This is a genomic window from Micromonospora marincola (assembly GCF_056150385.1).
Window position 1 is genome coordinate 57672 of record NZ_JAXCFT010000004.1, and the last position, 114700, is coordinate 172371.

Genomic DNA, 114700 nt, shown 5'->3' on the forward strand with positions numbered 1-114700 from the left:
CTGGGACACCATGGGTGAGATCTCGGTGCTCGTGGTGACCGCGACCGGGGTGGCCAGCCTGATCTTCGAGCGGTCCCGTACCGGGCCGCGTCCGCGCCGTCCCCGCCCGGCGATGCCGCGCGCCGGGCGCACGGTCTGGTTGCGCGGCGGGCAGACGCTGCACGAGCGGCGGCGCTCGATCGTGTTCGAGGTGGTCACCCGGCTGATCTTCCACACCGTGCTGCTCTTCTCGCTGTTCCTGCTCTTCTCCGGACACAACGCCCCCGGTGGCGGCTTCTCCGGCGGGCTGGTCGCCGGCCTCGCGCTGACCCTGCGCTACCTGGCCGGCGGGCGGTACGAGCTGGCCGAGGCGGCGCCGGTCGGTGCGGGCATGGTGCTCGGTGCGGGCCTGGCCGTCTCGGTCGGCAGTGGCGTGCTCGGTCTGGTGCTCACCGGCGAGGTGCTGCAGAGCGTCAAGGTCAACCTGTGGCACTCCTACCTGGTCACGTCGACCTTCTTCGACATCGGCGTCTACCTGGTCGTGGTCGGGTTGGTGCTGGACATCCTGCGGAGCCTGGGCGCCGAGGTGGACCGGCACGTCGAGGCCGCGGGCGAGCCGGGCCGGGGTCTCGCCGTCCAGCGTGAAGGACAGTCATGACGCGGGGCGTGGCCGGGCCGACGCTCGTGCTCGTGCTGACGGTCGGGGCGCTCGTCGCCACAGGTGTCACGCTGCTGCTGGAACGCAGCCTGACCCGGATCCTGCTCGGCGTCATCCTGCTCGGCAACGGCGTGAACCTGCTCATCCTGCTCGGCGGGCGGTCCGGCGCGGCGCCGCTTGTCGGCACGGCGCCGCCCGAGCGGATGAGCGACGCGTTGACGCAGGCCATGGTGCTCACCGCCGTGGTGATCACGTTCGGGCTGACCGCGTTCCTGCTCGCGGTCGCCTACCGGAGTTGGCACACGAGCGGCGACGACGAGGTGCAGGACGACCTGGAGGACCGGCAGATCGTCCGGCTGGCCGAGCGCAACGAGGTGGCCGCCGCGGACCTCGGCGGCGAGGGCCCGGACGGCGACCCGGAACAGGTCGATCCGGAGCCGGCCCGGCGTCGGCTGCGCCGGGGCGGGGGCTCATGAGCACGCGGAGTGAGCCGGCCTCGCGGTCTCGACGGGGGGCGGCGCCGTGAGCGGGCTGGTGCCGCTGCCGGTGGTGGTGCCGCTGCTCGGCGCGGCGCTCACCCTGATGCTGACCGGGCGGCCCCGGTTGCAGCGCTCGATAAGCGTGCTCTGCGTGACGAGCGTCCTGGTGGTCGCGATGGTGCTGCTCGTCGAGGCGTACCGGCACGGTCCGGTGGTGACGAGGGTCGGTGGCTGGCCGGCGCCGGTCGGCATCGTGCTGGTGGCCGACCAGTTGGCGGCGCTGATGGTGGTGGTCTCCTCGGCGGTCACGCTCTGCGTGCTGCTCTACTCGATCGGCCAGGGCCGGGCGGAGACCGGCGAGACCGCGCCGGTGAGCATCTACCATCCCACCTACCTGGTGCTCACCGCAGGTGTGACGAATGCCTTCCTGGCCGGTGACCTGTTCAACCTCTTCGTCGGCTTCGAGATCCTGCTGGCCGCGAGCTTCGTGCTGATCACGCTGGGCGGCACCGAGGTCCGGCTGCGCACCGGCTCGACGTACGTGGTGGTCAGCATCCTGTCGTCGCTGCTCTTCCTCAGCGCGGTGGGACTCGTGTACGCGGCCACCGGCACGTTGAACATGGCGCAGCTCGCCGGCCGGCTGGACGCGCTGCCGTCCGGCGTACGCCTGGCCCTTCAGCTCACGCTGCTGCTCGCGTTCGGCATCAAGGCGGCGGTCTTCCCGGTCTCGGCGTGGCTGCCGGACAGCTATCCGACCGCGCCCGCGCCGGTCACCGCCGTCTTCGCCGGCCTGCTGACCAAGGTCGGGGTGTACGCGATCATCCGCACCGAGACGCTGCTGTTCCCCGGCGGCGAGGTGTCCGGTCTGCTGATGGTGGTGGCCGGCCTGACCATGGTGGTCGGCATCCTCGGCGCGGTGGCCCAGTCGGACATGAAGCGGCTCTTCTCCTTCACCCTGGTCAGCCACATCGGCTACATGATCTTCGGGGTGGCGTTGAGCAGCGTCGCCGGCCTGTCCGGGGCGATCTTCTACGTGGTGCACCACATCACCGTGCAGACCACGCTCTTCCTGGTCGCCGGCCTGGTCGAGGAACGGGCCGGCAGCACCGACCTGCGCCGGCTCGGCGGGCTGGCGCGGATCACCCCGGTGGTCGCGGTGCTCTTCTTCGTCCCGGCGATGAACCTGGCCGGCATCCCGCCGTTCTCCGGCTTCCTCGGCAAGCTCGGCCTGCTCCAGGCCGGCGTGGCGGCCGGCGGGGCACTGCCCGCCGTGCTTGTCGGCGCGGGCACGCTCACCAGTCTGCTCACCCTCTACGTGGCGTCCCGGGTGTGGAACATCGCGTTCTGGCGGTCCCCGCGACTGGCCACCACCACCCCGGTGGCCCGGCTGCCCGGCCTGATGGTCGGCGCCACCGCCGCGCTCGTGGCGCTCGGCGTGCTGCTCACCCTGGTCGCCGGCCCGTTGTTCCAGGTCACCGTGGACGCCGCCACCGACCTGCGCCAGCGCACCCCGTACGTCCGGGCCGTCCTGCCCCGGGACGTGCCGTGACCGGCGACGCGCCCCCGGGCCGGGGCGACGCGCCGCCGGGCGGCGACCGGGCGACGGTGGGCCGGGGCGGGCGGCGGCGTGACCAGGCCCTCGCGCTCGGCTGGCTTGTCGTCGCCTGGCTGCTGCTCTGGGGCGACGTGTCCTGGGGCAACCTGCTCACCGGCGTGGTGATCGGCGCGGCCGTGCTGTTCTTCTTCCCGCTGCCGCCTGTCACCTTCGGCGGCCGGTTGCGACCCGGGCCGCTGCTGGTGCTCGCGGGCACGTTCGTCGCGGAGCTGGTAAGCGCCAGCGTGCACGTGGCGGCCGTGGCGCTGCGTCCCGGCTACCGGCCGCGCGGCGGGATCATCGCGGTGCCGCTGCGGGTCCGCACCGACCTGAACCTGGCGCTCACCGCCGAGGTGATCTCGCTGGTGCCGGGCACCCTGATCCTCGACATCGACCGGGTGCGGGGCGTGCTCTACGTGCACGTGCTTGACGTGCGCGGCCCCGAGGACCTGACCGGCAGCCGCGACCGCGTGCTCGCCGTCGAACGGCGCATCGTCCGCGCCGTCGGCTCTCCCACCGAGGTACGCCAGCTCGACCTCGAACCCGCCGAACGGAGGAACCACACGTGACCGCCCTGCTCGCCGTCGCGCTGACCGTGCTGTTCTCAGCGACCGCGCTGCTCGCCCTGACCCGGATCTACCGCGGCCCGTCCCTGCTCGACCGGATCGTCGGCGCCGACCTGCTGCTGGCGGCCATGCTCGGCGCGGTAGGCGCGGAGGCCGCGGTGACCCGGCACGCCACCACCCTGCCGGTGCTCGTGGTGCTGTCGCTGCTCGGTTTCGTCGGCTCGGTCTCCCTGGTCCGCTTCGCCGTCCGGGCCGAATCGTGAACGTGGGTGTGGTGGCGGACTGGGCCGGGGGGATCCTGCTGCTCGGTGGGGCGCTGCTGAGCCTGGTCGCCGGCATCGGGTTGGTGCGCTTCCCGGACACCCTGGACCGGATGCACGCGGCCACCAAGCCGCAGGTGCTCGGCGTGCTGCTGCTCCTGGGCGGGCTGGCGTTGCGCCTGCGTACCGGCTCGGACCTGGGGATGCTGGCGCTGGTGGCGATCTTCCAGCTCTCCACCGCGCCGGTCGCCGCGCAGATGATCGGCCGGGCCGCCTACCGGTCCGGGCGGGTCGACCGGACGCTGCTCGACGTCGACGAGCTGGCCGACAGGTGAACCGGACCCGGGGTGCGGTTCCCGGCACCTTCAGCGGGCACCCAGCGGGCACCGATAAAATGGCGGCATGATCGACTCTCCTGCCCCGGAGGGCAGCAGTAGCCGGCCGGGTCATACCCGGCATCTCCCCTCCCCGACGACCCCGGGAGCCCTGAACCTCCCGTGCTGATCATCGTCGGTCTCCTTCTCATCACCGTGCTCACCGCCGCCACCGGCTATTTCGTGGCGCAGGAGTTCGGTTACGTCGCCGTCGACCGCGGCAAGCTCAAGCAACTCGCCGACGGCGGCGACCGTGCCGCCGCCCGGGCCCTGGAGGTCACCGGTCGGCTCTCCTTCATGCTGTCCGGCGCCCAGCTCGGCATCACCGTGACCGCCCTGCTCGTCGGTTACGCCGCCGAGCCGTACCTGGGCGCCGGCCTGGCCGACCTGCTCGGCGTCGCCGGCCTGTCGAGCGCGGTGGCGCTGCCGCTGTCGGTGGCGCTGGCCCTGGTCATCGCCACCGTGGTGCAGATGGTCCTGGGCGAGCTGGCTCCGAAGAACCTGGCCATCGCCCGGGCCGAGCCGCTCGCCCGGGCGCTGTCCCGGTCCACCCTGATCTACCTGCGGGTCGCCGGTCCGCTGATCACCCTCTTCGACCGGGCCGCCGTGCGGCTGCTCCGCCGGGTCGGCATCGAGCCGATCGAGGAGCTGCCAAGCGGCGCCACCCCGGCCGACCTGGAACAGATCATCGCGGAGTCCCGCGAGGAGGGGCACCTCGACGCGGAGATGTCCGACCTGCTCGACCGGGGGCTCGACTTCCGGGAGCTGACCGCGGGCGAGGCCATGGTGCCCCGGGTGGACGTGCACACCGTCCGGGCCGACGAGCCGGTCAGCCGGGTCGTGGAGATGCTCGACACCGGTCACTCCCGGTTCCCGGTACGCGGCGCCGAGGGCGTCGACGACCTGATCGGCGTGATCGGCATCGCCGACGTGCTGGGGGTGCCGCCGGCCGAACGGGGGAGCACCCGGATCGACGCGGTGGCCGTACCCCCGTTGCTGGTCCCCGAGACGCTGCCGCTGCCGACGGTGCTGGACCGGCTCCGGTCCGGGCACCGGCAGCTCGCCTGCGTGGTCGACGAGTACGGCGGGTTCGCCGGTGTGATCACGCTTGAGGACCTGGCCGAGGAACTGGTCGGGCCGATCCGCGACGAGGACGACCCGCCGGAGCGAGCACCGGCCCGGCAGGAGGACGGCTCCTGGGTGGTGCCGGCCCGCTGGCGGATCGACGAGGTCGCCGACAGCACCGGCATCGAACTGCCCGAGGCGCCCGAGTACGACACGCTCTCCGGCCTGGTGATGCGGGAGCTGGGCCGGGTGCCCGAGGTCGGTGACCGGCTGGAGATCGCGCCCGCCGGTGAGGGCGACGAGCCGTCGTCCGGGCCGCGGGTGCTTGTGGAGGTGCTGGCCGTGGACCGGCACGTGGCCGACTCCGTCCGGCTCCGGTCGACCGCGGACGTCTCCGGGGAGGGTGCGGCATGAGCCCCGGGTTCGCGCTCGCATTCTCCGTGGTGCTGCTGGCGCTCAACGGATTCTTCGTGGCGGCCGAGTTCGCGTTGGTCGCCGCCAAACGGTACCGGCTGGAGCAGTCGGCGGCCGGGGGCGGCCGGGCGGCCCGCGCGGCGCTCGACGGCGTCCGCGAGCTGAGCCTGATGCTTGCCGGCGCGCAACTCGGCATCACGCTGTGCACGCTGGGCCTCGGCGCGCTCGCCGAGCCGGCCATCGAGCACCTGCTCAGCCCGCTGCTGCACGCGGTCGGCCTGCCGGACGCGGCAAGCCACGTCGTCGGCCTGCTGTTCGCGCTGGGCCTGGTGACCTTCCTGCACCTGGTGGTCGGTGAGATGGCGCCGAAGTCGTGGGCGATCACCGACGCGGAGCGCTCGGCGATGCTGCTGGCGCTGCCGTTCCGGGCGTTCGCCCGGATCGCCCGTCCGGTGCTCTCCCTGCTCAACGGGCTGGCAAACGTGATGCTGCGGCTGGTCGGCGTGCAGCAGCAGGACCAACTCGCCCAGGTGCACGGCCCGGATGAGCTGCGCATCCTGCTGGAGCAGTCTCGGGAGCACGGGCTGCTCGGCGCCGAGCAGCACCAGTTGCTGACGAGCATGCTGGAGTTGCAGGGCACCACTGTGGCGCAGGTGATGGAGCCGTTCGACCAGATCGTCACCGTGCGCCGGGACGACACCGCCGAGCGGATCGAGCACGTGTCCCGGGACAGCGGCCGGTCCCGGCTCGCCGTCCTCGACGCGGGCGGCGAGGTGTGCGGCCTGGTCCACGTACGGGAAGCGGTGCGGGCGGTCACCACCGGCCGGCCGGCGACCGCCGAAGAGCTGATGACTGGCGCGTTCACGCTGCCCGCCGAGGCTTCGGTGACCGAGGCGGTGGCCGCCATGCGGGGCCGGCAGGCCCAGCTCGCGCTGGTGCGCAACGGCGGCGGACCGACCCGGCCGATCGGCTTCGTAGCGCTTGAGGATCTCCTGGAGGAGGTCATCGGCGAGTTCGACGACGAAACCGACCCCATCCCCCGGGGCCGCCGCCTCCGCTGACCCCCTCCCCACCTCCGCCCCGCGCAGATTCCCGGAAAGTGTGGCTATTCGAGGCCGGATAGCCACACTTTCCGGGAAACAGGGCGCGACCCGATGGGGGTGTGTGAGGGCGGGCGGGGGGAAAGCCGCAGCGTGCGGGTTACGGGGGTGTCCAGGGGGGTTGGGCTCTCGGTGAGTAGCGCCCTGAGCAATCCGAGTACCCGGCCGGGTTTGCGGCTGCCGGGACGGGTGACGCTTGCCGCCGAGGGGGAGGACGTCCCGGTCCGGCGCATCCGACTGGGACTTGTCACGCAGGTCGAGCCGGAGGACCCGGGCGCGCCGCGTCAACTCGTGCAATATCACCAGTGGCCGATCGCCGGGCGGTTCGTGGTGCCGGCCGGCCGGCGGCGGGCGGTCGACTTCGCCGTACCGCTGCCCTGGGAGACGCCGGTGACCGTGTTCGGCGGGGTGCCGTTGATGACCCTGCGCACCGGGCTGCGTACCGAGGTGTCCCTCGACACGGACCTGGACCAGGGTGAGATGGTGCCGGTCCTCATCCACCCGCTGCCCACCCAGCAGCACCTGCTCGCCGCGCTCGGCACGCTCGGCTTCGTGATGCGGCAGGCGGGACTCCAGCAGGGCCGGCTGCCCGGGGTGGAGCAGGCGTTGCCGTTCCAGCAGCGGCTCGGGTTCTGGGCCGCCCCGCTCTACGCCGGGCCGATCACCGAGCTGGAAGTGGTCATGCTGACGAACTCGGCCGGCATGGAGGTGCTGTTCTGGCTGGACCGTCGGCTCTCCCTGGCCGGGGTGACCCACCAGAGCATCAGCCGGTTCCGGGTGTGGCACGCCGGGGCGGACCGCCGGGACTGGGTTTCCACCGTGGACGGCTGGCTGCGGCATGCCATCAACAGGCACGCCGCCGCAGCCGCCCACGCCGACTGGTCCGCCACGATCCGCGAGTCGGCGCACGTCAGCCGCCGTCCCGACCAGCCCGTCGCCCCCGGTTACGGCCTGGGTGGCACAGCCGGCGGCGCCGGAGTAGGCGGCGCCGGTGCCGGCGACGGCACCTGAGGTGTTAAGAAGGGCCCCGCCTCTACCGAATGCGTTAATAGGGGCCCCCTCCTTACACCTCACCTGGTGTATGCCGGGGCGGGCGGCTGGAGTCGCCCGCGCAACTCTTGCCGCGCGGCCGGCCACTCCTCGGCGAGCATCGAGTAGAGCGCGGACTGTCGCCAGGTGCCGTCGGCGCGACGTCGGTTGGACCGCAGTGTCCCTTCCCGCACCGCGCCGAGCCGCTCGATGGCCTGCTGGGACCGCGCGTTGAGCGTGCTGGTCTGCCAGGTGACCCGCACCGCGTCCAGCTCCTCGAAGGCCCGGGTGAGCAACAGCAGCTTCGCCTCGGTGTTGACGCCGGTGCGCCACCACGGCCGACCGAGTTGGGTCCAGCCGATCTCCACGGTCCGCAGGTCGGGGTCCGGGTGGTAGTAGGAGGTCGTGCCGACCACCGCCCCGGTGACCGCGCAACGCTGCGCCCACGGCGTACGGACGCCGCGCGACCAGTCGTCGAGGGCGGCACGGATCAGCTCGGCCGTCCCGGCCACGGTGGTGGGGCGCGGGCTGCCGACGTACCGCCATACCTCCTCGTCGTCGAGTGCGGCGTGCAGGTCCTCGGCGTGCGCGAGGTCGAGCGGCTCCAGCACCACGTGCGCGCCGCGCAGCACCACCGGCTCCAGCCAGGCCGACCGCGCCTGTCGCAGGTACGCCGGCACCGGCGCGGTGACCCCGGCGTCCGGCTCGGGCCGCCCCGGGGTGAGTCGCAGCGGCAGCACCCCGGCCCAGTACGGCAGGTCCGCGTCGGCCGGCTCGTCGTTCACCCCGCCGGTGCGCATCCGCACCGACACCTCGCGCAGCGGCAGCGCCAGCACCGCGGTCTCGGCCAGTTCGCGCCGGTTCGGCGGCCGGCTGTCGGCGGAGCGGCCGGCGGCCACCTTCTCCACGAGCGCGGTAAGCACCCGGGCCTTCTCGTCGGCGTCGTCGACGAGGCGGGCGGCGCCGTGCACGACGACGGACCGGTAGTTGGCGCTGTGGTGGAACTGCGAGCGGGCGTAGATCAGGCCGTCGAGGTGGGTGACCGCGACGCAGACCGCCAGCCCGGCCTCGCCCCGGGCGGCCAGCAGCGGCCGGCTGCCGGTGGAGCCGTGCAGGTAGAGCGTGTCGTCGACGCGGACGTGCAGGGTCGGCAGGACGCGCGGCTCACCGTCCACCACGAACGACAGCGCGCAGTGGTACGCCTCGTCGAGCAGCGCGTGGGCGGTGGCCCGGTCGTAGTGCATCCGGTCGCGGGTGCGGGTGGCGGTGGTGCGGTCGGTCGGAGGGTACATGTGACATCCCACCTTTGTTCTAGTACAATCCTCGAACTGTGGCAGCACATTATCAGGTGACCGGGTCCACGTCGGCGGCCATTTCGGCGAGCGTGGAATCCGCCATCCGCGCCGGCGACCTCGCGCCCGGTGACCCCCTCCCCGCAGTTCGCGCGCTCGCCGCCGACCTCGGCGTCAGCCCGGCCACCGTCGCGCGGGCGTACCAGGACCTGCGGCACCGGGGGCTGGTCGCGACCGCCGGCCGGCACGGCACCCGGGTCCGCCCCCGGCCGCCGGTGGCCACCCGCCGCGCCGCGCTGGCGCCCCCGCCGCGACCCGGCACCCGGAACCTCGCCGACGGGCACCCCGACGAACGGCTGCTGCCCCCGCTCGGTCCGCACCTCGCCGCGCTCGCCGCCGAGGTCGGCACCCCGACCGGGTACGCGGACGCCGCCGTCCTGCCCGAGCTGGCCGCGGTCGCCCGGGAACGGCTCGCCGCCGACGGGGTGCCGGCCGACGAGCTGACCGTCACCGGCGGCGCGCTCGACGGCATCGAACGGCTGCTCGCCGCCCACCTGCACCCCGGCGACGCGGTGGCGGTGGAGGACCCGGGCTGGGCCAACCTGCTCGACCTGATCGCCGCGCTCGGGCTGCGTACCGTCGGTGTGCCGGTGGACGACGACGGCCCGAGCGTGGCCGGGGTGCGGGCCGCGCTCGCCGCCGGGGTACGGGCGCTCGTGGTGACCAGCCGGGCCCAGAACCCGACCGGCGCGGCAGTCACCGCCGACCGGGCCGCCGCGCTGCGTACGCTGCTCGCCGGCCGCGCCGACCTGCTGGTGATCGAGGACGACCACGCCGCCGAGCTGGCCCGCGTACCCCTGCACCCGCTCGCCGGGGCGACCCCGGCGTGGGCCTTCGTCCGGTCGGTGAGCAAGCCCTACGGGCCCGACCTGCGGCTCGCCGTGCTCGCCGGCGACGAGGCCACCGTGGCGCGGGTGTCCGGCCGGGCGCGGGTCGGCGCCGGCTGGGTGTCCACAGTGCTGCAAAGCCTGGTCCTGTCGCTCTGGCGCGACCCGGCCACCGGCGAGCTGGTGCGGCGCGCGGCCGGCGGCTACGACAGGCGGCGCGACGGCCTGGTCGCCGCGCTTGCCGCGCGCGGGATGGTTGCGCACGGGCGGACCGGGATCAACGTCTGGGTGCCGGTGCCCGACGAGACGGTCGCGGTCACCGCGTTGCGCGACGCCGGTTGGTCGGTGGCGCCGGGAAGTCTCTACCGGATCGCCGCCGCCCCCGCCGTCCGGATCACCGTGAGCACCCTCGACGACCCCGACCTCCCCGGGCTCGCCGACGCCCTCACCCGCGCCCCGGTGGAAGGCGGGGCCCCCTATTAACGCTTTCGGTAGAGGCGGGGGCCCCGCTTAACACGCGGGGAGATGCGGCGTGGCGGGCGGTGGGTGGGGTAGAACGGTCGGCATGGTCGAGACCGGGAGCGCGCCTGGGGCGCAGGAGTTCATCCCGCCGGAGGCGGACACCATCGCCGCGCTGCGGGCCGCGTCGGCCGGCTGCCGGGGCTGCGAGCTGTACCGGGACGCGTCGCAGACCGTCTTCGGCCGGGGTGACGAGCGCGCCCGGGTGGTCCTCGTCGGCGAGCAGCCGGGGGACGTGGAGGACCAGCAGGGACTGCCGTTCGTCGGCCCGGCCGGCCGGCTGCTGCGCCGGGCCGTCGACGACGCCGGCCTCGACCCCGCCCAGCTCTACCTGACGAACGCGGTGAAGCACTTCCGCTTCGAGCTGCGCGGCAGGCGACGCATCCACCAGACTCCGGACCAGGTGCACATCACCGCCTGCCGGCCCTGGCTGGTCGCCGAGTTCGCCCGGCTCCACCCGGAGATCGTGGTGGTGCTCGGCGCCACCGCCGCCAAGGCGCTGCTCGGCCCGACGTTCCGGGTGACGAGGCAGCGCGGCGAACTGCTGCCGTGGCCGGCCGCCGCGCAACATCCGGAGGACTTCGCCGGGGTGCCGGTGGACCGCGCCGGCGCGGTCGCCGACGCGCCGACCACCCGGCTGCTCGCGACCATCCACCCGTCCGCCGTGCTACGCGCCGACAACCAGGACATCGCGTACGACGGACTGGTCGCCGACCTGAAGGTGGCCGCAGGGGCGTTGAGCTGAGTCAGCCGCGCAGCGTCTGCGGTGATGATGCAGTCGTGGTTACGACCTCGGCCGCTGCCCCGCGAAGCTGGTGAGCAGGGCACCCAGCTTGTCGAGGCTGCCCGCGGCGGCGGAGCCGCCGATCGCGTTCGGGTAGTCGTGGTACGTGACGATCTCGCCACCCCGGATGCGAAGCACGCCGAGCGACGAATGGATGCGGAAGTCACTGTCGGTGCCGCGCGAGAACCCGACCAGCTCGATCGAGACGACGAGGATCTCGGGATCGGCGCCCGGGTACGTGGTGACGTTCACCTCGCGCGTGTCGAGGACCGCTGCGGCGCCGCCCAGCCGCGTTCGCAGGTGCTCGCGGATGACGTCCCGGCCCTCGAACCGGGTCGCTATTCCGGGCAGGGTGAACATGGTCTCGTACACCCCGTCGACCGCGAACAGGGCGGCCATCAGGTCCGCCGCCCCCTCCTTGGCGAGGAACACGGCGCGGAGCCCGTTCACGATCTCGTGGTGGTGCGTCTTTGCGGAACCGGCAACGTCGGTCATGGGACTCCTCGTCAACAATGGGCCTGAGACGTGGGCAACGAACTACAATCGGAACGCTGCCTCCCCTTAAGTTACGGAACGAGCGTTCCGCTGTCAAAGCCGGGTCTGTCCGGCCGGATCGGAGGTCACCATCGCCGGCACTCCCCGGACGCCGCCAGTGCCGTCCGCGTCGGAAACCAGCAGCGCGAGCGGCTCCGCCCAGGCGCTGCGGGCCGACGCCGCCCGCAACCGCGCGCGGGTTCTCCAGGCCGCCCGGGAGGCGTTCGCCGCCGAGGGCGTCACCGTGCCGCTGGACGAGATCGCCCGCCGAGCCGGCGTCGGGACCGGCACCGTGTACCGGCACTTCCCCAGCAAGGACGCGCTCTTCGAGGCCGTGGTCACCGACCGACTGGCGCAACTCTTCGCCACCGTACGCAGCCTCGGCGCCGCGGAGGAACCCGGTGACGCATTCCTCGCGGTGTTCCGCGAGATGGTCGCCGCCGCGCTGTTCAACCGGGCGCTCTGTGAGGCGTTCGACGCCCACGAGATGTCCCACTCGGCGTCGCTGCCGACCACTCAGGGCGCCTTCCGGGAGGCACTCGGGGAGATCCTCCGCCGGGCGCAGCGGGCCGGCGCGGTCCGGGCCGACCTCGAACCGGCCGACGTCATCGCCCTAGTCCTGGCCTGTGTCGCGGCCGAGGGGGCCGCAAAGGCGGACACGCCGGGACGAATGACCGAGATGATGATCGAGGTGTTCCGTCCGGATCGGATGACCGATGGAGTTCCGGGTTTCGTTACAAGGCCCGCCGCAGTGCCGCAAGAGCGTTACGAAACTAGCGACACCTGGGTAGCGCCGGTCACCCCGCCGGCCGGCCGGCCGGCCACCTGCGACATGTGCGGGACCGCGATCGCCACGGCACAGACCGGCAGGCCGGCCCGCTATTGCAGCTCCCGCTGCCGGCAGCGGGCGCACCGCCTACGCACGCAGGAGAACGCGAGCCGCACCCCCTGAGGCTGTCCGACCTGAGGCGGCCAGGTCAGCCCAGGCGCTGGTCCTTGACCGCGGCAACGAACGTCTCGAACGTATCCGGGGCGAACACCAGCGCCGGCCCGTGCTCGTCCTTGCTGTCCCGGACAGCGACGACGCCAGGGAGATTTGCCGCAACCTCCACGCAGTTGCCACCGTTGTTGCCGCTCTTCGTGCTCTTGTGCCAGTGCGCGCTGCTCAGGTCCATGACGCTGCCGCTTCTCTGATGAGGTTGATCGATTGAGTTCGAGGGAGAGCTTCCCCTACTATGCGCGCCCAGCGTTGTTCCAGGGTACCGACTTCACCCCGGTCCTCGATGATCTGCGCCCTGACCTGCGCGTCAATATGGGCTACGCGAGTGCCGTCCGGCATCTCGGCCATCGCGAACGGACCTCCCATTCCGGGGTACAGCGGCGTGTTGAGGGGAACTACGTGCACCTGTACCGAGTTCAGCTCGGCGCAGGCGAGGATGTGCAGGCATTGTTCGTGCATCACTGAACGGTCTGAGTTGGCCGGACGGTGAAGGACCGCCTCGTCCATGACCGCGACGAAGAGCGGCGGCCGGGAGCGGCGAAGGATCGACTGACGCTCGATCCGAGCGGTGGTCAGCTCGTCCACCTCCTGCGTGGTCAGTGACTCCATCGCCAGCGTCGCTCTGGCGTACGCTTCGGTCTGCAACAGCCCCGGCACCCAGGCAAGTTCGAATCCACGTAGGGCCAGCGCTTCCCGCTCGATCTCGGCCCAGGGGCGGAACCATGACGGCTCACGTCTCTTGAGCACGTCCGGCCACAGGTCCTTTACGTCCTTGCCGAGGATGGCCGCTACCCGGGAGCGGGCCAGGGGGCGAGGGATGCGCCCACGACTGACCCAGCGCTGTGCCGTCTTGGGGTCGACACCTGTCTGAGCTGCGAGGCTCTCCGCGGTCTCACCCGCTTCGGTCATGGCCGCTATGAGTCCGTGGTTCACGGTGCCCTCCCCAATGGACGTCCCCGACGTCTCACGAACATACAGCAACGCTGTGTGAGGGTCTTGTCACCGTTCGGCATCGTGTGCGAAGCGACGACGATGCGGAGGCCGGAGATGCCCAGGTGGAAGTGGTTCCAACGAGAGGACGAGCCGGTCGACATGGTGCAGCCGGCCACGGCGTACCCCGACCGGGCCGGCGCCCACGCGACGCCGCCGTTCTCCGTGATCTTGGCCGGCTACGTGCTCGACTTCCATCACCGGCAGCCCTGCTCCCGGTGCGAGGCGGACGGCGGTTGTGAACGACTCACGCGAGCGTGCGAGACCCTGCGCGCCTGGCGGGACCGGAAGGAAACCGGTGAAGCTGAACGGCGGTGACGTCCTGCTGATCACCAGGACCGCGAGCGTCCAGTTCACGAAGCCGATCCGGTTCCGCGTGATCAGGGACGTCACGGACGCCGCCACCTTCGACGGCTGGCGGTGGGTCGACGGCTACGAGTTGGACGCCAAGGGCGAGGCGGTCCGGCGGCGGCGCATCTTCGTACAGTCGAAGGGGTTGCGGGTGGAGCGCCGGGCGGTCGGCGACGGTCGGGTGCGGCTCCCCGCCCGCTGAGTCAGCCGCGGTCCTGCCACGTGCAGAGGCAGACCCGGTTGCCGTCCGGGTCGGCGAGCACCCAGAAGTTCGGCGCCTCGGCGTCGCTGACGAGCGTGCCGCCCGCTGCGAGCGCCGCCTCGATGCGCGGCGCGACCTCGGCCGGGTCGACCCACACGTCCGGGTGCCAGCGCTGCCGGGGCTCGTCGCGGCCCGATGCCTGGAACCAGATCGTCGGCAGCGCGCCGGCCGGATCGCGTACCTCGTCGTCGGCGGCCCCTTCGTCGTCCGGTCGCGCCCAAGCCAGGACCGCCCGCCAGAACGGCGCCACGGCGGCGTGCTCCGGGCTGTCGAGCGCGAGTTCCAGCCGGGTCAGGCCGACGTGGGTGAGCGTCAGGCCGGCGTCGGCGGCGAGCGCCGAGATGGTCCGGGCCAGCCGCAGGTCACGGTCGGTGACCCCGCCCACGTCGTGCGACCGGAGCCGCACGTCCACGAAGGTGTAGCGCAGGTCCAGGTCGGGATGATGGTCGACCCGCTCGGCCTCCGCGCCGACGGCGGCCACCAGCGCCAGGCCGGCCGCGAAATCCGGGGTACGGATGCGGGTGTGCAAGGCGCCGAGTAGGTACGTCCACCCGTCCAGCCCGGCGTCGGCGATCTGTGCTCCGGTCAATGTGCCCATCCGGCCATCCTGACGCGCCTCGTTTGCCGGCCGGCCACCGGGCCCCTGTCCGGGGCGGGTGAGCGGTGTCAGACTGGCCGCCATGGAGCAGCATCTCTACCAGCCCGTCCACGAGGAGTTCCGGGACCTGTGCCGCCGGTTCCTGGCCCGGGAGGCGGTGCCGCACCACGAGCGGTGGGAGGCCGAGGGCATCGTCGACCGCGAGGTGTGGCACAAGGCGGGCGGGGCCGGCCTGCTCGGCCCGGACGTCGACCCGGCGTACGGCGGTGGTGGGCAGCGCGACTTCCGGTTCAACGCGGTGCTCGACGAGGAGATCGTCGCGGCCGGCTGCACCGGGCTGGGCTTCGGCCTGCACAACGACGTGGTGGCGCCGTACCTGACCGAGCTGACCACCGACGACCAGCGCAAGCGTTGGCTGCCCGGCTTCTGCTCCGGCGACCTGGTCACCGCGATCGCGATGAGCGAGCCGGGCGCGGGCAGCGACCTGGCCGGCATCCGCACCACAGCGGTCCGCGACGGCGACTCGCTCGTGCTCAACGGCCAGAAGACGTTCATCACCAACGGGGAGATGGCCGACCTCGTGGTGGTGGTGGTCAAGACCGCCCCGGACCAGGGCGCGCACGGCGTGAGCCTGGTGGTGGTGGAGAGCGGCACCCCCGGCTTCGACCGGGGCCGCCGGCTCGCCAAGGTCGGCCTGCGGGCCAACGACACCGCCGAGCTGTTCTTCGACGACTGCCGGGTGCCGGCGGAGAACCTGATCGGCGTCGAGAACCAGGGCTTCTACCATCTGATGGCCAACCTGCCCCGGGAGCGGCTGAGCATCGCCGTCGGCGCGGTGGCGGCCTGCGAGAAGCTGCTCGCGCTGACGGTCGGGTACGCCCGGTCCCGGGAGGCGTTCGGCCGACCGATCGGTGCGTTCCAGCACAACCGGTTCCTCCTGGCCGAGCTGGACACCGAGGTCACCATCGCGCGGACGTTCGTCAACCACTGCGTGGCCGAGCACGACGCGGGCCGGCTCTCGGTGACCGACGCGGCGAAGGCCAAGTGGTGGACCACCGAGCTTCAGACCAGGGTCGCCGACAGGTGCGTGCAGTTGCACGGCGGCTACGGCTTCATGCTGGAGCACCCGGTGGCGAAGGGCTGGCTGGACAGCCGGGTGCAGACCATCTACGGCGGCACCACCGAGATCATGAAGGAGATCATCGGCCGCGGCCTCGGCCTGTAGCGAAACCGGGTGCCGGTCGGCCGCTCCGGTAGGGGACGATGAGGCCCCCGCCGTCCCCCAGGAGCGCCATGACCACCGACCTGACCGCCCCGGCACCGCCTCGGCCCGACATCGCCGGCATCCAGCGGCGTACCCTCCGGCTGCTCGTCTGCACCCAGATCATCGGCGGCGTCGGCGTCGCCATCGGCATCTCGGTCGGCGCGCTGCTCGCGGCCCGGGTCGCCGGCACCGCCCTGGCCGGGCTGGCGCAGAGCGCCGGGGTGGTCGGTGCCGCGCTGCTCGCCGTACCGGTGACCCGGCTGATGGCGGCCCGCGGGCGGCGACCCGGCCTGGTCGCGGCCTATCTGGTCGGCGCGGCCGGCGGTGTGCTCGTGGTGGTGGCCACCGCGACCCACGTGGTGCCGCTGCTCTTCGTCGGCATGCTGCTGTTCGGTGGCGGCACGGCAGCCAACCTCCAGGCCCGCTACACGGCCGTCGACCTGGCCGAGCCGGAGCGCCGTGGCCGGCAGTTGTCGCTCGTGGTCTGGGCCACCACCATCGGCTCGGTGGCCGCGCCGAACTTCGCCGCGCTCGCCGACGACACCACCCGGGGGTGGGGCCTGCCGGTGCTGGCCGGCCCGTTCGCCTTCAGCGCCGTCGCGTTCGTGCTGGCCGCCGCCGTACTCCTGGTCCTGCTCCGGCCGGACCCGCTGCTCACCGCGCGCCGGCTGGCGGCGGCCGAGGACACCCGTCCCGCCGGCCCCGCACCGGCGGTCACCCGCCGCGGGGGCATGGTCGCCGCGTGGCGGACGGTACGCGGGCGGCCGGCCGCCCGCCTCGGCATCGCGGCGGTCGCGGTGGGGCACCTGGTGATGGTCGCGGTGATGTCGATGACCCCGGTGCACCTCGGCGAGTGGCACTCCGACGCGGACGTGCTGCGGGTGGTGGGGATCGTGCTCAGCCTGCACATCGCCGGCATGTACGCGCTGTCGCCGGTGGTGGGTTGGCTGACCGACCGGCTGGGCCGGCGGCCGGTGATCCTCGGCGGCGTGGCGTTGCTGCTGGCGGCGTGCGCGGTCGCCGGCACCGCGGGCCACCACACCGCGTCGCTCTCGGTGGGGCTGGCGCTGCTCGGGCTGGGCTGGTCGGGCACCATGGTGGCGGGCTCGACGCTGCTGTCGGAGTCGGTGCCCACCGCCGACCGGCCCGGCGTGCAGGGCCTGTCCGACCTGCTCATGGGGTTGGCCGGGGCGGGTGCGGCAGCGGTGAGCGGGTTCGTCCTGCGGGCCGTGGGGTACCCGACGCTCACCCTGCTGGCGGCGATCGCGGTGGTGCCGCTTGTGGCGCTGGCGCTGCGGCGTACCGGCGGCGTTCCCGGCGCGGCCGGGGGTTCCGGCGCTGCCGGACATGACGAGGAGGACTGAACACGTGCGGCTGACCGACTTCTGGACGCGGCTGGAGGAGGCGTTCGGGCCGGGCTACGCGGCAAGCATCGCCAGCGACCAGGTGTTGTCCCAACTCGGTGGGCGGACCGTCGAGCAGGCCCTGGCCGCCGGTGAGGAGACGCACGTGGTGTGGCGCGCGGTGGTGGCCGCGTATCCCGACCGGGTGCCCGCGCGACTACGCTGAGCAGCCTTTTCGGCGGTTCCGCGTGTCGCTTGCCCAGTCGTACACCTGTTCGGCTATTGTCCACAGCGGGGTGCTCGTCCACAGCTCGCGGCCCGTCGGCTGGTTTTCTGTCGGACCCAGCGCCTAGCGTGTCCCGCGTGACGCGAAGCTCAGGAAAGACGCCGGCGAAGGCAGGGGTGGCAACGATGGCGGCAGGGCCGGACCGGGAGAAGGCACTCGACCTTGCTCTCGCTCAGATCGATAAGCAATTCGGCAAGGGTTCGGTGATGCGGCTGGGGGAGCGGCCCGTCATCCAGACGGCGGTCACGCCGACCGGCTCCATCGCGCTCGACGTGGCGCTCGGCGTGGGCGGTCTGCCCCGCGGCCGGGTCGTCGAGATCTACGGTCCGGAGTCCAGCGGTAAGACCACTGTCGCCCTGCACGCGGTGGCCAACGCCCAGCGGGCCGGTGGCATCGCCGCGTTCATCGACGCCGAGCACGCGCTCGACCCGGAGTACGCGAAGGCCCTCGGTGTCGACACCGACGCCCTGCTGGTCTCCCAGCCGGACACCGGCGAGCAGGCGCTGGAGATCACCGACATGCTGGTGCGCTCCGGCGCGATCGACATCATCGTGATCGACTCGGTCGCCGCCCTGGTGCCGCGCGCCGAGATCGAGGGCGAGATGGGCGACAGCCACGTCGGCCTCCAGGCCCGGTTGATGAGCCAGGCGCTGCGGAAGATCACCGGCATCCTCAACAACACCGGCACCACCGCGATCTTCATCAACCAGCTCCGCGAGAAGATCGGCGTGATGTTCGGCTGCATGTCGTACTCGACCAGGGTCACCCTGGCCGACGGCACGCAGGAGAAGATCGGCAAGATCGTCAACCAGCGGATGGATGTCGAGGTTCTCTCCTACAACCCGGACACCGACCGGGTGGAGCCCAAGCGGATCACCAACTGGTTCAACAACGGGCCGGCGGAGCAGTTCCTCCAGTTCACCGTTGCCAGGTCCGGCGGCAACGGCCGGTCCCAGTTCGCCGCGACCGCCAATCACATGATCCGGACGCCCGGCGGCTGGCGGGAGGCGGGCGAGTTGATCGCCGGCGACCGGGTGATGCTTGCCGAGTCGCGTCGTCTCAGCGAGCAGCAGTGGCAGGTCGTGCTCGGTTCGCTGATGGGCGACGGGGCGCTGTCGCCGAACCAGCGGGACCGCTCCGGTGTCCGCTTCCGCCTGGGGCACGGTGCCCAGCAGGTCGCCTACCTCGACTGGAAGGTCTCCCTGCTGGGCAACATCAGCCATTCCCGCCGCACCGACGCCCGTGGCGCGAGCTTCGTCGACTTCACGCCGCTGCCCGAGCTGGACGAGCTGCGTCGCGCGGTATATCTCGGTGACGGTAAGAAGCATCTCAGTTGGGACTACCTCAAGGCGTTGACCCCGCTGGCGCTCGCCGTGTGGTTCATGGACGACGGCTGCTTCACGCTGCGCTCCAAGGGCCTGCAGAAGCGAACGGCAGGTGGTTCGGGTCGGATCGAGATCTGCGTCGAGGCGATGGCGGAGGGGACCAGGACCCGTCTGGTCGACCACCTGCGCGACGCGTACGGCCTGGACGTGAAGCTGGTTGCGCGAGGCGCCCGGCAGACCGCGTCGATCATCTTCACCACCGACGCGTCGGCGACGTTCCAAGAGCTGATCGCGCCCTACGTTCCGGTCGCCATGGAGTCGAAGCTCCTGCCCCGATTCCGGGGGCAGTGCGTGGTGGAGCCGCAGTTCGTGCCGGCGGAGCTCACCCCGGTGCCGGCGCGGGTCATCGACGTACGGGTCAAGCCCCGTACCCGGTCGATGAACCGGTTCGACATCGAGGTGGAGGGCAACCACAACTATTTCGTCGACGGTGTCATGGTGCACAACAGCCCGGAGACCACCACCGGTGGCCGGGCGCTGAAGTTCTACGCCTCGGTCCGGCTCGACGTGCGCCGCATCGAGAGCCTCAAGGACGGCACCGACGTGGTCGGCAACCGCACCCGGGTCAAGGTCGTGAAGAACAAGGTCGCCGCGCCGTTCAAGCAGGCCGAGTTCGACATCATGTACGGCAAGGGCATCTCCCGCGAGGGCTCCCTGATCGACGTGGGCGTGGAGCAGGCGATCATCCGCAAGTCCGGCGCCTGGTACACCTACGACGGCGACCAGCTCGGCCAGGGCAAGGAGAAGGCCCGCGAGTTCCTGCGCGAGAACCCGGACGTGGCGGCCGAGGTCGAGAAGAAGATCCTGGAGAAGCTCGGCGTCGGCACCGGTGGTGCGGGCGACGCCACCGGCGGCCCGGAGCTGCCGCCGGTCGACTTCTGATCCGCTGATCCGTGGCAGGACGACGCGCCCGCACGGGGCGGGGCTGGGATGCCAGCCCACCCCGTCCGGGTGACGCCACCGGCACGCCCCAGCCTCGCCGTGGGCGCCGTGGCCGCGCGGCGGAGCCCGAACCAGGGGAGGCTCCGGCTCCGCCGCGTGACGAGGCCGAGCTGGCCCGGGAGATATGTCTGCGGCAGCTCGCGACCCGGCCACGCACCCGGGCCGAGCTGGCCGGCGCGCTGACCCGGCGGGGCATCTCCGAAGAGGTGACCGAGCAGGTCCTCGACCGCTACGACGAGGTCGGCATCGTCGACGACGCCGCCTTCGCCCAGGCGTGGGTGAGCAGCCGGCACACCGGCCGTGGGCTGGCCCGCCGGGCGCTCGCCAACGAGCTGCGCCAGAAGGGCGTCGACGGCGAGGTCGCAGGCGCCGCCCTGGAGGGGATCGACCAGGAGACCGAGGAGGAGACGGCCCGGGCCCTGGTGGAGCGGAAGCTGCGCACCGCCCGTGGCGAGCCCGACGCGGTGTTCCGGCGCCTGGTCGGCATGCTGGCGCGCAAGGGCTACCCGGCCGGCGTGGCGATCCGCGCGGTGAAGGACGCCCTCGCCGCGCAGAGCGCCGAGGCGGCCGAGTTCGCCGAGCACATCGACGCCGACGCGATGGCCGACGCCGAGAACGACCTCGACGCCCGCCGGCACGACTGACCGGCCCGGCGCGTCAACATCGTGAGGACCGTGGGGAAGGGTGCACATCCATGCTGAAGGCGTGCGGGAGGGGTGCGCGCCGGTGCTGAAGGCGTGCCTGAACGGTGGCCGGCGGCGGGACGAGCATCCCGCCGTGCCGCTCACCCCGGCCGAGCTGGCGGTCGACGCCGTCCGTTGCGCGGAGGCCGGGGTGGCGGCGGTGCACGTCCACCCCCGTGACGACAGCGGCGCCGAGTCGCTCGACCCGGCCGTGATCGCCGCGGCGCTCACCGCCGTCCGGGCGGCCCGCCCCGGCCTGCCGGTCGGCGTGAGCACCGGCGCCTGGATCGTGCCCGACCCGGCCGAGCGGGTCGCCGCCGTCCGCGCCTGGACGGTGCTGCCCGACTTCGCCTCCGTCAACGCCCACGAGCCAGGGGCGGCGGAGGTCGCCGCGGCCCTGCACGAGCGCGGCGTCATGGTCGAGGCCGGCCTCTGGACGGAGGCGGCGGTGCATGCCTGGCGCCGCTGGTCGACACCGACCGGGCGGGTCCTCGTCGAGTGCATGGCCGAACCGGTGGAGGCGGCGCTCGCCGACGCGACCGCGATCCTCGCCGCGCTCGCCGACGCGACCGCGATGCCGGTCCGGCTGGCCGACGCGACCGCGATCGGCGACGGGCTGCCCGACGGGTGCCCGCCGGTGCTGCTGCACGGCGAAGGCCCGGCCACCTGGCCGGTGTTCGCCGAGGCGGTCCGAAAGGGCCTGCACACCCGGATCGGCCTGGAGGACACGCTGCTGCTGCCCGACGGCAGCACCCCAGCGGACAACCACACCCTGGTCCAAGCCGCCCAAGCCCAGATCACCCCCTGACAGTTACCCCCCACCCCGCCCCCCTGCCCTGCCCTGCCCCTCTGCCCCCGGCGATCATGAAGTTGACGGCATAGTTGATCTCCAAAACGGCCGTCAACTTCATGATCGCCGGGGCTGGCGAGGTCATCGTGGGTCGGTGATCAAGGGGTTTGTGTCTGGTGGGTGATCGTTCTTGACGTCAACTCCTTGATCACCGAGGGGTTGGAGGGCGGGAGAGGGGGCGGGTGGGTTCTGGCGGTGCGGCGTGTGGTCTGAGCAGGCGGGAAAGGTCACGGGGAGGTGACGGGCGGCGAGGTTTGTCCGGCGCTGTCCGGCATATTCTCAGCAATCCGTGACGGGTCAACTTCTCTCCGTCCGGGTGGTTTGATCATGACTCCTTGACCGAACGGCCCCTAGCGACCTAGCCTCGCCATACAGGCTCACTTTGCCCGACCAGCGCAGGCTAAGCGCACAACATAGAACGCGTAACAAGACAGCATCACTTTGGCCAGCTTCACCGGCCTTTGACGGCAGCTCCGGATCCGTCCGGAGCGTCCGACAACTGCAACCGGCCGCTGGCGGTGCCCAACGAGGGGCACCGCCGACGGAAAGCTGCCCAGAGCCAGCCGCTCCGGTCGGGCGTCCAGAGCCGCAGGCGCGCGTCTTCGCGCGTGTCCTGCGACCGACGTTCAGGGGAGGCGGCCATGGCGCGGCGGCACAGGTTCACCGGCGGTCTGCCACACGGTCCCGGCCGGTCTTCGCCGGGTATCCGATCCCGGCCCACAGACGATTCGCGACCGACGGAGCGACCACTGCCGCTCCACGCGGCGCAGCGGCCCGCCACGTCACGGCGGACACCAGACGCGAACCGAACCGGCACGGCAGCGCGGACCGCGGGGGCGGCGTTGGCCGGCACGGCGAAGCGGTTCGACGGGACCGCGGGGGCCGGCGCGGCGGCGGGGTTCGACGGAGCGGCACACCGCTGCGGGGTCACGCGATGAGCGCCTTCGACGTGGTCCTCCTCGTGGTGGTCCTGCTGCTTGTCGCGTTGGTGATCGGCGCGGTGCTGTTCGGCGTGCGTACGCTCAAGCGGCTCAGCCTGGCCCCCGCGCCGGAGGACCCGGCCTTCATCGCGGAGAAGGACCGGCAGGAGCAGTCCCTGGCCGCGCTCCGCAACGCCGCCGACGAGGCGAACAGCACCATCGACGTGGCGAAGTCGGCCGCTTCCGCCGCCCGCGCCGAGGCCGCTGCCGCGAAGGCCGAGGCGAAGGCCGCCCGGGCGGAGGCCCGGCGGGTGCTCGACGACGCCCGGGCCGAGGCCGACACCGTGCTGGAACGGGCGCACAAGCAGGCCGAGGCGGACGCCGACCAACTGCGTACCACCGCGCGACGCAGCGGCGAGCGGGAGGTGGCGGTGCTCGCCGCCACCACCCGGGAACAGGCCGCCGAGGTGGAGCGGCGGGCGGCCCGGATGGACGAGCGGGAACGGCTGCACACCGAGGAGGTGGAGCGGCTGGCCGAGCGGGAACGGCAGCTCACCGCCGCCACCGCCGCGCTCGCCGCCCGGGAGATCGCGCTCGGCGAACGTGAGCGGGCGCTGACCGAGGTGGAGGAGCAGCGCCGCCGCGAGCTGGAACGGGTAGCCGGCCTGACCGCCGACACGGCCCGCGCCGAGCTTGTCGAGTCGATCGAGGGGCAGGCGAAGCGGGAGGCCGCGCTGCTGGTCCGGGAGATCGAGTCCGAGGCGCGGGGCACCGCCGAGCAGCGCGCCCGCCACATCGTGGTGGACGCGATCCAGCGGGTCGCCAGCGAGCAGACCGCGGAGAGCGTGGTGAGCGTGCTGCACCTGCCCGGCGACGAGATGAAGGGCCGGATCATCGGCCGGGAGGGGCGCAACATCCGCGCCTTCGAGTCGGTCACCGGCGTCAACCTGATCATCGACGACACGCCCGAGGCGGTGCTGCTCTCCTGCTTCGACCCGGTCCGCCGGGAGGTCGGCCGGCTCACGCTGGAGAAGTTGGTGCTCGACGGCCGGATCCACCCGCACCGGATCGAGGAGGTCTACGACCTGGCCCGGCAGGAGGTGGAGGAGTTGTGCCACCGGGCCGCGGAGGACGCCCTGGTCGAGGTGGGCATCACCGAGATCCACCCGGAGCTGGTCACCCTGCTGGGCCGGTTGCGCTACCGGACGTCGTACGGGCAGAACGTGCTCAAGCACCTGGTCGAGACCGCGCACATCGCCGGCACCATGGCGGCCGAGCTGCGACTGGACGTGCCGACCATCAAGCGCTGCGCGTTCCTGCACGACATCGGCAAGGCGTTGACCCACGAGGTGGAGGGCAGCCACGCCATCATCGGCGCCGACCTGGCCCGCAAGTACGGCGAGGCCGAGGACGTGGTGCACGCCATCGAGGCGCACCACAACGAGGTGCCGCCGCAGACCATCGAGGCGGTCCTCACCCAGGCGTCGGACGCCTGCTCGGGCGGGCGGCCGGGGGCGCGGCGGGAGAGCCTTGAGGCGTACGTCAAGCGGCTGGAGCGGATCGAGGAGATCGCGGCCGGCAAGCTCGGCGTGGAGAAGGTCTTCGCCATGCAGGCGGGCCGGGAGATCCGGGTGATGGTCAAGCCGGACGACGTGGACGACATCGGCGCGGCGGTGCTGGCCCGGGACGTGGCGAAGCAGATCGAGGAGGAGCTGACCTATCCGGGGCAGATCCGGGTGACGGTGGTGCGCGAGTCCCGGGTCACCGAGATCGCCCGCTGACTGGCGTACGCGAAAGGGCCGGCCGGATGCGTTCCGGCCGGCCCTTTCCGCTTCGTCGGTCAGCCGGCGCCGCCGGCGCCCTCGGCCTGTGAGGCGAGCACGGCGGGCGGCGGGGTGGGCGCCGTCCCGGTGGACTTGCGGCCTCGGGAGAGGCGACGCTCGGTGTACTGCGCGAGCTTCGACAGCGTGTAGTTGATCGCGATGAAGAGCACGGCGATCACCACGTACACCTGGATCGGGTTACCGAGCACGCCGATGATCTGCTTGCCGATGTTGAGCGTCTCCTCGTAGCTGATGATGAAGCCCAGCGAGGTGTCCTTGAGCACCACCACGAGCTGGCTGATCAGCGCCGGCAGCATGATCCGGAAGGCCTGCGGCAGCAGGATCATCCCGGTGGTCTGGAACGGGGAGAGCCCGATCGCGGCGGCGGCCTCGCCCTGGCCGCCGGGCAGCCCCTCCATGCCGGAGCGCAGGATCTCGGCGATGACCACCGAGTTGTAGACGGTCAGGCCGATGACGAGATACCAGAGGTTGTCGAACGAGATGCCGAACTCGGGGAAGCCGCGCGCCACGAAGAAGATGGTGATGACGACCGGCAGGCCGCGGAACACCTCGACGCAGACCCGGGTCACCACGGACAGCAGCCAGCTCAGCCCGCGCAGCGGATAGGCGAGCGGCGTGGCCAGGCCGGTGAAGCGCCGCCGGGTCAGGCTCTTGAGCTGGATCCGCAGCACGGCGAGCAGGGTGCCGGCGACGAGGGACGCGACGATGGCAAGCGCCGCGGCGGTGAGCGTGTTCTTCAGGCCGAGCCCGAGCCGGTCCCAGACCTGGGAGAAGTTCTCGTTGGACGGGTCGATAAGCGGACCCCACAGCTCCATCGAGAGCTGGCCCTTGTCGGCCAACGGCCGGTAGATCAGGAGGTACGCGCCGAGCAGCACCACCACGACGGCGACCAGGCTGCTGATAAGCGTGATCCGGCGCTGGCGCGGGCCCGGAACGTCGTAGAGGACGCTGGTCTGCCGGCTCATCGGGCCACCGCCTGTCGCTTCTCGATCCGGTCCAGCAGGGCGCCGAGCGGCACCGTCATGATCAGGTAGCCGACGGAGATGCCGATCGCCACCGGGATGAAGGCGTAGCCGCCGGCGGAGGTGAGCTGGTCGGCGGTCTGGGAGAGGTCACCCACGACGCCGAAGAAGCCGACGAGCGCGGAGTTCTTGATCATCGCGATGATGACCGAGCCGAGCGGCACCACGGACGCCTTCCACGACTGCGGCAGCACCACGTGGCGCAGGTTCTGGCCGAAGGTGAGGCCCAGCGACCGGGCCGCCTCGGCCTGGCCGGCCGACACCGCGTTCACCCCGGAGCGCAGCGCCTCGCAGACGAACGCGGCCGTGTAGAGGACCAGGGCGATCAGCCCGAAGCGGAAGTAGGGCAGGTCGGTGCCGAGCCGGCTGAAGATCACCTCCAGGCCCGGGATCCGCAGGAACTCCGCGTTCGACCCCAGCGCCGGCAGGCCGAACGCGGCGAAGAACAGCACCACGGTCAGCGGCATGTTCCGGAAGATGTTCACGTACGTGGTGCCGACGGCGCGCAGTGGCGGCACCGGCGAGATGCGCAGCACCGCCACGACGGCGCCCAGGATCAGGGCGCCGATCGCGGCGAGTACGCAGATCTGGAGGGTGAGCCAGAACCCGCCCGCGAAGACGTCGAACTTGTCGATGAGCACATTCACGGGTCGGTTTCCTCCCCACCCTCCGGATCGGACGGATCAGTAGCGGTTGACGGTCGGGGCGTCGCCGAGCGTGGCGCCGAACTTGCCGGCGGTGTCGTCCCACGCCTTCTTCCAACTGCCGTCGGAGAAGGCCTTCTCCAACGTGTCGTTGACGAAGTTGCGGAAGTCGGTGTCCTCCTTCTTGACACCGATGCCGTACGGCTCCTTGGTGAAGTTGTCGCCGGCCATCTTGAAGGACGACTCGTCCTTGGCGATGTAGCCGAGCAGGATGACGTTGTCGGTGGTGACGGCGTCGACCTGCTTGCCCTTGAGGGCGTCGCGGCACTTGTCGTAGGTGTCGAAGAGCACAAGCTGGGAGCCGACGTCCTTGACGTACTTCTTGATCTCCTCGGCCGGGGTGGAGCCGGTGACCGAGCAGACCTTCTTGGCGCCGTCCTTGAACGAGTCCGGACCGGTGATCGCGGTCTCGTCCTTGCGCACCATGATGTTCTGGCCGGCCTCGTAGTACGGCCCGGCGAACGCGATGCGCTCCTTGCGCTTGTCGTTGATCGTGTAGGTGGCCGCGACCAGGTCGACGGTGCCGTTCACGATGACGTCCTCGCGGACCTTCGACGGGGCCTCGACGTACTCGATCTTGTCCTCGGGGATGCCGAGTTCCTTCACGATGATCTTGGCGATCTCGACGTCGAAGCCCTCCGGCTTGCCGGACAGGCCCTTCTGGCCGAAGCCCGGCTGGTCGAACTTGGTGCCGACCTTGATCGCCTGGGCCTTGTTCAGCCGCTCCATCGTGCTGCCGGCCGCGAAGTCCTTGCTCCCGGCGCCGGTGCCCTCGTCGCCGTCCTTTTCGCCGCAGGCGGCCAGGCCGAGCGCCAGAGTTGCCGCCGCGGCGACCGCCGCCACGCGCTTGTAACGCATCATCATTCTCCTTCTTCCACGAAGCCGCCGGGACGACTCCACTACGGGGACGCTCAGTGCGTGAGGATCTTGGAAAGGAAGTCCCTGGCTCGCTCGCTGCGCGGGTTCTCGAAGAACTCCGCCGGCGGGGCGTCCTCGACCAGTTGCCCGTCGGCCATGAACACGACCCGGTTGGCCGCGTGCCGGGCGAAGCCCATCTCGTGGGTGACCACCACCATGGTCATGCCGTCGCGGGCCAGCGAGGTCATCACGTCGAGCACCTCGCCGACCATCTCCGGGTCGAGCGCGCTCGTCGGCTCGTCGAAGAGCATCGCCTTGGGCTGCATGGCCAGCGCGCGGGCGATCGCCGCCCGCTGCTGCTGGCCGCCGGAGAGCTGCGCCGGGTACTTGTCCGCCTGGTTGGCGATGCCGACGCGGTCGAGCAGGGCCAGGCCGCGCTCACGGGCGGCGGCCGGCTTCTCCTTGCGTACCTTGATCGGCCCGAGCGTCACGTTCTCCAGGATGCTCTTGTGCGCGAAGAGGTTGAACGACTGGAACACCATGCCGACCTCGCTGCGCAGCTTGGCCAGGGGCTTGCCCTCGGCCGGCAGCGGCTGCCCGTCGAACGTGATGGTGCCGTTGTCGATCGGCTCCAGTCGGTTGATCGTGCGGCACAGCGTCGACTTGCCGGAGCCGGACGGGCCGATCACCACGACCACCTCGCCCCGGCCGACGGAGAGGGACACGTCGTCGAGCACGTGCAGCGGCCCGAACCACTTGTTGACCCCGTCGAGCACGATCAGCGGGTCGCCCGTCGTCACGTCGTCCACCGTCCCTGTCGTCCCTGTCGTCCGTGCCGGAAAGGGGGTCGGTCGACCCCCGGTTGGGCAACTGTAGGCGGGGTGACGTGGCAGAACGCAACCGAGATGGTCACGGAGCGGTAACACCGGTCGACGGCGTGCCGGTGCGTCCGAATTCCGTTGCCGAAGGCGCGTCCCAGTGGCGGCGGCGCCGGATCGCGGAGATCATGAGGCGATGACCGACACGTTCCGGCTGACCGATCACGCCCGCGGCGGCGGCTGCGCCTGCAAGATCCCGCCCGGCGAGCTGGAGGCGATGGTCGCCGGCCTCGGCCCGAGCGCCGGCACCGCCGACCTGCTCGTCGGCCTGGAGAACGGCGACGACGCCGCGGTGGTCCGGCTGGACGCGCGCACCGGCCTGGTGACCACCGCCGACTTCTTCACCCCGGTCGTCGACGACGCCTACGACTGGGGCCGCATCGCCGCCGCGAACGCGCTCTCCGACGTGTACGCCATGGGTGGCACCCCGCTCGTCGCGCTCAACCTGCTCTGCTGGCCGCGCGAGGTGCTGCCGCTGGAGTTGGCCCGCGAGGTGCTGCGGGGCGGGCAGGACGTGGCGAACGAGGCCGGCTGTCACCTGGCCGGCGGGCACAGCGTCGACGACGACGGCCCGAAGTACGGCCTGGCGGTCACCGGCGTGGTCCGGCCGGAGGAACTGATCACCCTGGACGCCGGGCGGGCCGGGCTGCCGCTGTCACTCACCAAGCCGCTCGGCGTCGGCGTGCTCAACACCCGGCACAAGCAGACCGGGGAGCGGTTTCCCGAGGCGGTCGAGTCGATGGCCCGGCTCAACCGGGACGCCGCCCGGGCGGCGGTGGCCGCCGGGATCCGCTGCGGCACTGACGTGACCGGCTTCGGGCTGCTCGGGCACGCCTCGAAGCTGGCCCGGGCCAGCCGGCTCACGGTCGCGATCGACACCGCCGCGGTGCCGTACCTGCCCGGCGCGCGGGAGGCGCTGCGTGACGGGTACGTCAGCGGGGGCACCCGCCGCAACCTCGACTGGGTGACGCCGTGGACCGACTTCGGCGGCGCCGACGACTCCGAGCGGCTGCTGCTTGCCGACGCCCAGACCTCGGGCGGGTTGCTTGTCGCGGGCGAGGTGCCGGGCGGCACGGTGATCGGGGAGCTGCGGCCCGCCTCGGACCACCTGATCCAGCTCCGTTGACCGGCGCGGCAGCCCTGGGAACCCGGCACCATACTCGATAAACTGTCACCTTCCCGCCACTCCGGGCAACGTCCCCCTAGGGAAATTTTGCCCGGAATGGTCACAGACCGGTAACTTGCCCCCGGCTGGGGTCAAATGCCCCCCACCATCGTCAGTAAGGCCCGATCCGGAGGCCGGTGGGACGAGCGCAGCGAGGAGGCAGCATGACCGAGCTGTGGAACTGGAGAATCGACGGCGGCGCGCCGGTGGAGGTCTACCCGGCGCTTGCCGAGGCGCTCGGCCGGGTGGTGATGCCCCTCGCCGTCGCCGACCCGGGCCGGCTTCCCGCGTACGCGGTGGTCTGCGACGTGTGGAAGGCGCCCGGGGCGTACGGCACGGTGGTCGACTGCTACGGCGTGCCCGAACGCCTGCCCGAGCTGCCCGCCATCGCGGCGCTGGCCCGGGTGCTGGGCCGCAACTGCCTGATGCGCGACGACACGCTCGACGCCGGCCGGCACCTGCTTGTCGCACCGGACGGCACGATCCGCCCGGTGCACTTCGACGTGGTCGAGACCGACGACGGCGAGGTCCTCAGCGACCAGCGGCTCTGCACGCTCGCCGACCCCGGCTGCCGGGGCTGGTCGCGGTGCCACCGCTCCCGGTGGGCGCCGGACTCGGTCGCGCCGGCGCTCGCCGCCGCCTGACCGTCACTGCCTGACCGCTGCCGCCTGACCGCCGACGGCGCGTCCAGCGCCGCCCGGATACGCTGTCCGGGTCATGACTACCGCAGCCGTGGGCAGCCCGCGCACCTACCAGGTGCGTACGTACGGCTGCCAGATGAACGTGCACGACTCCGAGCGCATCTCCGGCCTCCTCGAGGACGCCGGATACGTGCGCGCCGCCGAGGCCGACGATCAGCCCGACGTGGTGGTGTTCAACACCTGCGCCGTCCGGGAGAACGCCGACAACCGGCTCTACGGCAACCTGGGTCACCTGCGCCCGGTCAAGGCGAAGCACCCCGGGATGCAGATCGCGGTCGGCGGTTGCCTGGCCCAGAAGGACCGCGGCGAGATCGTCCGCAAGGCGCCCTGGGTGGACGTGGTCTTCGGCACGCACAACATCGGCTCGCTGCCGGTGCTGCTCGACCGGGCCCGGCACAACGCCGCCGCCGAGGTGGAGATCCTCGAATCGCTCGAGGTCTTCCCGTCCACGCTGCCGACGCGGCGCGAGTCGACGTACGCCGGCTGGGTCTCCATCTCCGTCGGCTGCAACAACACCTGCACCTTCTGCATCGTGCCCGCCCTGCGCGGCCGGGAGAAGGACCGCCGTCCCGGCGACGTCCTCTCCGAGGTGCGCGCGCTCGTCGACGAGGGCGTGCTGGAGGTGACCCTGCTCGGGCAGAACGTCAACTCCTACGGCGTCGAGTTCGGCGACCGGTACGCCTTCGGCAAGCTGCTGCGGGCCTGCGGCGACATCGACGGGCTGGAGCGGGTCCGGTTCACCAGCCCGCACCCGAAGGACTTCACCGACGACGTGATCGCGGCCATGGCCGAGACGCCGAACGTCTGCCACTCGCTGCACATGCCGTTGCAGTCCGGCTCCGACGACGTGCTGCGGGCGATGCGCCGCTCGTACCGCTCGGAGCGCTATCTCGGGATCATCGAAAAGGTCCGGGCGGCGATGCCGGACGCGGCGATCACCACGGACATCATCGTCGGCTTCCCCGGCGAGACCGAGGCGGACTTCCAGAAGACCCTCGACGTGGTCCGGGAGGCCCGGTTCTCCTCGGCGTTCACCTTCCAATACTCCAAGCGCCCCGGCACGCCGGCCGCCACCATGGACGACCAGTTGCCCAAGCCTGTCGTGCAGGAGCGGTATGAGCGGCTGGTCGCGTGCGTCGAGGAGATCACCTGGGCGGAGAACCGGAAGCTGATGGGCGAGACCGTCGAGGTGCTCGTCGCCGTCGGCGAGGGGCGTAAGGACGAGCGCACCGGCCGGATGTCCGGGCGCGCCCGCGACGGCCGCCTGGTGCACTTTGCCACCGGCGAGCTGGCCGGGCGGATCCGCCCCGGCGACATCGTGCACACCGCCGTCACGTACGCGGCGCCGCACCACCTCAACGCCGACGGGCCGCCGCTGTCGCACCGGCGTACCCGGGCCGGGGACGCGGCCGAGGCGGGACGGGCCCCGCGTACCCCCGGGGTGCTGCTCGGGCTGCCGACGGTCGGCGCGCCGGTCATGCCGCCCGCCCCCACCGGCGGTTGCGCCACCCGCGGACCCGCCGCCCTGCCGGTTAGGAGGGGGGGCCCCCGGAAACCACCAGGGTTTAGGGGGGCCCCCCCCCGCGCCCCCCGCCGCGGGGGGGTTGTGGGGGGGCCCCCCATAAACCCTTCTTGTTCGGGGGCCCCCCCTCCTCTACCGAATGCGTTAAGCGGGGCCCCCGCCTTACACGCTCAGCAGGTGGCGCTGTTGAGCTTTACCGTGGCGGGGGTGGCGGCGGTGCCGTTGGCGGTGAAGCCGACGGTGACCGAGGCACCCGCCGCCAGCGACGGCGACCAGCCCGGCGCGGCGGCCGTGACAGTGGTGCCGGACTGCGTGACGGTGGCGTTCCAGCCACTTTGGAGCGTGACCCCGGACGGCCAGGTCCAGGTGACCGACCACGGGTTCACCGCGCCGGTGCCGGTGTTCTTCACGGTCAGCTCGCCCTGGAAGCCGCCGGCCCAGGCGTTGATCTGCTTGTAGCTGGCGGTGCAGCCGCCGCTCGGCGCCGGCGTGGTCGGCGCGGGCGTGGTCGGCCCCGGCGAGGTGTTCGGGGTGCCGGTGGGGGACGGGCTGCTGGTGCTGCCGCTGCCGGACGGCGGGATCAGGTACGGCTGGAGGATGGACTGCTTGGCCTGGTTGACGGTGGTCCAGTCGTCGTTGGCGATGCCGCCGGTGTCACCCGAGTTCGGGTTCCACGACCAGTAGGTGAAGGACATCCCGTTGACCCCGGTGCCGGTGTAGGCCATCAGGTTCTCCAGCCAGATCTTGTCCTTCGGGTCCTGGAGTGTGGTGCCGAACTCGCCCATCATGATCGGCGCGATGTTCTGCTTGTAGAGGTAGCCCCAGTACCTGTCCCAGATCGCCGGCATGTTCGCCGGGTAGCTCGGGTCGTCGAACCACGCCTGCCGGTAGACCGAGGTGGCGTACTCGTGCGGGGAGTAGACGAGCCGGTTGGCCACGTTCAGCCGCACCGGGAACTGGCCGGCCTTGGAGAGGTTACCGCCCCACCAGCCGCAGTCCTCGTCGTTGCTGGGGTCGTTGTCCCAGACGTTCGACAGCCCGCCGCTCGGGCAGCTCACGCCCTCGACGAAGATCAGCCAGTTCGGCTGCACGCCGAGGATGGCGTTGCCGGCCCGCTCGGCGGCGAGCCGCCAGTCGCGGGTGGTGTCGCCGCAGCCCCAGCAGGCGCCGGTGGCGGCCGGATTGGTGCCCTCGGCGTGCGGCTCGTTGTGCAGGTCCGCGCCGATCACCGTCGGGTTGTTCGCGTACCGCTGGGCCATCGTCTTCCAGTCGTTGATCCAGGTCGCCTCGGAGACGCCCGAGGTGTACCAGAGCGGCGACTGCCCGGCCGAGGTCGGCCGGTGCCGGTCCAGGATGACCCGCATCCCCTTGCTGCCCGCGTAGTCGATGACCTTGTCCAGGATCTGCAACGGGGAGAGGCCGATCAGGTCCGGGTTGACGAAGTCGTTGATCCCGGTCGCCGTCGCGCCGGGCTTGATGGAGTCGTTCGAGAACGGGATGCGCAGCGTGTTGTAGCCCAACCGGGCCATGGTGTCGAGCTGGCCGCGCCACGTGTTGCTCGACCACAGGCCGTGGAAGGTCTTGTTGTCGGTTTCCATGCCGAACCAGTTGATGCCGGTCAGCCGGACGGTCGTGCCCGTGCTGTCGACGATCTTGTTGCCGCTGGTGTGCAGGTAGCCGGTGCCGGTGCCGCTGGCAGCGGCGGCGGCCGGGGTGGTGCTGACGGCCGCGGCGACGAGGATGCCGGCCGCGGCGGTGGCGAGCGCCGTCAGGGCGCCGCCGAGGGCGGTGCGTCGGTGCATGGGTGCTCCACTTCGGATGCCCGCGCCGCATGGGCGCCGCGGGCGGCAGGACCAGGAGGCCCGACCCGCTCGTCATCGAGTACGCGCACAGCGCGCGCCGGGCCGGTCACGTGGACGGCCACTCGCGGAAGTTCACCCGGCGACCCTCAACGGCGAAGTCCACCCGTCGACACCCTGGCGCCGGAACCCAAGCTCCGTCACCCATTCTGATCAGCCCACCCCCACCCGTCAACACACGCACCCCGTCCCGCCTCCTGGACGCGCTGATTCACGGAAAGAGTGCCTATCCGGCGTGGAATAGGCACTCTTTCCGTGAATCAGCGGGGTGGGTCAGCCGGCCTGTTCGGCTAGCTGGAGGAACTGGCGCTTTGAGGTCAGGGCCTGCTCGGCCTCCTTGATGCGGCGGGCGTCGCCGGCGGCCTGGGCCCGAGCCAAGCGGTCCTCGGCCTCGGCGACCTGGACGCGCATCTGCGCCAGCAGCGGGTTGTCCTCCTTGGAGGTGCGCCGCCACGCCGAGTCCATCACCTCGCGGACCTTGTCGTCCACGGCCCGCAGCCGGCGCTCCAGGCCGGAGGCCACCTCGCGGGGCACCCGGCCGGCCTCGTGCCACTGCGCCTGGATCTCCCGCAGCTTCGCCTGGGCGCCCTTCGGGTCGCTGTCGACGTCGAGCGCCTCGGCCTCGACCAGCAGCGCCTGCTTACGCTCCAGGTTGGCCCGCTGCTCGTTGTCGCGGGCGGAGAAGACCTCGCTGCGCCGGGTGAAGAACTCGTCCTGCGCGGCCCGGAACCGTTCCCAGAGCTTCTGCTCGGCCTCCTTGGCGGCGCGCGGCGCGGCCTTCCACTGGGCCATCAGATCCTTGAGCTGGCCGGCGGTGACGCCCCAGTCGGTCGACTCCTTGAGCTTCTCCGCCTCGGCGACAAGCTCCTCCTTGACCGTCTGCGCCTGCTTGCGCTGCTGGTCGAGGGAGGCGAAGTGGGCGCCCCGACGGCGGGTGAAGCCGTCCCGGGCCGCGGCGAACCGCTTCCACAGCTCGCCGTCGGCCTTCTTGTCGACGCCGCGGATCGTCTTCCACTCGTCGAGGATCTCCTTGAGCCGGTCGCCCGCGGTCTTCCAGCCGGTCGACTCGGCGGCGAGCTTCTCGGCCTCCTCGACCAGGGCGGTCTTGCGGGCCAGCGCCTCGCCCCGGGCGGCCTCGCGGGCCGCCTTGGCCTCGCCTGCCTTCTCCTCGGCGACCGTGGCCAGCTTGTCCAGCCGGGCGGCCAGGGCATCGATGTCCCCGACCACGTGCGCCTCGGGCAGCGACGCCCGGATCCGGCGGATCGTGGTCAGTGAGTGGCCGGCGTCCGCCGCCCCCGAGTTGAGCCGGGCCTCGGTCAGGTCCACCTCGGTCACCAGGTCGGCGAAGCGTCGGGCGAAGTGGGCGAGCCCTTCCTCCGGGGCCCCCGCCTGCCAGGATCCGACCACCCGCTCGCCGTCGGCGGTCTTGACGTAGACGGTGCCGTCCTCGTCCACCCGTCCGAAGGCAGTCCAGTCGCTCATGTGCCCATCCTCGTTCTCCCGGCGTCGAGGGACCAGCCCTCGGTCGCCGCCACGGCGCAGCAAACTTTCTCCCGGCATTGTCACAGGTCCGCCCCCGTCCGTGTCGAGCGCCTGTCGTCGACCGTGACCATACGGTGTCGTACGCCCTCGATGGCCGGATCGGCGCGGGGACGCACCGGGACGCCCCGATAGGTTGGGGGCGTGCCCCTGGTCGCCGCCGCCGTCTGCCCCCATCCGCCCCTGCTCGTACCCGAGCTGGCCGGCGCCGCCGCGCCGGAGCTGGACGACCTGCGCGCCGCCGCCGACGAAGCGGTGACCCGTCTGCTCACGGCCGGGCCCGAGGCGATTCTGCTCGTCGGCGGTGGCCCGGCGACGCAGCGGTTCAGCGCGGCCGAGCACGGCTCGCTGCGCCCGTACGGGCTGGACCGGCACGTCCGGCTCTGGAAGGTCAACTGCGCCGGCGGCGACCGGCTGCCGCTGAGCCTGACCATCGGCGCGTGGCTGCTCCACCGCGCCCGCGTCGAACTGCCCCGGCTGGCCCGGTCGGTGGCCGTCGACGCCACCCCGGCCGAGGCCGCCGAGTTCGGCGCGACGCTCGTCGAGGAGACCGACGCCCGGGTCGCGCTGCTCGTGCTCGGCGACGGGTCCGCCTGCCGGGGCGTCAGGGCGCCGGGGTACGACGACCCGCGCGCCGAGGCGTACGACGAGGGGGTCGCCGTGGCCCTGGCCTGCGCGGACGCCGACGCCCTGCGCGGCCTCGACCCGGTGCTCTCCGGCGAGCTGCGGGCCGCCGGCCGGGCGGCCTGGCAGGTGCTCGCCGGCGCGGTCGGCGCGGCGGGCGGCCACTGGCGGGGCGGGTTGAGCTACCACGCCGCGCCCTACGGCGTTGCCTACTTCGTGGCGAACTGGGAGCGGTCATGACAGTCGTGGCGGTGGTCGGGCCGACCGCGGCCGGCAAGTCGGCGCTGAGCATCGCGCTCGCGCACGCGCTCGACGGCGAGGTGGTAAACGCCGACTCGATGCAGCTCTACCGGGGCATGGACGTCGGCACCGCCAAGCTGACCCCGGCCGAACGGGAGGGTGTGCCGCACCACCTGCTGGACATCTGGCCGGTGACCGAGCCGGCAAGCGTCGCCGAATACCAGCGGCTGGCCCGCGCGGCGGTCGACGACATCCTGGCCCGGGGCCGGGTGCCGCTGCTCGTCGGTGGTTCCGGGCTCTACGTCCGGGCGGTGCTGGAGCGGTTCGAGTTCCCCGGCACCGACCCGGCGCTGCGGGCCCGGCTGGAGGCGGAACTGGACGCGGTCGGTCCGGGGCCGCTGCACGCCCGCCTGGCCGAGGCCGACCCGGAGGCGGCGGCCGGCATCCTGCCCGGCAACGGCCGGCGGATCGTCCGGGCGCTTGAGGTGATCGAGCTGACCGGCGCGCCGTTCACCGCGTCGCTGCCGGCGCCCACCCCCTACTACCCGTCGGTGCAGCTCGGGGTCGACCTGGACACCGCCCGGCTGGACGAGCGGATCGCGCTGCGGGTGGACCGGATGTGGGCCGACGGCCTGGTCGACGAGGTGCGCACGCTTGTCGGCGAGGGGCTGCCCACCGGGCGTACGGCCAGCCGGGCGCTCGGCTACCAGCAGGTGCTGCGCTTCCTGGCCGGGGAGCTGACCGAGACCGAGGCGTACGAGGAGACGATCCGGGCGACCCGGCGCTTCGTCCGGCGGCAACGTTCGTGGTTCCGGCGCGACCCGCGGGTGCACTGGCTCGACTCGGCCGACCCCGACTTCGTGGCCACGGCCCTGCGGGTGGCCGCCGGGGATCGGGGATGATGGGGGCGTGGAGTTCACCAAGGGTCACGGCACTGGCAACGACTTCGTCATCCTGCCCGACCCGGACGGGGCGCTCGACCTGACGCCCGGCCTGGTCGCCGCGCTCTGCGACAGGCGGCGCGGGCTCGGCGGCGACGGCGTGCTGCGTGTGGTGCGCGCCGCGAAGCACCCCGACGGCGCCGCGCTCGCGGGCGAGGCCGAGTGGTTCATGGACTACTGGAACTCCGACGGCTCGTTCGCCGAGATGTGCGGCAACGGCGCGCGGGTGTTCGTGCGCTACCTCCTGGAAACCGGCCTGGTCACCCCCACGGACGGGCCGCTGCCGGTGGCCACCCGGGCCGGCCTGGTGCGGGCCCGCGTCGAGGGCGCGGATGTGGCGGTCGAGATGCGCCGCCCCCGCCTCCACGACGCGGCCACCGCCACCCTGGGCGGGCTGACCCTGACCGGCACGGCGGTGGACGTCGGCAACCCGCACCTGGTGTGCGCGCTGCCCGCCGCGCTGGAGCTGACGGCGCTCGACCTCACCCGGGCCCCCGAGGTGGACGCCGCGGCGTTCCCGACCGGGGTGAACGTCGAGTTCACCACGCCCGGTGAGCCGGTCGACGGCACTGACGGGCACGTGCTGATGCGGGTCTACGAGCGGGGTTCGGCCGAGACGCTCTCCTGCGGCACCGGGGCCTGCGCGGTGGCGGCGGTGGCGGTGCGTGACGCCGGTCGGGAAACCGGCATCGTGGCGGTGGACGTCCCGGGCGGCCGGCTCACGGTCACGGTGACCCCGGATTCCTGCTGGCTGGCCGGCCCCGCGGTCCTGGTAGCCACCGGCACCCTGACCCCGACCGCCCTGCCCCGCTGACTCCCCTCCCGCGCGCCCGGGGCGCCTTGCTGGGTTGCGGCGGATTCCGGGCAGCTTGCCGAAGGCGTGCGCGAGATCTTGGAGGATTCTGGCCCCTATGAGGGCCTTCTCCTTCCAAGATCTCGTGCGGGGCCGGCGGGACCGTGGGCTGTCAGGGGGTGGCGCTGGCGTTTGCGGCGATCTCGGGGAGGTCGGACGGGCCCGGGTCGGCGGCCGGCGGCGGCGTCACGGCCGGGTTCTGGGCGGCGGCGCGCACCGCGGCGGCCACCGCGGGGGCGACCCGCGCGTCGAAGACGCTCGGCACGATCACCGTCGGGTTGATCTTTTCCTCGCCGACCACGTCGGCGATCGCCCGGGCCGCCGCGATCGCCATCTCCTCGGTGAACTCCTCGGCGTGCGCGTCGAGCATGCCGCGGAACACGCCCGGGAAGGCGAGCACGTTGTTGATCTGGTTCGGCTGGTCCGAGCGGCCGGTGGCCACCACGGCGGCGTGCTTGCGCGCCTCCCGCGGGTCCACCTCCGGGTCCGGGTTGGCGAGCGCGAAGACGATCGCGTCCTTCGCCATCGCGGCGACGTCGTCACCGGTGAGCAGGTTCGGCGCGCTCACCCCGATGAACACGTCCGCGCCGCGTACCGCCCCGGCCAGGTCACCGGCGTAGCTCTCCTTGTTGGTGTTCTCCGCCAGCCACTGCCAGGCCGGGTTCAGGTCGGGCAGGCCGCGGTGCAGGGCGCCCCGCCTGTCGTACGCGATGATGTCGCCCACGCCCTGGCGCAGCAGCAGCTTCATGATCGCGGTGCCGGCGGCGCCGGCGCCGGAGACCACGACCCGGACGTCCGCGAGCTGCTTGCCCACCACGCGCAGCGCGTTGGTCAGGGCGGCGAGCACGCAGATCGCGGTGCCGTGCTGGTCGTCGTGGAAGACCGGGATGTCAAGCGCCTCGCGCAGCCGGGCCTCGATCTCGAAGCAGCGCGGCGCGGCGATGTCCTCCAGGTTGATCCCGCCGTACGCGGGCGCGATGGCCTTGACGATCGCCACGATCTCGTCGGTGTCCTGGGTGTCAAGCACCACCGGCCAGGCGTCCACCCCGCCGAAGCGCTTGAACAGCGCCGCCTTGCCCTCCATCACCGGCAGGGAGGCGGCCGGCCCGAGGTTGCCCAGGCCGAGCACGGCCGAGCCGTCGCTGACCACGGCCACCGTGTTGCGCTTGATGGTGAGCCGGCGGGCGTCGGCCGGATTCTCGGCGATCGCCATGCAGACCCGGGCCACCCCCGGGGTGTACGCGCGGGACAGCTCGTCGCGGGTACGCAGCGCGACCTTCGGGGTGACCTCGATCTTGCCGCCGAGGTGCAGCAGGAACGTGCGGTCGGAGACCTTGCGCACGTCCACCCCGTCGAGCCCGGTGAGCGCGTCCACGACCTGGTCGGCGTGGCCGGCGTCGGCGGTGTCGCAGGTGAGGTCGACGATCACGTTCGTCGGGTCGGAGTCGACCACGTCAAGCGCGGTCACGATGGCGCCGGCCTCGCCCGCCGCGGTGGTGAGCCGGCCGATGGAGGAGGCGTCTGCGGGCACCGCGATCCGGATCGTGATCGAGAATCCGGCACTCGGCAGTCGGGTGATGGCCACGAAATTTACTCCTCCGTCGACGCTGAGCGGCTCGACTGGCATTTCTACTCGCCCGGCCAGGTCGGCCGGCATCCGGGCTCGCTACCGGTGGGTAGCGCCACGGGCATAACACGGGTGCGCCGGGCGTTGTCACATGTCAGGATTGCTGTCACGCGCCGATAATTCCCGGCGATGCACATAACGGACAGGAGACGCAGTTTGCGCGAGCAGGAGACCTTCCATCCCTTCGAGGACGACCAGCTCGACACCACCACCACAGGTGACTACGAGCTGTCGGAGCGGCAGGCGCTGCGGCGGGTCCCCGGCCTCTCCACCGAGTTGACGGACGTCACCGAGGTCGAATACCGCCAGCTCCGGCTGGAGCGGGTGGTCCTGGTGGGGGTCTGGACCGAGGGCGCCCAGTCCGACGCGGACAACAGCCTGACCGAGCTCGCGGCGCTGGCCGAGACGGCCGGCTCGCAGGTGCTCGAAGGGCTGATCCAGCGCCGCAACCGGCCGGACCCGGCGACCTACATCGGTCGCGGCAAGGTCGACGACCTGAGCGCGGTGGTGCTCGCCACCGGCGCCGACACGGTGATCTGCGACGGCGAGCTCTCCCCGTCGCAACTGCGCAACCTCGAACAGCGCACCAAGGTCAAGGTGGTCGACCGCACCGCCCTCATCCTGGACATCTTCGCCCAGCACGCCAAGAGCAAGGAGGGCAAGGCGCAGGTCGAGCTGGCGCAGCTCGAATACCTGCTGCCGCGCCTGCGCGGTTGGGGCGAGGCGCTCTCCCGGCAGACCGGTGGTAGCGGTCGCGGTGGCGGCGCCGGCGGCGGCGTGGGCCTGCGTGGCCCCGGTGAGACCAAGCTGGAGACCGACAGGCGCCGGATCCGGCACCGGATCGCGCGGCTGCGCCGCGAGATCAAGGGCATGACCACGGTACGACAGACCAAGCGCGCCCGGCGCTCCCGCAACGCGGTGCCCGCGGTGGCCATCGCCGGCTACACAAACGCCGGCAAGTCCAGCCTGCTCAACCGCCTCACCGGGGCGGGCGTGCTCGTGGAGAACGCGCTGTTCGCCACGCTCGACCCGACCACCCGCCGGGCCACCACGTCCGACGGGCGGCTCTACACGCTCTCCGACACGGTCGGGTTCGTCCGGCACCTGCCGCACCAGATCGTCGAGGCGTTCCGCTCGACGCTTGAGGAGGTCGGCGACGCCGACCTGGTGGTGCACGTGGTCGACGGCACCCACCCGGATCCGGAGGAGCAGGTGCGCGCCGTCCGCGAGGTGCTCGCCGAGGTGAACGCCGACCGGCTGCCGGAGTTGCTCGTGGTCAACAAGACCGACGCCACCGACGAGGAGACGATGCTGCGGCTCAAGCGGCTCTGGCCGGAGGCGGTGTTCGTCTCCGCGCACCGCGGACGCGGCATCGACGAGCTGCGTGAGGCGATCGAGCGGCTGCTGCCGCGGCCGGCCGTCGAGGTCCGCGCGGTGCTCCCGTACGACCGGGGTGACCTGGTGGCCCGGGTGCACCGGCAGGGTGAGGTGCTCAGCACCGCACACCTGCCCGAGGGCACGCTGCTGCACGTGCGGGTGGGTCAGGCGCTCGCCGCCGAGCTGGCCCCCTACCGCGCGGGCGATCGGCTCACAAGCGAGGAGCGGGTGGGCGCCGGGCGGTGAGCCGTCCGGCGTCACCCGCCGGAAACCGGGGCCGTGCGACACTGAGCCCTATGCGGCACGTTGTCTCCTCGGTCACGCTCGCGCTCGGCCTGGTCGGCGCGGTCGTGGCGCCGACCGGGCCGGCGCTGGCGGCGCCCGGCGCGGCCCCGGTCCTGGCTGCGGCTCCCAAGAAGAAGTGCACCGTCACCGACGACCGCCTTCGCGAGCTGTCCGGCCTGGTCGCCACCAGCGACGGCTACGTCGTCATCAACGACGGCTCCGACGATCCCAGCCGCAAGCGGGTCTTCTACCTGACCACCAAGTGCAAGGTCGACAAGGAGGTCCGATACTCGGGTGACGGCCCCCTCGACACCGAGGACCTGGCGCTCGGGCCGGACGGCAAGACGCTCTGGATCGCCGACACCGGCGACAACATCGAGAAGAAGACCCGGCGGGAGCGCGTCGCGGTCTGGACGATGCCGCTGAGCGGGTCGAAGCCGGTCCTGCACCGGCTCAGCTATCCGGCCAAGGAGCCGCACGACGCCGAGGCGCTGCTTGTCGGTGACGACGGCATGCCGCTGGTCATCACCAAGGACCTCTCCGGCAAGTCGGAGATCTTCACGCCGACCGTGAAGCTGAAGGCCGGCGGTGACCTCGAGCCGGTCCCGATGAAGAAGGTCGGCGACCTCACGCTCCCCAAGACCAACACCGAGAACAAGCTCGGCTCGCCCGGCCGCGCGCTCGTCACAGGCGCCGGTCGGTCACCCGACGGCAGCAAGGTCGTGATCCGCACGTACGCGGACGCGTTCGAGTTCGACGTGGCCGACGGCGATATCGTCAAGGCCCTGACCGGCGGCAAGCCTCGGGTCACCCCGCTTGCCGACCCGTTCGGCGAGGCCATCTCCTACACCCCGGACGGCAAGTCGTTCGTCACCGTCTCCGACGGCGGCTCGCTCGACGACGCGGACCCGATCGACATCCTCGGCTACACGCCGGCGACCACCGGGGTGGAGGCGCTGCCCAACGGCGGCAACGTCGAAACCAAGCCGGCCGCGCAGAAGTCCTGGCTGGAAGGGCTCTCGCTCGACGAGATCACGTACCTGATCGCCGCGGTCGGGGTGCTCGGCGCGCTCCTGGTCGGCGCCGGCGTGTTCGGCATCCTGCGGCACCGGCGCAAGCCGGTGCCCGTCGCGGCGGCCGACGAGCCCGAGCGCAGCGGTGAGTTCCCGGTGGGTGGCGGCCTCCCGCCCGGCAACCGGCCAGGCGCACCGCCGCGCGGCGGCGTCTACGGCGGTGGCCAGGGCGGTGGCGTCTACGGCGGCGCGAACGGTGAACGGCCGCCGACCGGCGGGGTCTACGGCGGTGGCCGCCCCCAGGGCGGCGCGGTCTACGGCGGCGCGCCCCACGGTGGGCCGCCGGGTGGCGGCCGTCCGCAGGGCGGTGGCGGCGCCCAGGGCGGCCGTCCGCAGGGCGGTGGTCGTCCGCACGGCGGTGGCCGGCCGCAGAGCGGTGGCGGCGCCCCGGGTGGTGGCCGTCCGCAGGGCGGTGGCGGCGCCCAGGGCGCCGGCGTCTACGGCGGAGGCGCCGGTGCCGCCGGTGGCGGCGGCGAGCGGGCCGGCCAGGGCGGTGCCCGTCCGGGCGGCCCCGGCGGCGCCGGATACCGCGGCCAGCCCGGCGGCGGAGGCAGGCGGGGTGACGGTGGCCGGGCCGAGCCGCCGCGTCGGGAGCCGGGCCCCCGGGATCCGCGCGGCGCCCGCCGCGACGACGGCCACGGTGGGTACGGGCCGGTCACCGGTGGCCGGGAGCACCGGGGCGACCGCTACTGAGACCGAACGGCAGGAGGGGTGACCGGCTTCGGTCGCCCCCTCCTGCCGTCAGCGGGTCAGATGCGGCGCAGCACCGCGACCACGCGGCCCATGATGGTGGCGTCGTCGCCGGGAATCGGGTCGAAGGCCGGGTTCTGCGGCATCAGCCATACGTGCCCGTCGCGGCGCCGGTAGGTCTTCACTGTCGCCTCGCCGTCGAGCATGGCCGCCACGATGTCACCGACCTCGGCGTTCGGCTGCTGCCGCACGACCACCCAGTCGCCGTCACAGATCGCCGCGTCGAGCATCGAGTCGCCCTTGACCTGGAGCATGAAGACCTCGCCCTCACCGACCAGCTCGCGGGGGAGCGGGAAGATGTCCTCCACGGCCTGCTCGGCGAGGATCGGCCCACCGGCGGCGATCCGGCCCAGCATCGGCACGTAGGCCGGGGCGGGACGCTGCGCCCGGGCGGCCTCGTCGTCGACGTCGCTGGGGGCCCGGACGTCTACCGCACGCGGCCGGTTCGGGTCGCGGCGCAGGAAGCCCTTCTTCTCCAGCTCCTTGAGCTGGTAGGCGACGCTTGACGGGGAGACCAGGCCGACGGCCTCGCCGATCTCACGCACACTCGGCGGGTAGCCGTGGCGCTCGACCCAGGTGCGGATGAACTCCAGGATCCGGCGCTGCCGGGCGGTGAGGTCGACAGTCGTCGGGTCGGGGAAGCTGCTGACCACCGGGGTGACCGGGCGCACCGCGGGCTGGCCGGCCCGGCTGCGGGCGGTGCGGGGGCGACGGGACGCCGGTGGACCCGCCCCGTCGATCGGCTGCGGGTTCTTCTGCCGGCTGGCCCGGTCCTCGGTCACGTCCGTCCCTCCCTGGTCGGCGCTGGGTGCCTCGTCGGCTCGTGGTGCATATGGTCCGACCGTATCGGTAAGATCGGCCTTTTTCAAACATCTGTACGACCTGACGTTGGCGTGTCACGCCGGAAATCGGGCACGGCGAGGGTCAGAGCGGAGCCGGCGCGAACAGTTCCTCAAGCCAACCCGGGACGGCGGCGGCGTACTCGGCGCGAGCCGGATCGGTGGGCGGCAGGGCCCGTCGCCAGGACAACGAGCGGCTGACCGTGGTCACGGTCGTCGCCAGGGCCGCCGCCTCCCGCAGGGCGGCCCGGTCGTACCTGTCGGTCCACGCCTCCAGGTACGCGTCGCGCAGCCGGAGCAGCACCGGGTCACCTGCGGGAAGCTCGAAGGCGTGCGCGACCGAGCGCAGCGTCACCAGCAGGGTGCCGAACGGGTGGGCGAGGGAGGCGTCACCCCAGTCGAAGAAGCGCGGGCCGCCGGCGGCGACGAAGACGTTGCCGTCGTGCAGGTCGTCGTGCTGCACGGTGGGCTCGACCCCGAGGTCGGCGAGCCGTCGGCAGTCCCGCGCGTACCTGTCGGCGTGGGCGCGCAGCCGTGCGAGAACCTCGGGCGTGAGCCCGTCCTCCCGGCCGAGCAGCAGCGCGTCGGAGTCGCCGAGCAGGTCGGTGAAGAGCCCCGGCAGCGCCTCGGGCCGGTGGTCGGGCAGGCCGAGGGCGAGCAGCTCACCGGCGTGCGCGGCGCTCACCCGCTGCAGGTCGGCGTACGCGGGGAGGATCCGCTCCCAGCGGCCCGGATCGGGTTCGACGGCCAGCACGTCGCGGAGGGTGGGTCCGCCGTCCGGCAGCAGGGACCAGCCCCGGCCCGCGTCCACCGCCAGCGGGTCCGGCACGCGGCCGGGCGCCAGTCGGGAGAGCGCGGCCAGCACGCCCGCCTCGTACCGGGTGCCGTCACTGTTGGCCTTGAACCAGGCGTCGCCGTCGCCGGTGGGCACGCGCCACACCAGGGACCACGGGCGTACGCGCTCCTCCACCGGCCCGGCGACCCGCCGGCCGTGCCGGCCGAGCAGGTCCGCCACCCAGTGCGAGGCGGACTCCCGCCACCCCGGCGCGTCCCACCCGGCGCTCACCACATCTGCGTTCACGCCCGGCAACCTAGCCCGCTGGGGCCGGCCGGGCGAGGTGATTTCCGGTCGAACGGGTGTTCCATCCCGGCGTGCCGTGACCGGTGGCGCCCGGGCCGCGTTGGGATCGTCGAGGGTGACGCGCCGGACACGCCGGCCAACTTGACCTCGCTTGGGGGACGGCATACGGTCAACCCCTAGATGTAGTAGTGACATGGGCGTAAGTTGCCTACAGGTTGGGTTCAACTACCGAACGCACTCCCGTCTCGCGCAGCCGGCGACGGCCATCGGATGATGGCTCCGCCGTGTCGACGCATGCCCGGGAGCCGGTAGGTGCGCCCGTGGTCGATCAAGGAGGTCGGGCGATGCGGTGTCCGTACTGCCGGCACGCCGACTCCCGGGTGGTCGACTCGCGGGAGGCCGACGACGGCCAGCTCATCCGGCGGCGGCGATCCTGCCCGGAGTGCGGCAAGCGGTTCACCACCGTCGAGGAGGCGGTGCTCGCGGTGGTCAAGCGCAGCGGGGTGACCGAGCCGTTCAGCCGCACGAAGATCATCGGCGGGGTGCGCAAGGCGTGCCAGGGCCGGCCGGTCGACGACGACTCGATCGCGCTGCTGGCACAGAAGGTCGAGGAGACCGTACGCGCCAAGGGGGCGGCCGAGATCCCCAGCCACGACGTGGGGCTGGCGATCCTCGGTCCGTTGCGTGATCTCGACGAGGTGGCCTACCTGCGGTTCGCAAGCGTCTACCGGTCCTTCGACTCGCTCGCCGACTTCGAGCAGGAGATCGAGACGCTGCGGGCCGCCGCGCGCGCCCGGGAGGGCGCCGACGTGCCGGCGGCCGACGCCGCCGGCGCGAACTGCTGACATTACTGATTTCTGACAGTGAGACCAGGCGCGGTGGGTGACCGTGCCGACGAGGGGGCGAGGGCGTGACGACCAGCAAGTCACGGAACAAGGCCGGGGCGGGGCTGAAGATGGAGCGCGTCTGGACGACCGAGGGGGTGCATCCCTACGACGAGGTCGCCTGGGAGCGCCGCGACGTCGTGATGACGAACTGGCGGGACGGCTCGATCAACTTCGAGCAGCGCGGGGTGGAGTTCCCCGAGTCCTGGTCGGTCAACGCGGCAAACATCGTGACCACCAAATACTTCCGGGGCGCGGTGGGGACCCCGGAGCGGGAGTGGTCGCTCAAGCAGCTCATCGACCGGGTGGTCGACACCTACCGCACCGCCGGTGAGGAGTACGGCTACTTCGCCGGCCCGGCCGACGCCGAGGTGTTCGCGCACGAGCTGACCTGGATGCTGCTGCACCAGGTGTTCAGCTTCAACTCGCCGGTGTGGTTCAACGTCGGCACGGCGTCGCCGAGTCAAGTCTCAGCGTGTTTCATCCTGTCCGTCGACGACTCGATGGACTCGATCCTCGACTGGTACAAGGAGGAGGGGCGGATCTTCCAGGGCGGCTCCGGCGCCGGGGTCAACCTCTCCCGGATCCGTTCCTCGAAGGAACTGCTCTCCTCCGGTGGCACCGCCTCCGGCCCGGTCAGCTTCATGCGCGGCGCGGACGCCTCGGCCGGGACCATCAAGTCCGGCGGCGCCACCCGGCGGGCGGCCAAGATGGTCATCCTCGACGTCGACCACCCGGACATCGAGGAGTTCGTGGCGACGAAGGCGCGCGAGGAGGACAAGATCCGCGCGCTGCGGGACGCCGGCTTCGACATGGACCTGGGCGGCGCCGACATCGTCAGCGTGCAGTACCAGAACGCCAACAACTCGGTCCGGGTCTCCGACGAGTTCATGACCGCGGTGGAGAACGGCGGCGGCTTCGACCTGCGCGGGCGGCTCGACGGGCAGACGATCGAGACGATCGACGCCAAGAAGCTGTTCCACACCATCTCCCAGGCCGCCTGGGAGTGCGCCGACCCCGGTCTGCAGTACGACGACACGATCAACGACTGGCACACCTGCCCGGAGACCGGGCGGATCACCGCGTCGAACCCGTGCTCGGAATACCTGCACCTGGACAACTCCTCGTGCAACCTGGCGTCGCTGAACCTGATGAAGTTCCTCCGCGCCGACGGTGGCTTCGAGGTGGAGAAGTTCGTCCGGTCGGTCGAGTTCGTCATCACCGCGATGGACATCTCGATCTGCTTCGCCGACTTCCCGACCGAGAAGATCGGCGAGACCACCCGCGCCTACCGGCAGCTCGGCATCGGGTACGCCAACCTGGGCGCCCTGCTGATGGCCTCCGGCCTGCCGTACGACTCGGAGCAGGGCCGGGAGGTGTCGGCGGCGATCACCTCGCTGATGACCGGCACCGCCTACCGCCGCTCCGCCGAGCTGGCCGGCATCGTCGGCCCGTACGACGGCTACGCCCGCAACGCGGAGCCGCACAAGCGGGTCATGCGCAAGCACGCCGCCGCCAACGACAGCATCCGGCCGACCGGCACCGTGGGCACCGCCGTGCAGCGCGAGGCGACCAAGCAGTGGACGCTCGGCAACAAGCTGGGCGACAAGAACGGCTGGCGCAACTCGCAGGCGAGCGTGCTCGCCCCGACCGGCACCATCGGCCTGATGATGGACTGCGACACCACAGGCGTCGAGCCGGACCTGGCGCTCGTGAAGTTCAAGAAGCTGGTCGGCGGCGGCTCCATGCAGATCGTCAACCAGACCGTGCCGCGCGCCCTGCGCAGCCTCGGCTACCCCGAGGAGCAGGTCGAGGCGATCGTCGAGCACATCGCCGACCACGGGCACGTGGTGGACGCCCCCGGCCTGAAGCCGGAGCACTACCCGGTCTTCGACTGCGCCATGGGCGAGCGGTCCATCGCGCCGATGGGGCACGTGCGGATGATGGCGGCGGTCCAGCCGTTCATCTCCGGCGCCATCTCCAAGACGGTCAACATGCCGGAGCAGGCGACCGTCGAGGACGTCGAGAAGATCTACTTCGAGGGCTGGAAGCTCGGCCTGAAGGCGCTGGCGATCTACCGGGACAACTGCAAGGTGGGCCAGCCGCTGTCGGTGGCCAAGCCGAACAAGGCAGTGGTCGAGGCGGCCGTCGAGGCCGCGGTCGAGGCCGCCGTCGCCGAGAAGGTCGTGGAGAAGGTCGTCGAGTACCGCCCGGTGCGCAAGCGGCTGCCGAAGAAGCGCCCGTCGCAGACGGTCTCCTTCTCGGTCGGCGGCGCCGAGGGTTACCTCACCGCCTCGTCCTACCCGGACGACGGCCTCGGCGAGGTCTTCCTGAAGATGTCGAAGCAGGGCTCGACCCTGGCCGGCGTGATGGACGCCTTCTCGGTGGCCATCTCCATCGGTCTCCAGTACGGCGTCCCGCTGGAGACGTACGTCAGCAAGTTCACCAACATGCGCTTCGAGCCGGCCGGCATGACCGACGACCCGGACGTGCGGATGGCCGCCTCGGTGATGGACTACATCTTCCGTCGCCTGGCGCTTGACTTCCTGCCGTACGAGCGCCGCGCGGAACTGGGCATCTTCACCGCCAAGGAGCGGGCCGCCCAGCTCCGGGCCGAGGCGGAGGCGGAGGCGAGCGGTGCGGACCTCACCGCGATGGCCGCCTCCGCCCCGGTCGAGACGCCCGAGCCGAGGACCGGCCCGATCGCCCAGCCGGCGCAGGAGCTGGCAGACGTCGCCGCCGCCAAGCCCGCGCCGACGGTGGGCTCCAGCACCGAACTGCTGGAGGCCGTGATCGGCAAGGCCGCCGACGCGCCGCTCTGCTTCACCTGCGGCACCAAGATGCGGCCGGCAGGTAGCTGCTACGTCTGCGAGGGCTGCGGCTCCACAAGCGGCTGTAGCTGACGTCCACCGCACGTCCCGCGGGCGCGGCCGGGGATCCCCAGCCGCGCCCCCGGCGGGTGGACGGTCACAGACCGGGGTGCGCGGGAAACTGGGATGCTCGGTGGATGAGCACGGCTGACATCTATCAGGCGTTCGCCGACCGCGAGGCGCGCGACGTCTCCCCGGCGTACGACAGGTTGTCGCGGGCGGTGGCGCGCGACCCGGAACTGCTCGCGCTGCTCGACACGCTCCCGGCGGCCAAACGCCAGCCGAACCTGCTGTTCGGTGTGGTCCGGCTGCGCGGCGGCCCGGTGGACGACCCGGCGGCGTTCCGCGCGCACGTGTTGGCGCACTGGCCGGACATCGCGGCGCAGATTCGGGTCCGCGCGACCCAGACGAACGAGGCCGGGCGCTGCGCGGCGCTGCTCCCGGTGCTCGCCGCGCTGCCCCAGCCGCTGGCGCTGCTGGAGGTGGGCGCCTCCGCCGGCCTGTGCCTCTACCCCGACCGGTACGCCTACCGCTACGGCGACCGGCGGGTCGGCGACGGCGAGCCGGTGCTCGACTGCGCGTTGACCGGCGCCGCGCCGCCGGACCGGCGGCCGGAGGTGGTGTGGCGGGCCGGGCTGGACGTACACCCGCTCGACATCACCGACCCGGCGGACCTGGCCTGGCTGGACGCGCTGATCTGGCCCGAGCACACGCACCGCCGGGGCCGGCTGCGCGCCGCCGCGGCGGTCGCGGCGGCCGACCCGCCACTGCTGGTCCGGGGCGACCTGGTCGACGACCTGCCGACGCTGGCGGCCAGCGCCCCGGCCGGCGCGACGCTCGTGGTGTTCCACAGCTCGGTGCTCTACCAGGTGCCGGCGGCGCGCCGGGCGGCCTTCACCGAGCTGGTACGGACGCTGCCCGGGCACTGGGTCGCCAACGAGGACCCGGCCGTCCTGCCGTACGCGGAGACGCCCGCGCCGCCGGGCGGCGGATTCCACAACGTGCTCGCCCTCGACGGCCGCCCCCTCGCCTGGACCCGGGGCCACGGGCAGGCGGTCACCTGGTTCGCCCCGGTGCGGCCGTGACCACGCGCCCGGCCGCCGTCGACGCGTTCGCGCGGGAGACGGCGGCGCTCGGCTGGGTGTCCGACCTGATGGTCGCCGGGTCGCTCGCCACAGGTGACTACCGACCCGGCGTCAGCGACCTGGATCTGGTCGCGGTGGCGGACGGACCGGTCGACGCGACCCGGCAGGCCGAGCTGACCGCCCTGCACCGCCGGTTCGACGCCGGTCCCGCCGCGGGGCTGCACCTGGGCTGCGTGTACGTCGAGGCCGCCGCCGTCCACCACATCGAGGCGCTGCATCCCACGTGGACGCACGGGCAGCTCGTCCAGCGGATCCTCTCCGGCATCACCCGGGCCGAGCTGGTCCGGCACGGTCATGCCCTCCACGGCCGTCCACCGGGCGCGGTGTTGCCGCCCATGACCGACGACGACGTGCGCGCCGCGGCACGGGCCGAGCTGACCGGCTACTGGGCCTGGGCGGCCCGGCGGCCGTGGCTGTGGCTGGACCCGGTTATCGCCGACCTCGGGCTCACCTCGATGGCCCGGGGGCGGCACGCGTTGCGGCACGGCGACCTGATCGGCAAGAGCGGGGCGATTCCCGCCGTCGCCGCCCCGCCCTGGCTGATCGACCAGTTGGCGGCGCGCCGCCGGGGCGAGCCGGTCGTCTCGCCCCGGATCCGCACCGCGCTTATCGCGTGGCACGACGCCCGCCGTACCGTCGCCGCGGCCCGGTCGTCCGCTCGAAGCGGCTCCTGAGGCCGGCCGCCCGCGCGGTCGGATCAGTCCGGCAGCGAGTCGACCGCCGAGGCGAGCACCCCGCGCAGGTCGGTCTCCGCGCCGGCGGGCAGCGTCTGCGGCTTGACCACCTGGTACGCGATCCGCACCTCGTAGTGCTCGCCACGCCAGGCCCAGCCGTCGAACCGGGCCTCCCCGCCGTCCCACGGGCGCACCGAGACGCAGGAGTGGTCACCCGGCCCGGCGCTCGTCAGCTCGGCGGCGATCCGCGCGCACCGGTCCCGTCGCCACCTGTCGTCGTACATGCCGCCGGCGTCGACGGCCACGGTGACGGCGAGGTCGCCGCGCATCGAGGTGCCGCTGGTCAGGTCGACCGCGCACTCCCGGGAGCCGCTGCGGTCACCGATGTTCGCCGAGGCGTTGGCCTGCGCGCCGGGCGCGAGACGGGCCAGCAGGTCGGTCGGGAGCAGCGCGCAGGGGTCGCGGAGCTCATCCGGCTGCGCTGTCTCGTCTGCGGCACAGCCGGTGGTGGCCAGGAGCGCACCGGTGACCACGAGCATTGCGGCCGATCTCGTCATCTGTCCTCCTTGGACGGTCGCGGGGGACCGTAGCAACGCTTTGCTACCCCCGGATTTCACGGGGAGACGTGTCCCGATCCGTAGACGTGCGCACTCTTCGTGCCGGTCGGGCCACCCCGCGTGGCTGTCGCGGCTAAGGTGGACGGTCTCGGTGGAAGGAGATCGAGATGCGGGTCCGGGTTCTCCTCGCGGCGGCGCTGCCGCTGCTCTGGGGCGTGCTGGCCGGCTGGTGGACCCCGCGCGGCCCGGGCACGGTCGGCACGGCGCTCACCTCCGTCGCGGTGAGCCTCGCCGTCGGGCTGGCGGCCGGCTGGTCGAGCCGCTCCCGCTGGGCCATGCTCGTCGCGCCGGTGTTCTTCGCGCTCGCCGTCGAGCTGGTCCGGCTGCACCTGCGCGGGCCCACCGTCGACCGCCCCCACCTCACCGGCCTCGGCGTCGCGGCGCTGCTCGCCGGCCGGGGCGTACACGGGCTGCTCGCGTTGCTGCCGATGCTCGTCGGCGCCGCGTACGGTGCCGGCCTGGCCCGCCGCCTCGACGGCGTGCCGCCGCGCCGGCCGGTGCCCCGGTGGTCGGGCCGGGTGGGCATCGGCCTGCTCGCCGCGCTGCTCGCGCTGGTCAGCGTGGGCGCGGCGGTGCCGGGCCGCACCGACCCGATCCCCGGCGGGATCGCCCGGTTCGACACCGTCGACTCCGGCGGGCGCGAGCTGGGCCTGCTGATCCGGGGTACGGACATGAGCGCGCCCGTGCTGCTTGTGGTGCCCGGACCGCCCGGCGGTTCGGAGATCGGCGCGGTCCGCCGTCACCTGTCCGCCCTGGAGCAGCGCTTCGTGGTCGCGGTCTGGGACCGGGCCGGCGCGCCGCACTCCTGGTCGGCGTTCCGCGCCCCGGCCGACTGGCGGCTCGACGACGAGGTCGACGACCTGGTCGCGGTGGCCCGTCACCTGAGGGAGCGGTTCGGCCGCGACCGGATCCACCTGGTCGCCCACTCCGGCGGCACCACCGTGGGCCTGCTCGCCGTGCAACGGCACCCCGAGCTGTTCGCCTCCTACGTGGGCGTCGGGCAGGTGGTCAGCCTGCGCGAGGCCGACCGCAGCCAGTACGCCGACACCGTCGCCTGGGCCCGCCGCACCGGCCGGACGGCGCTCGCCGACCGGATGGCCGCCCAGGGCCCGCCGCCCTACCGCGACGTCTGGGCGTACGAGGCGTTGCTCACAAACGAGGCCGGGGCGTTCCCGGTCGACCGGGCCGGCGCGGGCGAGGACGAGACCGGCACCGTCGGCAACCTGGGCGTGCCGGAATACAGTCCGCTGGAGAAGGTGCACGTGTTCGGCTTCCTCGACGGCTGGGACGTGCTCTACCCCCGGTTGCAGGAGCTCGACTTCCGGCGCGACGTGCGGCAGCTCGCCGTGCCGGCCCGGTTCGTCGACGGCGCGCAGGAGGTGCCGGGTCGGCTGCGCCTGTTCGACGAGTGGTACGCCCAACTCCAGGCCCCGCGCAAGGACCACCTGGTGATCCCGCGCGCCGGACACCGGTCGCTGTTCGAGCGGCCCGACGAGTTCGTGACGTACCTGGAGCGGATCCGCTCCGAGACCACCCCGACCGGCAACTAGGTCCTCCACCACCCCACGCGCCCTGTTTCACGGAAAGAGTGGCTATTCGGGCTCGGATGGCCACTCTTTCCGTGAATGCGGGTGCGGGGCATCGGGTGGCGGCCGGGTTCGGGTGCCACCGGCGTTCGCCCCGGCGCATAACACTCGCGGTTAATAGGGGGCCCCGCCTATGCAGAAAACGTTAAGCGGGGGCCCCTCCTTACACTTCAGCGGTGAGGGATGAGCTGGCGGACCGGCCGCTTACCGAGCCGCACCCGTCGCGGCTGCCGCCGGAGCATCCCGGGCGGGCCCGGATCCTGGCCGCGCACGCCGCCGCGCTGGCCGCCGGGGAAGCCGGCTACCTCGACCCGGAGACCGGGTTGTTCGTGCTCAGCGCCGGGTTCCTGGCCCGGCGTGGCACGTGCTGCGGGCGCGGATGCCGGCACTGCCCGTACGTGGCCTAGCGTGTGGCGGCCAGGCGCTGGACCTGCCCCTGGTGCACGTCGCTCACCCACTCCCAGCCGGGCGCGGCCGACGGGCCGATCCGCCTGTCGTCGGGCTCGCGGCCGTCCCGCAGGGCGAGCACGTACGCCCGGTCCCGCTCGATCCGCTCGTACGCCTGGCCGGCCCCGCCCACCGACCCGTGGCCGGGGACGACGACGTCGACGTCGGCCGCCACGCTCTCCAACAGCCGCAACCCCGCGAGGTAGTCCTCGACCGGGTCGGTGGCGTCCGGGTCGAGCATCGGGACCAGGACGTCGGAGAGCATGTCGCCGGCGACGAGAACCCCGTGCTCCGCGAGGAACAGCGCCGCGTGGCCCGGCGCATGCGCCTGGTGCTCGATGATCCGGACCTCGGGGCCGGCCCAGGGAACCCGCGTCGTTCCGGCGGGCAGGGCGGTGACCAGGCCGTAGCCGTCCAGCGGGACCTGCCCGGCGATCTCCGTCTCGGCCAGGTGTTCGGTGATGTGCGCCTTGGCGTCCGGGTCGGACAGTTGTTCGCCGGCGGCGGTCGCGCAGCGGGCCGTGCCGTAGCGGGGCGCGTCGCCGAGCCGCGTGTGCCAGAGCAGGTGGTCCCAGTCCGGATGCGTCGAGAAACCCGCCACGACGGTTTGGCCCGCGGCGGACAGGTCGTCCGCGAGGCAGACCAGTTCGTGCTCCTGCAACCCGGGGTCGACGAGCAGCACGCCGGCGCGGCCCCGCACCACCGTGGTGTTGGTCTGGAGGAATTCGCTCTGGTGCACAAGCACGCCGTCGGCGACCTGCCTCAGCACGGGTTCGCGCCGCGGATGGCGTAGTGGTGCATGGTGACGCCCTGCGGGAAGGATCGCTGCTCGATCAGGTCGAGGTCGACCGGCCGGTCCCAGTCGTCGAACAGCGGACGGCCGAAGCCCAGGATCGCCGGGTGGGTGAAGAGCAACAACTCGTCGAGCAGGCCGGCCCGGAGCAGTTGCGTGGCGAGCGTCGCGCCGCCCACGCCGAGGGTGCCGTCGGTCTCCGCCCGCAGCTTGGCCAACTGCTCGATCGCGTCCTCCCCGCCGATGATCTGGGTGTGGTGGTCGGCGCTTCGGCGGGTGCGGGAGACGAGCACCTTGGGGGTGGAGGTCCAGATCTCGCCGTACTCGCGCATGACGTCCGGCAGCGACGTGTCCGCACGCGCCCGTGGCCAGTACTCCTCCATCGTCTCGTAGATCACCCGGCCCTGGACCATGCCGGCGAGCTTTCCCGCCCGCGCGTTGAACTCCCGGTGCAGTTCCTCGTCGATGCGCAGCCACTCGCCGGCGCCGTCGTCACCGGGAACCTGCTCGATCCGTAGGTCGAGGGACACGTTCATCCAGTACAGGAAGCGGCCCATCATCCCCTCCGCCCTCTAGTGATTGCAATCCGCAACCACTATGTTGGGGGTCAAGGTCCCTGTCAAGGAGGAGTCGTGAAATCACGGTCCGGATGTCCGATCAACGCAGCCGTCGAGGTGCTCGGAGACCGGTGGGCGCTGCTCGTGCTCCGCGACGTCATCTTCGGCGACCGCCGCTACTTCCGGGCGCTGCTCACCGGGTCGATCGAGGGCATCGCGTCGAACATCCTCGCCGACCGCCTCGTGCGGCTCGTCGAGGCGGGCATCCTCACCCGTGGCACCGCGGCCCGGGGCCAACGCGCCCGCTACAGCCTCACCGAAGCCGGCATCCAGACCGTTCCCGTCCTCTACGCGCTGGGCAACTGGGGCCTCGACTGGTGCCCCGGCACCGAGGAACTCCAGACCCGGCAGCGCGTCATGCGGGACGCCGGCCCGGCGTTCGTCGAGGAACTCATGGACGAACTCCGGGTGCGCCACCTCGACGCCCCGCCGCGACACCACGACGGCCCGAGCCCGCTCGAACGCCTGAACGCCGCCCACGAAGCCGCGCGGGAGAAAGGCTGAGGGCTTCCGTCCCCGCCGGACGGGCCGTACGGTGTCCGACGGAACTCCGGCGGGCCGGCCCCGCCGCTGATCGCGGAGGTCTCCCCGTGCGCGCCCGTACCTGGCTGGCCACCTCGGCCGTCCTGCTCGCCACCGGCTGCGCCGACGACGCCTCCCCGGCGGCCGTGCCGGAGGCCCCGCCACCGGCCGCCGAGGTCGTCGCCGCCTCCTCCGGGGGCGCGTGCCGGCTGCTCGACTTCGCGGTGATCGCCGAGCACACCGGCGGCACGTTCGACGTGGCCGCCGCCACCGAACGCGGCGACACGCACACCTGCGTGGTCCGCGCCCGGGACGCGGCGCTGCCGGAACTGACGCTCGCCGTGACCGAGGCCTCGATCGACACGGCGACGTTCACGGCCGACGTGCAGCCGCGCGGGGCGGTGAAGGTGACCAAGCTCGGCAAGATCGCCTACCGGCGGACGGCGCCGAAGACCAAGACGGCCGGCCCGGTCGCCGAGGTGGGTTGGCTGGCCGCCGGGGACCGGCTCGCGAGCCTCCGCTGGACCAGCCCGGAGGGCACCGCCACGGCGGAGGTGGAGAAGGCGACCGGAAAGCTTGTCGCGCTGGCCCAGGTGATCGACCCCCGCAAGCTCTGAGGCGGCCGGTGGGCGCGGTCAGCGAGCCGCGACGAACACCCGGGACGCCACCTCGCGGGGCAGTCGCACCCGGTCGCCGGAACGGTCGATGGACACCCCGTCGCGCTCCTGCGCCACGGTGACTGTCGCGCCCGGGTCGACGCCCGCCGCGTGCAACTGCCGGAGCACGTCCGAGTCGGTCTGCACGCTCTCGCAGATCCGCCGCACCACCACCGGCCCGGACAGGCCGGGGAAGGCCAGGTTGCGCTCGCCCTCGACCGTCTCGGCCGGGTGCTGGCCCGGGTCGCCCAGCTCCTCCAGGCCCGGGATCGGGTTGCCGTACGGCGAGCGGGACGGGCGGTTGAGCAGGTCGTAGACCCGCTTCTCGACCGCGTCGCTCATCACGTGCTCCCAGCGGCAGGCCTCCTCGTGGGCCTCCTCGTAGGGCATCCCGATCACGTTGACCAGCAGCAGCTCGGCCAGCCGGTGCTTGCGCATCACCGAGACCGCGGAGTTGCGGCCCAGCGGGGTGAGAGTCAGGTGCCGGTCGCCCTCGACGGTGAGCAGGCCGTCCCGCTCCATCCGGGCGACGGTCTGACTGACGGTGGGCCCGCTCTGTCGCAGCCGCTCGGCGATGCGGGCGCGCAGCGGCGGCACACCTTCCTCTTCCAACTCGAGGATGGTGCGCAAATACATCTCGGTAGTGTCAACTAAGTCGTGCTTCACGTCAGCGGCCTCCCGGCGTCCGATGCTACCCGCTGCCACCGACGCTCGAACGCAGGCGAACCCGGAGGTCGGTGCCGGGATGGTGTTGACTGGACCGCATGTCCGGAACCGCAGAGCTGCTCGTCGAGGCGGACCGGCTCGCCGCCGAGCTGGACCGCGCCGACCCGCCCGTGCTCCTCGACGTCCGCTGGCGGCTCGCCGGGCCGCCCGGCCGCGACGACTACGCCGCCGGCCACCTGCCCGGCGCCGTCTTCGTCGACCTGGACACCGAGCTGTGCGGCCGGCCCGGCGCCGCCGGGCGGCACCCGCTGCCCGACCCGGCGTCGTTGCAGGCCGCGCTGCGGGCCGCCGGCGTCCGCGCCGGGCACCCCGTGGTGGTGTACGACGGCGGCGACGGCATGTCCGCGGCGCGGGCCTGGTGGACGCTGCGCTGGGCCGGGCACCTGGCGGTGCGGGTGCTGCACGGCGGTTGGCCGGCCTGGGTCGCCGCCGGCCTGCCGGTGGACACCGCGACGCCCGCGCCCGCGCGCGGCGACGTGACGGTCGCGCCGGGCGCGCTGCCGGTGCTCGACGCCGCCGGGGCCGCCCGGCTCGCCGCCGCCGACGCCGGGGTGCTGCTGGACGTGCGGGCCGCCCCGCGCTACCGGGGCGAGATCGAACCTGTCGACCCGGTCGCCGGGCACGTCCCGGGCGCGGTCAACCTGCCCGCACCGGGGTACGTGACGCAGGGCCGGTTCCCCGCCGCCGAGGCGCTGCGCGAGCGCTTCGCCGCGGCCGGGGTGACCGGGGACACGCCGGTCGGGGCGTACTGCGGCTCCGGGGTGACCGCCGCCCAGGCGGTGTTGGCGCTGCATCTGGCCGGCCGGCCGGACGCCGCGCTGTACGTCGGCTCGTGGAGCGAGTGGGTGGCCGACCCGGACCGTCCGGTGGCGACCGGCGGGTGAGCGCGCGGCTCGTGGGCGCCTCCCGGGCCACGTGCGACGATGGCCGCATGGCCGACGACACGGTGGTGGTGTGGGACGAGTCTCTCCTCGCCTACGACATGGGCGACCATCCCCTCGATCCGGTCCGGGTGGAGCTGACCATGGCGCTGGCCCGGGAGTTGGGGGTGCTCGACCGGCCCGGGGTGCGTCTGGTCAAGCCGGAGCCGGCCGACGACGCGCTGCTGACCCGGGTGCACGACCCGGCCTACCTGGACGCGGTCCGGGCCGCGCCGGGTGACCCGCTCTTCGCCGGTTTCGGGCTGGGCACCTCGGACAATCCGGTCTTCGAGGGGATGCACGAGTCCAGCGCGTTGATCGTCGGCGCCAGTGTGGCCGCCGCCGAGGCGGTGTGGCGGGGCGAGGCCCGCCGCGCGGTGAACGTGGCCGGCGGCCTGCACCACGCCATGCCGGCCCGGGCGTCCGGTTTCTGTGTCTACAACGATCCGGCGGTGGCCATCGCCCGCCTGCTCGACCTGGGCGCGGAGCGGATCGCGTACGTGGACGTGGACGTGCACCACGGCGACGGGGTGCAGGAGATCTTCTACCGGGATCCGCGCGTGCTCACGGTCAGCCTGCACGAGACCCCGCTGGCGCTCTTTCCCGGCACCGGGTTCCCGGACGAGACCGGGGGGCCGGGCGCGGAGGGCACGGCGGTGAACCTGCCGCTGCCGCCGGGGGTCGGTGACGCCGGCTGGCAGCGGGCGTTCCACGCGGTGGTGCCGTCGGTGTTGCGTGCGTTCCGGCCGCAGGTGCTTGTCACCCAGTGCGGTGCGGACGGGCACCGCGCCGATCCGTTGGCCGACCTGCACCTGTCGGTGGACGGGCAGCGGGCCACCTACCTGGTGTTGCGGGCGCTCGCCGACGAGCTGTGCGACGGCCGCTGGGTGGCCACCGGCGGCGGCGGGTACGCGCTTGTCGAGGTGGTGCCCCGGGCCTGGACGCATCTGCTGGCGGTGGCCACCGGCGAGCCGCTCGACCCGGCCGCGCTCACCCCGCCGGGCTGGCGGGAGCTGGCCCGGCGCCGGCGGCCGGGGCACGAGGTTCCGCTGCGGATGACCGACGACGTGGACCCGGAATATCAGCCGTGGCAGCCCAGCGGCGAGCCGAACGCGGTGGACCGGGCGGTCGCGGCGACCCGCCGGGCCGTCTTCCCGCTGCTCGGGCTCGATCCGCACGATCCGCGCGACTGAGCCGGCGGTGGGGGAGGACCGACCGGTGACGCCGGTGGACGTGCTGCTCAGCGACGGTACGACGGTGCAGTTGCGGCAGATCCGTCCGGACGACGCGGCGGCGATCGTGGCGATGCACGCCCGCTTCTCCGAGCGCACCCGTTACCTGCGCTACTTCTCGCCGTACCCGCGGATCCCGGAGCGGGACCTGAGGCGGTTCGTCACCGTGGACCACCGCGACCGGGAGGCGTTCGTGGTGTTGGCCGGCGAGCGGATCGTGGCCGTGGGCCGGTACGAGCGGCTCGGTCCGGCCTCGCCGGAGGCCGAGGTGGCGTTCGTGGTGGAGGACGCCTACCAGGGCCGGGGCATCGGCTCGGTGCTGCTGGAGCACCTGGCGGACGCGGCCGGTCGGCACGGCATCGCGCACTTCGTCGCCGAGGTGTTGCCGGCCAACGGGACGATGCTGCGGGTCTTCGCCGACTTCGGCTACCAGGTCCAGCGCCAGTACGCCGACGGTGTCGTGCACCTGAGCTTCCCGATCGCGGCGACCGAGGCGACGCTCGCGGTGCAGCGGGGCCGGGAGCACCGCACCGAGGCGCGGTCGATCGCCCGGCTGCTCGCGCCGCGCGGCATCGCCGTCTACGGCGCCAGCACCACCGGTCAGGGCGTCGGCGCGGCGCTGCTCGGGCACCTGCGCGACGGCGGGTTCGCCGGGGCGGTCGTGCCTGTGCATCCGAGCGCGGCGACCGTGGCCGGGCTGCCGGCGTACCCGTCGGCGGTCGACGCCGGGCTGGACATCGACCTGGCCGTGGTGGCGGTCGCGCCGGAGGCGGTGACCGAGGTGGTCCAGGACGCGGCCCGGGCCGGCGCGCACGGGCTGGTGGTGGTGTCGGCCGGGTTCGCCGAGTCCGGTCCGGCCGGCGCGGCGGCGCAGCGGGCGCTGGTGCGGGCCGCGCATCTGGCCGGCATGCGGGTGGTCGGCCCGAACTGTCTCGGCGTCGCCAACACCGACCCGGCGGTACGCCTGAACGCGACGCTCGCCCCGGTGCTGCCGGCACCGGGCCGGGTGGGCGTGTTCAGCCAGTCCGGCGCGTTCGGGGTGGCGTTGCTGGCGGAGGCGTCCCGGCGGGGGCTCGGGCTGTCCAGCTTCGTGTCGGCCGGCAACCGGGCCGACGTGTCCGGCAACGACCTGTTGCAGTACTGGCAGGACGATCCGGGCACCGACGTGATCACGCTCTATCTGGAGACGTTCGGCAACCCGCGCAAGTTCGCCCGGTTGGCCCGCCGGATCGGCCGGAGCAAGCCGGTGGTGGCGTTGGCGTCGCTGGCCCGGCCGCCGGGCGTGGGTGACGCGCCGGCGCTCGACGCCGCCGCGGTGAGCGCGTTGTTCGCCCAGTCCGGGGTGATCCGGGTGGACACCGTGTCCGAACTGCTCGATGTGGGGGTGCTGTTGGCGCACCAGCCGTTGCCGGCGGGGCGGCGTGTCGCCGTGGTGGGCAACTCGTCGGCGTTGACCGGGCTGGCGGCGACCGCCGGCGCCGGGCAGGGGCTGGTGGTGGCGGACGGCTACCCGCACGACGTGGGGCCGACCGGCGGCGCCGCCGCATACGCCGCCGCGCTTGCCGCCGCGGCGGCCGACGAGCGGGTGGACGCCGTGGTGGCGGTCTTCGCCCCGCCGTTGCCGGGCCAGCTCACCGATCCGGAGGCGGATTTCGCGGCGGCGCTGCCGGCCACCGGCAAGCCGGTGGTGGCGACGTTCCTCGCCGGTCGGGTGCCCGCCGGGGTGCCGGCGTATCCGAGCGTGGAGGAGGCGGTGCGGGCGCTGGCCCGGGTCACCGGGTACGCGGACTGGCTGCGCCGGCCGCCGGGGGCGCTGCCCGAGCTGGCCGGGGTGGACCGGGCGGCGGGGCAGGCGGCGCTGGGGCCGGACGGGGCGGATCCGGCGGCGTTGCTGGGCGCGTACGGGATCGACGTGGTGGAGTCGGTTCCGGCCGGCTCGGCCGACGAGGTGGTGGCGGCGGGGGAACGGCTCGGCTGGCCGGTGGCGCTGAAGGCGGCGGCCCCGGGGCTGCGGCACCGGCTCGATCTGGGCGCGGTCCGGCTCGACCTGGCCGACGCCGTCGCGCTGCGCCGCGCGTACGCGGAGATGGCCCCGGTGTTCGGCGCGGAGGTGCTTGTTCAGCCGATGGTCGCGCCGGGGGTGGCGTGCGTGGTGGAGCTGGTGGAGGATCCGGCGTTCGGGCCGGTGGTCGGGTTCGGGCTGGGTGGGGTGGCGACGGAGCTGCTCGGCGACCGGGCGTGGCGGGCGGTGCCGTTGACCGACCGGGACGCCGCCGAGCTGGTCGACGAGCCGCGCGCCGCGCCGTTGCTGCGGGGGCACCGGGGCGCCGCGCCGGTCGATCGGGCGGCGCTGGTCGACCTGCTGATGCGGGTCGGTCGGCTGGCCGACGAGCAGCCGCGGGTACGGTCGCTGACGCTCAATCCGGTGCTGGCCCGCCCGGACGGCGTCTCGGTGCTGCACGCCACCATCGGCGCCGGCGCGGCTTCGCCGCGCCCCGACACCGGCCCCCGCCGGTTGTAAGGCGGGGCCCCCTTTTAACGCCTCCGGTAGGGAAGGGGCCCCCGCTTAACGCAATCCGGCCCCGGCGAACCGCCGGGGCCGGACTGTGCGACACGGGGTCAGCAGGCGTACGCCTCCAGGCGGTTCGCCCGCTCCGGGTCGCGCAGCTTGAGCAGCGTGATCTTCTCGATCTGCCGGATCCGCTCGCGGGACAGCCCGAACTCGCGGCCCACCTCGTCGAGGGTGCGCTGGCGGCCGTCGTCGAGGCCGAAGCGCAGCCGGATCACCGCCTGCTCCCGCTGGGAGAGGGTGGCGAGCACGATGCGTACCTCGTTGCGCAGCTCGCCGTTGCTGGCGGCGTCGCCGGGCTCGGTACGCGGGTCCACCGCGGCGACGAAGTCGCCGAGCGCGCTCTCGCCGTCCTCGCCGACCGCCTGGTCGAGGCTGACCGGCTCCCGGTCGTAGGAGATCAGCTCGATCACCTGGTATTCGGGGACCTCCAACGCGCGGGCGACCTCGCCGACGGTGGGCTCGCGGCCCAGCGTCACCGACAGCTCGCGGCGCACCCGGACCATCCGGTTGACCTGCTCGACCATGTGCACCGGGATGCGGATGGTGCGGGCCTGGTCGGCCATGGCGCGGGTGATGGCCTGGCGGATCCACCAGGTGGCGTAGGTGGAGAACTTGTAGCCCTTGGTGTAGTCGAACTTCTCGACGGCGCGGATCAGGCCGAGGTTGCCCTCCTGGATCAGGTCGAGGAAGGCCATGCCCCGCCCGGTGTAGCGCTTGGCGATGCTCACCACGAGCCGCAGGTTCGCCTCCAGCAGGTGGTCCTTCGCGGCGCGTCCCTCGGCCGCGACCACCGTCAGGTCGGCGCGCAACCCGGCGGAGACCGGGGTGCAGGCGGAGAGCTTCTCCTCGGCGAAGAGGCCGGCCTCGATCCGCCGGCTCAGCTCGACCTCCTGCGCCGCGGTGAGCAGCTTGGTGCGGCCGATGCCGTTCAGGTACGCCCGGACCAGGTCGGTGGAGACGCCGCGCTCGTCGGTGGCGTCCAGGTCGGTGAGGGTGACGTCCAAGTCCTGGTGCTCGATCATCTGCTGCGTCATCTCTGTCTCTCCCCGTGTCCTACGTGCCGTCCCGGCCCCGTGTCGTCGACGCGGTGGGCCGGTGACAAACAGCTTGGCGGTCGGGGCGTGAGACGGGAGTGAGGCGATCGGGGACCCGACACGAATCCGCGCGGATTTGCCGTCGTCGTTTGTCCGGCCCGGTTACCGTGCCAGCGACCGGCCCGATGGGGTCGCGGACGGAACGGCGATCGGAGAACGTGGTGGTCCTCAAGCGGCTGATGCAGGCGATGGGTGTGGGCGGGCCGTCGGTGGAGACGGTGCTCGCCAACCCGAACTGCCGCCCCGGTGGTCAGCTTGAGGGCCGGATCCAGGTGGTCGGCGGCGACCACCAGGTGGATGTGAGCTGGGTCTCGCTCGGCCTGATGACCCGGGTCGAGGTGGAGAGCGGCGACTCGGAGTACAACACCGACCAGGAGTTCGGCCGGGTCCAGGTGACCGGCGCGTTCCGGCTGGAGCAGGGGCAGCGGTACGACGTGCCGTTTCGCTTCCAGGTGCCGTGGGAGACCCCGCTCACCGATCTGTACGGCCGGCACCTGCACGGCATGACGATGGGCCTGCGCACCGAGCTGGAGGTGGCCCGGGCGGTGGACTCCGGCGACCTGGACGCGGTGGCGGTGCACCCGCTGCCGGCCCAGGAACGGCTGCTGGAGGCGCTGCTGCGGCTGGGTTTCCGCTTCGCGCGCGCCGACGTCGAGCGGGGCCACATCTACGGCGTACACCAGCAGTTGCCGTTCTACCAGGAGATCGAGTTCTATCCGGCGCCGCAGTACGCGGGCGCCATGAACCAGCTCGAGGTCACCTTCGTCACCGATCCGCGGCAGGTGCACGTGGTGCTGGAGATGGACAAGCGGGGTGGCCTGTTCACCGAGGGCCGGGACGCGTTCGGGCGGTTCACGGTGGACCACGCCACGGCGGACCGCACCGACTGGGCCGCCCAGCTCGACGGCTGGCTGCGCCAGTCGCTGTCCCGCCGCGGCCTGTTCTTCTGACCGGCCGGAACGGCTAGAGGTCCAGCAGGAGGGTGCGGGGGCCGACGTTCACGCTCTCCACGAGCATGTGGGTGCGGAAGCGGCCGGTCTCCACCTTCGCGCCGCGGGCGCGCAGCTCGCCGACCACGGCCTCCACCAGGGGTTCGGCGACCGGCGCGGGGGCGGCGGCGGTCCAGCTCGGTCGCCGGCCCTTGCGGGCGTCGCCGTAGAGCGTGAACTGGCTGACCACAAGCAGCGGCGCGCCGGTGTCGGCGGCGCTGCGCTCGTCGTCCAGGATGCGCAGCTCGTGCAGCTTGCGGGCCATGGTGGCGGCGAGCTGCGGGGTGTCGGTGTGGGTGACGCCGAGCAGCACCAGCAGCCCGTCGGTGATCTCGCCGACCACCGCGCCGTCGACCGTGACGGCGGCCCGGCCGACGGTCTGCACAAGCGCCCGCATCAGTCCACCACCGGTTCGACGAGGCCGCGTTCGACCAGGTGGGCCACGATCGGGCCGGCCGCCTCGGCCAGCTCGTCAGGTGTCACGTCGTGCGCGGCGGCGAGCAGGGCGAGCTGGTCGCGCAGGGGCAGCCGGCCGTCGGCGCCGCCGACCAGGGCGAGCACCAGCGGGTCGATCTCCTCGGACCAGCGCAGTCCGCGCGGCATGGCGAGCACCTGCCGGTCCACCGCCCAGCCGTCGTCGCCCATGGTGGCCTCCTGGCGTAGCTGGAGCCCGTCGGCGGCCCGGTAGCGGGCGGCGAGCAGGCCGTCGGCGCCCCGGGCGCGCAGCCAGTCCTGCCTGTCGAACCATTCGCCGATCCGGTCGCCGAGCGGCGGTTCCACCCGCTGGCGCAGATCCTCGACCCGGATGATCGGTTGCTCGTGGCCGGACCGGCGCAGCGAAACGATGCCGAATCCGATCGCCTCCACCTTGTGCGCGTCGAACCAGTCCAGCCACGCCTCCATCCGCTGTGGGTCGGCGCTCTCCCCGACGTCGGTCAGCCACAGGTTCACGTACGCCATCGGGTCGGCCACCTCGCGCTGGATGACCCAGGCGTCCAGGCCGGTGCCGGCGAACCAGCCGGTGACCCGCTCGCCCCAGTCCTCGCCCGTGACGTGCACCCAGTTCGCCAGGTACTGCATCGTGCCGCCGTCGGTGAGCAGGTGCGGGGCGGCGGCGGCCAGTTCGGCGCCGATCGCGTCGCCGACCCGTCCGGAGTCGCGGTAGACGTGCGTGGTGGTGCCGGGGCCGACCACGAACGGCGGGTTGCTCACCACCAGGTCGAAGCGGCGTCCGGCCACCGGTGCGACCATGTCGCCGCGGAGCAGTTCCCAGTCCTGCCCGTTGAGCGCGGCGGTGGTGGCGGCGAAGCGCAGCGCCCGCTCCGAGACGTCGGTGGCGGTGACCCGGCGGGCGTGGGTGCCCAGGTGCAGCGCCTGCACGCCGGAGCCGGTGCCGAGGTCCAGCGCGGTCTCCACCGGGCGGCGCACGGCGGCGCCGATCAGGGTCTGGGTGGCCCCGCCGATGCCGAGCACGTGCTCGGCGTGCAGCGGCCGGCCGGGGCGGGCGCTGGCCGGCACGTCGGCGAGCACCCACCAGTCGTCGCCGTACGGCTCCAGGTCCACGCCGGCCCGCAGGCCGTCGCCGTGCCGCTCGACGATGCCCCCGGCGAGCGCCTCGTCCACGGTCAGCGGGGCCAGCGCGGCGGCCACCACCGGCTCCGGCTCGGTCTGGTCGCAGATGAACACCCGGATCAGCGTGGCCAGCCGGTCGCGGTCCTCGGTGGCGCGCAGGGCGGCGCGGTGGTCGTTGCGGGCGACCCCGCCGGTGGCCTGCGAGCCGAGCCGCCCGGCGATGCCGTTGGCGGTGAAGTGGGCCTGCGTCAGCGCGGTGCGCAGCGCGTCGACCCCGGCGGGGGAGAGCAGCATGTCGTGATGGTCCACGAAGCCATCCTGCCCGGCCCGCGGGCCGGCGCGGCGCGCACCCGCCGGATCCGATTCGGAGACGGTATTACCCGGCAACTATCTCTTTCACGGACATCGATGTGTCGTTAGCATTCCCGTCAACATCTGTCGATGGGCGGCCCGCCGGCCACGAACCGGCCCGCCCGGTAGGGAGCCAGAACATGCCCGACGTGTCCGTTCCCCGGCGTCGTGCGCTGCGCGCGCTCGCCGTCACGGCCGCCGCCGCGGCCCTCACCGCCGCCGCGTCCACCCCGGCTCTCGCCGCGCCGACCGGCCAGGTCCGGTACGCCGGCGCCGCCGGCGCCGTCAGCGGCAGCTACCTGGTCGTGCTCAAGGGCGACGCGGTCGGCGCCGCGAACAGCCGCACCGCCCGTACCGCCGTGCCGGACCGGGCCGCCGGCCTGGCCAAGCGGTACGGCGGAAGCGTCGGAGCGGTGTGGAGCGCCGCGCTCACCGGCTACAGCGCGAAGATGAGCGCCGGACAGGCACGTCGGCTCGCCGCCGACCCGGCCGTCGCGTACGTCGAACAGGACCGGCGGATGACCGTCCAGGGCACCCAGACCGGCGCCACCTGGGGGCTGGACCGGATCGACCAGCGCAACCTGCCGCTCAACGGCACCTACACCTACCCGAACACCGCCACGAACGTGCGCGCCTACATCATCGACACCGGCATCCGGACCACGCACAGCGACTTCGGCGGCCGGGCCACCTGGGGCACCAACACGGTGGACAGCAACAACACCGACTGCAACGGCCACGGCACGCACGTCGCCGGCACGGTCGGCGGCAGCACGTACGGCGTGGCCAAGGGCGTGCGCCTGATCGCGGTGAAGGTGCTCAACTGCTCCGGCAGCGGCACCACCGCCGGCGTGGTCAACGGCGTCAACTGGGTGACCTCGAACGCGGTCAAGCCGGCCGTGGCCAACATGAGCCTCGGCGGCGGCGTCAGCACCTCGCTCGACAACGCGGTGGCCAACTCGATCAGCTCCGGCATCACGTACGCGCTCGCGGCCGGCAACTCCAGCGCCAACGCCTGCAACTCCTCGCCGTCCCGGGTCGCCTCGGCGATCACGGTGGGCGCCACCACGAGCACCGATGCCCGTGCCTCGTACTCGAACTACGGCTCCTGCGTGGACCTGTTCGCCCCGGGCTCGTCGATCACCTCGGCCTGGCGGACCAGCGACAGCGCGACCAACACGATCAGCGGGACCTCGATGGCCTCGCCGCACGTGGCCGGCGCGGCGGCGCTTGTGCTGTCCGCGAACCCGTCCTACTCCCCGGCCCAGGTGGCCAGCTACCTGACCAGCAACGCCACCACCGGCAAGGTGACCAACCCGGGCTCCGGCTCGCCGAACCGGCTGCTCTTTGTGGTGAACTGACGCTCTCCGTGGGCCGCGCGGCCCGGTGGACCCCAGCGGAGTCCACCGGGCCGCGCCGTACCCGCTACCGGGAACGGCAGATCGGCAACGTCTCAAGCCGTTGGGAGTAGTGGTCGGACAGGGCGGGAAATCGGCTCCGAGCCTCGTCCACCAGGCCACCGTGCCACGCTTCCCGCAGTTGGCTGACCGCCTGGGAAATCGCCTCCGACGTGGCTTCCGGATCTCCGCCGGCGCTCTCCGCCAGCCGGCGGAAGCGCGCGTGGTCGATCAGCGCCGGAACCGTCTCGTTGCCGAGACCGAGCGCCAAGGGCGACCACCGGTAGCGCGAATACACCGAGAGTGAGTGGAAGTCGTAGACCGGAGCGAGCCGTGGCGTCCGGCCGTCCGGATAGACCAGTCCCCAGTTCTTCAGGTGCCCGTCGGTGTTCCCGACCACAAGCATCGCGACGAGCCGGCGGACGAAGTCGAGATAGCCGTCCTCACCGGTAAGTTGGAGGATGGCCGCGGCCAGGGTGTCGTAGGAGGTGCCCGACTCGCTGTACTTGAACATCGGTTCGACGTCGGCGACCTGGGCGAAGTCCTCGGCGTGGATCCGTCCGGCGGGCGACCGGTCGAACCGCTGGATGAGGTAGACGAGATCGCTCGGTGCCACCATGCCGTCGGGGAGACCCTTGACCTCGTCGGCGCGGATCAGGTTCACCGGCGGCACCGGGAAACCAGCCGACCGTAGCCAGCTCATGGTGAGGTATTCGTTGACCGGCAGGTCCCGCAGCCCGTGGTCGGGCAGTTTCACGATCCACCACCCGCCCTGCCCGCTGACCGGAACGGCCAAGCGCTCCGCGGAGATCGAATACTTCAGCTGTACGCCCGCCAGGGAGTGCCGGAGCGGATGATCGACCTCCCCTGGCGTGGCCGGGAGGACATCATCCTCCGGCTCGGTGTCGGCGTGCACCGTCACCGCGCCCGGTAGGTTGCCGCCCAAGCGCAGCAGCAGGGTGAAGTCGCCGACGTTCCCACCACCCAACTCCCGGACGATCTGGCGGCGGAGCGCGCCCTCGGGCAGCAGGTTCGCGAACCAGGCGGGCAGGCCGACGCGGGCCCGCCGGATCGCTCGCGGGTCGTCCTCGAAGATCTGTCCCAGCACCTGATGGCGGGGCGAGGCGAGGTCGTCGTCGTAGCTGAACTCCGTGCCTCCCTGTCGGAAACTCAGCTCGCCGACCCGACGGCCGTGCAGCCGCACCTCCGCGGTGACCTCGGCCATCTCAGGCGACCTGCCGGAGGATGTCGGTCATGGCCCGCCCGTCCCGCGCGCCCCACTCGGCCATCCGGTTGACGTGGTCGGTGATGGTCCGCTCGCACACGCCTTCCCGAAGGTGGAGGAAGCCGTCCCAGTCCGCGCGCGCCAGGCGCTCCTGCGCGGCCTCGTCGATCAGGTGACTGGCCGCGACCGTCGGTGAGACGGTCGCCATGAGGTCCGCCGTCAGACGTTCCCCGGGTGGCAGGACGAGTCGGTTGGCGATCGTCTGCCTGGCTGGTCCGTCGTCGGGCAGCAGTGGACGCAGTGGGCTTCCGTGGTCGAGCAGGCGGGTCACGTCCAGGATGTCTCCGCTCGCCGGGTCGCGCGGCTCGGCGGAGAGAAGCCCCAACGTGTTGAGCTTCGTCATCGCGTGATTGAAGTGGACCTTGTCCAGTTCCGCGACGAAGTCCGGGAACTGCTGCACCTGCCGGAGCACGCTCATCGCCGCGGTCTGCGGGTCGGCCGTGTCGACCGCCTCCACCTGGTTGCGCACGTCGGCGACGCCCACGCCACGGGCCCGGCTGCCGGCGACCGCGCTGCGCCACACCCACCGGCGGAGCAGGGTCGCCGGCCGGCCGGCCGGCACGCCGTGCAGGCGGATGAAGCGAACCAGGATCGGCAGCACGTGGGAGTAGGGCAGCAGCCTGATGTGCGGAATACCGCAGGGGCCGCGAAGGAAGTCGACCGCCTCGCGCAGTCGCGCGGCCACGTCCCGCAGCGTCTCGGCCGGGTCGTCCTGCGGCCCGAACTCCTGGCGGAAGTCCTCCCGGAAGATGTCTCCGCCCCGGTACGCGAGGACGCAGCGCAGGGTCAGCCGATCGTCGAGCCCGCCGAATCCCTGAGTGGCGGACACCCGGCCGAGATCGTGCAGGGTGCTCAACTCGCCGCCCACGGCACCGGCGTGCAACGCCTGGAAGACCTCAGCCCGTGTCAAACTCATACCAAATGTATTGATTCTATTGAATATTTCGAGCGCCAGATTCTCGTCATCCGAGTTCACCACGTAAGTGGGAATCCGGTAGTCGCGAATTGCCCAGGACGCTTGGTCGATCAGGTCGAAATGAGTCTCTGAAGCCCACTCCGCGTTCTCCCGCATCCAGACGTGGCGCAGGGCCGGGTCGGCCAGTCGGTTGACCGGCAGCCATGACCGGGGGGACTGCTGCCGAGTCCCGGCGGTATGGAACGTTCCCGTCTCCACATCCAGGTGCACCCGGAAGCGTGGGTCGACCGAACTCTCGGCGCACGTCAGCGCGCCGACCAGGGCGACGATTCGCTGCTGGCCGTCGACCACCCACAGCGCGTCCGCGGACTCGGCCGCGTCCACTTCGAGCGGGCCGACACGGAGATGCTGCGCTGGTGCTGGGCGCCGCCAGAGCACCAGGTTCCCGATCGGAAATCCGCGCAGAATGCTGTCGAAGAGCCGGACGATGTCCGCGCCCTCCCATCTGAAGGAACGCTGGAAGGGCGGAACCCGTACCCGCCCGGCCGTCACGTCCCGGACCAGGTCTTCCGGCGTGCGGTACTCGACGCGGGGTCTTTCCAGGCTCGGCACGGCAACCTCCGTTGGGACGACGCACCGAGGGTAACCGCTCCGATCCTTCCGACCCGTTCATGCGCTCGGTGTCGCCCCGGCGTGGGCAGGGGCGAGGGCGTGTCTCGTCGAACCCGCATGGTTGTCGGGGTCTGTTGCGGGACCATGACTGTCATGACGTTGTCCTTGCCTATCGACCCCGCCGCGAACGACCTTCTTCGGCGCGATCCGCTGGCGCTGCTCCTCGGCATGGTGCTGGACCAGCAGGTGCCGATGGAGAAGGCGTTCTCCTCGCCGTACGTGCTGGCGCAGCGGCTCGGCCACGAGCCGGACGCCCGGGAACTGGCCGGGTACGACCCGGAGGCGCTTGTGGAGCTGTTCGCCCGGCCGCCGGCGCTGCACCGTTTCCCCAAGGCGATGGCGGCCCGGGCGCAGGAGGTCTGCCGGGCGCTCGTGGAGCGCTACGACGGCGACCCGGCCCGGCTCTGGTCGGACGTGACCGACGGCGGGGAGCTGCTGCGCCGGGTCGGTGAGCTGCCCGGTTTCGGCCGGCAGAAGGCGCAGATCTTCGTCGCGCTGCTGGGCAAGCGGTTCGGGGTCACCCCGGCGGGCTGGCGCGAGGCGGCCGGCGACTACGGCGACGCGGAGGCGTACCGGTCGGTGGCGGACGTGACCGACCCGGAGTCGCTGCGCCGGGTGCGCGAGTTCAAGCAGCGGATGAAGGCGGAGGCGAAGGCCGCGAAGGGCTGAGGCGTGAGCGAGCAGCGGGGCGGGGGGCTCCTGCGCACCGTGTCCAGCCCCGCGCGGGCCACCTTCCTGGAACTCTTCTTCGATCTGGTCTTCGTCTTCGCGCTGACCCGGGTGTCCCAACGCCTGGTGGCCGACGTCGACGGCGGGCACATCGCGGCCGACGTCGGCCGGACGCTGCTGCTCTTCCTGGTGCTCTGGCACGTCTGGACCATCACCACCTGGGTGACCAGCCGGTACGAGCCGGAGCGCGTGGTCATCCAGGCGGTCGTGGTCGGCGTCATGTTCGGCAGCCTGGTGCTCGGGGTGACGCTTCCCCGCGCGCTTGAGGAGCGGGCGCTGGCGTTCGCGCTCGCGTACGTGGTGATGATGGTCGGGCGTCCGCTGGTGCTGGCGGCGGCGTTGCGCGGGCATCCGCGGTGGACGGTGCCGGTGCGGCTGGTCGGCTGGGCGGTGGCGACCACCCCGCTCTGGCTGACCGGCGCGCTGGTGCCCGCCCTGCGCCTGCCGCTGTGGGTGGTCGCGCTGGCGGTGGACTATCTGGGCGCGTTCCTGGGCTGGCCGCTGCCCCGGCTCGGGCCGTCACGCATCCGGAGCTGGCTGCTCGCCGGGGAGCACCTGGCCGAGCGTTACCAGCAGATCTTCCTGATCGCGCTCGGCGAGTCGATCCTGGTGATCGGCGTGTCCTACAGCGGGGAGCGGTTCTCCGCCCGGTCGGCCGCCGCGTTCGCGCTCGCGTTCGGTGTCACCGCGTTGCTCTGGCGGCTCTACTTCCACCGGGCCGGACACCTGCTCGCGGAGGCGTTGCGGCTGGCCGGTACGCCGGGGCGGCTGGCCGAGTCGGCCGCGCAGACCCACCTGTTCATGGTGCTCGGTGTGCTGAGCGCCGCGGTCGGCTACGAGCTGGTCATCGCCCACCCGTTCGCGCCGGCCGATCCGGGCCGGCTGGTCTTCGTGGTGGGCGGCCCGGCGGTGTTCCTGGTCGCCCGCTCCCGCTTCGAGTACGAGATCTTCGGCCGGGTCTCCCGCTCCCGGCCGGCCGGTCTGGTGGCGCTGCTGCTGCTGGCGCCCGTGCTGACGGCCGGGCCGGCCCTGCTGGCGCTCGGCGCGGTGGCCGGCGTGCTGGCGCTCGTCGTGCTCGCCGACTTCCGGCGTTCCCGGGGACGGCCGCCGGAGTCCTCCGCCTCGCCGGTCGGGCGGGAGACCATCGGCGAGGCCGGGCCTGAGGCGTGAGCCGGGCGCTCAGGCGGCGGTGGGGCGGGACAGCGAGGCCAGCGCGCGGCGCACGTCGGCAAGCGAGACCGTGGCCGAGTCGTCCAGGTCGGCCAGGCCGGCCTCGATCCACTGCCGCATCAGCGTGGTCACGCCGATGCCGCGCGCGTCGGCGGCGGCGCGGACCCGGTCGTACGTCTCCAGCGGAAGGCGTACCGACCGGCTGACCATCGGCACGTCGGTGTCGGGGGTGGGCAGTTGCGCCGGTGACGTCTCGTCGATCAGGTCGGCGAACGCGTCGCCGCCTTCGTGGAACCGCTTGGTCGCCTCGTCACGGTGCATGGTGACCGCCTCCTCCTCGGCGTGACCTCCGCACCGCGTCGTCGTAGCGCTTGGCCTCGACGTCGCTCAGCTCGCGGGCGGAGAGGATGTCCCAGTCGTTGTCGGTGCCGTCGGCCTCGGCCAGCAGCACGGCGAGACGCCGGCCGCGGTGGTCGGTGGCGTAGACCACCATGACGTCGTCGCCGAGGTGCCGGATGACCCGGCGGTGGCTGTGCAGGGCCTCCCAGACTTCCCCGGGCGTGACGTCGTAGACCCGCAGGTTCGCCAGCGCCTCGTCGGTGAAGCTGAACCGGTTGGCCACAAGGCGCAGCGTACCACGCACGTAACACGTCGCCGGATCTTGGTCGATCGTCCGCGCGGAGTGACAGGATGGGTCGTATCCCCTCGTAGGAGGTCCGTGGTGAAGCGTCAGGCCTACCAGCCGATCCTGATCACCGACGCCCGGCGCAGCCAGGACGACCAGCTCAACAGCCGGCAGAAGCGTTACGTGCTGATGATGGCCGTCCGGGTCGCCTGCCTGGTGGCGGGCGCGATCCTGGTCGGCGTGAAGGCCCCGCTGCTCTGGCTCTGGCTGCCGCTCTGCGCCCTCGGCATGGTGCTCATCCCGTGGCTCGCGGTGCTGCTCGCGAACGACCGCCCGCCCAAGGAGGAACACCGGCTGGCCGCCCGCTTCCAACACCGGGGCCGCGACGAGACCCCACCGATGGCGCTGCCCGCCGAGGAACGCGCGCACAAGGTCATCGACGCCGAGCCCTGACCGGTCCGGCCGCGTCGACGCCCGGACCGGTCCGCCGGCTCAGGGCGTGGGTCGGGCGCCCACCGTGGTCACGGCCAGGGCGCCGAGGTCACCGGCGCGGGCCAGGGCGGCGCGCGGATCGGCGCCGGCCAGCCAGGCGGTGAGCAGGCCGGCCGCGAACGCGTCCCCCGCGCCTGTCACGTCCACTACGGCCACCCCGGGCGCCGGGGCCGCCTCCACCCGACCGCCGCGCTCCACCCAGACCGCCCCGGCCGCGCCGCGTTTGACCACCACCCGGTGCGCCACCGAGGTCAACGCCCGCGCCTGCGCCGCCGGATCCAGGCCGCCGGCCAGCACCGTCGCCTCGTCCGTGTTGACAAGCAGCAGGTCGACATCGCGTACCCAGGTCAGGAACGACCCGCCGACGCGCCGCAACGGCGCCGCGGAGGCCGCGTCGACGCTCACGGTCAGCCCGCGCTCGCGGGCGGCGGCCAACGCGCGCAGGCCCGCGCCGCGCGACCCGACGTCCAACAGGGTGTACGCGGACAGGTGCAGATGCCCGGCGTCGGGCGCCGCGGCCAGGGCGGCCTCCACGTGCGCCGCGGTCAGCCGCAGGTTCGCGCCCCGCTGGCTGATCATGGTGCGTTCCCCGTCGTGGGCGAGCACGATCACCGTGCCGGTCGGGTAGCCCTCGTGCCGTTCCACCGCGCAGTCCACGCCGACCCGGGTCAGCTCGGCGACCCGTTCCCGGCCGGGCTCGTCGTCGCCCACGGCGGCCACGAGCGTCACGGCCGCGCCCTGGCCGGCGAGCCAGGCCGCGGTGTTGGCCGCCTGCCCGCCGCCGCTGAACCGGATCCCGGCGGCGGTGTCCGAGCCGGTCGCCAGCGGACCGGACAGCATCGCGACCACGTCGGTGATCACGTCGCCGACGACGACGACGCGCGAGGAACTCATATGGTGCCGGCCGCGGCGACCGCGATCCGCGCGGCCAGGTCGGCGTTGCGCAGGATGATCCGGACGTTCACCGCCAGGCTGGCGCCCTCGGTGGCGGAGTGGAAGTGCGCCAGCAGGAACGGGGTGACGGCCTTGCCGGTGATCCCCTCGCGGGCCAGCGCGGCCAGCCCGGCGGACAGGGTGCGGTCGTGCAGCGCCGGGTCGAGCTGCTCGTCGGCCGGCAGTGGGTTGGCCACCACGAGCGCGCCCCGGTGCACGCCGTGCGCCGCCCGGGCGGCGAGCACGTCTGCCACCCGCTCCGGCGAGTCCACCGACCAGTCCAGGTCGAAGCCGGCGTCGGTGAGATAGAAACCGGGGAACCGGCGGGTGCGGTAGCCCACCACGCCCACCCCAAGCGTCTCCAGCCGTTCCAGGGTGGCGCCGGTGTCGAGGATCGACTTCACCCCGGCGCACACCACCGCGATCGGGGTACGGGCCAGCGTGACCAGGTCGGCCGACTCGTCGAACGTCTGCGCCGCCTCCCGGTGCACGCCGCCCAGCCCACCCGTGGCGAACACCTCGATCCCGGCCGCCGCCGCCACCGCGCTCGTGGCCGCGACAGTGGTCGCGCCGTCCGCGCCGGTCGCCGCCGCCGGCGCCAGGTCGCGGACCGAGAGCTTGCTCACCCCGTCGACCGTGGCGAGGCGGGTGAGCTGGGCGTCGTCCAGGCCCACCCGCAGCTCACCGGCGACCATGCCGATGGTCGCCGGAACCGCGCCCGCGTCGCGTACCGCCTGCTCGATCTGCCGCGCCACGCGCAGGTTGTCCGGTCGGGGGAGTCCGTGCGAGACGATGGTGCTCTCCAGCGCGACGACCGGATGCCCGGCACGCAGGGCGTCGGCCACCTCACCGCCGAGGCTGATGCGAAAGTTGGTCACTTCCGTTACGGTACGGGCCGCCCGCCGGGAGGGCTGTGGTGGACCCGAACCGGCCGGCCTGCGAAACTGGGAAGCCGGAGGTGGGGACGTGAGCACTGAGATTCTCGAACGCCCGGAGCAGAAGGACGCCGACATCGGCCCCGAGATGTTCCACTACGTGCGCAAGGACAGGATCGCCGAGAGCGCGGTCATGGGCACGTTCGTCGTCGCGCTGTGCGGGGAGACCTTCCCGGTGACCAAGGCCGCCAAGCCCGGTTCCCCGGTCTGCCCCAAGTGCAAGGAGATCTACGAGTCCTGGGGCGAGTGACCGCGGGCGGCTCCGCCGCCCGCCCACGTAACCTGCGGCGGTGACCACCTCCACCGCCCTGCTCCTCGCCGACCTCACCGGCGTGGCGGTCTTCGCCGCCTCCGGCGCCTCCGCGGCGGTGGTCAAACGGCTCGACCTGTTCGGAGTGGTCTTCGTCGGCGTGGTCGCCGCCCTCGGCGGCGGCATCTTCCGCGACCTGGTCATCGACGAGGTGCCCCCGCTGGCGTTCGCCGACTGGCGGTACGCGGTCACCGCCGCGGTCGTCGCCGCCGTCGTGTTCCGTCTGCATCCCCAGCTCGCCCGCCTGCGCACCGCCGTGCTGGTGCTCGACGCGGCCGGGCTCGCCCTGTTCACCGTCACCGGCACGCTCAAGGCGCTCGACGCGCACGTGCCGGCCGTCGGCGCCTGCATGATCGGCATGCTCACCGCGATCGGCGGCGGCCTCGGCCGGGACCTGCTCACCGGCGAGATCCCGGTGGTGCTGCGCCGGGAGATCTACGCGGTGGCCGCGCTCGCCGGCTCGATCGTGGTGGCGCTGCTGTCGACGTACGGTCAGGCCACCGCGACGACGCTCACCGGCGCCGCGGTCTTCGTCTTCGGACTGCGGCTGATCTCGCTGCGCCGGCGCTGGTCCGCCCCGGTGGCGACGCTGCGCCCACCGCGCACCGGCGCGCGCGGACCGGAGCTGTAGCGCCCTCCCGCACCGGGTTGGGCGGATGTGACAGGCGTGGCGTCGGGTGGGGCGGAACGGCCCCGCTGGTTATGCTGAGTCGGCCTTCGCGGCACGGGATGCGCGAGGGCGTTTTCCTGGGCGGTGGCCCCCGGTGGCCCCGGTCGGGCCCGTCGCCGCCCGCGGCGGAGAGGAGCTAACCGTGCCACCCCGGTTGCCGGCGCTCGACACGTTCCCGCCCCTGCGTTCCTGGCAACGCAGGGCGATGGTGGAATACCTGCGCCGCCGGGCCGAGGACTTCACCGCGGTCGCCACGCCCGGGGCCGGAAAGACCACCTTCGCCCTGCGGATCGCCGCCGAGCTGCTCGCCGACGGCACCGTCGAGGCGGTCACCGTGGTCGCGCCGACCGAGCACCTGAAGACCCAGTGGGCGCAGGCCGCGGCCCGGGTCGGCATCCAGTTGGATGCCGCGTTCCGCAACGCCGACCTGCACTCCGCCGCCGACTTCCACGGCGCCGTGGTCACGTACGCCCAGGTCGGCATGGCGCCGCAGGTGCACCGGCGGCGCACCATGACCCGCCGGACACTCGTCATCCTCGACGAGATCCACCATGCCGGCGACGCCCGGACCTGGGGCGACGGCGTCAAGGCGGCGTTCGAGCCCGCGGTACGCCGGCTGATGCTCACCGGCACGCCGTTCCGTTCCGACGACAACCCGATCCCGTTCGTCAGTTACGAGCGGGGTGGGGACGGCCTGTTGCGCTCCCGCGCCGACTCCGTCTACGGCTACGCCGACGCGCTGCGCGACGGCGTAGTCCGGCCGGTGCTGTTCCTGGCCTACTCCGGGGAGACCCGGTGGCGCACCAACGCCGGCGACGAGTTGGCCGCCCGGCTGGGCGAGCCGATGACGCAGGACCTGATCGCGCAGGCGTGGCGGACCGCGCTGGACCCGGCCGGTGACTGGATGCCGCAGGTGCTGCGCGCCGCCGACGCCCGGCTGAGCGTGCTGCGGGCCAACGGCATGCCGGACGCGGGGGGCCTGGTGATCGCCAGCGACCAGCAGGTGGCTCGCGCCTACGCGAAGCTGCTGGAGCAGGTGACAGGCGAGAAGGCCGCCGTGGTGCTCTCCGACGACCAGGGCGCGTCCGCCCGGATCGCGACGTTCGCGACGTCCGAGCAGCGGTGGCTGGTGGCGGTGCGGATGGTGTCCGAGGGCGTGGACATCCCCCGGCTGGCCGTCGGGGTCTATGCGACGAGCGCCAGCACCGCGCTCTACTTCGCGCAGGCGATCGGCCGGTTCGTCCGGGCCCGCCGTCCGGGCGAGACCGCCTCGGTGTTCCTGCCGAGCGTGCCGCACCTGCTCGGGCTGGCAAGCGAGATGGAGATCGAGCGGGACCACGTGCTCGGCAAGCCCAAGGACCGCGAGGGCTTCGACGACGACCTGCTGGAGCGCGCCCAGCGCGACGACGGCGCCAGCGGTGAGCTGGAGAAGCGGTTCGCCGCGCTCTCCGCGACCGCCGAGCTGGACCAGGTGATCTTCGACGGCGCGTCGTTCGGCACCGCCGCCCAGGCCGGCACCCCGGAGGAGGAGGAATACCTCGGCCTGCCCGGTCTGCTCACCGCCGACCAGGTTTCGCTGCTGCTGACCAAGCGGCAGGCCGACCAGCTCGCCGCGCAGCGACGCCGGGCGGCCCAACGGGCCGCTGAGCCGGCCGCTGCGGCCCCCGCGGCGGCGCCCCCTCCGATGAGTGCGGCCCAGCGTCGAGTGGCCCTACGGCGGCAACTGAACGCCCTGGTGGCCGCCCGGCACCACCACACCGGCCAGCCACACGGCAAGATCCACGCCGAGCTGCGCCGGATCTGTGGCGGCCCCCCGAGCGCCCAGGCGACCATCGAGCAGCTGGAAGAGCGCATAGCCACCGTGCAGACGCTGTAAGGAGGGGCCCCCTCTTAACGCCTCCGGTAGAGGCGGGGGCCCCGCTTAACACCTGTCACGCCCTGGGCACGACGAACCGGCCGGAGGCACCCGTGGGGGGCTTCTCCGGCCGGTTATGTCGCGTTGCGGATTGTTTGTCGGCTCAGTTCGCCATGAGATCGGTGCCCCGCCAGCTGAACTCCGGGTCCGTCGCGTAGCGCACGGTGATCTTCACGAGATCCTCCGCGTACTTGTTCGCGTGGTGCCCACAGAACACCAGCTCGCTCCCACCCGACAGGGTGATCCGAAGCTTGCCGGCAGCATTACAGCGGTCGCACCGTTCATCGGCGGCCGGGGGGCTCACCGTCTCGGGCGGCGGCGTGAGGGTCGGGGTCATCGCCTTCCTCCTCTGGTCGTCACCGATGAACACACTCGTCGGTCGTTGCTCACCTATCGTGCAACACCCATCTCGGGCCCTGCCTTCCCTGTGTGCCCGCGGGGGACCGAGGTCACACCTGGCGTGGAAGACAGTGTGCCGTGCACCAAGGGTGCCACGTCAACGATCACAAACAGGCAACCGACCGACCAACGATCAGTGTTCTACGGCTGGTGATCAAACCGACACGACTGGTTGACGTGCGCGGTCAGTCCAGGTAGTCGCGGAGCACCTGGGAACGCGAAGGGTGCCGCAACTTGGACATGGTCTTGGATTCGATCTGGCGGATGCGCTCCCGGGTCACGCCGTACACCTGGCCGATCTCGTCCAGGGTGCGCGGCTGGCCGTCGGTGAGACCGAAGCGCAGGCGCACCACACCCGCCTCACGCTCGGACAACGTCTGGAGGACCTGCTGGAGCTGATCCTGGAGCAGCGAGAACGACACGGCGTCGACCGCCACCACGGCCTCGGAGTCCTCGATGAAGTCGCCGAGCTGGCTGTCGCCCTCGTCACCGATGGTCTGGTCGAGCGAGATGGGCTCCCGGGCGTACTGCTGGATCTCCAGCACCTTCTCCGGTGTGATGTCCATCTCCTTCGCAAGCTCCTCCGGGGTGGGCTCGCGGCCCAGATCCTGGAGCAGCTCGCGCTGGATCCGACCGAGCTTGTTGATCACCTCGACCATGTGCACCGGGATGCGGATGGTGCGGGCCTGGTCGGCCATGGCGCGGGTGATGGCCTGGCGGATCCACCAGGTGGCGTAGGTGGAGAACTTGTAGCCCTTGGTGTAGTCGAACTTCTCGACGGCGCGGATCAGGCCGAGGTTGCCCTCCTGGATCAGGTCGAGGAAGGCCATGCCCCGCCCGGTGTAGCGCTTGGCAAGCGAGACCACCAGTCGGAGGTTCGCCTCCAGCAGGTGGTTCTTGGCCCGCTCCCCGTCCCGGGAGATCCACATCAGGTCACGCTGCAGGTCGCGGACGAGTTTCTCCTCGCCCTCGTCGGCGGCGCGTAGCCGCTCCGCCGCGTAGAGGCCGGCCTCGATCCGCTTGGCGAGCTCGACCTCCTGCTCGGCGTTGAGCAGCGGAACCTTGCCGATCTGCTTGAGGTAGGCCCGGACCGAGTCGGCGGAGGCGGTCAGCTCGGCGTCGCGACGCGCCTGCTTGAGCGCCTCGGACTCCTCGTCGTCCCACTCGAAGTCGTTGTCGGTGGCGGAGCTCGCCGCGTCCGCCGCGGCGGCCCGGGCCAGCTCGGCCGGCTCCTCGACCACCACGTCCTCGATCTCGGCGGCCAGCTCCTCCGGGTCGACCTCGCCCTCGGCGCCGGGCTTGCCCGGCTTCGCCGCGGCGGTCTTGGCGGCCACGGTGGCCTTCGTGGCCCGGGTCGTCTTGGTGGCCTTCGCCGGGGCGGCGGCCTTGGCCGCCACCTCGGCGGTGGTGCCGGCGGCCTTGCGCGCCGTCGCCTTGCGGGGCGCCGGAGCGGCGGCCTCCTCGGCGGCGGGCGCCTGCTTGGGGGCGGGCGCGGCGGCCTTCTTGGTGGTCTTGGCGGTGGTGGCCCGGGAAGCCGGAGTGGCGGACCGGGCCGCGGCGACCCGGCGACGGGTGCTGGCGGAGCCGTCCACCACCACCGTCACGCCCGCCTCGGAGAGCGCGCGGAGGATCTTCTTGGCCTGGGCCGGGGTCACCTCGGCGGACTCGACGGTGCGCGCGAGCTGGGCCGACGTGAGCTGGCCGCCGGCGCTCTGCGCGTGGGCGATCAGGGTGTCGGTGAGCGAGCGAACGTCGGCGCCGGTCTGGCGGGGTTCTGTCACGAATGACCTTCCGGAGGCGAAGAGCGAGCACGGCCGGGTCGTCCGGCGCAGCATGAACGGCCGTGCCGGACGAGTCTTTGAGGAACCCCCGTGTCCCGGTCCGTCCGGTCGCTGGCGGTCCGTGGCGCGTGGGCAGGGTGAATTGTAACGCCGTCTGCCGCGATCATCCCGCGCCGCACGGCGTACCGCGGGTCCGGGACCGCCGAATCGGCGCAGATGTGGACTTTGTAAGGATGATAACCACGCGCGAACCGGGCGGACCCGATCGTGCGGGAAGGGGACAAATATGATCACCTCGGCGCCCACGCCGCGGGAACTTCTCACGATCGCCGTCGAGGTGGCCCGGGACGCCGCCGCCACCGCCCGCCGGATGCGCGCCGAGGGCGTCTCGGTGGCCGCCACCAAGAGCACGGTGACCGACGTGGTCACCGCCGCCGACCGGGCGGTGGAGCGGCAGGTGCGGGAGGCGCTGCGGGAGCGGCGGCCCGGCGACGCGGTGCTCGGCGAGGAGTACGGCGCGGGGGCGGCCGGCCCGTCCGCGCCGGACGGGGTGCGCTGGGTCGTCGATCCGATCGACGGCACCGTCAACTACCTCTACGGCCTGCCGTACTGCGCGGTGTCCCTCGCCGCCGAGGTGGGCGGCGAGGTCGTCGCCGGCGTGGTGCGCAACGTGTTCACCGGCGAGGAGTGGACCGCGACCGCCGGCGGCGGAGCCTGGCGGGACGACCGTCGGTTGCGCTGCTCCGCCGAGACCGACCTGGGGCAGGCGCTTGTCGCCACCGGCTTCGGATACGACGCCGGCCGCCGTTCGCACCAGGCCCGGGTCGTCGCCGAGCTGATCGGACACGTGCGGGACATCCGCCGGATGGGCGCGGCGGCGCTCGACCTCTGCCTGGCCGCCGAGGGACGGGTGGACGCCTACTTCGAGAAGGGGCTGGCCGCCTGGGACCTCGCCGCGGGCGGGCTTGTCGCCCGGGAGGCCGGGCTGCTGGTGACCGGACTGTCCGGCCGGCCGGCCGGACCGGACCTGGTGCTCGCCGCGCCGCCGGCGCTGCACGCGCCGCTGCACGCCCGGCTCGCCGACCTGGACGCCGCCGGCGGCCCCTGACCGGGTACGCGCCGACGCGGCCCCCGGCCGGCTTCCGGAGGCCGCGTCGTCACCGGGGCCGGCGGAGCGGCCCGACGGTCACTTCTCGACAGGCATCGGGCACGTCTCGGGCGGAGCCTCGGGAGCGCCCAGGTCACCGAGCGACTGGTTCACCTCGGTGGTGGTGGCCAGCTGCTGGAAGCCGCTGCCGAGGACCACGTCGACGACGTCGTCCTTGCGGTCCGGCTGGAACACCCGCTCGGCGTTGTTGAGGAAGTAGGCCCGCAGCAGGTGGGCCGAACCGACGCCCTTGGGGCCGAAGCGCAGCACCGCCACCCCGTCGACCTCCTTCTGCTCGTTGCCGACCTTCTTGACCTGGAACTTCCGGTTGCGGAAGTCGTCCGCGACGCCGCTGGCCCGGCCGGCCTCGTCGGTCGCGTTGTAGACGTTGATCTTCACGTCCTTCTGCTCGCGCAGCCGCAGGTCGACAAGGGGCCAACCGTCCGGGCAGCCGGCCGCGGTGCCGGCCTTGCCCTGACTGTCGCGGAAGACGGCGACGAACACGAAGACCAGGGCGATGACCGCCAGCAGTCCGACGACAACGAGTGCCCGCACTCGCGCAAAACTCATCCTGGGCGCTCCCCGGACAGTGATTGGGTGGCGGCGGCCGCCGCGGTCGGGCCGCGTCTGTCGGCCGTCCAAGTACGCCGCTGAGGTTAACCCTTGTCCGGCTCCCGCGTGGAAACAGTCCGACATGCCGGCGCGCCACCGGAGGAACGGGTAGGACTACCCCTATCTTCGTGTCGCCTGAGTCACATTGGGAACAACTTCGGGCTTTGGGGCGTACATCTCTCCCGCGAGGGCGGTATACATGCCTCGCCCAAGGGGGGGTAAGGTTCCGCGCTCGCCGGGGGGTTCCGCTCCGGCGAACCCGACCCAACGGTCGTCGGGTCGGGTGCCCGACAGAGATGGTGGCCGGCCAGGGGAACCGAAACGGCGTCGTCCGGCGTTACAACCGGCAGCGACCATATCGATATTGGAGAGTGAAACCGATGGCCACCGACTACGACGCCCCGCGTCGCGACGAGGTCGACCTCGGCGAGGACAGCCTGGAAGAGCTCAAGGCCCGGCGGGTCGACTCACAGTCGGGCGCTGTGGACGTCGACGAGGCTGAAGTGGCCGAGAGCTTCGAGCTGCCCGGCGCCGACCTGGCCGACGAAGAGCTCACGGTCAAGGTGCTCCCGATGCAGCAGGACGAGTTCAGGTGCGCCCGCTGCTTCCTGGTCCACCACCGCAGCCAGCTGGCGGTCGAGCGCAACGGCGACCTGATCTGCCGCGAGTGCGTCTGATCCCGAGCCGGGACACCGGCGGCGGCCTCGTCGACGAGGCCGCCGCTGTTCGAGCTGCCGTGCGCCGGCGGCGGGAAGCTGCTTGACTCGTACGGGCGGCTGCCACGCCGCGCGGAGGAGGGCGGACGGGTGAGCGAGCGCAGCGAGCGGACCGACGAGACCGGTCGGACGCCGGCACCGGAGCCGGGACCGACACCGTCCGGCGCGGAACTGGGCGCCACGGTCGCCGCCCTGACCGCCGACGACATCGCTCCGGCCCGCCGCCGGCAACTGCTGGTCCGGCTGGTCGGCCAGGCCCGCGCTCGCGGCCTCAGCGACCTGTTCAAGCCCAAGGCGGCGCTGCGCTGGATGACGGACACCGTCGCCGAGGTCGCGCCGCACGTGCCGATCCGTGACCTCGCCACGCTGCGGCGGCACTTCCCCGGCCTGGACGACGACGCGCTCGCCGACCGGTTGGTCCGCAACGCGTCCCGGGCCACCGCCGGCATCGGCGCGGCCGGTGGCGGCGTCGCCGCGGTCGAGTGGGCCGTCACGCCCACCCTGCTCTCCGCGCCGGTCCTGCTGGCCGCCGAGACGGTCGCCGTGGTGGCGATCGAGCTGAAACTGATCGGGGAGCTGCACGAACTGCACCGGATGCCGCTGCCCACCGGCGGGACCGCGCGCACCGTGGCGCTCGTGCAGTCCTGGGCCGGCCAGCGGGGGATCAACCCGATGTTGCCCGGCGTCGGGGTGAGCGCCGTGCTGGGCACCGCCGCCCGCCGCGAGTTGCGGGACAGCCTGTTACGCCGGTTCGGCCGCAACCTCACCACGCTCGGACCGTTCCTGACCGGCGCCGCGGTGGCCGGTTACCTCAACCGGCGGGCCACCCGGGCACTCGCCGAGCAACTCCGCAAGGACCTCCGGCACGCCGCCCGAGGGCTCCCCGGCAAGCCGACCTGACCACCCCTACCTTCGAGGGGATGATCATGAAGTTGGCGGCGGCGGGGAGCGCTCTCCCACGCGCTAACTTCATGATCGCCGGCGAGGTCGGCCGAGGACCGGGGTGGGTGAGGTCAGGCCGCGTCGCGGGCGGCCAGCAGCGCGGCGGCCAGCTCCGTCGGGCGCCTGGTGCTGACCACCCAGAACGGGGTGGGATCCGCCGGGTCGTCAAGCACCACCTGGACGGCGCCGCCGATCCACGGGCGCTGCACCACGAAGGCGAGCGGGTCGGCGCCGACGCCGAGCACCTCACGCCGGCCGGCGGCGTCGAGCGGCACCGCGTCCGCGACATACCGCACCGGCAGGCGGGCGTCGTCGACCCACAGCTCGCCGTCGCGTACGGCGACCGGGATCCGGCCCAGCCACCACAGGGCGGCCACCGTGCCGGGAACCAGCAGCAGGAACGGCAGCCAGGCCCGGAGGCCGGTCGCGCCGAGCCACAGCTCGGCGGCGAGCAACCCGGCCACGGCCAGCCCCGCGGGCCAGGCCCACCAGGGCAGCCCGAGACGCTCCGCGTAGGGCGCGGGGGCGGCCGTCGGGGCGGCCGGGGACGACGACTGACGCACAGTGCGAGGGTACGGCGTGCCGCGGGCCGGTCAACCGGCAGGATGGCAGGGTCACCCCGCGAGGACCGGACGGAAGAGGATGACCGTGACAGATGTGGTGCCCGTGCCCGTACGGCAGCTCGACCCCGGGTTGCCGCTGCCGGCGTACTCCCATCCCGGCGATGCCGGCGCGGACCTGGTGGCCGCCGCGGACGTGGAACTGCCGCCCGGCGGCCGGGCCCTGGTGCCCACCGGCGTGGCGGTGGCGTTGCCGCAGGGGTACGTCGGGCTGGTCCATCCCCGGTCGGGGCTGGCCGCCAGGCTCGGCGTGACGGTGCTCAACGCGCCCGGTACGGTCGACGCCGGCTACCGGGGTGAGATCCTGGTCAACCTGATCAACCATGATCGGGACACGCCGGCGCGGATCAGCCGGGGCGACCGGATCGCGCAGCTCGTGGTCCAGCGGGTCGCCCGGGCGGAGTTCGCGCCGGTGGCCGAGCTGCCCACGTCCCGGCGCGGGACCGGTGGGCACGGATCGACCGGCGGGCACGCCGGGCTGGTTCCGGCTCCGGCCGGCGGGCAGAGCGAAGAGGTGGCAGGGTGAGTGCGAACAGCGGAGGGTGGGCGCAGTGATCTTCTCTCGGAAGCGGGCCGACGAGGCGCGTGACAACGGGGTCCTCGACGCCGAGGAGACCCCGGCGGCGCCGGCCCGCGGCCCGTACGACGTCAGCGAGGCGCCCGACGCGCCCCGGCTCGACCTGGGCAGCCTCCAGATCCCGGCGGTGCCGGACGTGGAGGTGCGGGTGCAGGCCGACCCGCAGGGCGTGATCCAGCAGGTGGTGCTGGTGCACGGGCAGAACGCGCTCCAGCTCGGCGTGTTCGCCGCGCCCCGCTCCGAGGGCATCTGGGACGAGGTGCGCGAGGAGATCCGCACGTCGCTCGCGAACGACGGCGCGGTGGCCCAGGAGGTCGAGGGGGAGCGCGGCGCCGAGCTGCGCGCCCGGGTGCGTACCCCGGAGGGGGTGACCGACCTGCGTTTCGTCGGCATCGACGGGCCGCGCTGGATGGTGCGCGGCGTCTTCCAGGGCCAGGCGGCCACCGATCCGGCCGCCTCCGGGCCGCTCACGGCCTGCCTGGACGGCCTGGTGGTGGACCGGGGCCAGGAGGCCAAGCCGGTCCGCGAGCCGCTGCCGCTGCGGCTGCCCCGCGAGGTGGCCGAGCAGCAGGAGGCCGAGCAGCAGGCCGCCGGCGCGCAGGAGGTCTGAGTCACGTCGTGTGGGCCCGGTCCGTCGGCCTCCGCCGCCGGAGCCGGGCCCGTCGCACGCCCGCCCGGGGCGAGCCGCCAGTGCCGCCGGCGGGCCGGATCGGCGTACGCTGGCGGGACGGTTCCGCCGCCCGCGGAGCCCCACCGGTGGAGAGGGTGACGCGGAGGTCATGACGACCGACCAGGGCCGGGTGTCGCTGCGGCGGCTCCTGCAACGGCTCACCGCGAGCGAGGCCGAGATCGAGGCGCAGGAGCTGCGCCGGGAGAGCGCCGAGTCCGGTGGCACCCCGACCCACCAGTGCAGCCGGGGTCAGGTGGTCTCGGTGTCCGGGCGGCTGCGCACGGTGGTCTACACGCCGCGCACCAACCTGCCCACGCTCGAGGCCGACCTCTACGACGGCAACGACGTGGTCACGCTCGTGTGGCTGGGCCGGCGGCACATCGCCGGGGTCGAGCCGGGCCGGCACCTCACCGCCCACGGCCGGGTGGCGGTCCGGGACGACCGCAAGGTGATCTACAACCCGCACTACGAGCTGGAGCCGCCGAAGTGACCACCGGACAGCAGCACACCCCGTCGGGGCTCGACCCGCAGGACGAGGAGCGGCTGCCCAGCATCGCCGAGCAGATGGCCGACCAGCTCGGCGGCTGGCGCGGGCTGGTCGAGTCGAGCATCCCGGTGGTGGTCTTCGTGATCGCCAACGTGCTGGGCGAGCTGCGGCCCGCACTGGTCGCGGCCATCGCGGTGGCGTTGCTGATCGCCGTGCTGCGCCTGGTGCAGCGCAAGCCGGTGCGGCACGCCGTCAACGGGCTGTTCGGCATCGGCTTCGGCGCGCTGTTGGCCCTGCGGACCGGCGACGAGCGCGACTTCTATCTGCCCGGCATCCTCTTCGGCATCGCATACGGCCTGGCGCTGCTGCTCTCGGCCGCGATCCGGCAGCCGATCGTCGGCTGGCTCTGGTCGGTGCTTGTGGCCAAGGGGCGCTCCGAGTGGCGCGACGACCCCAAGCTGGTGCGCACGTTCACCCAGCTCACCGTGCTCTGGGGCGTGGTGTGGCTGGCCAAGGTCGGCGTGCAGGCCGGGCTCTACCTGGCCCACCAGGACACCGCGCTCGGCGTCGCCCGGCTCGCCCTGGGCTACCCGCCGTACGCGCTGCTGCTGCTGATCACGGTCTGGGTGGTGCGCCGGGTCACCCGGGAGGGCACCACCACGACCGCCGCCCCGCTGCCGGGGGCCTGAGCCCTCCGCCGTCCGTCAGGCGCGTCCGCGCTGCCGGTCGGTGCTCTCCGGGCCGAGGATCACCGCGCGCACCTCGTCCTCCACCTCGGCCGTGCAGACGAACACCAGCTCGTCGCCGGCCTCGATCGGGTCGTCCGGGGTGGGCACCAGCACCCGCTTGCCGCGCAGGATCGCCACAAGCGCCGCGTCCCGGGGGATCGGCACCGCGTGGATCGGCTGCCCGACGTAGGGCGCGGTCGGCGGCAGGGTGATCTCGACCAGGTTGGCCTCGCCCTGCCGGAACGTCATCAGCCGGACCAGGTCGCCGACGGTGACCGCCTCCTCGACCAGCGCCGCCATCACCCGCGGCTTGCTGACCGCGACGTCCACGCCCCACTGCTCGGTGAAGAGCCACTCGTTCTCCGCCCGGTTGACCCGGGCCACCACCCGGGGCACCGCGAACTCGGTCTTGGCCAGCAGCGAGACGACCAGGTTGACCTTGTCATCGCCGGTGGCCGCCACCACCACGTCGCAGCCGGCCACGTCGGCCTCCTCCAGGCTTGCCAGCTCGCACGCGTCGGCGAGCACCCAGTCGGCGGTCGGCACCCGGTCGGGCCGCAGCATCTTGGGCTGCCGCTCGATCAGCATCACCTGGTGGCCGTTGTCGATCAGCTCCTGGGCGATCGAGCGGCCCACGTTCCCGGCGCCGGCGATGGCGATCCGCATGGCTCAGAGCCCCCCTTCCGGCGGCGCCGCCGCCGCCGACGTGACCGAGGCGACGATGTCGTCGGTCACCAGCATGAAGACCTGGTCGCCTTCCTGCACCACGGAAGAGGCGGTGGGCAGGGTGCCGATCCCGAACCGGGTCAGGTAGGCCACCCGGGCGCCGGTGGACTCCTCAAGCAGCCGCAGCGGCCGGCCGATCCAGTCCTTGTGCACCGGCACCTCGATGATCGACACCGTGCTGGTGAGGTCCCGGAAGATCTCCACGTTGCCCTCGGGGACCAGATGGCGCAGCATCCGGTCGGCGGTCCACCTGACGGTCGCCACGGTCGGGATGCCGAGGCGCTCGTAGACCTGGGCGCGGCGCTGGTCGTAGATGCGGGCCGCGACCCGGGACACGCCGAACGTCTCCCGGGCCAGCCGGGCCGAGATGATGTTCGAGTTGTCGCCGCTGGAGACCGCGGCGAACGCGTCGGCCCGCTCGATGCCGGCCTCGCGCAGCACCTCGCCGTCGAAGCCGGCGCCGGTGACCGTGATGCCGGCGAAGTCGGGCCCGAGGCGGCGGAACGCGTCCGCGTCCTGGTCGATCACCGCCACCGAGTGCCCCCGGGACTCCAGGCTCTGCGCGAGGGTCGACCCGACCCGGCCACAGCCCATGATCACGACATGCACGGTGTCCGCTCCTCCCACGGTGCCGCCCGCCGACCCGTCGTCTGCGAGCCTGCCACGTCCCCGTCCCCACCGGGGCACCGACCGTACCGTGCGGGCGCGCGCGGGGGTCATCAGCCACCCCACCGTCCCGCCCCCGGTGGCCGTACGCTTCACGGTTGTGGCCAGCCCCACCTCGCTGCTGAAGCGACTCCTCCTCGGTCGACCGTTCCGGTCCGACCGCCTCCAGCACACGTTGCTGCCGAAACGCATCGCGCTGCCGGTCTTCGCCTCCGACGCGCTCTCGTCCGTGGCGTACGCCCCGGACGAGATCCTGCTGACGCTCTCCATCGCTGGCGCCTCGGCGTTCATCTTCTCGCCGTGGATCGCCCTCGCCGTCGTCGTGGTGATGCTGACCGTGGTGGCGAGCTACCGGCAGAACGTGCACGCCTACCCCTCCGGCGGCGGCGACTACGAGGTGGCCACCGTCAACCTGGGGCCACGGGCCGGCCTCGCGGTGGCGAGCGCGCTGCTCGTCGACTACGTGCTCACCGTGGCGGTGTCGGTCTCCTCCGGGGTGGCGAACCTAGGCTCGGTGGTGCCGTTCGTAGCCACCCACAAGGTGCTCGTCGCGGTCACCGCGGTGGTGCTGCTCACCGCGATCAACCTGCGCGGCCTGCGCGAGTCGGGCACCGCGTTCGCCATCCCCACCTACGGCTTCGTCATCGTCATCGGCGGCATGCTGCTCACCGGGGTCGTGCGGATCTTCGTGCTCGGCGACGACCTCCGCGCGCCGAGCGCCGGCCTGGAGATCCACGCCGAGCACAGCGTGACCGGCTTCGCGCTGATCTTCCTGCTGCTCCGCACGTTCTCCTCCGGCTGCGCGGCGCTCACCGGCGTGGAGGCGATCTCCAACGGGGTGCCGGCGTTCAAGACGCCGAAGTCGAAGAACGCGGCCACCACGCTCCTGCTGCTCGGCATCATCGCGGTCGCCATGCTCGTCGGCATCATCGCGCTGGCACGCCGGACCGGCCTCCAGTTCGTCGAGAGCCCGAGCCAGATCGTCTCCGGGCCGGACGGGTACGTGCAGAAGACGGTGACCGTACAGCTCGGCGAGACCGTGTTCGGCGGCGGCTCGGTGCTGCTCTACGTGGTCGCCGGGATGACCGCGCTGATCCTGTTCCTGGCCGCGAACACCGCGTTCAACGGTTTCCCGGTGCTCGGCTCGATCCTGGCGCAGGACCGCTACCTGCCGCGCCAACTGCACACCCGGGGCGACCGGCTGGCGTTCTCCAACGGCATCGTCTTCCTCGCCGTCTCCGCCGTGGTGCTTATCGTCGGCTTCCAGGCCGAGGTGACCCGGCTCATCCAGCTCTACATCGTCGGTGTGTTCGTCTCGTTCACGCTCTCCCAGGCCGGCATGATCCGGCACTGGAACCGGCACCTGCGCAACGAGCGGGATCCGGAAGCGCGGCGGCGGATGGTCCGCTCCCGGGCGATCAACGCGTTCGGCATGGTCATGACCGGCGTGGTGCTGGTCATCGTGCTGCTCACCAAGTTCCTGCTCGGCGCGTGGATCGCGATCGCGGCGATGGCGGTGATGTACGTGGTCATGCTCGGCATCCGCCGCCACTACGACCGGATCGCCGCCGAGCTGGAGCCGACCGAGCAGCGGGCCGTCCTGCCGGCCCGCAACCACGCCATCGTGCTTGTCAGCAAGCTGCACAAGCCCACGCTGCGGGCCGTCGCGTACGCCCGGGCCACCCGGCCGGACACGCTCACCGCGGTCACCGTCAACGTCGACGAGAACGACACCCGGGACCTCCAGGCCGACTGGGAGCGGCGGGAGCTGCCGGTGCCGCTCACCGTGATCGACTCCCCGTACCGGGAGATCACCCGGCCGATCCTCAACTTCGTCGCCTCGGTCCGCCGTGACTCACCGCGCGACGTGGTCACCGTCTTCATCCCCGAGTACGTGGTGGGCCGCTGGTGGGAGAACCTGCTGCACAACCAGAGCGCGCTGCGGCTCAAGGGCCGGCTGCTGTTCGAGCCGGGGGTGATGGTGACGAGCGTGCCGTGGCAGCTCGCGTCCACCGCCAGCAAGAACCTGGACCGCCTCGACGCCACGCTCAGCCGCGGCCCGGCCCGCGGCCCCCGGGTGGCGCCGCAGAGCACCCTGCCGCCGCCGGTCAGCACCACGCCCCCGGCCGAGCGGGAGGGCCGGCCGTGAGCGCGAGGAGTGAGCCGGGTTTGCGAGCCCCGCAGTCGCGAGCGAAGGGCGATGCCGTGAGTGAGCCGTCACGTCCCGGGCTGGCGGAGGCCGAGCGGGTCGAGCTGACCGTCGACGCGGTCGCCCCCGGTGGGCACTGCGTGGCCCGGGTCGGCGGCCAGGTGGTCTTCGTCCGGCACGCGCTACCCGGCGAGCGGGTGGTGGCCGAGGTGACCGAGCTGCACCGGGGCTTCGCCCGCGCCGACGCGGTGGAGATCCTCACCGCCGCGCCGGACCGGGTCACCCCGCCCTGCCCGTACGCCCGGCCGGGCGCCTGCGGCGGCTGCGACCTGCAGCACGTCGCCCCGGCCGCCCAGCTCGACTGGAAGGTCGCAGTGGTGCGCGAGCAGCTCACCCGGCTGGGCGGCCTCACCGACGAGCGGGTGGACGCGCTCGGCGTCCGGGTCGAGGCGTTGCCCGGCGGGTCGCTGGGCTGGCGCTCCCGGGTCCGCTACGCGGTCGACGCCGCCGGCCGGGCCGGGCTGCTCAAGCACCGCTCGCACGAGGTGGTGCCGATCGACCGCTGCCTGATCGCCCATCCGGCCCTCCAGGAACTGCCGGTGCTCCCGGTCACCGGGGTCCGCTGGCCGGACGCCGACGCGGTGGAGACGGTCGCCAGCACCGGCGGGGACGTCGCCGTCGTGGCGTACGCCGACGGGGTCGCCACCGCTGTGCGCGGGCCGGAGCGGGTCCGGGAGACAGCGGCCGGGCGGTCGTTCACGCTGCCCGCGTCCGGCTTCTGGCAGGTGCACCCGGCCGCCGCGGACGCCCTGGTCGGCGCCGTTCTCGACCTGCTCGACCCGCGGCCCGGCGAGACCGCCTGGGATCTGTACGGCGGGGCCGGGCTGTTCGCCGCCGCGCTCGCCGGCCGGGTCGAGGGGGCCCGGGTCACGGTGGTCGAGTCGGCCCCGGACGGGGTGGCGGCGGCCCGGACGAACCTGGCCGACCTGGCCGCCGTCGAGGTGGTCGCGGCGCGGGTGGAGACCGCGCTGGCCCGCCGCCGGATCACCGGCCCGGTCGACCTGGTGGTGCTCGATCCGCCGCGCTCCGGCGCGGGCGCGGCGGTGGTGCGCGGCGTGGTGGCCGCCGGGCCGCGCGCGGTGGCGTACGTGGCCTGCGACCCGGCCGCCTTCGCCCGGGACGTGCGCACGTTCGCCGAGGCGGGCTGGCGGCTGACCGAGTTGCGCGGGTTTGACCTGTTCCCGATGACCCAGCACGTGGAGCTGGTCGGCCTGTTCCTGCCCCCGGCGCGTTAAGCGGGGGCCCTTCCTCTACCGGAAACGTTAAAAGGGGGCCCCTCCTTGCGCATCGTCGGGTTGATGTCGGGGACGTCGTACGACGGCGTCGACGTCGTCGCGGGAGAGTTCCGCCTCGACGGGGAGACGCTGCGGCTGCGTCCGCTCGGGCACCGTGAGATCGCCTACCCGGACGAGTTGCGGGCCGGGATCGAGGCGCTGCTGCCGCCGGCGGCCACCACGATCGAGGCGGTCTGCCGGCTGGACAACCGCCTCGGCGAGGTGTTCGCCGAGGCGGCAGCCGTCGGCGTCGAACTGGCCGGCGGCGCGGCCGACGCGGTCGTCTCGCCCGGGCAGACCGTCTTCCACTGGGTCGAGGGCGGCCGGGCGCGCGGCACCCTCCAGCTCGGCGCGCCGGCCCGGGTGGCCGCGCGGGTCGGCGTACCGGTGCTGCACGACCTGCGCTCGGCGGACGTGGCGGCCGGCGGGCAGGGCGCGCCGCTGGTCCCGGCGTTCGACGCGCTGCTGCTGGACGCCGGCACCTCCCCGCGCGCCGCCCTCAACCTGGGCGGGATCGCGAACCTCACCGTGGTCGCGCCCGGGGCGCCGGTCCTCGGGTACGACGTGGGCCCGGCCAACGCGCTGCTTGACGCCGCCGCCCGCCGCCTCCTGGGCCGGCCGTGTGACGTCGACGGGGCACGGGCCGCGGCCGGCCGGGTGCACGGGGCGCTGCTGGCCCGACTGCTCGCCGAGCCCTACTACGCCGCGCCACCGCCCAAGTCGACGGGCAAGGAGCTGTTCCACGGCGGCTACCTGGACGCCGCGCTTGCCGCCCTCGGTGAGCCGGTGACCGCCGACGACGTGCTCGCCACGCTCACCGAGCTGACCGCCCGCACGGTAGCCGACGCCTGCGACAGGCACCGGGTCACCGAGGTGGTGGCCGCCGGTGGGGGAGTGCGTAATCCCACACTCCGGACACGGCTGGCCGCGCTCGGGGCCGGGCGCTGGCGGCTGCGCCTCACCGACGAGCTGGGCGTGCCGGCCCAGGCCAAGGAGGCGTACGCGTTCGCGCTTCTGGGCTGGCTGAGCTGGCACGGGCTGCCCGGGGCGGTGCCCTCGGTGACAGGCGCGTCCCGGGCCGCCGTGCTCGGCTCCTGGACCCCGTCCGGGCCACCGTTCGCCGCGCCCCGGCCGACGCCGCCGCGCCGGCTGGTGGTGGCGTCCTGAGCCACGGCTCGGCTGCGGACTGTGCCACGGCCGATAGACTCTCCGGTCATGAGTGTTGAAGAGGGCACGGCCAACCACGGTCGGCTGCTGGGCACCGTCCGTGGCCCGCAGGACGTGAAGCGGATGACCGCCGAGCAGCTGGACATCCTCGGCGCCGAGATCCGTGACTTCCTGATCGCCAAGGTCTCCCGCACCGGCGGACACATCGGCCCCAACCTCGGCGTCGTCGAGCTCACGCTGGCCATGCACCGGGTGTTCGACTCCCCGCGCGACCGGCTCCTCTTCGACACCGGCCACCAGGCGTACGTGCACAAGATCCTCACCGGCCGGCAGGACGGTTTCGACAAGCTCCGCCAGCGCGGTGGCCTCTCCGGCTATCCCAGCCAGGCGGAGAGCGAGCACGACCTGGTGGAGAACTCGCACGCCTCCACCGCCCTGTCCTACGCCGACGGCCTGGCCAAGGCGTACGCGCTGCGTGGCGAGAAGCGGTCCGTGGTGGCCGTGGTCGGCGACGGCGCGCTCACCGGCGGCATGTGCTGGGAGGCGTTGAACAACATCGCCACCGCCGGCAACCCGCTGATCATCGTGGTCAACGACAACGGCCGGTCCTACTCGCCCACCATCGGCGGCCTCGCCGACCACCTGTCGTCGCTGCGGCTCAACCCCGGCTACGAGAAGGTGCTCGACACCGTCAAGGACGCGCTCGGCAACACCCCGTTCGTCGGCAAGCCGATGTACGAGGTGCTGCACGCGGTCAAGAAGGGCATCAAGGACGCGGTCGCCCCGCAGGCCATGTTCGAGGACCTCGGCATCAAGTACGTCGGCCCGGTCGACGGTCACGACGTGCCGGCGGTCGAGGCGGCGCTGCGCGCGGCGAAGAACTTCGGCGGCCCGGTGATCGTGCACGCGGTCACCCGCAAGGGCTACGGCTACCGGCCCGCCGAGGACGACGAGGCCGACTGCCTGCACGGCCCCGGCGGCGCGTTCGACGTCGAGACCGGCCAGCTCGTCGCCGCACCGTCGGTGAAGTGGACCCACATCTTCGCGAACGAGCTGGTGACGATCGCCGACGAGCGCCCCGACGTGGTCGGCATCACCGCCGCCATGGCGGAGCCGACAGGCATCGCCGCGCTGGCCCGCAAGTACCCCGAGCGGGTCTACGACGTGGGCATCGCCGAGCAGCACGCGGCCACCTCCGCCGCCGGCCTGGCCATGGGCGGCCTGCACCCGGTGGTCGCGGTCTACGCCACGTTCCTCAACCGCGCCTTCGACCAGGTCCTGCTGGACGTGGCGATGCACAGGCTGCCGGTCACGTTCGTGCTGGACCGGGCCGGCATCACCGGCCCCGACGGGCCCAGCCACTACGGCATCTGGGACATGTCGGTCTTCGGCGTGGTGCCGGGCCTGCGGATCGCCGCGCCCCGCGACTCGGTCACGCTCCGCGAGGAGCTGCGCGAGGCGATCGCCGTCGACGACGGCCCGACCATCCTGCGCTTCCCGACCGGCACCGTCGCCGCCGACCTGCCGGCCGTACGCCGGGTCGGCCCGGTCGACGTGCTTGCCGAGTCCGCGCGTACCGACGTGCTGCTTGTCGCGGTCGGCTCCTTCGCCGGCCTCGGCATGGAGGTCGCCGCCCGGGTCGCCGAGCAGGGCTACGGCGTCACAGTGGTCGACCCGCGCTGGGTCCGCCCGGTCCCGGCCGAACTGGTCGAGCTGGCCGCCGGGCACCGGCTCGTGGTCACCGTCGAGGACGGCGTCCGGGTCGGCGGCGTCGGCTCCGCGCTGGCCCAGGCGATGCGGGACGCCGACGTCCGCGTACCGGTCCGGGACCTCGGCGTACCGGCCGGCTGGCACCCGCACGGCACCCGCGCGCAGATCCTGTCCGACCTGGGGCTGACCGCGCAGGACGTGGCCCGCGACGTCACCGGCTGGATCTCCGGCCTGGACGCCGCCCCGGTCGACCCGGCCACCGACGGGGCACGCGCGCAGAACTGATCCGCCGGGCGGTCCCGCTCCTTGGTGCCGCCCGAGCGTATTCCGGTCACGGTGCTCGGGCGGTCCCGCTTCCCGCCCGAGCGCTTTTCCGGTCATCGGCTGCGGGGTGCCGCCAGATCGCCGACGTGGCGGTATCGAGGTGGCCGCGAAAGGGGCTGTCCGTGGGCGTGCTGGAGGTGTGGGAGCGCAACGACCGCGCCCGCGCCCTCTACGCCCGACTCGGCTGGCACCTGGACGGCACCACCCGACCGGGACCTGCCGCCGCCCCCTACCTGGGCATGCGGCGTTCCTGCTCCTGACCGCCGAGTTGCGGAGCCCGCGGTCGGGGCTACCTGCCTCGTGCCCGTGCCGCCACGCCGAGCGCCCTCCGCCGGTCCTCCCGCGCGTTTCCCGATCCGCGCGCTCGTGCCGTTCGTCTCGCGCCTCATGCCGGTACCCACCCCCACCCCTCCCGCTCGCCCCCGCATCCGTGCCTCCTGCTCGTACCTGTGTCGCGTGCCTCTCCACCGCTCGGGCTCAGGCCAACGCCCTCGATCATGGAGTTGTGGCGCCCGCGATGTCCCTTAATCCCGACATCGGAGGTGCCACAAGTCCAAGATCGACGTCGCGCAGCCATTCGGTGGCCGGCGATCTCAGGGATCATGAGGTTGGCTGGCCCCGCCGTCCGATTTGTCGCCGCCAACTTCATGATCGACGCTTCCCGGCCGGCCGGCCGGGGGCGGGTGGATCAGGGTGGGTCAGGGGCGGGTGGTGTAGGTGCGGAGGGCTCGGAGGAAGTCGAGTTTGCGGAAGCCGGGCCAGTAGACGTCGCAGAAGTACAGTTCCGAGTGGACGGCCTGCCAGAGCAGGAAGCCGGACATCCGCCGCTCCCCGCTGGTGCGGATGACCAGGTCGGGATGAGGTCGGTCGCCGGTGTAGAGGTGCGCGCCGATGGCCTCCTCGGTGAGGTGGTCGGCCACCTCGCTGAGTGTGGCGCCGGTCTCCGCCGCCTGGTGCAGGAGACTCCGGACCGCGTCGGTGATTTCCACGCGGCCGTCGTAGCCGATCGCGACGGTGAGGTGGAAGCCCCGGTTCCGGTCGCGGGTGGCGTCCTCGGCCAGCTCCAGCGCGTGGCGGGTCGAGTCGGGCAGGACGTCGGTGCGGCCGGCCACGTGCAGCCGCCACGGGCTGGCCGGGCGGAGCAGCGGCTCGGCGATCACCTCCTCGACCAGCCGCATCAGGTGGGCCACCTCGGTCGAGCCGCGCTTGCGCACGTTGTCGACGGAGGCGACGAACAGGGTGATCTGGCGGATGCCCAGTTCGGCGCACCAGCCGGCCACCTCGTGCAGGTGCGCCGCGCCGTACCGGTGGCCCACCGACGGGTCGTCGAAGCCCATCTGCCGTGCCCACCGGCGGTTGCCGTCCATCACCATCGCCACGTGCCGGGGCAACGCCGCGTCCACGAGCCCCGCCCGTAGCCGCCGGGCGTGCAGCCGGCGGATCACCCCGGTCAGCATGGTCAGCGGGCCGGGGAGAGGGAGCGGTACCAGGTCTTCTCGGTGCCGGCCAGGCTGAACGTCTGCTTGCGGTCGGTCTGCTCGACCACCACCAGGCCCGGGCGGTCGACCAGGCGGGTGGTGCCGGGCGGGGCGGCGAAGGAGGCGTCCCGGGTCCGCCAGGTCAGCACCGCCAGCGGCTGCCCGGGCACCGGCAGGTGGTAGGCCTGGAGCGTGGTGGACCGGTCGGCCGGGGAGACCACCGGGGTGCCGCCGCCGGCCGGGCGGTAGAGCACGGCGGTCATCGTTCCGGTCGGGCTCTCCCAGGAGAGCTGCTCCAGGTCGCCCGGCTCGCCGCCGCCGAGCGCCACCGAGCCCAGCGACCTGGTCGCGATCTTCGCCATCGGCCAGGACTCGGGCGCGGAGCGGGGCGCCTCGCGGTCGCCGATGCGGCGCGGCAGGCTGCCGAAGGGTCCCCGCTCGCCGGCCAGGACGCAGGTGTCCAGGCCGGTCAGGGCGCGCTTGCCGGCGCCGGTCTCGTCGCGCACCAGCGGGTAGCGGGGGGCTTCGGTGGCCGTACCCAGGTCGAGGACGCGGTCGGCGGCCCGGCCGCGCGGCAGCGACGGCGTGGGCCGCAGCGTCGCGGTCAGCTCGACGGCCTGGCAGGCCGGGACGGCGACCGGCTCGGTGACGCCGTCGGTGCTGGCCACCGTGCTGCCGTCGGGGCCGAGCAGGCGCTCCACCCGGGCGGAGGTGAGATAGCGGCGGCCGGTGTGCTCCCGCACCGGCAACACGTCGGAGTAGACCAGGTAGCCGGGTTCGGTGTACTCGGTGGCGTGCGCGACCCGCCACCGCTGCCCGTCCCGGTCGAGTTGCAGCAGCCAGGAGGCGGCCTCGCCGGGCACGTCGGCGGCCACGAGCGCCAGCGGGGCGCCGCCGACCTGGCCGGAGAAGAGGATGCCGGAGGAGGGCAGATGGACGCGGTCGTCCACCGGAGAGCGCCAGTCCCGTACCGCGGCGGTGATCGCGGCGGTCACGGCGGCGTCGCGGGCCAGGCTGCCACGCGGCGGCCATACCGGGAGCGTGCCGTCCAGGCTGTCGTAGCCGGCCCGCAGGTCTGCCGACTGTCGTTCCGCGACCGGGCCGCAACCGGCCGTGACCAGCAACAGCGCGGCCAGCGCGGTGCCCGTCACGGCGCCTCGGCGGGCTGAAACCACGCTGATCCCCTCGCCGGTCGTCGGTCGGAAGCCCACATGGTACGAGACGGTAGGTCTTCCGGCCGCGCCCGGTTCACGGGTTGGGCCGAGGGACCGTCGCGGATCGTGACGTTCGATTCGTGTATCAATATCCGGCTCCGGTAGACTCCGCCGACTGTGACGCCTGCCGAGACCCGCTCCTCGACGCCGGCCGCCGACGCCCCGACGGGCTCCCGCTCCGTCACCGAGGACTCACCGCTGGTCACCCGGCCCGAACCCTCGCCGACCCCCACCGCCCCGGCCACCGAGGACCCGGCCCCGGCCATCGAGGACGCCGTGCCGGCGACCGAGGACGCCGTGCCGGCCGCGCGCCGCAGGTGGCGGTGGCGGTGGACGCGCCGACGCATCGACCTCGTCGTGTACGCCGGATTCCTGCTCGCCGCGATCTGGGTGACAAGCGGCATCTGGGTCGACCCGGCCGGCCGGGTGGCCGCGCTCTACAGCAGCGACCCGGCGCAGGTGCAGTTCTTCCTGGCCCACTCGGTGCGGGTGGTGTTGCACGGTGAGTTCCCGTTCTACACCGAGCAGTTCAACTATCCCGACGGGGTCAACCTGATGGCGAACACCGCCATCCTGGCGCTCGGCATCCCGATGGTGCCGGTGACCCTCCTGTTCGGACCGGCGGTCTCCTTCGTCACGCTCGTCACGCTGGGCCTGGCCGGCACCGCCGCGGCCTGGTACCGGGTGCTCTCCCGGCACCTCGTCCGGCACCGCCCGGCCGCCGCGGTCGGCGCGTGGTTCTGCGGCTTCTCCCCGGCGATGCTCTCGCACGCCAACTGGCATCCGAACATCATCAGCCAGTTCCTGCTGCCGTTCATCGTGTGGCGGGTGCTGGTGCTGACCCGCTCCACCCGCCCGGTCCGCGACGGCGCGCTGCTCGCCCTGCTGGTCACCGTGCAGGCGTTCATCAACGAGGAGATCCTGCTCTTCACCGCGATGGCGCTCGGGGTGTTCCTGCTCGCCGTGCTGGCGCAGCAGCGCCAGCGGTGGGCGGTCGCCCGCCGGCCGCTCGGCATCGGGCTGGCGGTCTGCGCGGTGCTGGCCGGCGCGCTGCTGGCGTACCCGCTCTGGGTGCAGTTCGCCGGGCCGATGGCATACCACGGGCTCAGCGACGCGGTACGCGACTACGGCAACGACATCGCCGCGTTCTTCGCCCCCGGCTCGCCCACGTTCGGCGGCAACGAGCGGGCCAACGTCAACCTCGCGCCGAACTACTCCGAGGAGAACGCCTTCTTCGGCTGGAGCCTGTCGCTGCTGGCCGTGGGCATCGTCATCTGGCTGCGCCGGGACGTGATGGTCCGGGCGCTCGCCGCCACCGGGCTGTTCTTCGCCGTGCTCTCCCTCGGCGAGCGGATCTCCTGGTGGGACCGGGACCTGGTCACCGGGCCGTGGGACCTGCTGGTGCGGCTGCCGCTGCTCGACGCCGTGGTGCCGACCCGGTTCGGTCTGATCACAAGCGTGACGGTCGCGGTGCTGCTGGCGTACGCGGTGCGGCGCGCCTGGGTCCTGCACGGCGTGGACCGGCGCACGGCCCGGACGTTGACCGCCGCCGGCCTGGTCTTCGCGCTGCTGCCGATCGCGCCGATGCCGTTGCGGGTGACCACCCGGCCGCCGGTGCCGGAGTTCATCACCGCCGACAGGTGGCGGCAGTACGTCGGCCCGGACCAGACGCTCGTGTCCGTGCCGGTGCCGGCGATGGGCAACACCGACCCGATGCGGTGGGCCGCGAGCACCGACCTCGACTTCAAGATCCCCGGCGGCTACTTCCTCGCCCCGCGCAACGGCGTCACAGGCGACCCGGGGCGCTTCGGCGGCCGGCGCAGCGGCATCGGTGAGCTGCTCGCCGACGTGGCGTCCACCGGGCGTACGCCGAAACTCGACGACCGGCAGCGTCGCCGCTTCCTGGACGAGCTGCGGCACTGGAACGCGGCAGTGGTGGTGCTGCCGCTCGACGAGCAGAACGCCGAGCCGCTGCGCCGGACCGTGGAGCAGTTGGTCGGGCCCGCCCGGCAGGAGCTGGACGTGTGGGTGTGGGACGTCCGGACACTCACCGACCGGTCCGCCTGACCGCGGCGGACCGCCCCGAGGCCGCGCCCCCGCGCCGGTGGCGGCCCCGGCCGGTCGACGCGCTCGTGGTGACCGGCTACCTCGCGCTTGCCGTGCTGCTCACCGCCGACCAGTGGCGCCGGCCGGAGCGGCTGTTCCACCAGGCCGGCGACCAGATGCTGTTCGAGTGGATGCTGACCCGGGCCGCACGCGCGGTGACCGCCGGCGACAACCCGTTGCACAGCGCCGCGCTCAACGCCCCGGACGGGGTGAACCTGATGGCCAACACGTCGGTGCTCGGGCTGGGTGTGCCGCTCACCCCGGTCACCGTGGCGTTCGGCTCCCAGGCGGCGTTCCTGGTCGCGGTGGCGCTCAGCCTCGCCGGCACCGCCGCCGCCTGGTACGCGCTGCTGGCCCGCCGGCTGGTCCGCTCCCGGGCCGCCGCCGCGGTGGGCGGGCTCTGCTGCGGTTTCGCCCCCGGGATGGTGGCGCAGGCCGGGGCGCACCTGCACATGGCCGCCCAGTTCCTGGTGCCGGTGATCCTCGCGCTCGTGTTCCGGCCGGCCACCGACCGGGTCCGGCGTGACGGCGTGCTGCTCGGGCTGGTGGTCGCGTACCAGGTGTTCCTCGGCGAGGAGGTGCTTGTCTTCACGGCCCTCGCCGCCGGGGTGCTGGCCGGCGCGTACGCGCTCGCCGACCGGCCCGCCGCGCGCCGGCTGGCCCCCGCGGTGGCGCGCCGGGCCGGACTCGGCGCGCTCGCCGCCGGCGTGCTGCTCGCGTACCCGCTGTGGTTCCAGTTCTTCGGGCCGGGCCACTACACCGGGATGCCGTTCCACACCGTCGGCTACCGGCTGGACCTGGCCTCGTTCACCGCCGCCGCCCGGCAGACCGTGGCCGGGGACGGTCACCACGCCGGGCTGCTCTCGCCGAACCCCACCGAGCAGAACTCGTTCTTCGGGCCGTTCCTGCCGCTGTTGGCACTGCTCGTGGTGGTGCGACTGTGGCGGCGACCGCTTGTGCGCGCGCTCGCCGCGTGCGGGCTGCTGTTCGCGTCGCTGTCGCTCGGCGCCACGCTTGTGGTGAACCGGCGCGACACCGGGCTGCCCGGCCCGTACCGGCTGCTCGCCGACGTGCCGCTGCTCGACCTGGTGGTGCCGGCGCGGTTCGCGCTCGTCTGCGTACCGGTGCTCGGGGTGCTGCTGGCGCTGGCCCTGGACCGGGTCTCCGGCGGCGACGTCCGCCGCTGGGCGCCGTGGGCCGGCGCGGTCACCGCCGCGCTGCTGCCGCTCACCCCGACCCCGATCCGCACCGTGCCGGTCCCGCCGGTGCCGGCGGTCGTGGCCGGCGGCGGCTGGCGGGCGTACGTCCCGCCGGGCCGGACGCTGGTGCCGGTCCCGCCGGTCACCGGCGCGGCGAAGAGCCCGGCCATGTTCTGGTCGGCCCGCACCGCACTGGCCTTCGACGCGCCCGGCGGCTACTTCATCGGCCCGCGTTCGGCCACCGACCCGACCGCCCGGTGGGGCGCGCCGGACCGGCCCACCTCGCTGCTGCTGCGCCGGGCCGCGGAGACCGGTCAGGTGCCGGCGATCGGCGACGTGGAACGCCGGCAGGCCGTGGCGGACCTGCGGCACTGGCGGGCGGCGGCGCTGGTGCAGGCCGACTCGTCACCTGGTGACCCGGTGCGCGCCACGCTCGACGCCCTGGTCGGCCCCGGCCGGGACGTCGCCGGCGGGCACCTGTGGGACGTCCGCCCGCTGCTGGGCTGACCGACCGGCTTGGGTGTTAGGCGGGGGCCCCGCTTAACACTTGCTGTTAAGCGGGGCCCCTTCCTCTACCGAAAACGTTAAGCGGGGCCCCCGCCTTACACGAGGGCGCGGACGTCCCACAGGTAGACGTCGTCTACGCGCTGTGGGGGGCCCAGCAGCGCGGTCATCAGGTCACGCAGCACCGCCTCGCGCGGGTTCGCGCCGAGCACCACCACCGACGCCCGCCAGAAGCGCAGGTCCTCGACGGCCTGCCGGCGGTTCTCCGGAGTGATCTCCGGAACCTTGTTCGCGTCCATGGTGGAGTAGATGAGCGTGCTGGTCGGGCGGTTCGGCGCGCCGAACACCCCTTCGCCCAGGTCGTTGGGGCCGATGAAGTAGCCGGCCGGGATCGGGAACTCCTGCCCGGTCAGCGCGCTCCAGCGCAGCGTCGGCAGCCCGTGCACGTTGCTCGGGATCGGCACCGGCACCAGCGTCCGGCCCGCCGGCACGTACGGCCGCCAGCCACCGGCGGTGACGAAGTGCGGCGGCGGGTCGATGTGCTGCGCCGGCAGCGGGCGCGGGAACAGTGGCAGCAGGGCGGCCACGATCGCGGCGTACCCGACCAGGCGTACCGCCCGCCGCCGGCCGGTGCGGGCCAGCGCGTCCCAGGCCAGGGCCAGCAGCACGCCGACCGCGGCGACCACCACCAGACTCAACCGGGTCGGCATCATCATCTCGACGAGCGGCAGGTCGTCCGGCACGTACGCCCACGGCCCGGCCACGTCTGTCTCCACGCCGTCGAAGCGCACCACCGGCCCGATCGAGGCGATCGTGAACAGGACCACGAGCACGGCCAGGATCCGGGCCGGCACCGACCGGCGGACCAGCAGCGCCAGCGCGACCAGCCCGACAAGCACCAGCGGCCAACCGAACCAGGTGTTCTGCTCGGTCAGCCCGATCGTCTTCTCCACCGCCTCGTCCCCGGCGACGGTGTCCCGGGCGAACGTGACGAAGGCCATCAGGTCCTCGCCCCAGTTGTGGAAGACCCCGCCCTGCAACCCCCGGTAGGACTGCGGGCCGTTGAACTGGAACCAGATCGGGTACGCGGCGAGCAGCAGCGCCACCCCGCCGCCGACCCCGATCGCGGCCAGGAACGTGCCGGCCCGCTCCCGTACCGCGCGTGGCCGCTGTACCGCGTACGCCACCACCACGACCAGGCACGCGAGCGCGGTGAGCAGCAGCATCTCCTCGTTGATGAAGATCTGGTACGCCACCAGGAGCCCGAGCGCCACCCCGTTGCGCCGCCAGCGGCCCGGCTCGCCGAGGCGCAGCACCCGGGACACGATCAGCGGCAGCAGGAAGTTCGACACGAAGTTCGGCTGCCCGTTGGCGTGGTGGACGATGCCGGGGGCGAAACCGAGGAACGCGCCCCCGACGAACGCCGCACCCCGGGAGCGGACCAGGTGCCGGGAGAGCGTGAAGTAGGACGTGGCGGCGGTCGCGGACAACGCCGCGCCGAGGTATAGCGCGTACATCACCTGCGGGCCGAGCAGCATGGTCAGCGGCGCCAACGGCAGCGTCACCCCGAGCAGCGAGGTGTTCGCCATCATGTTCACCCCGTCCGGCGCGTTCTGCCGGGCGGTGAACAGCGGGTTCTCCAGATGACGCACCGAGTACGCGCCGTGTGCGAACAGCCACTCGAACCAACTGTGGTCGGTCGGCAGGTGCGACGACACCCGGTGCTGCACGTCGCCCCAGTAGTTGAGGCAGACGAGAACGCCCAACAACACATAGGCTCCGATGGCCAGCACGTCGGCGCGGGCCGGCCGGCGACGGGGCCGGCGCGGCGGATCCGCCACGACGGCGTCCGCATCGACGGACGAGGAGTTCAACGAGGGGTCCACCACCGGCACGGCCACGACGGGCCATCGTACAGGCGGCCCGGCGTCGCTCCGGTCACGGCCGGGCGACGGTCCGGCGGCGCGGGGAAGGGGTGGTCGTGGCCGTCATCGATCTCGGCGAGCCGCGCGACGAGGCGCCGGCGTCGTCGGTGCGTCCGCCGCGCGCCGTGGGCCGGCCGTTCCGCACCGCGTTGGTGCTCCTGGTGGCGCTCGTCACGCTCGCCGCCGGAGCGCCGCTCGCGCGTCCCGCCGTGCGCACGCTCCCCGGGGGCACCGGTGTGGTCGCATTCGCCTCCGGTGACCGGGTGTACGTGGTCCGGCCGCTCGACTGGCGGCCCGGGGCGGTGCGGGAGATCGCGGCGTACCGGGGCGGCCGGGAGCGGTGGCGGAGCCGGCTGCCCGGCCCGGGCGAGGTCGTCTCGGTGTGGGAGATGGGCGGGCGGGTGCTGGCCGCCGGAGCGACAGGCGACGACGACACCTGGGAGACCACGGCCTACGACGCCGACACCGGCCGGATCAGTTGGCGGCAGGCCGCGCTCGCCTACCCGGCGGGCGACGCGCTCATGCTCGAACCGACGCGCGGGTCGGGTCCGCGGGAGGTACGCCGGGTGGCGGTGGCCGACGGCCGCACGATGTGGACCGCGCCCGGAGCGGATGACCTGCGGCTCGCCTTCCGTTCGTCCGGGGCGCTGGACCGGCTCCTGGTGGTGCCGGAGACCGGCGAGACGGTGGTGCTTGACGCGACGACGGGCGCTCGGCTGGCCGCCCGCGACCTGCACCCGGGGGAACCACCCGCGCCACGGCAGATGATGGCCGCCGGCGAGCTGCTGCTGGAGAGCCGGGCGGGCGACGACGCGGTCGACGCGTACGAGATGGACACGCTGCGCCCCCGGTGGACCGCGCGGCTGCCACCGCTGAGCCACGTGGAGCCGTGCGGCGCGTTGCTCTGCGCCGGCCGGAGCGACGACGGGATGACGGCGCTCGACCCCGCAAGCGGCACGGTGCGCTGGACCACCGGCCGGTGGGCCGGCGTGGTGGCGGCCGACGCGGGCCACCTGCTCGCCGTCGGCGGCGACACCGGCGGCGACCGCCTGGCGGTGCTCGACGAAGCCGACGGAGGGCTCGTCGCCGACCTCAGCGGCTGGACGCTCGTCCCGCAGGACGAGGCCGGCGAGCGACTGTTCCTGACCCGGCCGCTTGGCGGCGGCCGGCTGCTCCTCGCCGAGCTGGACCTGTCGGGCGACCTGCTGCCGGTCCGGGGCGTGCTGTTCGGCACGGACTGCGCCTCCAGCCGGGCGCTTCTGGTCTGCCGGGACGCCGATGGCGACTTCGCGACGCGGCGGCTGCCGTGAGCCCGCAGATCGAGCTGGGCGAGATGCGGCACGGGGAGGACGACGACGAGTTTCCAGCGCCGCCCCGGCGGCCACCCGGCCGGGGCGCCCGCGCGATGGCGCTCGGCTGCCTGGTGCTCCTCACGGCGGCTGGCGCGTCCGCGCCACCGCGCCGGCCGGTCCCGGTCCGGGTGCCCGCGCCGCAGGGCGCGGCCTTCGTGGCGCTTGCCGGCCGGTTGATGGTGGCAGACGGGCCGGGCACGGTCGGCCGCGACGGCCGGGCGGTCACCGGGCACCGGCTGTCCGACGGGGCGCGGCTGTGGCGGTTCACGCTGCCGGCCGGCGACCACGTGCTCGGGTTGGGTGTCATGGGGGACGGGCTGCTGGTGACGAGCAGCCCGGCCGGGGCCGGGGACACGCGCTCCACGTTGCTCGACCCGGCGACCGGCGCGGCGCGCTGGCAGCAGTCCGGCTACCCGGTCCGCACCGCGTCCGGCGGGCTGCTGTTCGAGAACCCCCGCGCGGCCGGCGACGGCAGCATGCTTGCCGTCGACCCGGTGACCGGGGCGGCGCGCTGGTCGCTGCCGATGCCCACCCAGGGGGTGGCCTAGCGGACGGACGACCGGGGCGTGACGCAGTTCGTGCTCGTCACCCCCGACGGCCGGGTGACCGTGCACGACGCGGACTCGGGGGCGCCGGTGCTCACCGGCCGGGTGCCGCCCGCGCCGGACCGCGTCTCCTACCGGTACGCCCAGGTGGTGGCCGGCCTGCTGCTTGTCGAGGGCGGGCCGGGCACGGTCACCGCGTACGGGCTGGACCGGCTGGACGCCAGGTGGACCGTGCCGGTGCAGCCGCGCGCCGGGCTCCGGTTCACCGACTGCGCCGGCATGGTCTGCCTGCGCGACCAGATCGGCGGCGCGCGGGCTCTCGATCCGGCCACCGGGCAGCCCGGCTGGGTGGACGAGCGCTGGTTCGGGCTGTTCCCGTTCGGCGGCCGGCTGGTCGCGGCCACGCCCGGCGTCGGGCTGGAACTTCACAGGTGGGTGCTCGACCCGAGGACCGGCCGGGTGCTCGCCCGGCTGGGGCGCTGGCGCCTCACCGGCACCGACGGCGAGCCCGGGGGACTGCTCGGGGTGCGTCACCTCAGTGGCGACCGGACCCTTGTCGGCGCGCTCGACGTGCCGGCGGGAGACGTCCGGATCCGGGCGGTGCTGCCCGGCTCCTGGGACGAGTGCGTCGACCCGGGCGCGGTGCTCGTCTGCCTCGATCCGGCGGGCGGGTTGGCGATCTGGCCGGCCGACCGGTGATCACCAGTTGGCCTGGGCGGGCGCCGGAGGCAGCGGCACCGACTCCGGCCGCAGCACGTACGCGATCCCACCGCTGCCAGCCTGCCAGGCCGCCTCGAACGGGGCGCGCGCCACGGTCCGGCGGACCCGCTCGTCGTCGGCGGCGTACGGGTCGTTGAGCACCGGGTCGCCGTCGCCGGTGAAGCCGGCCAGCACGATGAGGTGCCCGGCGGTGTCGTAGTCAAGCCCGGGCACCTGCCCGCGGGTGAACGCCGCCGAGACGACGAGCGGGATGCCGGCGGCCACGAAGTGTTCCGCCTCGGCCAGCGAGCGCAGCCGGGTGACGAACGCGTCCACCCCGTGCGTCGCCGCGTACGCGGTGTTGAACGGCCAGTTTCCCGCACCGGCGTGCGCGTGGTCGTAGCAGTGCCGGGCGGCGTGCACCACGGCCGGGCGGGGACCGGGCGGGTCGACCCAGGCGTACCGGTGCGGGGCGGGGCCGGCGCCCCAGAAGTCGAGCACCATCGACACGCAGGTGGGGCTGCACCAGGAGTCGCCGCCGCCACCCCAGCGGGTCTCTCCGCCGGCGTGCAGCCGCTGCGCGTAGCGCGGCACGTCGAGGATCCGTCCCCGCGCCCCACCGCACCCGGCCGGCGCGCTCACGGCCGGCCCGTTCGCAGCGGGTCCGGCAGCGGGTCCGGTCGCGGCTCCGGCTCCGGCTCCGGCTCCGGCTCCGGCTTCGGCTTCGGCTCCGGCGGACGCGACCACGCCGATCGTGCGCAGCATCGGGCCGGCCGGCACGTCGGGCCGGTGCAGCAGCGTCACCCGGACCTGCCAGCCGGTCACCGTCGCACCTGTCACCCGCAGCGTGTCGGCGGCGACCCGGGCCCGCTCGTCGGACTGCCCGGGCACGGACGAGCGACGCACCGTGCCGTCGTCGGCCGTCCAGCGGGCCAGCTCGTACCAGCCGGTGGTGGCGGCCCCGGCATCACAGCCCCGCAACTCCACCCGCAGCCAGGAGCCGGGCGGCGAGTCGGCGGTCCAGGAGGGCACCAGCTCGGTGGCGGCGAAGCCGACCGGCGTGACCGGGGAGGTCCAGCTCCCGGCGGCGTAGTCGGCGGTGGTCCCGGAGTGCGGGTCGGTGTGCGTCAGCCGGCCGGCCGTCGCGTCCGGCGCCAGCCCGCCCGGCCCGGCGTCGAGCCCGTCGGCCCGCCCCAGGTCCTGGTCCGCCGGAAAACGGAAGCGGCGGTACGCGACGTCCCGGCCGGGGTCGACGACTGTCATCGGGGCTCCCTGCGCTCGGGCCCGGCCGGTGGCCGGAGGCGGTGGTCGGTCGCTGCCGGCGAGCATCGCGTACCCGAAGGTTTTCTGCAACGGCGGCGGGTGCCTGCCGGTTTGGCCCGCGGCACTAGGTTGTGGGAGGTCACGAGGTGGGAGGCCGGGATGCGGGTACTTGTGGTCGAGGACGAGCGCAACCTCGCCGACGCGATCGCTCGCGGGTTGCGCAAGCGCGGCATGGCGGTGGACGTCGCCTACGACGGGAACGCCGGGCACGAGGCGGTGTTCGTGACCCGCTACGACGTGGTGATCCTGGACCGGGACCTACCAGGCGTGCACGGCGACCAGATCTGCGCCGACCTGGCCGCCTCCGGCGCGCTGACCCGGGTGCTGATGCTCACCGCGAGCGGCACGGTCGCCGACCGGGTCGAGGGGTTGCAGCTCGGCGCCGACGACTACCTGGCCAAGCCGTTCGCCTTCGACGAGCTGGTGGCCCGGGTGCAGGCGCTCGGGCGGCGGGCCACCCCGGCCGCGCCGCCGGTGCTGGCGGTGGCCGACCTGGAACTCGACCCGGCCCGCCGGGTGGTGACCCGGGGCGGCGCGCCGCTCGACCTGACCAACAAGGAGTTCGGCGTGCTCGCCGAGCTGCTCCGGGCACGCGGCGCGGTGGTGTCGAGCGAGGAGCTGCTGGAACGGGTCTGGGACGCCAACACCGACCCGTTCACCACGATCGTCCGGGTCACCGTGATGACCCTGCGCAAGAAGCTCGGCGACCCACCACTCATCGACACAGTCGTCGGCGCGGGCTACCGCATCGAGCGCGGCCAGTGAGCGCGCGGCCGGGTGTCGCCCGGCGGGTACGCCCGACGCTGCGGTTGCGGCTGACCCTGCTCAACGGCGTGCTCCTGGTCGGCGCCGGGGCGATCCTGGTGCTGCTGGCCTGGCTGCTGGTCCGGGACGCGCTGCGCCCCACCGACGAGCTGCTGCCCGGCACCACTGTGGTGCTCACCGACGGCCGGACCCTCGACGCCGGGCAGTGGCAGCGGCAACTTGTCGACGCCGCCTCGCGGGAGCTGCTGGTCAAGGGGCTGCTGGCGTTGCTTGCGATAAGCGTCGTCGGGGTGGCCGGGGCGTACCTGGTGGCCGGCCGCGCGTTGCGCCCGCTGCACCAGGTCACCGCCACCGCCCGCCGGCTCGGCGAGGCCACCCTCGACGAGCGGATCGGCTGGTCCGGCGCGGACGACGAGGTGGCCGAGCTGGCCGAGACGTTCGACGCGATGCTGGACCGGATCACCGCCGCGTTCCAGGCGCAGAAGCGGTTCGTCGCGAACGCCTCGCACGAGCTGCGGACCCCGCTCGCGGTGATGCGTACCGAAATCGACGTGACGCTCAGCGACGACGACGCGGACCTCGCCGAGTACCGGCGGATGGCCGGCGTGGTGCGGGAGGCGTCGGAGCGGGCCAACGGCCTGGTCGACGCGCTGCTGGTGCTGGCCCGCAGCGAGGCGCAGACCGGCCGGCGGCTGGCCCGCCGCGCCGAGAGCGACCTCGCCGTGGGCACCGCCAACGCGCTCTCCGCGGTGTCCCGGGAGGTGGAGCGGATCGGCCTGAAGGTGCACACCTCGTTGCGCCCGGCGCCTGTGGTCGGCGATCCGGGGCTGCTCGACCGGCTGGCCGGCAACCTGGTGGAGAACGCGGTCCGCTACAACCACCTGCACGGCCGGATGTGGGTGCGCACCGGCACCGACGGCCAGCGGTCCTGGCTTGTGGTGGGGAACACCGGTTTCGAGGTCACGCCGGCCGAGGTGCCCGGGCTGTTCGAGCCGTTCCGGCGCGGCGGGCAGGAACGCACCGGGGCGCGTGGCTCCGGCCTCGGCCTGTCGATCGTGCGGGCGGTCTGCGACGCGCACGGCGGCACGGTGAAGGCGGTCGCCCAACCCGGTGGCGGCCTGGAGGTGACAGTCACCCTTCCGTCGGCCGACCCGCCGGCGGCCACCTGACCGCCATCCGCGCCCGCCCGGGCGTACACCCGCTCCCACCTGATCGTGCGGTCCGGCCCGGCTGTCCCGGCTGGTCGCGGCGGGTGGTCGGGCGCGGCGGCACGGTGGTCGGTCAGAAAGCTTGCCGCGCGCTGGACGGCGGTGCGGCAGTGGCTCAGGGTGAGCGGTGCGATACGCCTCACCGTCGATCCTACGGAGCTGCCCGTGACCCACCCCTCGGCCCCGCGCCGCCGCGCCCTCGCGGCCCTCGCCGCCGTCGCGCTCACCGTGGCCGGCCTGGCCCCGGCCGCGCCCGCCGGCGCCGCGCCCGACCACAGCACAGTGGTCCGGGACACCCCCGCCACCACCTCGCCGGACATCATGGACGGCACCGTCGACGCGATCCACGACGCCGGCACGAAGATCATCGTGGCTGGTTCGTTCAGCACGGTGCAGAACCGCAACTCCGACACCGACATCACCCGCAACTACCTGCTCGCCTTCGACAAGGCCACCGGCACTGTCGACACCGCGTTCGCGCCGTCCGTCGACAACGAGGTGTACGCCGTCGTCGCCGGCCCGACCGCCGGCACGGTCTTCGTCGCCGGCAAGTTCAACACGGTCAACGGGGTGACCCGGCGGAAGGTGGCGCTGCTCGACGTCGCCACCGGATCGCTCGTCACCGGCTTCGCCCCGCCGGCGTTCAACGGGCTCGTCAACGACATCGCCCTGGTCGGCGGCCGGCTGCTTGTCGGCGGCATCTTCACCACGGCCGGCAACCCCAACCCGCGCGGCGGGCTGGCCTCGCTCAACGCCACCACCGGGGCGGTGGACGACTATCTCACCACCGCGCTCACCGAGCACCACAACTACGACGGGGTCAGCGGATCCAACGCCGGCGTCGGCGTGGAGAAGATGGCCGTCTCCCCGGACGGCACGAGGCTCGTCGTGATCGGCAACTTCAAGAAGGCCGACGGGGTGCTGCACGACCAGATCGTCCAGCTCGACCTGGGCGCCACCGCCGCCACCGTGGCCGACTGGAACACCAGCCGGTACACGCCGCGCTGCAAGTGGCAGGCCTTCGACTCCTACATGCGGGACATCGCGTACGCCCCGGACAGCAGCTACTTCGTGGTGGTCACCACCGGTTCGCCGTTCGGCGGCACGCTCTGCGACGCGGCGGCCCGCTGGGAGGCCGGCACGACAGGCGCCACCGCGCAGCCGACCTGGATCGACTACACCGGTGGCGACACGTTCCTGTCGGTCGCCGCCAGCGAGCAGGCGGTCTACGTCGGCGGCCACTTCCGCTGGCTCAACAACAGCACCGGCGCCGACAACGCCCGGGCCGGCGCGGTCGGCCGGGCCAGCATCGCCGCGCTCGACCCGCAGACCGGCCTGCCGCTGTCCTGGAACCCGGGCCGGCACCCGCGCGGCATCGGCGCCTCCGAGATGCTCGTCACCCCGTCCGGGCTCTGGGTCGGCGGGGACACCTCGTGGATCGGCAACTTCCAGTACCGGCGGGAGCGGATCGCGTTCTTCCCGCTTGCCGGCGGCACGGCCCCGCACCCGACCACGTCGGCCACCCTGCCCGGCACGGTCTACCAGGCCGGCGTGCCCAAGCCGACGAACGTGCTGTACCGGATCAACGCCGGTGGCCCGGCCGTCGCCGCCACCGACGGGCCGGACTGGGCGGCCGACGACGGCGGCAACCCCAGCCCGTACCACAACAGCGGCAGCTCCGCGTCGAGCTTCAGCACGGTCGGCTCGCTGGACGCGACCGTGCCGACCGGCACGCCGGCCGCCCTCTACAGCACCGAACGGTACGACGGGGCCGGCGCGCCGGAGATGACCTGGCAGTTCCCGGTGCCCACCGGGACCGAGGTGCAGGTGCGGCTCTACCTGGCCAACCGGTACGACGGCACCGCCACCGCCGGCAAGCGCGTCTTCGACGTGGCGCTGGAAGGGACCACCGTCCTCGACGACCTCGACCTGGCGGTCGCCCCCGGGCACAACGTGGGCACCATGCGGGAGTTCACCGTGGTCAGCGACGGCGCCATCGACCTGGAGTTCCGCCACGTGACGGAGAACCCACTCGTCAACGGCATCGAGATCGTCAAGACCGGCCCGCCGCCCGTGGGCACCGGCGACGAGGTGCAGGCCCGGTCGTACGACGGGGCGACCACTGTCGGCGCGGCGAGCCCGGTGGCGAACCCCGACGACACCCCCTGGTCCACGGCGAAGGGAGCGTTCTGGGTCGGCGGCACGCTGTTCTACGGGATGAACGGCGCGTTGTGGCGGCGGACGTTCGACGGGACCACGTTCGGCGTCCCCGCCCTGGTCGACCCCTACCACGACGCCTACTGGGACACGGTGGAGACCGACTCCGGCCCGACCGGACAGACGTACGTCGGCGTGAACACCAGCTTCTACACCGAGATCCCCAACCTGACCGGGATGTTCCACCTCGGCGGGCGGCTCTACTACACGCTCACCGGTCAGAACGGCCTGTTCTGGCGCTGGTTCACCCCGGACAGCGGCACGGTCGGCGCGGACCGGTTCTCGGTGGCCGGGTCGGGTGGTCTCGCCGACGCCGGTGCGGTCTTCGTCGCCGGCGACACCCTCTACAAGGTCAACCGGAACACCGGTGACCTGTCGGCCACCGGCTGGGGCAACGGCGCCCCGAGCGCGACGTTCACGGTGCGCAGCGGCCCCGCCGTCGACGGCACCGACTGGCGCGCCCGGGCGGTCTTCCTCGGCCCGTGAGGATGTAAGGAGGGGGCCCTTCTTAACGTTTTCGGTAGAGGCGGGGCCCCTTCTTAACACCCCCTGTTAAGAAGGGGCCCTGCCTAACCAGCGGCGCGCCTTGCCACCGCCCGGTGCCGAGTGACAAGATCGGGTCGTCAGCCGAGAGGTGGAAGGGGGTGTGGTGATGTCCGTTACGCATCGTCCCGCGCCCCGCGTCCCCCGCTGACCGTCGCACTCCGGCGGGGCGCACCCGAACCGGAGGAAGCACCGTGAGTGCACAGATCCACTGCGTGACAGTCGAGTCCGACGACCCGTACGCCCTGGCCGGATGGTGGGGCCTGGTGCTCGACCGCGAGCGGCACGACGACGACCACCCCGATGACCCGGAGGCCGTCCTCGTCTCGCCCGACGGGCACGGCCCCGACCTGCTCTTCGTCGAGGTGGGCGAGCGGCACGGCAAGGGCGCGTTCCACCTCGACCTGCAGCCGGCCGAGGGCACCCGGGACTCCGAGGTCGCGCGACTGCGTGACCTCGGGGCCACGGTTGTCGCCGATCGGCGCCGGCCGGACGGCACCGGCTGGGTGGTGCTCGCCGATCCGGAGGGCAACGAGTTCTGCGTCTGCCGTGGCGAGGCGGAACGCGCCGCGTCGGCCTGACCCGGAAACGGCGCCGGGCCCCCGCCGACGGCGGGGGCCCGGCGCTCCGAGCGGTGTCAGTCCTTCTTCTCGACCTCACCGCGCAGGTCGACGAACTCGGACTGGAGTTCGGTAGCGCTCTTGAAATAGACCACCACCATGCCGAGGCTGCCCTTGTCGGCCCAGACGCAGACACCCACCGGGATGTCCTGCGCCTTGCCGTCGCCGCACTTGGCGTCGCCGCCGAGCGGTCCGGCGTCGACCGCCTTGAACTCCTTGGCGCCCAGCTCCGGGGTGATCGCGGTGATGGCGTCCGCCATCTCCTTCTTCGGGTCGGCGATGATGCCGGAGACGCCGACGATCATGACCAGGTCCTTCTTCTCCGGGTCGCCGTAGAAGGCGCCCGCCGTGCTCGTCGCGTTCGGCACGTCCTTGCTCAGGTCGGTCTTCATCTGCAACGCGAGGGACTGGAGCTGCGGCTCGCTCACCTTCGGCCGGCCGCCGAGCGTCGTGGGCTCGACGACGCGGGTCTTGGTGGCGGCGACGACGTCCTTGACCTCGTCACCGGCGGCGAGCCAGAAGGCGAGGCCGCCGCCGAGGCAGAGCACCAGGACGACCGCCAGGACGATCAGCAGGATCTTGCCGGCCCCGAACTTCTTCTTCGGCGGGGCGCCGAGCTGGTCACCGCCGTACGGCGGCTGCTGCGGGAACTGCGGCTGGTCGCCGCCGTACGGCGGCTGCTGCGGCGGCGGGTATCCACCGGGCTGCTGCGGCGGGGGGTTGGTGCCGGGGTAGGGGTTGAACGGCGGCTGGGACATGAAGGCGGCTCCTGTGAGAATGCTGGACGCGTGATGGTAGCTACGGCCGCCGACGACCCGCCGTCCGCCCAGCACCGGTGTGAGCCGGGACCGGTCCGTGGCCGGGCCCGGAACGACGATCGCGGTGGCCGCGCGTCCGTCCGGACGGCCGGCCACCGCGATCGGTCGCGGATCGGGTCAGCGCAGGCTGGCCACGCCGCGCGGCAGGAACCGCCGGCCGGCCACCCGTTCGGCGGTGCCGGTCCGATCGAGGTACGGCGTGACGCCGCCCAGGTGGAACGGCCAGCCGGCACCGAGGATCATGCACAGGTCGATGTCCTGCGCCTCGGCGACGACGCCCTCGTCGAGCATGAGCCGGATCTCCTCGGCCAGCGCGTCGAGCGCGGTCTGCCGGACCTGCTCGCCGGTGAGCGGCTTGTCGCCGACCACGAGCAGCTTCGCGACCTCGTCGTTGATCTGGTCGTCGACGACGATCGGCTGGCCGGAGTCGGCGATCCGCTTGAGGTTCTCGCTGACGTCGAACCGGTCCGGGAACGCCTCGTGCAGGGTGCCGCCCACGTGGTACGCCACGGCCGGCCCGACGAGCTGGAGCAGCGCGAGCGGGCGCATCGGCAGGCCCAGCGGATCAAGCGCGCTGTTCGCCACGTCCAGCGGCGTGCCGGCGTCGACGGCGGCGAAGACGGCGCCGAGGAAGCGGGTCAGCAGCCGGTTGACCACGAAGGCGGGGGCGTCCTTCACCAGCACCGACGACTTCTTGAGCTGCTTGCCGACCGCGAACGCGGTGGCGAGCGTGGCGTCGTCGGTCCGCTCGCCGCGGACGATCTCCAGCAGCGGCAGCACCGCGACCGGGTTGAAGAAGTGGAAGCCGACGACCCGCTCCGGGTGCTCCAGGTCGGCCGCCATCTCGGTGATCGACAGCGAGCTGGTGTTGGTGGCGAGCACCGCCTCCGGCTTGACGATCTTCTCCAGCTCGGCCCAGACCTGTTTCTTCACCGACAGGTCCTCGAAGACCGCCTCGATGACGAAGTCGGCGTCCGCGAACACGGACTTGTCGACCGAGCCGCTGACCAGGCCGTACAGCTTGGCGGCGGTGCCCTTGTCCATCCGGCCCTTGCTGACGGCCTTCTCGACCTGGGTGTGCACGTAGGCCACGCCCTTGTCCACCCGTGCCTGGTCGAGGTCGGTCATCACGACCGGCACCTGGAGGCGGCGGGCGAAGAGCAGCGCGAGCTGGCTGGCCATCAGGCCGGCGCCGACGATGCCGACCTTGGTGACCGGCCGGGCCAGGCCCTTGTCCGGCGCGCCGGCCGGGCGCTTGGCCCGCCGCTGCACCAGGTCGAAGGCGTACAAACCACTGCGCAGCTCCTCGGAGAAGACCAGGTCGGCGAGCGCCTCGTCCTCGGCCGCGGTGCCGGCCGCGAAGTCCGCGTCCTTCGCGGTCTCCAGCAGGTCCAACGCCTTGTACGCGGCCGGGACCGCGCCGTGCAGCCGCTGGTCGAGGGTCTGCCGGGCGAAGTAGAGCACCCCCGCCCACATGTCCTTGTCGACCTCGGGACGGGTCACCGTGACCTCGCCCCGGACCACACCGGCGGCCCATTCGAGGGACCGCTCCAGGAAGTCGGCGGGCTCCAGCAGCACGTCCGCGACGCCCATCTCGGCCGCCTGCTTCGGCTTGAGCATCTTGTTCTGCATCAGCGGGTTCTGCAGGATCACCTGGGTGGCGGCCGGGATGCCGATCAGGTTCGGCAGGAGCTGCGTGCCGCCCCAGCCGGGCACCAGGCCGAGCGAGACCTCGGGCAGCGCCAGGGCCGCCGCGCCCGCGGACAGCGTCCGGTAGTGGCAGTGCAGGGCCAGTTCCAGGCCGCCGCCCATGGCCGCGCCGTTGACGAACGCGAAGGTCGGCACGTCGCTGTCCTTGAGCCGGGCGAAGACCCGGTGGCCGAGCCGGCCGATCTCCAGCGCCTGCTCGCGGTTCTCCAGCGCCGGCAGGCCGACGATGTCCGCGCCCACGCAGAAGATGTACGGCTTGCCGGTGACCGCGACGAACGCCGGGTTCGCCGCCAGAGCCGCGGTGATCGCCTCGTCCAGGCTGGTCAGGCCGCCCGGGCCGAAGGTGTTCGGCTTGGTGTGGTCGAAGCCGTTGTCCAGGGTGATGAGGGCGGCGGGCCGGTCCAGCCCCGGCACGTTCACCTGGCGCAGCAGCGCCCTGGTGACGACCTCGTTCGGTGCGGCCAGGCTCATTTGTTCCCACCCTCCCAGTTCGGGTTCTCCCAGATGACCGTGCCGCCCATGCCGATGCCGATGCACATGGCGGTGAGGCCGTAGCGGACCTCGGGGTGCTCGGCGAACTGCCGGGCGAGCTGGGTCATCAGCCGGACGCCCGAGGACGCGAGCGGATGACCGATGGCGATCGCGCCGCCCCAGGCGTTGACCCGCGGGTCGTCGTCGGCGATGCCGAAGTGGTCGAGGAACGCGAGCACCTGCACCGCGAACGCCTCGTTCAGCTCGAACAGACCGATGTCGTCGATGCTCAGGCCGGCGATACGCAGCGCCTTCTCGGTGGAGGGGATCGGGCCGGCGCCCATCACCTCTGGCTCGACGCCGACGAACCCGTACGACACCAGCCGCATGCCGACCGGCAGGCCCAGCTCGCGGGCGGTCTCCTCGGCGACGAGCAGCGCGGCGGTGGCGCCGTCGTTCAGGCCGGCCGCGTTGCCCGCGGTGACCTTGCCGTGCGGGCGGAACGGGGTCTTCAGCGAGGCCAGCTTCTCCATCGAGGTGTCCCGCGGCGCCTCGTCCACGGTGGCCAGGCCCCAGCCGCCCTCGTCGTCGCGCACCGCGACCGGCACCAGGTCGCCCTGGAGCTTGCCGTCGGCGTACGCCTTGGCGGTCTTCTGCTGTGAGGCGAGCGCGAACGCGTCGGTGCGCTCCTTGGTGACGCGGGGGACCCGGTCGTGCAGGTTCTCCGCGGTGGCGCCCATCA

108 protein-coding genes and 3 pseudogenes (2 of these 111 only partly in view) are annotated in these 114700 nt (G+C 73.0%); 71 read left to right on the plus strand and 40 right to left on the minus strand.

Annotated features, from left to right (window positions below; translation table 11 throughout):
• The 9 genes from SM450_RS11430 to SM450_RS11470 all read left to right on the plus strand — a co-directional run.
• Positions 1 to 637: the 3' portion of a Na+/H+ antiporter subunit A gene (locus SM450_RS11430; RefSeq protein ID WP_474619695.1), read on the plus strand. It extends 2177 nt beyond the left edge of the window; 637 of the gene's 2814 nt are visible here — the last part of the coding sequence; the start codon falls outside the window, past its left edge; its stop codon occupies positions 635 to 637.
• Positions 634 to 1113 carry a Na(+)/H(+) antiporter subunit C gene (locus SM450_RS11435; RefSeq protein WP_474619696.1) on the plus strand — a complete coding sequence of 160 codons (480 nt, stop codon included), beginning with the start codon at positions 634 to 636 and terminating at the stop codon, positions 1111 to 1113. The genes SM450_RS11430 and SM450_RS11435 overlap by 4 nt, the downstream gene beginning before the upstream one ends.
• 46 nt (positions 1114 to 1159) lie before the next feature.
• Positions 1160 to 2665: a Na+/H+ antiporter subunit D gene (locus tag SM450_RS11440; RefSeq protein WP_474619697.1), complete on the plus strand. Its 1506-nt coding sequence runs from the start codon at positions 1160 to 1162 to the stop codon at positions 2663 to 2665.
• Complete coding sequence (locus SM450_RS11445) at positions 2662 to 3279, plus strand: Na+/H+ antiporter subunit E (protein WP_474619698.1); 618 nt, start codon at positions 2662 to 2664, stop codon at positions 3277 to 3279. The genes SM450_RS11440 and SM450_RS11445 overlap by 4 nt, the downstream gene beginning before the upstream one ends.
• Complete coding sequence (locus SM450_RS11450) at positions 3276 to 3539, plus strand: MrpF/PhaF family protein (RefSeq protein WP_474619699.1); 264 nt, start codon at positions 3276 to 3278, stop codon at positions 3537 to 3539. The genes SM450_RS11445 and SM450_RS11450 overlap by 4 nt, the downstream gene beginning before the upstream one ends.
• A gap of 2 nt (positions 3540 to 3541) precedes the next feature.
• The gene (mnhG, locus tag SM450_RS11455; RefSeq protein WP_474619700.1) at positions 3542 to 3871 is read left to right on the plus strand and encodes a monovalent cation/H(+) antiporter subunit G; all 330 of its coding nucleotides are present in this window, start codon (positions 3542 to 3544) and stop codon (positions 3869 to 3871) included.
• 162 nt (positions 3872 to 4033) lie between these two features.
• Complete coding sequence (locus SM450_RS11460) at positions 4034 to 5389, plus strand: hemolysin family protein (RefSeq protein ID WP_474619701.1); 1356 nt, start codon at positions 4034 to 4036, stop codon at positions 5387 to 5389.
• Positions 5386 to 6450, plus strand: coding sequence for a hemolysin family protein (locus tag SM450_RS11465; RefSeq protein WP_474619702.1), 1065 nt, complete (start codon positions 5386 to 5388; stop codon positions 6448 to 6450). Before SM450_RS11460 ends, SM450_RS11465 begins: the two co-directional genes overlap by 4 nt.
• A 132-nt stretch (positions 6451 to 6582) precedes the next feature.
• Positions 6583 to 7500, plus strand: coding sequence for a sporulation protein (locus tag SM450_RS11470; protein ID WP_474619703.1), 918 nt, complete (start codon positions 6583 to 6585; stop codon positions 7498 to 7500).
• Positions 7501 to 7559: 59 nt separating this feature from the next.
• Here the strand turns inward: SM450_RS11470 and SM450_RS11475 are convergent, their stop codons facing one another.
• A complete protein-coding gene (locus SM450_RS11475) occupies positions 7560 to 8810 on the minus strand; it encodes a bifunctional pyridoxamine 5'-phosphate oxidase family protein/GNAT family N-acetyltransferase (RefSeq protein ID WP_474619704.1) in 1251 nt (416 codons plus the stop codon).
• Positions 8811 to 8848: 38 nt separating this feature from the next.
• On the opposite strand from SM450_RS11475, the gene SM450_RS11480 reads away from it, so the two are divergent.
• The gene (locus SM450_RS11480; protein ID WP_474619705.1) at positions 8849 to 10180 is read left to right on the plus strand and encodes an aminotransferase class I/II-fold pyridoxal phosphate-dependent enzyme; all 1332 of its coding nucleotides are present in this window, start codon (positions 8849 to 8851) and stop codon (positions 10178 to 10180) included.
• 82 nt (positions 10181 to 10262) lie between these two features.
• Complete coding sequence (locus SM450_RS11485; RefSeq protein WP_474619706.1) at positions 10263 to 10961, plus strand: UdgX family uracil-DNA binding protein; 699 nt, start codon at positions 10263 to 10265, stop codon at positions 10959 to 10961.
• 39 nt (positions 10962 to 11000) lie between these two features.
• Here SM450_RS11485 and SM450_RS11490 read toward each other — a convergent pair whose 3' ends face one another.
• Positions 11001 to 11495, minus strand: a complete 495-nt coding sequence (locus SM450_RS11490; RefSeq protein ID WP_474619707.1) for a nuclear transport factor 2 family protein — start codon at positions 11493 to 11495, stop codon at positions 11001 to 11003.
• A 157-nt stretch (positions 11496 to 11652) separates the two neighbouring features.
• On the opposite strand from SM450_RS11490, the gene SM450_RS11495 reads away from it, so the two are divergent.
• Positions 11653 to 12486 (plus strand): TetR/AcrR family transcriptional regulator, encoded by an 834-nt coding sequence (locus SM450_RS11495; protein WP_474619708.1) that lies wholly within the window; start codon positions 11653 to 11655, stop codon positions 12484 to 12486.
• Between the two features lie 25 nt (positions 12487 to 12511).
• Here the strand turns inward: SM450_RS11495 and SM450_RS11500 are convergent, their stop codons facing one another.
• Both SM450_RS11500 and SM450_RS11505 read right to left on the minus strand, forming a co-directional pair.
• Positions 12512 to 12709 (minus strand): DUF397 domain-containing protein, encoded by a 198-nt coding sequence (locus SM450_RS11500; protein ID WP_281584333.1) that lies wholly within the window; start codon positions 12707 to 12709, stop codon positions 12512 to 12514.
• Positions 12700 to 13467 carry a DUF5753 domain-containing protein gene (locus SM450_RS11505; RefSeq protein WP_474619709.1) on the minus strand — a complete coding sequence of 256 codons (768 nt, stop codon included), beginning with the start codon at positions 13465 to 13467 and terminating at the stop codon, positions 12700 to 12702. The genes SM450_RS11500 and SM450_RS11505 overlap by 10 nt, the downstream gene beginning before the upstream one ends.
• Before the next feature lie 114 nt (positions 13468 to 13581).
• Between SM450_RS11505 and SM450_RS11510 the strand changes: the two genes are divergently transcribed.
• Positions 13582 to 13842 carry a hypothetical protein gene (locus tag SM450_RS11510; RefSeq protein ID WP_474619710.1) on the plus strand — a complete coding sequence of 87 codons (261 nt, stop codon included), beginning with the start codon at positions 13582 to 13584 and terminating at the stop codon, positions 13840 to 13842.
• Entirely contained in the window at positions 13823 to 14077 is a 255-nt protein-coding gene (locus tag SM450_RS11515; protein ID WP_474619711.1) for a hypothetical protein, read from the plus strand. Before SM450_RS11510 ends, SM450_RS11515 begins: the two co-directional genes overlap by 20 nt.
• Position 14078: 1 nt before the next feature.
• Here the strand turns inward: SM450_RS11515 and SM450_RS11520 are convergent, their stop codons facing one another.
• Complete coding sequence (locus SM450_RS11520) at positions 14079 to 14735, minus strand: VOC family protein (RefSeq protein ID WP_474619712.1); 657 nt, start codon at positions 14733 to 14735, stop codon at positions 14079 to 14081.
• 82 nt (positions 14736 to 14817) lie between these two features.
• Here SM450_RS11520 and SM450_RS11525 point away from each other — a divergent pair, with 82 nt between their 5' ends.
• From SM450_RS11525 to rny, 9 genes and pseudogenes are all read left to right on the plus strand, one after another.
• Entirely contained in the window at positions 14818 to 15960 is a 1143-nt protein-coding gene (locus SM450_RS11525) for an acyl-CoA dehydrogenase family protein (RefSeq protein ID WP_474619713.1), read from the plus strand.
• Positions 15961 to 16028: 68 nt separating this feature from the next.
• On the plus strand, positions 16029 to 17363 hold the full coding sequence (locus SM450_RS11530; protein ID WP_474619714.1) for an MFS transporter: 1335 nt from the start codon (positions 16029 to 16031) through the stop codon (positions 17361 to 17363).
• 4 nt (positions 17364 to 17367) lie between these two features.
• On the plus strand, positions 17368 to 17568 hold the full coding sequence (locus SM450_RS11535) for a DUF3046 domain-containing protein (protein ID WP_018785963.1): 201 nt from the start codon (positions 17368 to 17370) through the stop codon (positions 17566 to 17568).
• Positions 17569 to 17753: 185 nt separating this feature from the next.
• Positions 17754 to 18605 (plus strand): annotated as a pseudogene (gene recA, locus SM450_RS11540) (recombinase RecA); the annotation flags it as partial.
• Positions 18606 to 19220, plus strand: a pseudogene (locus SM450_RS11545) (LAGLIDADG endonuclease); the annotation flags it as partial.
• 171 nt (positions 19221 to 19391) lie between these two features.
• On the plus strand, positions 19392 to 19895 hold the full coding sequence (locus tag SM450_RS11550; RefSeq protein WP_282294463.1) for a hypothetical protein: 504 nt from the start codon (positions 19392 to 19394) through the stop codon (positions 19893 to 19895).
• An 11-nt stretch (positions 19896 to 19906) separates the two neighbouring features.
• Complete coding sequence (locus SM450_RS11555; protein ID WP_474619715.1) at positions 19907 to 20599, plus strand: regulatory protein RecX; 693 nt, start codon at positions 19907 to 19909, stop codon at positions 20597 to 20599.
• A gap of 61 nt (positions 20600 to 20660) precedes the next feature.
• Positions 20661 to 21446: a 3-keto-5-aminohexanoate cleavage protein gene (locus tag SM450_RS11560; RefSeq protein WP_474619716.1), complete on the plus strand. Its 786-nt coding sequence runs from the start codon at positions 20661 to 20663 to the stop codon at positions 21444 to 21446.
• A gap of 976 nt (positions 21447 to 22422) precedes the next feature.
• Positions 22423 to 24189, plus strand: coding sequence for a ribonuclease Y (gene rny / locus SM450_RS11565; RefSeq protein WP_474619717.1), 1767 nt, complete (start codon positions 22423 to 22425; stop codon positions 24187 to 24189).
• A 59-nt stretch (positions 24190 to 24248) separates the two neighbouring features.
• On the opposite strand, the gene SM450_RS11570 is transcribed toward rny, so the two are convergent.
• Genes SM450_RS11570 through SM450_RS11585 form a run of 4 tightly spaced genes read right to left on the minus strand, consistent with a single transcriptional unit; the run spans position 24249 to position 27645 of the window.
• A complete protein-coding gene (locus SM450_RS11570; protein WP_474619718.1) occupies positions 24249 to 25217 on the minus strand; it encodes an amino acid ABC transporter permease in 969 nt (322 codons plus the stop codon).
• On the minus strand, positions 25214 to 25921 hold the full coding sequence (locus tag SM450_RS11575; protein WP_474619719.1) for an amino acid ABC transporter permease: 708 nt from the start codon (positions 25919 to 25921) through the stop codon (positions 25214 to 25216). Before SM450_RS11575 ends, SM450_RS11570 begins: the two co-directional genes overlap by 4 nt.
• 36 nt (positions 25922 to 25957) lie before the next feature.
• Positions 25958 to 26836 (minus strand): glutamate ABC transporter substrate-binding protein, encoded by an 879-nt coding sequence (locus tag SM450_RS11580; protein WP_474619720.1) that lies wholly within the window; start codon positions 26834 to 26836, stop codon positions 25958 to 25960.
• A gap of 53 nt (positions 26837 to 26889) precedes the next feature.
• Entirely contained in the window at positions 26890 to 27645 is a 756-nt protein-coding gene (locus tag SM450_RS11585; protein WP_474619721.1) for an amino acid ABC transporter ATP-binding protein, read from the minus strand.
• Between the two features lie 205 nt (positions 27646 to 27850).
• Between SM450_RS11585 and selD the strand changes: the two genes are divergently transcribed.
• From selD to miaB, 3 genes and pseudogenes are all read left to right on the plus strand, one after another.
• The gene (gene selD, locus SM450_RS11590) at positions 27851 to 28840 is read left to right on the plus strand and encodes a selenide, water dikinase SelD (RefSeq protein WP_474619722.1); all 990 of its coding nucleotides are present in this window, start codon (positions 27851 to 27853) and stop codon (positions 28838 to 28840) included.
• A gap of 203 nt (positions 28841 to 29043) precedes the next feature.
• A complete protein-coding gene (locus SM450_RS11595) occupies positions 29044 to 29523 on the plus strand; it encodes a hypothetical protein (protein WP_474619723.1) in 480 nt (159 codons plus the stop codon).
• Positions 29524 to 29596: 73 nt separating this feature from the next.
• A pseudogene (gene miaB, locus SM450_RS11600) lies at positions 29597 to 31087 on the plus strand (tRNA (N6-isopentenyl adenosine(37)-C2)-methylthiotransferase MiaB); the annotation flags it as partial.
• Positions 31088 to 31272: 185 nt separating this feature from the next.
• Here the strand turns inward: miaB and SM450_RS11605 are convergent.
• Both SM450_RS11605 and SM450_RS11610 read right to left on the minus strand, forming a co-directional pair.
• Positions 31273 to 32904, minus strand: a complete 1632-nt coding sequence (locus SM450_RS11605; protein ID WP_474619724.1) for a cellulase family glycosylhydrolase — start codon at positions 32902 to 32904, stop codon at positions 31273 to 31275.
• A gap of 330 nt (positions 32905 to 33234) precedes the next feature.
• The gene (locus SM450_RS11610) at positions 33235 to 34443 is read right to left on the minus strand and encodes a DUF349 domain-containing protein (protein ID WP_474619725.1); all 1209 of its coding nucleotides are present in this window, start codon (positions 34441 to 34443) and stop codon (positions 33235 to 33237) included.
• A 201-nt stretch (positions 34444 to 34644) separates the two neighbouring features.
• Here SM450_RS11610 and SM450_RS11615 point away from each other — a divergent pair, with 201 nt between their 5' ends.
• From SM450_RS11615 to dapF, 3 genes are read left to right on the plus strand one after another with little or no spacing between them, the layout of a single operon-like run.
• Positions 34645 to 35364: a class III extradiol ring-cleavage dioxygenase family protein gene (locus SM450_RS11615; RefSeq protein WP_474619726.1), complete on the plus strand. Its 720-nt coding sequence runs from the start codon at positions 34645 to 34647 to the stop codon at positions 35362 to 35364.
• Positions 35361 to 36266 carry a tRNA (adenosine(37)-N6)-dimethylallyltransferase MiaA gene (gene miaA / locus SM450_RS11620; protein WP_474619727.1) on the plus strand — a complete coding sequence of 302 codons (906 nt, stop codon included), beginning with the start codon at positions 35361 to 35363 and terminating at the stop codon, positions 36264 to 36266. The genes SM450_RS11615 and miaA overlap by 4 nt, the downstream gene beginning before the upstream one ends.
• A 7-nt stretch (positions 36267 to 36273) precedes the next feature.
• A complete protein-coding gene (gene dapF, locus SM450_RS11625; RefSeq protein WP_474619728.1) occupies positions 36274 to 37119 on the plus strand; it encodes a diaminopimelate epimerase in 846 nt (281 codons plus the stop codon).
• Positions 37120 to 37270: 151 nt separating this feature from the next.
• Here dapF and SM450_RS11630 read toward each other — a convergent pair whose 3' ends face one another.
• Positions 37271 to 38743, minus strand: a complete 1473-nt coding sequence (locus SM450_RS11630; protein WP_474619729.1) for an NAD-dependent malic enzyme — start codon at positions 38741 to 38743, stop codon at positions 37271 to 37273.
• 198 nt (positions 38744 to 38941) lie between these two features.
• On the opposite strand from SM450_RS11630, the gene hflX reads away from it, so the two are divergent.
• Entirely contained in the window at positions 38942 to 40408 is a 1467-nt protein-coding gene (gene hflX, locus SM450_RS11635; protein WP_474619730.1) for a GTPase HflX, read from the plus strand.
• A 50-nt stretch (positions 40409 to 40458) separates the two neighbouring features.
• Positions 40459 to 42213 (plus strand): hypothetical protein, encoded by a 1755-nt coding sequence (locus tag SM450_RS11640; protein ID WP_474619731.1) that lies wholly within the window; start codon positions 40459 to 40461, stop codon positions 42211 to 42213.
• 56 nt (positions 42214 to 42269) lie between these two features.
• On the opposite strand, the gene lexA is transcribed toward SM450_RS11640, so the two are convergent.
• Positions 42270 to 43052 carry a transcriptional repressor LexA gene (lexA, locus tag SM450_RS11645; protein ID WP_474619732.1) on the minus strand — a complete coding sequence of 261 codons (783 nt, stop codon included), beginning with the start codon at positions 43050 to 43052 and terminating at the stop codon, positions 42270 to 42272.
• Positions 43053 to 43194: 142 nt separating this feature from the next.
• On the minus strand, positions 43195 to 44190 hold the full coding sequence (locus SM450_RS11650) for a phosphotransferase family protein (RefSeq protein ID WP_474619733.1): 996 nt from the start codon (positions 44188 to 44190) through the stop codon (positions 43195 to 43197).
• 344 nt (positions 44191 to 44534) lie between these two features.
• On the opposite strand from SM450_RS11650, the gene nrdR reads away from it, so the two are divergent.
• From nrdR to SM450_RS11670, 4 genes are all read left to right on the plus strand, one after another.
• Positions 44535 to 45035, plus strand: a complete 501-nt coding sequence (gene nrdR / locus SM450_RS11655) for a transcriptional regulator NrdR (RefSeq protein ID WP_474619734.1) — start codon at positions 44535 to 44537, stop codon at positions 45033 to 45035.
• Positions 45036 to 45145: 110 nt separating this feature from the next.
• Positions 45146 to 47977 carry a vitamin B12-dependent ribonucleotide reductase gene (locus SM450_RS11660; protein ID WP_474620060.1) on the plus strand — a complete coding sequence of 944 codons (2832 nt, stop codon included), beginning with the start codon at positions 45146 to 45148 and terminating at the stop codon, positions 47975 to 47977.
• Positions 47978 to 48081: 104 nt separating this feature from the next.
• On the plus strand, positions 48082 to 49029 hold the full coding sequence (locus SM450_RS11665; protein WP_474619735.1) for a DUF2332 domain-containing protein: 948 nt from the start codon (positions 48082 to 48084) through the stop codon (positions 49027 to 49029).
• The gene (locus SM450_RS11670) at positions 49026 to 49763 is read left to right on the plus strand and encodes a nucleotidyltransferase domain-containing protein (protein ID WP_474619736.1); all 738 of its coding nucleotides are present in this window, start codon (positions 49026 to 49028) and stop codon (positions 49761 to 49763) included. The genes SM450_RS11665 and SM450_RS11670 overlap by 4 nt, the downstream gene beginning before the upstream one ends.
• A 23-nt stretch (positions 49764 to 49786) precedes the next feature.
• Here the strand turns inward: SM450_RS11670 and SM450_RS11675 are convergent, their stop codons facing one another.
• On the minus strand, positions 49787 to 50320 hold the full coding sequence (locus SM450_RS11675; protein WP_474619737.1) for a hypothetical protein: 534 nt from the start codon (positions 50318 to 50320) through the stop codon (positions 49787 to 49789).
• Positions 50321 to 50487: 167 nt separating this feature from the next.
• On the opposite strand from SM450_RS11675, the gene SM450_RS11680 reads away from it, so the two are divergent.
• Positions 50488 to 51930 carry an alpha/beta fold hydrolase gene (locus SM450_RS11680; RefSeq protein WP_474619738.1) on the plus strand — a complete coding sequence of 481 codons (1443 nt, stop codon included), beginning with the start codon at positions 50488 to 50490 and terminating at the stop codon, positions 51928 to 51930.
• Positions 51931 to 52142: 212 nt separating this feature from the next.
• Positions 52143 to 52373, plus strand: a complete 231-nt coding sequence (locus SM450_RS11685) for a DUF5522 domain-containing protein (RefSeq protein WP_474619739.1) — start codon at positions 52143 to 52145, stop codon at positions 52371 to 52373.
• On the opposite strand, the gene SM450_RS11690 is transcribed toward SM450_RS11685, so the two are convergent.
• Positions 52370 to 53182, minus strand: coding sequence for an MBL fold metallo-hydrolase (locus tag SM450_RS11690; RefSeq protein WP_474619740.1), 813 nt, complete (start codon positions 53180 to 53182; stop codon positions 52370 to 52372). The two genes, SM450_RS11685 and SM450_RS11690, sit on opposite strands and share 4 nt — an antisense overlap.
• The gene (locus SM450_RS11695) at positions 53176 to 53763 is read right to left on the minus strand and encodes a dihydrofolate reductase family protein (protein WP_474619741.1); all 588 of its coding nucleotides are present in this window, start codon (positions 53761 to 53763) and stop codon (positions 53176 to 53178) included. The genes SM450_RS11690 and SM450_RS11695 overlap by 7 nt, the downstream gene beginning before the upstream one ends.
• A gap of 75 nt (positions 53764 to 53838) precedes the next feature.
• On the opposite strand from SM450_RS11695, the gene SM450_RS11700 reads away from it, so the two are divergent.
• Complete coding sequence (locus SM450_RS11700) at positions 53839 to 54327, plus strand: winged helix-turn-helix transcriptional regulator (RefSeq protein WP_474619742.1); 489 nt, start codon at positions 53839 to 53841, stop codon at positions 54325 to 54327.
• 86 nt (positions 54328 to 54413) lie between these two features.
• Positions 54414 to 54962, plus strand: a complete 549-nt coding sequence (locus SM450_RS11705; RefSeq protein ID WP_474619743.1) for a hypothetical protein — start codon at positions 54414 to 54416, stop codon at positions 54960 to 54962.
• An 18-nt stretch (positions 54963 to 54980) separates the two neighbouring features.
• Here the strand turns inward: SM450_RS11705 and SM450_RS11710 are convergent, their stop codons facing one another.
• Positions 54981 to 55667, minus strand: a complete 687-nt coding sequence (locus SM450_RS11710; RefSeq protein WP_474619744.1) for an iron-dependent transcriptional repressor DtxR — start codon at positions 55665 to 55667, stop codon at positions 54981 to 54983.
• Between the two features lie 98 nt (positions 55668 to 55765).
• On the opposite strand from SM450_RS11710, the gene SM450_RS11715 reads away from it, so the two are divergent.
• The 3 genes from SM450_RS11715 to SM450_RS11725 are packed head-to-tail and all read left to right on the plus strand — an operon-like array spanning position 55766 to position 60400.
• Positions 55766 to 56611, plus strand: a complete 846-nt coding sequence (locus SM450_RS11715) for a sulfurtransferase (protein WP_474619745.1) — start codon at positions 55766 to 55768, stop codon at positions 56609 to 56611.
• A gap of 47 nt (positions 56612 to 56658) precedes the next feature.
• The gene (locus tag SM450_RS11720; protein WP_474619746.1) at positions 56659 to 57840 is read left to right on the plus strand and encodes an acetoin utilization protein AcuC; all 1182 of its coding nucleotides are present in this window, start codon (positions 56659 to 56661) and stop codon (positions 57838 to 57840) included.
• 25 nt (positions 57841 to 57865) lie between these two features.
• Positions 57866 to 60400 carry a bifunctional acetate--CoA ligase family protein/GNAT family N-acetyltransferase gene (locus SM450_RS11725; protein WP_474619747.1) on the plus strand — a complete coding sequence of 845 codons (2535 nt, stop codon included), beginning with the start codon at positions 57866 to 57868 and terminating at the stop codon, positions 60398 to 60400.
• A gap of 98 nt (positions 60401 to 60498) precedes the next feature.
• Here the strand turns inward: SM450_RS11725 and sigB are convergent, their stop codons facing one another.
• Entirely contained in the window at positions 60499 to 61485 is a 987-nt protein-coding gene (gene sigB, locus SM450_RS11730) for an RNA polymerase sigma factor SigB (RefSeq protein ID WP_474619748.1), read from the minus strand.
• 221 nt (positions 61486 to 61706) lie between these two features.
• On the opposite strand from sigB, the gene SM450_RS11735 reads away from it, so the two are divergent.
• Complete coding sequence (locus SM450_RS11735) at positions 61707 to 62495, plus strand: sporulation protein (protein WP_474620061.1); 789 nt, start codon at positions 61707 to 61709, stop codon at positions 62493 to 62495.
• Positions 62496 to 62508: 13 nt separating this feature from the next.
• On the opposite strand, the gene dtd is transcribed toward SM450_RS11735, so the two are convergent.
• Together dtd and SM450_RS11745 are read right to left on the minus strand one after the other, a co-directional pair.
• Positions 62509 to 62931 carry a D-aminoacyl-tRNA deacylase gene (gene dtd / locus SM450_RS11740; RefSeq protein WP_474619749.1) on the minus strand — a complete coding sequence of 141 codons (423 nt, stop codon included), beginning with the start codon at positions 62929 to 62931 and terminating at the stop codon, positions 62509 to 62511.
• Positions 62931 to 64415, minus strand: coding sequence for a DUF7782 domain-containing protein (locus tag SM450_RS11745; RefSeq protein WP_474619750.1), 1485 nt, complete (start codon positions 64413 to 64415; stop codon positions 62931 to 62933). The genes dtd and SM450_RS11745 overlap by 1 nt, the downstream gene beginning before the upstream one ends.
• 182 nt (positions 64416 to 64597) lie before the next feature.
• Here SM450_RS11745 and SM450_RS11750 point away from each other — a divergent pair, with 182 nt between their 5' ends.
• A complete protein-coding gene (locus SM450_RS11750) occupies positions 64598 to 65818 on the plus strand; it encodes a S8 family peptidase (RefSeq protein ID WP_474619751.1) in 1221 nt (406 codons plus the stop codon).
• A gap of 64 nt (positions 65819 to 65882) precedes the next feature.
• On the opposite strand, the gene SM450_RS11755 is transcribed toward SM450_RS11750, so the two are convergent.
• Positions 65883 to 67079, minus strand: a complete 1197-nt coding sequence (locus SM450_RS11755) for a type II toxin-antitoxin system HipA family toxin (protein ID WP_474619752.1) — start codon at positions 67077 to 67079, stop codon at positions 65883 to 65885.
• Position 67080: 1 nt separating this feature from the next.
• A complete protein-coding gene (locus SM450_RS11760) occupies positions 67081 to 68667 on the minus strand; it encodes a GmrSD restriction endonuclease domain-containing protein (protein ID WP_474619753.1) in 1587 nt (528 codons plus the stop codon).
• A 144-nt stretch (positions 68668 to 68811) separates the two neighbouring features.
• On the opposite strand from SM450_RS11760, the gene SM450_RS11765 reads away from it, so the two are divergent.
• Positions 68812 to 69396: an HhH-GPD-type base excision DNA repair protein gene (locus SM450_RS11765; protein WP_474619754.1), complete on the plus strand. Its 585-nt coding sequence runs from the start codon at positions 68812 to 68814 to the stop codon at positions 69394 to 69396.
• A gap of 3 nt (positions 69397 to 69399) precedes the next feature.
• Entirely contained in the window at positions 69400 to 70626 is a 1227-nt protein-coding gene (locus tag SM450_RS11770; RefSeq protein WP_474619755.1) for a low temperature requirement protein A, read from the plus strand.
• Between the two features lie 9 nt (positions 70627 to 70635).
• Here the strand turns inward: SM450_RS11770 and SM450_RS11775 are convergent, their stop codons facing one another.
• Complete coding sequence (locus tag SM450_RS11775; RefSeq protein WP_474619756.1) at positions 70636 to 70947, minus strand: hypothetical protein; 312 nt, start codon at positions 70945 to 70947, stop codon at positions 70636 to 70638.
• Positions 70937 to 71248 carry a hypothetical protein gene (locus SM450_RS11780; RefSeq protein ID WP_474619757.1) on the minus strand — a complete coding sequence of 104 codons (312 nt, stop codon included), beginning with the start codon at positions 71246 to 71248 and terminating at the stop codon, positions 70937 to 70939. Before SM450_RS11780 ends, SM450_RS11775 begins: the two co-directional genes overlap by 11 nt.
• A gap of 99 nt (positions 71249 to 71347) precedes the next feature.
• Here SM450_RS11780 and SM450_RS11785 point away from each other — a divergent pair, with 99 nt between their 5' ends.
• Positions 71348 to 71704: a DUF3099 domain-containing protein gene (locus SM450_RS11785; RefSeq protein ID WP_474619758.1), complete on the plus strand. Its 357-nt coding sequence runs from the start codon at positions 71348 to 71350 to the stop codon at positions 71702 to 71704.
• Positions 71705 to 71743: 39 nt separating this feature from the next.
• Here SM450_RS11785 and SM450_RS11790 read toward each other — a convergent pair whose 3' ends face one another.
• Together SM450_RS11790 and SM450_RS11795 are read right to left on the minus strand one after the other, a co-directional pair.
• Positions 71744 to 72637: a carbohydrate kinase family protein gene (locus tag SM450_RS11790; RefSeq protein WP_474619759.1), complete on the minus strand. Its 894-nt coding sequence runs from the start codon at positions 72635 to 72637 to the stop codon at positions 71744 to 71746.
• Positions 72634 to 73554, minus strand: a complete 921-nt coding sequence (locus SM450_RS11795; protein ID WP_474619760.1) for a pseudouridine-5'-phosphate glycosidase — start codon at positions 73552 to 73554, stop codon at positions 72634 to 72636. The genes SM450_RS11790 and SM450_RS11795 overlap by 4 nt, the downstream gene beginning before the upstream one ends.
• Positions 73555 to 73642: 88 nt before the next feature.
• Between SM450_RS11795 and SM450_RS11800 the strand changes: the two genes are divergently transcribed.
• The 3 genes from SM450_RS11800 (at position 73643) to SM450_RS11810 (ending at position 76467) form a co-directional block, all read left to right on the plus strand.
• Entirely contained in the window at positions 73643 to 73861 is a 219-nt protein-coding gene (locus tag SM450_RS11800) for a DUF3039 domain-containing protein (RefSeq protein ID WP_474619761.1), read from the plus strand.
• Positions 73862 to 73901: 40 nt separating this feature from the next.
• Positions 73902 to 74552 carry a trimeric intracellular cation channel family protein gene (locus tag SM450_RS11805; RefSeq protein WP_474619762.1) on the plus strand — a complete coding sequence of 217 codons (651 nt, stop codon included), beginning with the start codon at positions 73902 to 73904 and terminating at the stop codon, positions 74550 to 74552.
• Positions 74553 to 74733: 181 nt separating this feature from the next.
• Entirely contained in the window at positions 74734 to 76467 is a 1734-nt protein-coding gene (locus SM450_RS11810; protein ID WP_474619763.1) for a DEAD/DEAH box helicase, read from the plus strand.
• 142 nt (positions 76468 to 76609) lie between these two features.
• Here the strand turns inward: SM450_RS11810 and SM450_RS11815 are convergent, their stop codons facing one another.
• Together SM450_RS11815 and SM450_RS11820 are read right to left on the minus strand one after the other, a co-directional pair.
• The gene (locus tag SM450_RS11815; RefSeq protein WP_091070720.1) at positions 76610 to 76843 is read right to left on the minus strand and encodes a DUF7455 domain-containing protein; all 234 of its coding nucleotides are present in this window, start codon (positions 76841 to 76843) and stop codon (positions 76610 to 76612) included.
• 247 nt (positions 76844 to 77090) lie between these two features.
• Positions 77091 to 78686 (minus strand): RNA polymerase sigma factor, encoded by a 1596-nt coding sequence (locus SM450_RS11820; RefSeq protein ID WP_474619764.1) that lies wholly within the window; start codon positions 78684 to 78686, stop codon positions 77091 to 77093.
• Between the two features lie 286 nt (positions 78687 to 78972).
• On the opposite strand from SM450_RS11820, the gene SM450_RS11825 reads away from it, so the two are divergent.
• Positions 78973 to 79794, plus strand: coding sequence for an inositol monophosphatase family protein (locus SM450_RS11825; protein ID WP_474619765.1), 822 nt, complete (start codon positions 78973 to 78975; stop codon positions 79792 to 79794).
• 78 nt (positions 79795 to 79872) lie between these two features.
• On the opposite strand, the gene SM450_RS11830 is transcribed toward SM450_RS11825, so the two are convergent.
• Positions 79873 to 80388 carry a LytR C-terminal domain-containing protein gene (locus SM450_RS11830; RefSeq protein WP_474620062.1) on the minus strand — a complete coding sequence of 172 codons (516 nt, stop codon included), beginning with the start codon at positions 80386 to 80388 and terminating at the stop codon, positions 79873 to 79875.
• A gap of 437 nt (positions 80389 to 80825) precedes the next feature.
• Here SM450_RS11830 and SM450_RS11835 point away from each other — a divergent pair, with 437 nt between their 5' ends.
• Positions 80826 to 81122 (plus strand): DUF4193 domain-containing protein, encoded by a 297-nt coding sequence (locus SM450_RS11835; protein WP_013284790.1) that lies wholly within the window; start codon positions 80826 to 80828, stop codon positions 81120 to 81122.
• 210 nt (positions 81123 to 81332) lie between these two features.
• A complete protein-coding gene (locus SM450_RS11840; protein ID WP_474620063.1) occupies positions 81333 to 82061 on the plus strand; it encodes a hypothetical protein in 729 nt (242 codons plus the stop codon).
• Between the two features lie 113 nt (positions 82062 to 82174).
• Here the strand turns inward: SM450_RS11840 and SM450_RS11845 are convergent, their stop codons facing one another.
• Entirely contained in the window at positions 82175 to 82666 is a 492-nt protein-coding gene (locus SM450_RS11845; RefSeq protein ID WP_474619766.1) for a DUF3093 domain-containing protein, read from the minus strand.
• 85 nt (positions 82667 to 82751) lie between these two features.
• Between SM450_RS11845 and dut the strand changes: the two genes are divergently transcribed.
• The 4 genes from dut (at position 82752) to SM450_RS11865 (ending at position 85146) form a co-directional block, all read left to right on the plus strand.
• Positions 82752 to 83249: a dUTP diphosphatase gene (gene dut, locus SM450_RS11850; protein WP_474620064.1), complete on the plus strand. Its 498-nt coding sequence runs from the start codon at positions 82752 to 82754 to the stop codon at positions 83247 to 83249.
• Positions 83250 to 83274: 25 nt separating this feature from the next.
• Positions 83275 to 83910, plus strand: coding sequence for a DUF3710 domain-containing protein (locus SM450_RS11855; protein ID WP_474619767.1), 636 nt, complete (start codon positions 83275 to 83277; stop codon positions 83908 to 83910).
• A gap of 169 nt (positions 83911 to 84079) precedes the next feature.
• On the plus strand, positions 84080 to 84460 hold the full coding sequence (locus tag SM450_RS11860; protein WP_474619768.1) for an OB-fold nucleic acid binding domain-containing protein: 381 nt from the start codon (positions 84080 to 84082) through the stop codon (positions 84458 to 84460).
• Positions 84457 to 85146: a DUF3159 domain-containing protein gene (locus SM450_RS11865; protein ID WP_474619769.1), complete on the plus strand. Its 690-nt coding sequence runs from the start codon at positions 84457 to 84459 to the stop codon at positions 85144 to 85146. Before SM450_RS11860 ends, SM450_RS11865 begins: the two co-directional genes overlap by 4 nt.
• 15 nt (positions 85147 to 85161) lie before the next feature.
• Here the strand turns inward: SM450_RS11865 and SM450_RS11870 are convergent, their stop codons facing one another.
• Together SM450_RS11870 and SM450_RS11875 are read right to left on the minus strand one after the other, a co-directional pair.
• Positions 85162 to 85851 carry a potassium channel family protein gene (locus SM450_RS11870; protein WP_474619770.1) on the minus strand — a complete coding sequence of 230 codons (690 nt, stop codon included), beginning with the start codon at positions 85849 to 85851 and terminating at the stop codon, positions 85162 to 85164.
• Between the two features lie 3 nt (positions 85852 to 85854).
• A complete protein-coding gene (locus SM450_RS11875) occupies positions 85855 to 86520 on the minus strand; it encodes a potassium channel family protein (protein ID WP_474619771.1) in 666 nt (221 codons plus the stop codon).
• Between the two features lie 157 nt (positions 86521 to 86677).
• On the opposite strand from SM450_RS11875, the gene SM450_RS11880 reads away from it, so the two are divergent.
• The 5 genes from SM450_RS11880 to SM450_RS11900 all read left to right on the plus strand — a co-directional run bounded on the left by SM450_RS11880 (position 86678) and on the right by SM450_RS11900 (position 93521).
• The gene (locus SM450_RS11880; protein ID WP_474619772.1) at positions 86678 to 88726 is read left to right on the plus strand and encodes an APC family permease; all 2049 of its coding nucleotides are present in this window, start codon (positions 86678 to 86680) and stop codon (positions 88724 to 88726) included.
• A gap of 56 nt (positions 88727 to 88782) precedes the next feature.
• Complete coding sequence (locus SM450_RS11885; RefSeq protein WP_474619773.1) at positions 88783 to 90021, plus strand: class I SAM-dependent RNA methyltransferase; 1239 nt, start codon at positions 88783 to 88785, stop codon at positions 90019 to 90021.
• 45 nt (positions 90022 to 90066) lie between these two features.
• Positions 90067 to 91227, plus strand: coding sequence for an anhydro-N-acetylmuramic acid kinase (locus SM450_RS11890; protein WP_474619774.1), 1161 nt, complete (start codon positions 90067 to 90069; stop codon positions 91225 to 91227).
• 48 nt (positions 91228 to 91275) lie between these two features.
• A complete protein-coding gene (gene dxs / locus SM450_RS11895; protein WP_474619775.1) occupies positions 91276 to 93222 on the plus strand; it encodes a 1-deoxy-D-xylulose-5-phosphate synthase in 1947 nt (648 codons plus the stop codon).
• Positions 93223 to 93383: 161 nt separating this feature from the next.
• Positions 93384 to 93521 (plus strand): N-acetyltransferase, encoded by a 138-nt coding sequence (locus tag SM450_RS11900; protein WP_474619776.1) that lies wholly within the window; start codon positions 93384 to 93386, stop codon positions 93519 to 93521.
• 438 nt (positions 93522 to 93959) lie between these two features.
• Here the strand turns inward: SM450_RS11900 and uppS are convergent, their stop codons facing one another.
• Together uppS and SM450_RS11910 are read right to left on the minus strand one after the other, a co-directional pair.
• A complete protein-coding gene (gene uppS / locus SM450_RS11905; protein ID WP_474619777.1) occupies positions 93960 to 94706 on the minus strand; it encodes a polyprenyl diphosphate synthase in 747 nt (248 codons plus the stop codon).
• A 14-nt stretch (positions 94707 to 94720) separates the two neighbouring features.
• Positions 94721 to 95914: a hypothetical protein gene (locus tag SM450_RS11910; protein ID WP_474619778.1), complete on the minus strand. Its 1194-nt coding sequence runs from the start codon at positions 95912 to 95914 to the stop codon at positions 94721 to 94723.
• A 303-nt stretch (positions 95915 to 96217) separates the two neighbouring features.
• On the opposite strand from SM450_RS11910, the gene SM450_RS11915 reads away from it, so the two are divergent.
• Both SM450_RS11915 and SM450_RS11920 read left to right on the plus strand, forming a co-directional pair.
• Positions 96218 to 98020, plus strand: coding sequence for a DUF6311 domain-containing protein (locus SM450_RS11915; RefSeq protein WP_474620065.1), 1803 nt, complete (start codon positions 96218 to 96220; stop codon positions 98018 to 98020).
• Positions 97978 to 99765 carry a hypothetical protein gene (locus tag SM450_RS11920; protein WP_474619779.1) on the plus strand — a complete coding sequence of 596 codons (1788 nt, stop codon included), beginning with the start codon at positions 97978 to 97980 and terminating at the stop codon, positions 99763 to 99765. Before SM450_RS11915 ends, SM450_RS11920 begins: the two co-directional genes overlap by 43 nt.
• A 95-nt stretch (positions 99766 to 99860) precedes the next feature.
• Here the strand turns inward: SM450_RS11920 and SM450_RS11925 are convergent, their stop codons facing one another.
• Positions 99861 to 101648: a DUF6311 domain-containing protein gene (locus SM450_RS11925; RefSeq protein ID WP_474620066.1), complete on the minus strand. Its 1788-nt coding sequence runs from the start codon at positions 101646 to 101648 to the stop codon at positions 99861 to 99863.
• Between the two features lie 95 nt (positions 101649 to 101743).
• Here SM450_RS11925 and SM450_RS11930 point away from each other — a divergent pair, with 95 nt between their 5' ends.
• Genes SM450_RS11930 through SM450_RS11940 form a run of 3 tightly spaced genes read left to right on the plus strand, consistent with a single transcriptional unit; the run spans position 101744 to position 104283 of the window.
• On the plus strand, positions 101744 to 102997 hold the full coding sequence (locus SM450_RS11930; protein WP_474619780.1) for an outer membrane protein assembly factor BamB family protein: 1254 nt from the start codon (positions 101744 to 101746) through the stop codon (positions 102995 to 102997).
• The gene (locus tag SM450_RS11935; protein WP_474619781.1) at positions 102994 to 103587 is read left to right on the plus strand and encodes an outer membrane protein assembly factor BamB family protein; all 594 of its coding nucleotides are present in this window, start codon (positions 102994 to 102996) and stop codon (positions 103585 to 103587) included. The genes SM450_RS11930 and SM450_RS11935 overlap by 4 nt, the downstream gene beginning before the upstream one ends.
• Positions 103588 to 103605: 18 nt before the next feature.
• Positions 103606 to 104283: a PQQ-binding-like beta-propeller repeat protein gene (locus SM450_RS11940; protein WP_474619782.1), complete on the plus strand. Its 678-nt coding sequence runs from the start codon at positions 103606 to 103608 to the stop codon at positions 104281 to 104283.
• Here the strand turns inward: SM450_RS11940 and SM450_RS11945 are convergent, their stop codons facing one another.
• On the minus strand, positions 104284 to 105546 hold the full coding sequence (locus SM450_RS11945) for a C39 family peptidase (protein WP_474619783.1): 1263 nt from the start codon (positions 105544 to 105546) through the stop codon (positions 104284 to 104286).
• A 159-nt stretch (positions 105547 to 105705) separates the two neighbouring features.
• Here SM450_RS11945 and SM450_RS11950 point away from each other — a divergent pair, with 159 nt between their 5' ends.
• From SM450_RS11950 to SM450_RS11965, 4 genes are all read left to right on the plus strand, one after another.
• Positions 105706 to 106371 carry a response regulator transcription factor gene (locus SM450_RS11950; RefSeq protein ID WP_474619784.1) on the plus strand — a complete coding sequence of 222 codons (666 nt, stop codon included), beginning with the start codon at positions 105706 to 105708 and terminating at the stop codon, positions 106369 to 106371.
• Complete coding sequence (locus SM450_RS11955) at positions 106368 to 107540, plus strand: sensor histidine kinase (RefSeq protein WP_474619785.1); 1173 nt, start codon at positions 106368 to 106370, stop codon at positions 107538 to 107540. Before SM450_RS11950 ends, SM450_RS11955 begins: the two co-directional genes overlap by 4 nt.
• A 204-nt stretch (positions 107541 to 107744) precedes the next feature.
• Positions 107745 to 110282 carry a malectin domain-containing carbohydrate-binding protein gene (locus SM450_RS11960; RefSeq protein ID WP_474619786.1) on the plus strand — a complete coding sequence of 846 codons (2538 nt, stop codon included), beginning with the start codon at positions 107745 to 107747 and terminating at the stop codon, positions 110280 to 110282.
• Positions 110283 to 110533: 251 nt separating this feature from the next.
• Positions 110534 to 110920 carry a VOC family protein gene (locus SM450_RS11965; RefSeq protein WP_474619787.1) on the plus strand — a complete coding sequence of 129 codons (387 nt, stop codon included), beginning with the start codon at positions 110534 to 110536 and terminating at the stop codon, positions 110918 to 110920.
• A gap of 56 nt (positions 110921 to 110976) precedes the next feature.
• Here SM450_RS11965 and SM450_RS11970 read toward each other — a convergent pair whose 3' ends face one another.
• From SM450_RS11970 to SM450_RS11980, 3 genes are all read right to left on the minus strand, one after another.
• Positions 110977 to 111717 carry a hypothetical protein gene (locus SM450_RS11970; protein WP_474619788.1) on the minus strand — a complete coding sequence of 247 codons (741 nt, stop codon included), beginning with the start codon at positions 111715 to 111717 and terminating at the stop codon, positions 110977 to 110979.
• Between the two features lie 177 nt (positions 111718 to 111894).
• Positions 111895 to 113958, minus strand: coding sequence for a 3-hydroxyacyl-CoA dehydrogenase NAD-binding domain-containing protein (locus tag SM450_RS11975; protein WP_474619789.1), 2064 nt, complete (start codon positions 113956 to 113958; stop codon positions 111895 to 111897).
• Positions 113955 to 114700 carry the 3' portion of a thiolase family protein gene (locus SM450_RS11980; protein ID WP_474619790.1) on the minus strand. Its footprint extends 451 nt past the window's final position, so 746 of the gene's 1197 nt are visible here — the last part of the coding sequence; its start codon lies off the right edge, out of view; its stop codon occupies positions 113955 to 113957. Before SM450_RS11980 ends, SM450_RS11975 begins: the two co-directional genes overlap by 4 nt.

Bases quoted from the DNA above. Each gene is read 5' to 3' on its own strand.
- SM450_RS11435 (WP_474619696.1), top strand. From the start codon at position 634: ATGACGCGGGGCGTGGCCGGGCCGACGCTCGTGCTCGTGCTGACGGTC.
- SM450_RS11465 (WP_474619702.1), top strand. From the start codon at position 5,386: ATGAGCCCCGGGTTCGCGCTCGCATTCTCCGTGGTGCTGCTGGCGCTC.
- SM450_RS11475 (WP_474619704.1), bottom strand. From the start codon at position 8,810: ATGTACCCTCCGACCGACCGCACCACCGCCACCCGCACCCGCGACCGG.
- SM450_RS11485 (WP_474619706.1), top strand. From the start codon at position 10,263: ATGGTCGAGACCGGGAGCGCGCCTGGGGCGCAGGAGTTCATCCCGCCG.
- SM450_RS11490 (WP_474619707.1), bottom strand. From the start codon at position 11,495: ATGACCGACGTTGCCGGTTCCGCAAAGACGCACCACCACGAGATCGTG.
- SM450_RS11500 (WP_281584333.1), bottom strand. From the start codon at position 12,709: ATGGACCTGAGCAGCGCGCACTGGCACAAGAGCACGAAGAGCGGCAAC.
- SM450_RS11510 (WP_474619710.1), top strand. From the start codon at position 13,582: ATGCCCAGGTGGAAGTGGTTCCAACGAGAGGACGAGCCGGTCGACATG.
- SM450_RS11520 (WP_474619712.1), bottom strand. From the start codon at position 14,735: ATGGGCACATTGACCGGAGCACAGATCGCCGACGCCGGGCTGGACGGG.
- SM450_RS11525 (WP_474619713.1), top strand. From the start codon at position 14,818: ATGGAGCAGCATCTCTACCAGCCCGTCCACGAGGAGTTCCGGGACCTG.
- SM450_RS11530 (WP_474619714.1), top strand. From the start codon at position 16,029: ATGACCACCGACCTGACCGCCCCGGCACCGCCTCGGCCCGACATCGCC.
- SM450_RS11550 (WP_282294463.1), top strand. From the start codon at position 19,392: ATGAACCGGTTCGACATCGAGGTGGAGGGCAACCACAACTATTTCGTC.
- rny (WP_474619717.1), top strand. From the start codon at position 22,423: ATGAGCGCCTTCGACGTGGTCCTCCTCGTGGTGGTCCTGCTGCTTGTC.
- SM450_RS11570 (WP_474619718.1), bottom strand. From the start codon at position 25,217: ATGAGCCGGCAGACCAGCGTCCTCTACGACGTTCCGGGCCCGCGCCAG.
- SM450_RS11580 (WP_474619720.1), bottom strand. From the start codon at position 26,836: ATGCGTTACAAGCGCGTGGCGGCGGTCGCCGCGGCGGCAACTCTGGCG.
- selD (WP_474619722.1), top strand. From the start codon at position 27,851: ATGACCGACACGTTCCGGCTGACCGATCACGCCCGCGGCGGCGGCTGC.
- SM450_RS11595 (WP_474619723.1), top strand. From the start codon at position 29,044: ATGACCGAGCTGTGGAACTGGAGAATCGACGGCGGCGCGCCGGTGGAG.
- SM450_RS11605 (WP_474619724.1), bottom strand. From the start codon at position 32,904: ATGCACCGACGCACCGCCCTCGGCGGCGCCCTGACGGCGCTCGCCACC.
- SM450_RS11610 (WP_474619725.1), bottom strand. From the start codon at position 34,443: ATGAGCGACTGGACTGCCTTCGGACGGGTGGACGAGGACGGCACCGTC.
- miaA (WP_474619727.1), top strand. From the start codon at position 35,361: ATGACAGTCGTGGCGGTGGTCGGGCCGACCGCGGCCGGCAAGTCGGCG.
- SM450_RS11640 (WP_474619731.1), top strand. From the start codon at position 40,459: ATGCGGCACGTTGTCTCCTCGGTCACGCTCGCGCTCGGCCTGGTCGGC.
- nrdR (WP_474619734.1), top strand. From the start codon at position 44,535: ATGCGGTGTCCGTACTGCCGGCACGCCGACTCCCGGGTGGTCGACTCG.
- SM450_RS11660 (WP_474620060.1), top strand. From the start codon at position 45,146: ATGGAGCGCGTCTGGACGACCGAGGGGGTGCATCCCTACGACGAGGTC.
- SM450_RS11665 (WP_474619735.1), top strand. From the start codon at position 48,082: ATGAGCACGGCTGACATCTATCAGGCGTTCGCCGACCGCGAGGCGCGC.
- SM450_RS11675 (WP_474619737.1), bottom strand. From the start codon at position 50,320: ATGACGAGATCGGCCGCAATGCTCGTGGTCACCGGTGCGCTCCTGGCC.
- SM450_RS11680 (WP_474619738.1), top strand. From the start codon at position 50,488: ATGCGGGTCCGGGTTCTCCTCGCGGCGGCGCTGCCGCTGCTCTGGGGC.
- SM450_RS11695 (WP_474619741.1), bottom strand. From the start codon at position 53,763: ATGGGCCGCTTCCTGTACTGGATGAACGTGTCCCTCGACCTACGGATC.
- SM450_RS11715 (WP_474619745.1), top strand. From the start codon at position 55,766: ATGTCCGGAACCGCAGAGCTGCTCGTCGAGGCGGACCGGCTCGCCGCC.
- SM450_RS11720 (WP_474619746.1), top strand. From the start codon at position 56,659: ATGGCCGACGACACGGTGGTGGTGTGGGACGAGTCTCTCCTCGCCTAC.
- sigB (WP_474619748.1), bottom strand. From the start codon at position 61,485: ATGACGCAGCAGATGATCGAGCACCAGGACTTGGACGTCACCCTCACC.
- dtd (WP_474619749.1), bottom strand. From the start codon at position 62,931: ATGCGGGCGCTTGTGCAGACCGTCGGCCGGGCCGCCGTCACGGTCGAC.
- SM450_RS11750 (WP_474619751.1), top strand. From the start codon at position 64,598: ATGCCCGACGTGTCCGTTCCCCGGCGTCGTGCGCTGCGCGCGCTCGCC.
- SM450_RS11755 (WP_474619752.1), bottom strand. From the start codon at position 67,079: ATGGCCGAGGTCACCGCGGAGGTGCGGCTGCACGGCCGTCGGGTCGGC.
- SM450_RS11765 (WP_474619754.1), top strand. From the start codon at position 68,812: ATGACTGTCATGACGTTGTCCTTGCCTATCGACCCCGCCGCGAACGAC.
- SM450_RS11775 (WP_474619756.1), bottom strand. From the start codon at position 70,947: ATGCACCGTGACGAGGCGACCAAGCGGTTCCACGAAGGCGGCGACGCG.
- SM450_RS11790 (WP_474619759.1), bottom strand. From the start codon at position 72,637: ATGAGTTCCTCGCGCGTCGTCGTCGTCGGCGACGTGATCACCGACGTG.
- SM450_RS11815 (WP_091070720.1), bottom strand. From the start codon at position 76,843: ATGACCCCGACCCTCACGCCGCCGCCCGAGACGGTGAGCCCCCCGGCC.
- SM450_RS11825 (WP_474619765.1), top strand. From the start codon at position 78,973: ATGATCACCTCGGCGCCCACGCCGCGGGAACTTCTCACGATCGCCGTC.
- SM450_RS11835 (WP_013284790.1), top strand. From the start codon at position 80,826: ATGGCCACCGACTACGACGCCCCGCGTCGCGACGAGGTCGACCTCGGC.
- SM450_RS11860 (WP_474619768.1), top strand. From the start codon at position 84,080: ATGACGACCGACCAGGGCCGGGTGTCGCTGCGGCGGCTCCTGCAACGG.
- SM450_RS11870 (WP_474619770.1), bottom strand. From the start codon at position 85,851: ATGCGGATCGCCATCGCCGGCGCCGGGAACGTGGGCCGCTCGATCGCC.
- dxs (WP_474619775.1), top strand. From the start codon at position 91,276: ATGAGTGTTGAAGAGGGCACGGCCAACCACGGTCGGCTGCTGGGCACC.
- SM450_RS11945 (WP_474619783.1), bottom strand. From the start codon at position 105,546: ATGACAGTCGTCGACCCCGGCCGGGACGTCGCGTACCGCCGCTTCCGT.
- SM450_RS11950 (WP_474619784.1), top strand. From the start codon at position 105,706: ATGCGGGTACTTGTGGTCGAGGACGAGCGCAACCTCGCCGACGCGATC.
- SM450_RS11970 (WP_474619788.1), bottom strand. From the start codon at position 111,717: ATGTCCCAGCCGCCGTTCAACCCCTACCCCGGCACCAACCCCCCGCCG.
- SM450_RS11975 (WP_474619789.1), bottom strand. From the start codon at position 113,958: ATGAGCCTGGCCGCACCGAACGAGGTCGTCACCAGGGCGCTGCTGCGC.